The sequence below is a fragment of the Lysinibacillus macroides genome, from assembly GCF_001281525.1.
In the GTDB taxonomy this organism is placed as follows: Bacteria; Bacillota; Bacilli; order Bacillales_A; family Planococcaceae; genus Lysinibacillus; species Lysinibacillus macroides.
Genome location: NZ_LGCI01000006.1, coordinates 27,558 through 142,900 on the forward strand (window position 1 = coordinate 27,558; position 115,343 = coordinate 142,900).

Sequence of the window (115,343 nt, forward strand, 5' to 3'; positions counted from 1 at the left end):
CGTGAACATAGCTACTGTTACGACAGCTTTGATGAAAAGTATCAAACGCTTAAGTTCACACGTCCAAAAGATTGCGCAACCTGTCCATTACGTGATGACTCGCTCTGTCAAAAGGTGTTTAAAATCAAGTGTGAAACCGATATCCGCAAATACACGTTTCCAGCACGTGGCTCCGAGCTATGGAAGAAACTTTACAAGGAACGCACAGCTGTCGAACGAGTAAATGCTTATTTAAAGCAATTTTTTCAGTTAAACAACGTCCGTCACAAAACCGGTAGAAAAGCTAAACTGCACTTCAACCTTGTGACGTTTATTTATAATGCCTGCAAATTAGCAGTCGATCGGATGAATGTACGTTTACAGCTACAAAACAACGCAGCTTAAATTTTAAAAAACAAAAATCAGACACAGGAGCAGTCTAAGCTCTTGAAAAAATCGATTTATGAAATTGATTCAATTTCAGATATTTTTATTGAAAATTTTTAAAAATTAGTGCTCCAAATAAAAAATATCATTAAAATGTTTCAAAAGCCCTAAATAAGCAGAAATTTAATATATTAAAAAGGTATGTTTATGGTAGTATTTTTATAGCTACACAAGGGAGAAATTGTTCAGATTTTGTATAGACAGGACTTGTATAGTAAACATTACTACATAAAATAAAGGGATTTTGTATATGCTTATTTATTTCATTATTGGATGCGGAATTATAATTGTTACATTGTGGATTGTACGCATGATTCGTGTAAGAAAAGAACGATTGGAGAAGAAAAAGCTTTTGGAGCAACGCCTTGAACATTTAATGCATACAAATAAAAAAAAATCCAATACGTCTACTGAGAACTAGTGCAAATATGGATATCTTTTTTAGAAATAGCAAGCTTGCTAATTTCTTCACACTGTTTACTTCAAACAAAACAAGCCGCCCTCCCTATTTGGAGAACGGCTTGTTTTTAGTTGTTTATACCCAACCACGGAAGCGAGAAGCCTCTGCAGTGCGGCGTACACCTACCATATATGCAGCTAAACGCATATTGATATTGCGTGTTGTTGCTGTTGTATAGACATTGTCAAATGCCTCAACCATTTTTTTGTATAAACGTTCCTCCACTTCTTCCTCAGTCCAATAATAACCTTGGTTATTTTGTACCCATTCAAAGTAAGAAACAGTTACACCACCAGCAGATGCTAGTACATCTGGTACAAGTAAAATACCACGCTCTGTTAAAATTTTTGTTGCTTCAGCCGTTGTTGGACCATTTGCTGCCTCTACAACAATGCTTGCTTTAATATGATGTGCATTATCAGCAGTAATTTGGTTTTCAATAGCCGCTGGTACTAAAATATCACAATCAAGCTCTAATAATTCTTTGTTAGAAATTGTATTTTCAAATAAAGTTGTTACTGTTCCGAAGCTATCGCGACGATCTAATAAGTAGTCTATATCTAAACCCTCAGGATCATGCAGTGCACCATAAGCATCTGAAATACCGATGACCTTTGCACCTAAATCATGCATGAATTTTGCAAGGAAGCTACCTGCATTACCAAAGCCTTGAATCACAACGCGTGCCCCTTTAATATCAATGCCGCGTTTTTTTGCTGCTTCTTCAATAACAATTGTCACACCCTGTGCTGTTGCGCGGTCGCGACCTTGAGAACCACCAAGTACAAGTGGCTTACCAGTGATAAAGCCTGGAGAGTTAAATTCATCCATGCGGCTATATTCATCCATCATCCATGCCATAATTTGCGCATTTGTAAATACATCTGGCGCAGGAATATCTTTTGTTGGCCCTACGATTTGACTTACGGCGCGTACATATCCGCGGCTTAAACGCTCAATTTCGCCCATAGACATTTGACGTGGGTCACAAATGACACCGCCTTTACCACCACCGTATGGTAAATCAACAATCCCACATTTCAATGTCATCCACATTGAAAGCGCTTTAACCTCCTCCTCAGATACTTGAGGATGGAAGCGAACGCCACCTTTAGTTGGTCCTACTGCATCATTGTGTTGTGCACGGTAACCCGTAAATACTTTTGTTGTACCATCATCCATTTTCACGGGAATACGTACTTGTAGCATACGAAGCGGTTCTTTTAATAATTCGTACATTGCTTCATCATAGCCAAGTTTATTTAAAGCCTCTTGAATGACGTCTTGTGTTGATGTGAACAGATTTAAGTTTTCAGACATATTAAATCGCCTCTTTGTTTTTTTTAATGATAATATATCGGCATCATTGTAACATACTTCCGAATTAAAATGTGAACATTTTGTTAAAGTTTAAATACTTTTTCAATTTGTTCGATTGACCAATCTAAATCCTCTTGTGAAATAACAAGTGGTGGTGCAAAACGAATCACTGTATCATGTGTTTCTTTACATAATAGACCTAGCTCTTTTAGTTTTTCACAATATGGACGAGCAGCCTCTGTTAATTCCATACCGATAAATAAACCACGACCACGTACTTCTTTAATCACTGGATTGTTAATAGCTTGTAATTTACCTTTGAAATATTCACCAAGCTCATGTGAACGTTCAGCTAATTTTTCATCTAATAAAACTTTAAGAGATGCAATAGAAACTGCACATGCTAAAGGATTACCACCGAAAGTTGAACCATGTGAACCTGGGTTAAATACACCTAAAATATCACGGTTTGCCGCTACACAAGAAATTGGGAATACACCGCCGCCTAATGCTTTACCAAGGATATACATATCTGGCTCTACTTCTTCCCAATCACAAGCAAACATTTTACCTGTACGCGCTAAACCAGCTTGAATTTCATCAGCAATAAATAGTACATTATTTTCGCGACAAAGTTCACGAGCTGCTTTTAAGAAGCCTTCTGGGGGAATAACGATACCAGCTTCACCTTGAATTGGCTCCATCATAAATGCTGCTGTATTCGGTGTAATCGCTGCTTTTAATGCGTCTAAATCACCGTAATCCACTAATTTGATATTTGGTAGCATCGGGCCGAAGCCACGGCGATATTCTGGGTCAGAAGATAACGAAACCGCTAACATCGTACGGCCATGAAAGTTACCATTACATGCGATAAATTCAGCTTTGCCATCCTCTACGCCTTTTACATCATAAGCCCAACGACGAGCTGCCTTAAATGCCGTTTCCACTGCCTCAGCGCCTGTATTCATTGGTAAAACCATTTCTTTATTTGTTAATTTGCCAACAAGCTCATACCATTCACCAAGGTTTTCACTGTAGAACGCGCGTGAAGTTAATGTTACTTTATCAGCTTGCTCTTTTAAAGCCGCAATAATTTTTGGATGGCGATGTCCTTGGTTGACTGCAGAGTATGCTGATAACATATCTAAATATTTATTGCCTTCTGGATCTTTCACCCAAGCACCCTCAGCCTCTGAAATTACGATTGGCAGTGGATGATAGTTTGCAGCACCAAAATTTTGCGTTTGTTCAATCACTTGTTGTGTTTTTGTCATCTTCTATTCTCTCCTTATAAAATCATGTTAAAAAATCTATGGAAGGAAGGGACTATGTATCTTTAGTAAGTAGAATGCTTAAAATTTAGCATCAATGTCAACTCTACATCTGCTAGCTTCTCCAAGGTAAACTACCTTTTCATGAGTGTCTACGGTTTTAGTCAGTGGCAATATTACCTGGAGAAACTTTGCAAATTATTGTTAAAATACTTTAATTTCTACTTAATTGATCAGCCCTATTAGTAATATGAAAATTAAAGCATTTCAGAAGTTGTTTTTGCTTGCATGTGTAATTGTAAGTAGTCTGGACCACCCGCTTTTGAGTCTGTCCCTGACATATTGAAGCCACCGAATGGTTGGTAGCCAACGATTGCCCCCGTACAGCCACGGTTGAAGTACAGGTTACCCACATGGAATTCTTCACGTGCTTTTTCAAGATTCATACGGTTTTTCGTGATCACAGCACCTGTTAAACCATATTCTGTATCGTTTGCAATATCAATCGCATGGTCGAAGTCTTTTGCTTTAGCAATCGCTACTACTGGCCCAAAGATTTCTTCCTTCATAATACGAGCAGAAGGGTCTACATCTGCAAAGACAGTTGGTTGCACGAAGTAACCCACTGAATCGTCTGCTGTACCACCTGCAACTAGACGGCCTTCGCCTTTCCCGATTTCGATATACTCCGTAATTTTGTTAAACGCTGCTTGGTCAATCACCGTCGCCATAAAGTTAGTAAAGTCTGTTGGATCGCCCACTGTTAAAGTGTTTGTTAACTCCACCACACGCTCCACTACTTGGTTATACACATCTTCTACGATCACTACACGAGAACATGCGGAACATTTTTGACCCGAGAAGCCAAATGCTGATTTCACAATGGATTGGGCAGCTAATTCAAGGTCTGCCTCTTTATCGACAACGATTGTATCTTTACCGCCCATTTCAGCGATAACACGTTTAATCCAAATTTGCCCTTCATTGACAACGGAGGCACGTTGGTTAATGCGTAAGCCAACATCACGTGAACCTGTAAAGCTGATAAAGCGTGTTTTTGGATGATCTACTAGGTAGTCCCCTACTTCAGCACCGCTACCAGGTACAAAGTTCACCACACCTGCTGGAAGACCAGCTTCTTCTAATACTTCGATAAATTTATACGCAACAATTGGTGTTGTCGAAGCAGGTTTTAATAACACGGTGTTGCCTGTTACTAATGCTGCAACCGTTGTACCCGCCATAATCGCGAAGGCAAAGTTCCAAGGAGAAATCACAATACCAATCCCTAATGGAATATAGTCGTAACGGTTATATTCACCTGGACGGCTTTCTACGGGTTGCCCGTCTTTAATACGGAGCATTTGACGCGCATAATATTCCATAAAGTCAATTGCTTCTGCTGTATCTGCATCCGCCTCTGCCCATGGCTTGCCCGCTTCCTTTGTTAATAAAGCCGAGAATTCATGTTTACGGCGACGGACAATTGCTGCTGCCTTGAAGAGCACGTCTGCACGAATAGCTGGATCAACCTTTTTCCATGTTTTAAATGCTTGGTCTGCCTCTTGCATCGCTTTTTCAGCTAGCTCTTGGCTCGCTTTTGATACGCGACCCACGACTTCTGTTTTCTTGGCAGGGTTATACGAAACGATTTTATCCTCTGTTGTAATACGCTCGCCACCAATAATCAGTGGGTAGTCTTGCCCTAAATACCCCTCTACTTTATTTAAAGCCTCTACATAAGCATTATAGTTCGCCTCTTGTGTAAAATCTGTAAATGGTTCGTGTTTGTATGGAATCATACTTAATCCTCCCTAGTGAGATGTATTTGGGTCTGCAAAAAACATTGACGCAAAATATTTTTGCGTATAAAATATTCTTACACTTATTATAATGCAAAATTTAGTTGCATATTTCAAGTAAAAAATTTTTGAGGTGTACATTTTTATGAAAAATTCTGAACCCTTACTACCTTTTTATGAGTTTATTGCAACAAATGTATCCGTTGGCATTCATGCAGTAGACTTATCTGGCAAAACAATTATTTACAATACAAAAATGAAAGAAATTGAAGGATTCCATTTTGATGAGCTTGCAGATCGCTCCATTATCGAAATGTTTTCCTTCCGTCAGCATGAAAGTACATTAATGCGTGTCTTGCAAACAGGCAAAAAAGAAATTAATGTCAAACAAACTTATTGGAATAAAAACGGGCATGAAATCACGACCATCAATGATACTTTTCCACTCTTTGTTGAAAATAAACTAATTGGTGCGATTGAATTTGCGCGAGATATTACATCACTTGAAAAGCTTGTTTATCAGCCCCTTCGCCGTTATGATGAGCCACTAACATTCGATATGATTAAGGCAGCCTCTGAATCCATGCAGCAAGTGATTGAAGATGCTAAAAAAGCAGCAGCTGTGAAATTACCTGTTTTATTAATTGGTGAGTCTGGCACAGGGAAGGATTTGGTAGCAGAAGGTATTCACCATGCAGCCTCTCCCGACCCTGAAGCCTTTGTTACACTTGTTAGTCGCCGCTCCGCTCAGTCCGTGCTCGATAAATTAAAGCAGTTGTTGGACGAAGAGAAAGACTATACATTTTTCTTTGAACGCATTGACTTTTTAAGCTTAGACATTCAGGAACAGCTACTGGATATGTTGCAATCTCTTCCACAGTCTAAATATATGCTCATTGGCAGTGTTGGTAGTGACCCTATTACATTAATTGCCGAAAAAAAGCTGTCCAAGTCACTATATTATTTCTTTGCCAAGATGGCGATTACGATTCCTAACTTAACCGATCGTAAAGAAGATATTCTGCCATTTGTGGATGATTATTTTAGCCGTCATCGAGAGCGCTTTGCCTCTCAGGTCATGGAGCTTGCACCAGATGTTCAGGAATTATTTTTACAATACGATTGGCCAGGTAATCTAAAGGAGCTTGAGCTATTACTGGATGAAATTGTGTCATTTATGACAAATGAATCAACCGTTACGTCAGATTTATTGCCCTTGCATTTTCGCTTTAAAGTACAGCAGCAAAATACCAATAATCGTGAGCCAGAATTTTTTATGTTTCATCAAAATCATGATGTGATGCCACTTGATGCCTATTTACGTGAAGCCGAATCCTATTATGTGCAAAATGTCTTAAATTTATATGAGGGGAATATTACAAAGGCAGCCAATGCACTTGGTATGAGTCGCCAAAACCTGCAATATCGCATTAGAAAAATCAAAAATAACCTACATTCTGAGCAATAAAAAAATAGGGATACCTTCCTCATCGAAAGTATCCCTATCCTCTATTGTCCTGATTGTTCAATCCAGTCCTGTAATTTATCTTTTAAAGAATTAAAACCATTGGCATCTGACTCATCCACGCGATCCTGTAATGATTTACGTGGTGGTGTATCTTTTTTGCGTACTGTTGTTGGACGGTCTTGAAGCGCTCTCATCGATAAACTAATTTTTTCGGCCTCTTCATCGATTTCAAGAATTTTCACTTCTACTTCTTGCCCAACAGTTAAAAACTCACTAACGTCCTTTACAAATCCGTATGTGATCTCCGAAATATGCACAAGACCCTGTGTATTGTCGTCCAGTGCCACAAATGCACCGTATGGTTGAATACCTGTCACTTTTCCGGTCAACACGTCTCCTAATTCATATTTTTTTGCCATAACCTTTGCCCACTTTCTTTTTGTTTGCTACGTATATATCGCTTAGATTATAACATACGTGTAAAATCGGGGCAAAAAATCGTCTCATTAATCCGCTATGCCAATGATTCGGTTATGACCATTATTATTTTTCATTAATTTAATAATGACTGCTTTATCATTCGAATCCTCCTTCATGCGAACAGATACTAATGGATATTTGTGAGGCACATTGGATTCTCCTAATTGACTAATAGCCGTTAAGTTGTCAAGGTGGTTGAATCGACTTGTATCTATTACTGTATTGGGTATAACTAATGCTTGCTGTAAAGCGTGATCTCCAACCATAATGGCATATAAATAAAGCGCAACCATATCAATCGGGCTTAATTGATTAAGCAATGTTTCTTTGCCACCTTCTCTATATTGCTGATATAGCTTGTCAATCCGTACAGCCTCCGCTTCATCCATATAGCTAAAGTGAAACGTATCATAATTTCTAAATCCTGCTTTTTCCCCTTTTGCTTGTAAAAGGGCTTGCCAAATATCATAGGCAGCTAATCCATCTCGTGTCGTGGATGTTTGTTGCTGCGCTAGCTCCTGTAAAATCGTTGCAGCAATTTGCTTCACAACCTTGCTATGTTTACCATCTGCTAGTTGCTGTAAAAATGTAATATAGTCTTTGTTAATCGTGCCATCCGCTAACAATGCAGGATGCTTTGGTGTGCCTTTTAGCAATGCCGTCCATGTATATTCAAATCTATCTCGCAGCATATAATAATACCTTGAACCTGGATTTTTATCCGCTAATAATGCGCGTTCAAACGATGTTAGTATTTCTAATGTTTCCTCAAGCGAATAACGTACATCATCCTTATCCATTACTAAATAGCCTTTTTGTGAGTACTCAAAATAGCCTAAACTATCAGGGTGAAGATATTTAGCTTCCTCAAATGCAAATGCCCCATTAATGGGGTTCGCTTTAAAAGCATAGGAGCCATTATCATTAATAGAAAGCTCCATCCCCTGCTCGCTGGCTGTTTCGATAATAGTTTGTAATTCCAATGGATACTGGCTGCTAGGTACTTTTTTCTTAAGTAGATGCTCATATGGTTCCAGTAAACCGCTGTAAAATGATTCTAATTGAATGGCTGGCTGCTCATATAAATCATAAATTTTATAGGATTCTTCAAACGTTAGTGGCTTTTTACCGTCAATGGCTTCAAATACTCGCCTTGGCGTTGTTAATTTTTCAAGCAAGCTATCTTCCATGCGTTGTAAATTTTCTGCCATTTCTGCTGTTATTCGTTCAGCAGACCTATTATTTGTATAATTGTTAAATTCATTTTCTATATTTTGGATATATGAAAAAGCATTAAGTTCATCTAATGAAACCATTAATTCTTTTCTAATCTCCTCTTTTTGATGCTCATATTTCTCTGTTAGCTCATTCGCCCAATCTCTATACGTTTTCTGTTGTTCCTCCTGCTTTTCCTGCATAATTTGTTGCTCACTATTTGAAAGTTCTTCTGGCTGTTGAATCATATAGGAGGTTCCTAAAATACCTAGTAAAAGCACACTTGCAATACTGACCAGCCAAACAGAAGCTTTCTGACGCTTCACAGGGTTTTTTTGAATTACTTGTGTATTGTGTGTCGCTTTCTCTTCGTCAATTTGCTGTAGCACTTTATTTGGGTCTAGCTGTGTATCCATACGATCATAGGATTTTTTTAGCAATACCATCCGTTTCTCAAATTGTTTATCATCCATTTTCAACACTCCCCTCCTGCATTAATGCTACCTTTAGCTTTTCTTTCGCTCGTAATAAACGCACCTTCACCGTTGATAATGAAATATTGAGTACCTCTGCAATTTCCTCGTATTTTAATTCATGAAAGTAATACAATATGAGCGGATATCGATATTTTTCATCGAGTGCTTGAATGGCATGATGGAGCAGTCTATCCTCCTCAAATAACAGCATAAATTCTTCTGCGGAGGAAGATGATGTACGCTGTGGTTGCGCATGAAGCTTTTGCTCTTTTGCTTGCTGTCGTTGCTCCTTGCGATAATAATCACGAGTAGCATTTAAGGTGATTTTATAGAGCCATGTTGTAAAACGATCCTGTTTAAATTGATGTAAAAAACGATATAGCTTCACAAATACTTCCTGTGATACATCTGCTAAATCATTGCTATGTACGCCACATTGAAAGGCGAACTTTTCTACGGTTCGTTGATGAATTTGAATAAGCTCGATATATGCCTCTTTCTCTCCTTGCTGTGCTTTTAAGATTAATTCAGCCTTTATCAAAAAAATCCCCCCTTTTGTTTATGGAACGAGGAAACCTTTTTAATTGTTACATAATTTAGTTGTTATTTATGCAAAAAGGAAGTAGGTGACTCGTATTCCTTTTAGAAATAGCTAGCATCAATTTTCAGATATTTGCTTGTGTTATAAAAATATTGCGGTAAAATAAAACTTTAGTATTATAAGGAGGATTTTGTTTCGTGTCGTCGAGAGATCAATTTACAACTAAAATTGGATTTATTTTAGCAGCCGCTGGAAGTGCTATAGGGCTGGGAGCGATTTGGAAGTTTCCCTATATGGCTGGCACAAATGGCGGTAGTGTCTTTATTTTATTATTTATTTTATGTACATTCTTTATTGGCTTACCCGTGCTCATAGCAGAGTTTATGATTGGACGTCGAGGCCAAAAGGATGCTGTTACATCCCTTAAGGAGCAAGCGCCAGAAAAACCATGGTATTTTATCGGCTGGGCTGGGATGATTATTGCTGGTCTTATCCTATCGTTCTATAGCGTTGTAGGTGGGTGGATTTTAAGCTATTTAGGTCGTGCCCTTACATTTAAGCTAACGAATACGCATGCTGAGATTAATTATGCAGATTTATTTACAAGTATTATTGCGAGTCCTTTTGAAGCTATTCTTGTGCAAGGGCTATTTATGCTGTTAACAGTCGTTATTGTCTCAGCAGGGATCAAGGGCGGCATTGAAAAAGCAAGCACTTGGATGATGCCTTTACTTTTTATTTTCTTTATCGTGCTCGTTATACGCTCGTTAACATTAGATGGGGCAATGGCAGGCGTTAAATTTATGTTTGTACCTGATTGGTCTTATTTTAACGCAGAAACTTTCTTAATGGCTTTAGGACAAGCGTTTTTCTCATTAAGCGTTGGTATTGCCGTGATGATTACGTATGCTTCTTACCTCTCTAAAACAGAGAAGATTGGCAATTCAGCCATCAATGTGGCATCCATGAATATTATTATTTCCTTACTAGCAGGTCTCGTTATTTTCCCAGCAGTATTTGCGCTTGGCTACACACCTGACCAAGGACCTGGTCTTGTCTTTATTATTTTGCCAGCTGTTTTTGAGCAGCTTCCTCTTGGTGGGCTATTCTTAACGATTTTCTTTATACTTTTACTTTTCGCAACAGTCACTTCTTCGATTTCTATGCTCGAAATTGTTGTAGCCATTGCGATTGGCGATCAGCCAGGAAAACGTAGAAAGATTGCTTGGATTGGCGGTATCATTATCTTTATCGTTGGAATCCCAAGTGCATTATCATTTGGTATATTAGCAGATGTACAAATTTTAGATCGCTCTATTTTTGATTTTGTTGATTTTCTAACTAATAGTATTGGTATGCCAATAGGCGCATTATTCATTTCGATATTTGCTGGCTATTATTACACAAAAGATATTTCACGTGGGGAGCTTGCCGCCTCCAGTACGATGTTCAATATTTGGTATATATTAATTCGTTATATCTCCCCGCTTGCTATTTTAATTATTTTTATTCAGGGTATTTTACCGCTCTTTAAATAATTCACTAAAAAAAGGTTGTCATGCACATGACAGCCTTTTTTTGATGGCAAATATGAAAAATAGTTTAAATAATACATTTTGCTGCAAATTTAATGGCAATTAGCTTGTAGGAAATGGCTACACACTCTTCAAACGGTATCCATTGCTCAAACGAATGCTCATATGTTTCTTGAATAACCTTTGCAAGTGTTGATGGGTCGTCAATTCCTTGCAATGCTGCCACCACATCTGCTGTTTCCGTATCATAATGATCTGGACCTAAGTGGAAGGGGTCCCACTCCGCTAATAGATGGACAGCAGCTTGATTCATTTTTATGTTTTCCAAAATACTCACCTATTATCCTTTAATCATATTCGTATGATACCATAGTAAATAAAAAAGAAAAGAGTGATTTGCTTGTCTATTTTTGATCAAACGATTAAACGTCGTCACACAAATTCTTTAAAGTGGGATGCTATGGAAAAAGTTTATGGCCTTCAAGATGCATCAGATATTTTACCAATGTGGGTAGCCGACATGGATTTTGCTGCTCCAGCCGCTGTTACAAAGGCTCTTCAGCAACATGCTGCGCACACTGTTTTTGGCTATAGCTTTATTGGCGAAGAAACCTTACAGTCCATCGTAGACTGGCAAAATACTCGTCATGATTGGCAAATTCAAAAAGATGCTATTCTATTCTGTAGCGGTGTTGTTGCTGCTTTAGCGAACTGTATTGTTGCACTAACGGAGCCTGGTGATAAAATATTGATATCATCACCAGTCTATCCACCATTCTTTACTATACCGAAAAGCAATGCTCGTGAAGTGGTTAGCTGTCCTTTCGTTGAAAAAGATGGCACCTTTACCTATGATTTTGAAGCTTTTGAACAGGCACTTGCTCAAAATGTAAAGGCCTATATATTATGTAACCCACATAATCCAGGGGGCTATGTATGGGATGAGGCAACGTTAAAGGAAATTATACGCCTTTGTGCTAAACACGATGTTATGATTATTTCTGATGAAATCCATGCTGATCTAATGTTAAATGGTGAACAGCATATCCCATTAGCAAAAATTGCAGGTGATGAAATGGATCGTATCATCACATGTATGGCACCTACCAAAACGTTTAACTTAGCTGGTATTCAGGTGTCATATATGATTGTGACCGATAAGAAAAAACGTCTCCAATTAGAGGCAGTCAATATGGCGAGTGGACAAGGCTTATTAAACGCATTTGCTCCTGTAGCGCTTCACGCTGCTTATACAGAAGGCTCTCCTTGGTTAGAGGAACTGCTTTCTTATATCTCTGTTAATATAAACTATGTGAAGACTGAATTAGAGAAGATTCCAGGTATCCGTGTTATGAAGCCACAATCCACTTATTTAATATGGATTGATTATCGACAATTAGCGCTTGAGGAAAAAGAAGTAATGAAGCGTTTATTAGAAATAGGCAAGCTAGGACTAGAACCAGGAACAAAGTACGGAGAAGAAGGTCGAGGCTTCCTACGTATGAACGTAGCCTGTTCATTTGAAACCGTTCAGGATGGCGTAGAACGCTTTAAAAAAGCTTTTGCAAAATAAAAAAATATAAAGAAAGGATATCTCCACTTTTCGAGATATCCTTTTTTAAATGTTTAAAATAATTATTTTGTGGAAAAGTTTCTTAACGATTGGATAGAGAAGAGGTGTTTTCCTTTGGATTTAGCTCCATTAATGATTAAACATGCCTATATGACATTCTTACTTCCCTTTGCCTATCATTCGAAAAACCGGCGAAGAATTTGTGATGTACTTCAACACGAAGGTTTTTCTTTTTTTACATTAGATAACACCGCTCTTGAAAATGCTTTTTACGGAGATATTACCATTGTACATGAGGAGCTTGCCCAGTTTTTCTATCCCTTTCTCGAGGATAAACTATTTCCAAACGACATGGACAGCCCAGACTTTATACGCTTTTCAAAAGCTTTTTATACCCAAGGATCCTTACATCATCAAGAAAATCATATAAATTATGAAGTAATGAGTATAGATGTTACACTCTGTCCTTTCGGAAACGGTATTGTAACAGTTCGTACATGCATTACAGATACCCCACATGATATTAGTGATATTTTAACTTTTATTCACTACTTTAGAGTATTAGAGGCAAAGTTAAGAGAAGAAAAAGGAGCAAGCCATCATTTTTCATTTGGCCATTGTTCTTCCACGAGCGAACTATTATTTAATTATTTTATTCCCTACCTAAAGCCTTTTCTATTGCATCAGCAGGATCACAGCTATGAAGGCTTACCTTTTTTTGAAGATGAACGAATGTTTTCCTCTGCTTATTTAATTGGGGATGAACAAGCAGAGATCTTATCTGAACATTTATTTCGACTAGGGCAAGTTGATGGGAGAACACCTGATGGTAAGCCCTTTATTTCTAGTACGAATCCTCAATATATCTCAAACTATGTGAAAGAACACGCTTATACACGATGGGCACCAAACAGTTATATCATCACTTCTGCACAGGCACAAATGACATTTACGAATATGCCCTTAGAAAAATGTACACACAGCCTTCAGGAATTTATGGGTACTCACTACTATAATCTTTTTACTCATTATTTTTATAAAATGATGCTCTTAAAGCTTTCCTATGAATATAGTGAAATAAAGTGGGGCAAGGACAAGCAAGTTGTTAATGCATTAATCGAGCTAATTACAAAATTTTCTGCACGCTATTATTTTAAAGAAGTCATTGTCCGAACTGAGGGTAGAGAACTTTCCCAGATGCTTCGGAAGTTTTTCCGTATTAAGGAGCACTATTTAGAAACAAAAGAGACATTGGACAGTTTGTATCGTATACAGGAGGATCAATCCGATAATCGAAGCAACAATTTACTGTTCATTTTAACTGTATTTACTGTGGTATCTGGTATTTACGGTATGAATTTAGTAATTGAAGGCTGGAAGGATAGCAGTGATTTAGGTAATATTTGGAGTTATACACTTTTTGAATGGGTAGCCTTTATTACCGCGTTAAGTGGGATTGGCCTGTCAATTATCCTTGTTTTCTTCACTGCCATCAAAACGCTACAAAATACTTTGCGTCGTTCTAAAAGAAAAATATAAGTAAAAAGAATCTGCCCCCCACGGAAGCAGATTCTTTTTACTAGATATTCTGTTGATTGTTTGTATTTTTCTTCTCAGCCAAAATACGCGCTTCGATTTCCTTCGATTTTATTTCTTGCTTTTTAGAAATTTTACGAAGAAGCATAAAGACAGCAATACATAAAATAAGCATAATTAAAAATTCAAACGCTGCTGGAAGATAGCCTGATTTATCTTCAGGGAAATATAAAAATTGATACATTAAGTTTTCCATAGACTACACGTCCTTTTATATATTATTCAAAGACTGTAATTGACTCAATTTTCACATCTTCTACTGGCTTATCACGGAAATCTTTTTCTACATCCGCGATTTTATCTACAATATCCATTCCTTCTACAACATGACCGAATACTGTATGTTTATGGTCTAACCAAGGTGTACCACCATTTTGTGCATAAGCTTCAATGATTTCTTCTGGGAAGCCTGCTCCCTGTAATTGACGAAGCATATCACTTGGAAGGTGCTTCATTTGCACAATAAAGAATTGAGAACCATTTGTGTTTGGACCTGCATTTGCCATTGACAATGCACCGCGAAGATTAAACAGTTCATCTGAGAATTCATCCTCAAAGGAGTTCCCCCAAATTGATTCACCACCCATACCAGTACCAGTTGGATCACCGCCCTGAATCATAAAATCTTGAATCACACGGTGGAAAATAATGCCGTTATAGTAGCCTGATTTTGCATGACCTAAAAAGTTTTCAACTGTTTTAGGTGCCTGCTCTGGGAATAATTTAATTTTAATTGTACCTAATGTTGTGTTCATTTCTACAAGCACTTCGCCTGCTTGTACATCTGTTGTTAATTGTGGAAACATCAAAGTCTCTCCTTTAAAAGTAAAATTTCAGTGTTAATGAAAAAGATGATGGTGCATCCTTATCTGACCTCATTTTAGTCTAACATACTTCCCAACTGTTTTCTTCATCAAAGTATTGACGATTTTTGCACTTTTTATAGCAGTCGTTTGAACACGTATTTGGCGTTAAGCCAAAATATGTTATTCTATGGAGTGATTGATAGAAATTATGGAGGCCTATATGAAAAAAGCTTTTGGTTTTTTTATTATACTGCTATCACTACCCACACTTTGGTTGATTAGCGCAAATATTCGGACAGAGATCCAAACAGCTCTAGCACATGAGGAGCAAATTGCCCATGCTATTCATTTACCTGAAGTACAAAAACAGCTCCCTGTAACGCTTATCGATCAGCATGGACAAACATTTAGTGAGGAATATGTCGAATGGCGACAGCCACTTACATTACAAGAAATCCCCAAAATTGCCCAGGAAATATTTATTGCTAGTGAGGATGTTGACTTTTATGAACATGTTGGCTTTGATTTAAGTGCAATTATTCGTGCGGTTGTAGCCAATTCCAATACGAATACAGCCTCTCAGGGGGGAAGTACCATCACTCAGCAACTTGTACGGATGCGTTATTTATCAGAGGAAAAAACATATGAACGAAAATTAACAGAGCTTTTTTATGCCTATGAATTAGAAAAAGAGTTTGATAAAGAAGCTATTTTAACAATGTATTTGAATGAAGCTTATTTTAGCAATCAGGTATATGGTATCGGTGGAGCAGCTACCTATTATTTTCAAAAGCCTCTTCAAGAACTATCCATTGCTGAAATTGCTTTTATTGCCGCTATTCCAAATAATCCATCCCTCTATAACCCATTAAAAAATTTCGATCAAACGAAGGCGAGACAGGAGCGTTTATTGGACACATTAGCAGCAAATAGCTTTATTACCAAGGAAGCTGCACAAGCATATAAGACGGAAACCATTACATTAACGATTAAAGATAAAATTCAAAACTATCCGATGTACAGTACTTATGTTTTGCAAGAGCTCAAATGGTTAATAGCAGAAAAGGAAGGTTATACAGACCGACTGAACCATACAGATAATGAAGAAGATAAGAAAAAGATTAAAACACAATTAGATAATCGCCTTCAAACATTATTTCAAAATGGACTCATTATTCATACGGCACTTGATCCAGTTAAACAAATGCATGATGAAAATAATATGACAGCTATTCTAGGTACAGGGCAACTGCAAGCAGCCGGAGCTGTTATTGATAATCAATCACGAGAAGTTGTGAGTCTCTATGCAGGGAAAAACTATGAAAAATTTGATTACCACCGTGCCTTTCAAGGGACACGACAGCCAGGATCAGCCTTTAAGCCATTAGCTGTCTATGCACCTTTTTTTGAAACAACAACGCATACGCCCGATTCTATTGTGAATGGGGGTAATTATTGCATTGGCTCATTTTGTCCGCAAAACTATGGAGGCTATGTATATGGTAATGTATCTATACGCACAGCATTTCGCCATAGCTACAATACCTCAGCATTACGACTGTTTCAAACAGTGGGTGTTGATACGGCCTTTCATTATTTAGATCGTTTCCACTTCCGTTCCATAGTGGATGCAGATCGTAATTATGCTGCATCCTTGGGTGGGCTAACATATGGGGTAACAGCCTTAGAGCTAGCTGATGCTTATACAAGCTTTATTGATGGGTCTTACGGGCTTGCACATAGTATTCGTAAAGTAACAACCCTAGAGGGGACAACACTTTATAGCTGGGATACAGAGCGCGAGCAAATTTGGTCATCACAAACAGTCAAATATATGCGTGAGCTTCTGACAGATGTTGTAGCAAACGGAACAGGACAGGGTGTTTATAGCCCTAGCAGCTACATTGGGGCAAAAACAGGTACAACGAATGACTATCGTGATTACTGGCTTGCTGGTCTCAATGATCGTTACACAGCGGCAGTATGGCTAGGCTATGATAAACCACAATCTATGCAGCGACTAGAAGCCTATAAAATTCATCATCAGTTATTTAATGTTTTACTGGAATAGCACATACTACAAGAAAAGGGACTGTCGGAAAAATGTAATTTTTTCCAACAGTCCCAATATTTATAGTAAATATAGCTGTACCTGTTGCTATGCTTTCGGTACCATAAATATTGCTTCTGTGGTGATGCTATGGAGTATCTCAAAATGGCTTTTCAGACAACTTCTCTTGCTATTATGTATCTAGCTTGCAAATGGTAAGCTTGCCAAAATACCATTATACAATTTTAAAATAACATAGACCACTAATGTTAATAAGATCGTCCACATAAACAGCTCAAAAACTAACAGCCCGATTGTGCTGCCCATCGACATAAAATGGCTCATTTTATAAATCAAATAAATAAAGTAGGCAAATATCGTTAAGACAAAGATGCCGATGAGCACATAAATAAATTGAATAGCAAAGGCTGAGCACATCGCACCAATAAATAATATAATAAAGCCGCCTCGCGCCTGATTTACTGTTGCCCCATCATTATCTTTCGAAAAAAAGAGCATCCCTAGCTCATGGATCGTTTCCCCTACTAGTTTAAGCGCTGAAAATACCATAAAGAAAACAATGGCAAAAACAATCAATAAAAATACACGTAATTCAAAATCAGATAAAAATTCTCGCATGCCTGAGTAAACACCGATTGCTTGAAAAATTTGTAAAGATTGCCCCACAGCATACATACCAAATGTTAAACTAAATAATAAAATTGTAATTAATGGTAGATAACCATAGATATACGGATTCCTCATAAAAAAATTTTTTCCTCTATTTTTCTTAATAACTTCCTATTTATAATATAGCCAAAACTCTTCCACTACTGCAAGCTAAATCCTGTTTGTACATATGCATTCATAATAAAAGTACGCTATAATTGGTGTACTTACTTGCATAAAGGAGGATTTTTTTGTTACAAGTACTTTATATTTTCATGCCAATAGTAGCGGCTCTATTTGTGCCCCTTTTCTATAAACGCATGAAACATATTCACACAGGTTGGTTCGTTCTTGCTGTACCTGCTACACTTGCAATCATTTATGCAACCTATATTGCTCAAGTAGCCAAAGGAGAAGTGTTTACTGCAGAGCTGCCTTGGATTCCATCACTGGATATTTCGGTTATCTCTTATTTAGATGGACTTAGCTTATTATTCTCACTGCTAATTACTGGCATCGGCTCCTTAGTTGTACTTTACTCTATTTTTTACTTAGACAAGCATAAAGAAAAATTACATAACTTTTATGTTTACTTACTGTTATTTATGTCTGCAATGTTGGGTGTTGTACAGTCGGACCATTTAATTACACTCTATTTCTTTTGGGAGCTCACATCGATTTCATCATTTTTACTGATCGGCTATTGGTATACACGAGATGCCTCACGCCTAGGTGCATTAAAATCAATGTTGATTACAGTTGGTGGCGGCTTAATGATGCTAGGTGGGTTTGTTCTTCTTTATTTAATGGGTGGAACTTTTTCCATTCGTGAGCTGATTACAATGGCGCCTAATTTAGCAGAGCATCCTTTGTTTACCTGGTCATTACTATTATTACTGTTAGGTGCATTTACAAAATCTGCGCAATTCCCATTTTACATTTGGCTACCAGATGCAATGGAAGCGCCAACACCTGTGAGTGCCTACCTTCACTCTGCCACAATGGTGAAAGCAGGTATTTATTTAGTTGCGCGCTTTACACCTATTTTTGCGGCGTCTGAGCTTTGGGTATGGCTGGTAACAGGCGTTGGTATTTTAACACTCTTCTGGGGTTCCTTCTTTGCTGTAAAGCAAACAGATTTAAAAGGAATTCTGGCGTTTTCTACAGTCAGTCAGCTTGGACTTATTATGTCATTGCTTGGGGCAAGCGCTGTTGCTTTTCATAGTAATGACTCTATCGATACGATTAAATATGCGGCTTTTGCTGCTATTTTCCACCTTATCAACCATGCAACCTTTAAAGGCAGCCTCTTTATGATTGCTGGGATTGTAGATCACGAAACAGGTACGCGTGATATTCGAAAGCTCGGAGGCTTAATGAGTATTATGCCCATTAGCTTTACTGTGGCCGCAATTGGAAGCTTATCAATGGCTGGTCTTCCACCATTTAACGGCTTTTTAAGTAAGGAAATGTTTTTAACAGCTATGCTGGCATTGCAAAATTTTGAATTTTTCGGCTTTGATACTTGGGGTGCGCTTTTCCCAATTATCGCTTGGATTGCTAGCATTTTTACCTTTATTTATAGCTTTTATTTTGTCGCTAGAACATTTATGGGCAATTACAAACCAGAACAATTGCCACATCAGCCACATGAGGCGCCAATTGGTATGCTTATTTCACCAATACTTTTAGCAACGTGCGTAATTGTCATCTTCTTTGTGCCAAACTTTATTGGTGATACCTTTGTAAAACCAGCTGTTCAAGCAATCCAACCATTTTTATATACAACCCCGCAAGATGTTGATATTTATGTATCTGCTTGGCATGGACACATTACGCCTGAGCTATTAATGACGGTTGGCATTATTATTGTCGGTGTTTTATTATTTGTCACTTTACCAAAATGGCAGGGGCTGTATCGACGCTTCCCACAAGCGTTCACATTGAACAATGCTTATAACAAAATAATGCAGGGATTAGATGTTGGCTTAAATCGTCTATCACAGCGCTTTATGACGGAGTCTATGCGCCATTATTTACTCTATATGTTTAGTGGGATTACGATTATTGTGATCGGCTCTCTTTTTCTTAAAGATGCCTTTCGCATTGCTTGGCAGGAGACATCACCTATTCGACCATATGAGCTTATCCTAGCGGTGGTTTTAGTAATTGGCACAGCCATTGTGATCTTGGCAAAATCACGACTAACAGCCATTATTGGGCTAGGTGCTGTCGGCTACACAGTCGCTTTATTCTTTGTTATTTTTAATGCACCTGATCTAGCCCTTACACAGCTTGTTATCGAAACGATTTCAGTAGCCTTATTCTTAATGGCATTTTACCACCTACCGAAGCTTGGCAAACGTGAAGAACGGATGAAATTCCAATTAAATCGCGCTATTATCTCAATTGCAGTCGGTATTATGGTGACTCTTGTTGCGCTGTCTGCTCATTCTCAAAAACTTATTCCATCCATCTCTAAATATTATGAGGAAACTGTTTATTCTTTAGCAGGTGGAGGCAATATTGTAAACGTGATTTTAGTAGACTATCGTGGCTTTGATACATTATTTGAAATTACAGTATTAGGCATTGCTGGCATGGGTATTTTAGCCATGATTAAATTACGTATGAATCGAAAGGAGAAAATACATGAAAACAAATGATGTGATCATCCAGTTTACCGCTAAAATTGTATTCTTTATTATTTTCTTCTTCTCTATTCATATTTTTCTGGCGGGTCACTACACACCAGGAGGCGGCTTTGTTGGAGGACTATTAACATCAAGTGCCATTGTACTTTTGATCATAACGTTTGATATTAATACAGTTCGTCATATTTTACCGATCAATTACACGTATTTTACTGCTGGTGGCTTACTGCTAGCTCTTGCAACAGCAGCATTTCCAATGTTTGTAGGCAAGCCATTTTTTACACATTTCTTTGATTATTTTGATTTACCATTGCTAGGCAAGCAGTCACTCCATACGGCTATGCTGTTTGATACTGGCGTCTATTTGGTTGTTGTTGGCGTTACGATGACCATTATTCAAACGATTGGGGAGGATGAATAATGGAAATAATTATGGCCTTTGTCATTGGCTTTCTCTTTATGGCAGCTGTCTATTTGATGCTGTCAAAAAGTTTATTACGCATTATTATTGGTACAGGCTTATTAAGTCATGGAGCACATTTGCTTATTTTAACGATGGGTGGTCTTGGCGGAGAGGCTCCTCCTGTTTTAAGCGAGGGTGCTAAAACATTCGCTGATCCCTTACCACAGGCACTTATTTTAACAGCGATTGTTATTAGCTTTGGGGTAACAGCATTTTTCCTTGTTCTTGCTTATCGTTCCTATCAAGAGCTAAAAACAGATGATATTAGTCTAATGAGAGGAAGTGACGAGGATGAATAACTTCCTTCTACTGCCTATTATCATCCCATTTTTCTTTGGGATTATTTTAATGCTTGGCAGAAAAAATTTAACCTATCAACGCGGATTTGCCTTACTAGGCGTGGGACTTGCCCTTATTTCAGCCCTTACGCTTCTTTTCAAAGTAAAGCATGACGGCATCCAAAAGGTAACATTTGGCGATTGGCCTGTACCTTATGGGATTACAATGGTTTCTGATATGGTGTCTGTATTGCTCGTTACAACAACATTGCTTATTGCTCTTTTTGTTGTATGGTATGGCTTTGGCTCCATTACGAAGGAACGGGAACACTTCTTTTATTATCCTGGCATTATGTTTATTTTAACAGGGGTCAATGGAGCATTTACAACGGGTGATATTTTTAACCTCTTTGTATTCTTTGAAGTCTTATTAATGGCGTCCTATTTACTCATTGTGCTTGGGGGAGAAAAGGGTCAGCTAAAAGGGTCGATTAAATATATTTTAATTAATGTGATTTCATCTGCTCTCTTCGTCATTACAGTTGCCTTTTTATATTCTGTAGTTGGTACATTAAATATGGCAGATATTGCTGTGAAAATAGCGGATATTCAGCAGCCAGGCATTATTACGGTCATCGCTGTCCTCTTTTTAATGGTCTTTGGCTTAAAAGCAGCGATTTTCCCCTTATATTTCTGGCTACCAACTTCTTATGCAGCAGCACCGATTCCTGTGCTAACCCTATTTGGTGCGCTACTAACGAAAGTCGGGGTATATGCGATTACCCGCACCTATACATTGTTTTTTGTGCATGATTTATCATACACGCATCATTTACTGATGGTGCTAGCTATAGCTACAATTATAGCTGGCTGTATTGGGGCACTCGCTTATTTTGATGTCAAGCTTATTATTATCTACAATATTGTCATTGCAGTAGGTGTTATTTTATTTGGGGTTTCCCAAATGAATGAGGTTGCCTTAAAAGGAGCAATGTTTTATTTTATTCACGATATGTTAATTAAGGCAGCGCTCTTTATGTTAATCGGGATTGTTATTTATATTACAGGTACATCCGATTTGCGTAAGATGGGTGGACTCATTAAGAAATATCCTGTTCTTGGCTGGAGCTATTTAATTGCAGCCTTTGGCCTAGCAGGTATTCCACCGCTTAGTGGCTTTGTTGGCAAGCTATTAATTGTCCAAGGTGGCTTTGAGGCTGGTAGCATGTGGGGCAGTATTTTTATCTTAGCCTCCTCACTGCTTGTGTTATTGTCAGTGATTCGTATTTTTATCTATGCCTTTTGGGGTGAAGAAAAAGAAACAAACGCTGCTGTCGATCAAAAGGTTTATAAAATGCTATTTATACCTACTGCCCTGTTAGTATGCATCAGCGTGGCATATGGTGTTGGCTCCGAATGGATTACACCATTTATGGATGATGCCGCAAAATTATTAAATGATCCATCTATTTATATAGATGCTGTGATGAAGGAGGATTAAGACGGTGGCATTTCAAATCATTTTAAACTTTGTACTTGCCTTTGTATGGATGTTCCTATCCTCTAATTACACAGCAGCAGGCTTTATTATTGGGTTCCTACTAGGTATTATTTTACTGATGATGATGCGACGCTTTTTCACTTCACGCCTTTATATTTACCGTATATGGGCCATTATTAAACTAACCTTGCTATTCTTTAAAGAATTAGTATTAGCCAATGTTCAAGTACTTCGAGTTGTTTTAAAGCCAGAGCTAGATATGCAGCCCGCCTTTTTTGCCTATCCTACTGTTTTAAAGCAAGACTGGGAAATCACGCTATTATCCAGCTTAATTACGTTAACACCAGGAACAGTGGTCGTGCATGTATCTGATGATGCTAAAACGTTGTATATCCATGCGATTGATATTAGTGATGTAGATGAGGCGATTGCTGCGATTCACGATTCATTTGAGAAAGCTATTTTGGAGGTGAGTAAATCATGACAATCTTTATTATCGCTGTCATTGTAGTGATTTGCTTATCAATGATTGGGGTTATTTATCGTATGATTAAAGGCCCTGCTGCATCAGACCGTGTTGTTGCACTGGATTCACTTGGTGTATCACTGATTTCGCTTATTGGGCTGTTTTCGATATTAGTAGAAACAAGCTTTTTCCTTGAAATTATTTTATTGCTAGCAATCTTATCGTTTATCGGTACAGTGGCTTTCTCTAAATTTATAGAGAAAGGAGATATCTTAAAACGTGACAATTCTCGCTAATAGTTTAGTTATCTTTTTTATTACCGTTGGGGTACTCTTTATTGTGGTCACTGCTATTGGGCTTATTCGTTTACCTGATCTGTACACACGTGCCCATGCTGCCTCTAAAAGTGCAACGCTTGGGGTGATGTGTGTATTAATCGGTGTATTCTTTCACTTTTGGTTAATTGAGGGTCATTTTAATCCACGTATTTTACTAGGGGTATTATTCTTGTTTATTACAGGTCCTGTCGGCGGACATATTATGACGCGCTCCTCCTACATCGCTGGCGTCAAACCCTGGAAAGGAACTGTACGTGACGAGCTAGGTCCTGAAATTGAAAGAATGAAGAAGGAGCAAAATATTAAATAATCCATAAGAAAGCTGCCCGATACATAGAGATCGAGCAGCTTTTGGTTTGCTTAAATATAGCCTTTATCTGTTAAAATCTGTGTAAGCTGTTGAGCGCACTCTTCAATAGAATATTGCTCTGTATTTAAGGTGATTTCTGGATTTTCTGGCTCCTCATACGGCGCGCTAATACCTGTAAAGTTAGGGATTTCTGCATTTCTTGCCTTTTTATATAAACCCTTTGGATCTCTTTGTTCACAAGTTTCCACGGAACATTTTACATAAACCTCAATAAATTCACCATCCGCTACAAGCTTACGCACAACTTCACGATCCTCACGATAAGGAGAAATAAACGCTGTTAAAACAATTTGACCGCTTTCCACAAACAGCTTTGCAACTTCTCCGATACGGCGGATATTCTCCTTTCTTCCTACCTCATCAAAGCCTAAATCCTTATTTAAGCCATGACGTACATTATCACCGTCTAATACAAATGCTTGATTACCGCTTTCAAATAATTGACGAGCAAATGCATTGGCTACAGATGATTTTCCTGAGGCAGATAAGCCCGTAAACCATAAAATAAAGCTTTGATGTTTATTTTTTGAACGACGCTCCTCTTTTGTAATGGAGGCTTCATGCCAAACTATATTTGAACTCATTTTACTGCCTCCTTACGCATACCCTTAATTAATATATCTACTACTTCCTTACGACTAAAGGTAGTTGGTGGCACTTCACCATTGCGTAGCATTTCACGTACTTTTGTACCTGATAAGATGACATGTGCAGTGCTATCATGTGGACAAGTTTTTGTTGTAGCCATCCCTTCACATTTTTTGCAGTAGAAGCTATGCTCAAACTTTAATGGCACAATGCCCAACTCATCCTCTGTAAATTGTTCAAAGATTTTTTGTGCATCATATGTGCCGTAGTAATCACCCACACCTGCATGGTCACGACCAACGATAAAATGCGTACAGCCATAATTTTTTCGAACAAGTGCATGGAAAATAGCTTCCTTTGGTCCCGCATAACGCATAGCTGCTGGGAATACCCCTAATTGCACGCGGCTTTCTGGATAGTAGTTTTGCAGTAATACCTCATAGCTTTCCATACGAATAGCTGCAGAAACATCATCTGACTTTGTTTCACCAACAAGTGGATTTAAGAATAAGCCATCAATCGTTTCAAGTGCCGCCTTTTGAATATATTCATGTGCGCGATGCACTGGATTACGTGTTTGGAAGCCAACAATTGTTTTCCAGCCTTTTTCTGCGAACAATTGACGTGTTTCAACTGGATCAAATGAATAGGCAGGGAACTTTTGAGCAATACGTTTTACTAATGTAATTTTGCCGCCAACATAAATCGCAGGACGTTCATATAGCTTTTGAACACCAGGGTGTGCTAAATCCTCTGTACCATAGACAAGTAAAGCCTCTTTTCTCTTATTTGGCTCATAAATATCTGCTACTTGAATCACACCATAAACTTCATGATGATAAACTAATTTTACCTCGTCGCCAGCCTGTAGCGTTGCTGCCTTCTCCTTTGTTACAGGTAATGTAATCGGAATGCTCCACACAACGTCTGATGCTAAACGACTTTGTTCCACAACTGATTCGTAGTCCTCTTGTGTTAAAAAGCCTTCAATTGGGCTATAGCCACCTATTGCAATTAATTCGAGGTCACTAAGTGAAATCGCGTCCAGCTCAATCTCCTTGCGAATAGCTGTCAAATCTTTCTCAGGGTTAAATGCCTGTACAAGTAATCCACCATGTGGTTGTAAACTCATTTTAATTTCCTCCTAAATCTAGTTAAATACTATGTTTTTTAATGACAATAAGCTATGTTAAATACCTTCTCCTGCATCATAAATAGATTGCTCTTCTTCACGCATCATACGCATTAAGCTTATGACACCGAGCGTTCCAATAATAATGCTACCAATTAGAACAATAGCATAGAGATCCTTTTCCAAAAATAACTGGACTAAAAAATACGAAATGGCTAATGAAAAAATTGGTGAAACAATCCAAATACGAAGTATCTTTTTCACAATATTCTTATGGAAAATTTGTGCCCCATTTTGCGCCATTCCCATACCAATAATAGATGAAGATGTTACTTGTGTAAGCGGCACTGGAAGCCCAAATATCGAGCTAATCCCAACCAACAGTGCACCTGTACTGGAAATTAAAATTCCCTCAGCCTTCTTAAAGCGCATAATTTTTTTACCATTTGTTTCAAGCACTCGTTTTCCAAGTAATATAGCTCCAATCGCAACAAAAGCCCCGCCAAGCACAATACCTGTTGTCACATCCATCATACCAGCACCAACGAGTGGCCCAACTGCATTGGCAACGTTGTTCATCCCTGCTGAAAAAGCCTCAAAAAATCCCGCTAATATCAAAAGAATAGTCAAAATTGGGCGATCTTTTAATAATCCCTTGCCTTGTAATTTGTATAATAGTCGCCCAAATACAAGGGCAATCACAAAGGCTACAATCGGCACAATCACCCAAAATGACATAATGACAAGTAAGGATTTTACAAATAATACTTTGTAAGCAATCCCTACACCAACAACAGCACCTACCGTTACTTCACTTGTTGATAACGGTATACCTAAAAGGTTGGCGAAAAATAGTGAGCTTGTGGCAGAAATTAAAATAATAATAACGACCTTCACCGTAATATACTCTGTAGGCATAATACCTGAGCTAATTGTTTTAACCACTTCTCCTCCGCCTAATACAGCACCGCTATAGACACCAATTGCGCACAATAGTAAGGCTTGCCAAGCTTTTTTAATAGCACCTGCGCCATAAGCAACCCCCATAGAAGCGGCTGCTCCACTTGCACCTATATTCATCGCAAAAAATAAGCTAATCGCTATTGCAAAATATTCAAGCATGGCACAACTCCTTTACTCATGTAATCCGCATTCTGTTTTACCAGAACCTTGCCATCTGCCTGAACGTAAATCCTCCATCGTAAAGGCCGGCTTTGTACAATGCTCACAGCCAATACTTGGATAACCTTGATCATGCAATGGATTGTACGGCAAATCATGCTTTGAAACATAACGCCAAACGTCCTTCCAAGTCCAATGAATAAGTGGACATACCTTAATTGACTGAAATTTATCGTCACGATTAAGGAAGTTTGTTTTTTGGCGTGTTGGTGATTGTTCACGGCGAAGGCCTGATATCCAAGCCTTTGTACCTGATAATGCTTCATATAAAGGCTTAATCTTCCGAATATCACAGCATTGATTTGGATTCGATTGCCATAGCTCAGCACCATACTGAGCCGCCTGTTGTTCAAGCGTAAGTGCAGGCTTCTTCATCACAATATTTAATTGTGAATATTTTTCTTTGACACGATTAATCGTCTCATATGTTTCTTTAAAATGAACATCTGTATCTAAAAAGACAATGGTGGCATCAGGCTTTACCTTTGAAATAAGATCAATTAAAACAATGCCCTCAATGCCAAAGCTACATGCATAAACGATGTCATCCCCATATTCCTGATAGCTCCATCGTAAAACCTCCAGTGCAGCCTTATACGTTTCATCAACCTGAAAATCAATGGTTGGCTCCTGCCAAGTTGCGTATGTTAACATCAAATCCCCCTCACTTGCGAAAAAAGGCGTTCTAACAGAAGACACCGTAAAACAGGTCCTTGTTAAAACGCCTCTAGTTTAACTAGTCAGCTCATTATTTTATGATTGCTCACTATTTCATGTCACAATCGCTTTTCTTATTTAATAATATATAACACAGTACACCAAGTAGTCAACTAGGTTTTTTATTTTTTTGAATTTTAACGCTTTTTTCGATTATCCCTCTCAAAGCGGTACATGTTTTGTTGAGCAAGTTCTACACACTTTTGAGCGCTTTCTCTCACTTTTTGAGCGCTCTCTCACAATTTTTGAGCGCATCCTCCCACTTTTGAGCGTTCTCTCTCCTTTTTTGAGCGAGTCCTCCTCGCTTTTGAGCGCATCCCTCACACTTCCGAGCGAACTTACACTCTTTTTTGCGCGACAACAGCGATCCACCAGAATTGAAGATTCATTTGATTTCTCCTTTACAACCTCCCACCCTATTCCATATTGTTACTACAAAATTTAACACCCATCAATAATTATTTTCAAAATTCCTTGTTGACTAATAGGAAATGTATGTTTAATGTATTACTAAGCGATAACGCAAACAAAATAATGCTGATCAGAGGATCTGAAGGCCATCTACCTATGTGATTAATCATTGTAGGAGATGGCTTTTTGTATTCTTGAATTCAGAAAAGGGAGAGAAACGATATGAAAAAAAGAAACCATATTTTCCGCTCATTAGCACTGCTATCTGTATTAACGTTGGGTTTAACAGGCTGTGGCACTACTTCAGAAGAAAATGCAGATGGCCAAAAGACAGCAAAATCTGTGGAACTACTAAATGTGTCCTATGATCCTACACGTGAGCTTTATGATGAGTTCAACCAAGATTTTATAAAGAAATGGAAGGATGAAACAGGTCAAGAGGTCTCGATTAAGCAATCCCATGGTGGCTCTGGCAAACAAGGTCGAGCCGTGATCGATGGTCTTGAAGCAGATGTTGTCACACTTGCACTAGCCTATGATATTGACGAAATTGCACAAGCTCGCGATCTATTAAACGAAGACTGGCAAACAGAATTTGATAATAATTCTACTCCATACACATCAACTATAGTCTTTTTAGTGCGCAAGGGTAATCCAAAAGATATTCACGATTGGGATGATTTAACAAAGGATGATGTATCAGTAATTACACCTAATCCCAAAACATCTGGTGGAGCTCGTTGGAATTACTTAGCCGCTTGGGCTTATGCTGGGAAACTATATAACAACGATGAAACGAAAATAAAGGAGTTTATGAATGCACTTTATAGCAATGTAGAGGTACTAGATTCTGGTGCTCGCGGCTCTACAACAACATTCGTGGAACGAAAAATCGGGGATGTGTTAATTGCTTGGGAAAATGAAGCCTATCTATCACTTCATGAGTTGGGCAAAGATGAATTTGAAATCATCACTCCTTCATTAAGTATTTTAGCAGAGCCACCTGTAGCTGTTGTTGACAAAATTGTTGATAAAAAAGGTACGCGTGAAGTCGCTGAGGCTTATTTACAGCATTTATATAGTGATACTGGTCAAGAAATTGCTGCTAAAAACTACTATCGACCACGCAACGAAGATATTTTAGCCAAGTATAAAGATCAATTCCCGCAGCTTGAGCTTGTTTCCATTGACGATTTTGGTGGCTGGTCAGAGGCACAGGCCACTCACTTTAAAGATGGCGGTACTTTTGATGAAATCTATGTACCACAATAAGGGGTGTTTTGATGAGTAATGTAAGCCTTCCTAAAAAAGCACGTAGAATTATTCCAGGTTTTCATTTGTCACTTGGCTATACAATGCTCTATGTTAGTTTGCTAGTGTTGTTGCCACTATCAATGATTTTTATTCATACCATGTCCTTAAGTTGGACTGAATTTATTGCAATCATTACAGATCCTCGTGCTGTTGCTTCTTATAAAGTAAGCTTCGGCACAGCGCTGGTCGCTGGTATTATCAATGCTATTTTCGGCACAATTATTGCTTGGGTACTTGTACGCTATCAATTTCCCTTTAAAAGAATTATTGATGGACTAGTAGATTTGCCCTTTGCCTTACCTACTGCTGTAGCTGGTATTGCTTTGACTTCACTCTACGCGCCAAATGGCTGGATTGGTCAATTTTTTGAGTTTAAAATTGCCTTTTCGCCTCTTGGCATTATTATCGCCCTTACTTTTATTGGGCTACCATTTGTTGTTCGAACAGTACAGCCAGTTTTACAAAATATTAGCGCTGAGGTCGAGGAAGCCTCTGCTAGCCTTGGCGCAAATCGTTTACAAACCTTTCGTAAAATCCTCTTGCCTGAGCTAGCACCTGCTATTTTAACAGGCTTTTCTTTAGCCTTTGCTCGTGCATTAGGTGAATATGGCTCCGTTGTTTTTATTGCTGGAAATATGCCGATGAAAACGGAAATTACACCTTTAATTATTATGACAAAGCTGGAACAATATGATTATACTGGTGCTACTGCAATAGCAGTCGTTATGCTTGTGACATCCTTTGTGTTATTATTCATTATTAATTTCATACAATGGCTAACCAATCGCCGTTTTGTCCATTAGGAGGTATTATATGGAACAATCAATAGCTCTATCAAAGTCTGCTGCTTTACAAGAGCCTCGTATTATTCGATATCTATTAACGTTTATTGCTTTAGCGTTTTTAGCCTTTTTTATCGTATTGCCTTTAGTATCTATTTTTGTCACGGCTTTTCAAAAGGGCGTAGAGGTGTACTTTGCAGCAATTACCCATCCAGATGCTTTAGCAGCTATTAAACTAACATTAATAGTGGTCGCTATTGCTGTACCGCTGAATGCTATTTTCGGTGTAATGGCTGCTTGGGCACTCACTAAATTTAATTTTAAAGGAAAAAATCTCTTACTTACTATTGTTGATCTACCCTTTGCGGTCTCCCCTGTTATTGCAGGTCTAATATTTATTTTATTGTTCGGCTCTCAGGGGCTATTTGGTGATTGGCTATTCGCTCACGATATTAAAATTGTTTTTGCACTACCTGGTATTGTACTTGCCACTATTTTTGTAACATTGCCTTTTGTTGCACGTGAATTGATACCTTTAATGCAGACACAGGGAACATCTGAGGAGGAAGCCTCTATTTCTCTTGGTGCTAGTGGCTTTAAGACATTTTGGTATGTCACATTACCAAATATTAAATGGGGCTTATTCTATGGCTTGATATTATGTAATGCACGGGCTATTGGGGAATTTGGGGCTGTCTCTGTTGTATCAGGCCATATACGAGGCATGACCAATACGATGCCGCTGCATATTGAAATTTTATATAATGAATATCAATTTTCAGCCGCCTTTGCTGTCGCATCCTTAATGAGTGTGATGGCGATCTTAACATTAATTATAAAAGACATTATTGCATGGAAATCAAAATCCGTTTAAAGGGGATTGTTTAGTATGAGTATTCACATTCACAACGTATCGAAAAAATATGGCTCTTTTCAAGCATTGGAGGATATTTCAGTCGATATTCAGTCTGGGGAGCTAGTAGCGTTACTTGGTCCCTCTGGCTCAGGAAAAACCTCATTATTACGTGTTATTGCAGGTCTTGAATCCTCTGATGTGGGCGAAATCTTATTTGATGGGCAGTCTATGACGGAGCGACATCCAAAGGAACGCAATGTGGGCTTTGTTTTTCAACATTATGCCCTTTTTCGCCATATGACCGTCTTTGATAATGTTGCTTACGGGCTAAAGGTTCGTCCTCGAAAAACCAGACCCTCTAAGCAAGATATCAAAACGAAAGTAATGGAATTGCTACAACTTGTTAAACTTGAAAACTTTGCGAATCGTTATCCTACACAGCTATCAGGTGGACAAAGGCAACGGGTAGCACTTGCCCGAGCGCTTGCTGTAGAGCCTAAGGTGCTTTTACTCGATGAGCCTTTTGGAGCGCTTGATGCCAAAGTGCGCAAGGAATTGCGTCGTTGGCTACGCAAGCTGCATGATGAGTTTCATATTACAAGTATTTTTGTCACACATGATCAGGAGGAAGCCCTAGATGTAGCAGATCGCATTGTGGTGATGAACAACGGCAAAATCGAGCAAATTGGGAGCCCTGATGAGGTCTATACAAATCCAAAGAGTCCATTTGTCTATGATTTTTTAGGTAATGTCAATCTCTTTAAGGGACGTTTAGCGAATGGCAAGCTAATGCATGGCGAATTTGCACTTGATGTACCTGATAGCCACACACATACAGACGATAACGCCATAGGCTATGTCCGCCCACATGATATCCATATTGAGAAAACCAATATGCCAGGTACAGTCCCTGCAAAAATCAGTCATATTCATTTACTAGGGCCGATTGTACAAATTGAGCTACGGCGTGAAGACCTTGATGAATTTTTAGAGGCTGAATTAACAAAAGAACAATTCTTTCAGCTCCAGCTTACAATTGGCGATCAAGTCTATATCAAGCCAAAGCAATTAAAGGTGTTTATTCCTGAGGATTATTCTATTTAATAAAGCTGCATGAAATCCAAGCTCTAAAATTCTTGGGGTTCATGCAGCCTATTTTCTATTAAAATAGTCGTATTTTCTTTGCTACATACAACGCCATACTGACTGTTGTTAACAATAAGAATGTAAATTTCTTCGTCATTTCTGGATCTTCTGGTAGAGGTGGCAAAAAGATAAAAATATGTGGCCATGGCAGACCTGATGTTCCCAATGTCACCACCTCAATCACCGTATAAATAAAGATAATCGCTAAGGTTAGCTCAACACTCCTCATCATAAAAAGCAAGGCAAGTCCGCCAAACAAATAAAACAACAGTAGTACAGGTAAATGGGCTAATGTAATGTTATCAAAAACAGCAGCCCCTCCACCTCCCTTTATTCCGATAATTAGCAAGAGCACAATTAGCAAGAAACTATAGAGAATACCATAACGAGCAATATCATAAAAAAACCATTTGCGATAATAGGGAAACAATGTATCCTCCGCTCCATGCACTAATAGCTCGCTATAACGATACACTAGATGCCAACAGCAAAATGGCAAAAAAATACCTTGCACAATAATAAAATGATTATAATAATCTTTCTCCATTGAGGCATAAAATAAAATCCCTAGCAAAGCTACTCCCCACATGAAAAACGGCACATAAAATGCCCCTTTCATGCTTTTTTTATCAAATGCAAACAATAGCCTACTATTTTCCATTATTATCAACACCTCGTACAATCGCTAAATAGCCTTCCATTAAACGAGGAATCACCCTTGGCTGATCTAAAGCTTCCGTTGAAAAGATACGCACCTTTAAATGTTGTTCCTCTTCATTAATTTGTGTAACATCCTGTGTCATTAAGAGCTCACTTAATGCCTCTGCCTGCACATCCATATGATAGACATAACCGTCCGCTCGCTGCTTTAGCTCCTCAGGTGTACCTTCAAAACGTAGCTGTCCTTGTGTGAGGATGCCAATTTTAGTACAAAGAAATTCAATATCCTCAACAATATGAGAGGAGATAACAATCGTATGCTGTTTTCCTAGCTCTAATAATAAGTTACGAAAGCGAATTCGCTCCTCTATATCAAGCCCTGCAGTCGGCTCATCAAACAATAAAATAGATGGCTTTCTCATTAATAATTGGGCAATACCGACTCTTCTTCGCATCCCTCCTGATAGCTCATTCATTTTTTTATGTTGCTGTCCACTTAAATTTACAATCGCTAATGCCTCTTCTATTTGCTGCTGTCGCTCGCTTTTTTTCACAATCCCCTGCAAAACAGCAATATGATCAAGCACCTCATAGACTGAAATTTCAGGATAAATCATAAAATCCTGTGGTAAATAACCGATCAAGGTATTAGCAGTAATATAGCTAGCATGGCGATGGACATAGTGTTGATCATCAATTTTAATTGAACCAGCCGTCAACGTCTGCAATCCTGCTAATATTTTCATTAATGTTGTCTTACCTGCCCCATTTGGACCAATTAAACCATAAATCCCTTCAACCGTTAATGAAACATCATCTAATATATTGCGCTTTTTAATCGTTTTTGCTAAATTCTCAATTTCCATTCTCATGCTGAAGCACCTCCCGTACAAGTTGTTCAATTTGCTGCCAGTCATTTTGCACCTGCTCAATATTACTAAACCATGCACTTAATAACCGATTTTGTAATGCTTCGTCTGCTTGCAATACCTGACTATAAACAAAATCAGCCGATTGTTGATCTGTAGCTGAGAACTCATGATAATAAAATGGGCTTGGGCGGAACAATTCAGATCCTGGTTGGTTAATTTTATGACGTGTTGCTAAAATTTGGCCTGTTAAATCCAGCCATTCCTCAGCAACCGCTGGATTGCTCAATTGCTGATTAATATGTGCAAATGCCAGCTTACTTGGCATTAAATAAGCTGTCCCATCAATGGAGTCAATAGCATAGAGAGAATCCGTTGGGTATAACAGGAAATTATCGTGCCATTGTACTGCTCCCCCTCCTGATTGAAAAACCAGCAAATCTGGCAAAGCTCGACTAGCAGGCATTAGCTTTTGAAGGTCTTGATTAACCTGCTCCATACGTGTAATCATCACCTCAAATTGCTCCTTTGTATCCACTCCATCTAATGGATAGACTACTTGATAGTGCCCAATTGTTTGCTGTTGGAACGGTGCTTTGATTACTGCTAGGCCATCTACAACGCCCTCATAAATGGTTGGCTGTATTTTAGGAATATTTAACAGTAATTTTTGCTTGCTATGCACCTGAAATTTCACTGCTGGCTCCTGAATTGGCTTAAGAATAGCTCGACTATAGCCTATAAAATCAACATACTGTACAAGCGGTTCCGCACTTCTTTTTGGATACCAGTCCACTGTAGCAGGTAATAGCCAACGATCTCGATGCACCTTAACAAAAAATTGACTCGTTAATGTATAGTCAAAAGTTAAAGCAGTTGTTGTTGGTTGAATCGTAACACTCACTGTATCTCCTTGACGTTGAAAAAATTGCTCCTTCCCATGCTCATCTACAATGCGCTGAATTGGAAAGGCATGATGAAGCTGAAAGGTCGGTGTCGTTGTTTGTACTTGCTTTAATGCAACTGTTGTCGATAATTGATTGCCTGTATCACCAATGTTAATTGTATAATTAGCAATATGATAACGTAAATCGGCTGGCGGTATAGTATAATTTTTATAATAAAGACTTTCAGCTTCTTCATCTGCATAGTTAAAGACTCTTGATTCATTACGTGTCATCTGCTCAATACTTCCTATTGTTAGCCCACCTACTAGCAATATAGCAATTACAGTAGCTATCCGCTGTTGACGGAACATGCTATAACGCAATAAGCTAATCAAAAGTAATAAGACCGACACCAATATCCAGCCAATTCCTTTCCACGCTGTCCCACTTGAATAACTATAGCCCATATATGATTGATAGACTTGGTAGAGACTCATTGTAGATAAATATGAAAAGCTACGCCAATCATCCGCCTGAATTTGTCGAAAATAGTCGATAAAAATTTCTGTATTTATCGGTCCTAGTAAAAACCAAATTATCAGTAAAATCACAAAGCTTATCTTATGTTTGCCCACTACACTAGCAATCAGCACACCAATCGCTAAACCAATCAAGGTTGGTAGCCAACAATAGAGCACAATAAATAGAGCTACTTCTAGATAAAAGTTTGACCACGGAACCGAAACAGCCCTATAAAAGCCCCATACAAGCAGTGTTTGGACAATAAAAAATATACCTTGAATACTCATATGTACAAATGCCATTGCTACTATTTTCTGCCATAATATACGGTAGGCATCTGAGAAATAACGTTCCATCCCAAAAGCACGCTCTTCGGCAAATAAGCGGTAAAAATAGACCATATAGATCATAAAAAGCATTTGCCCAGGCACAAAAAGCTCACCTAATACATTGCCATAGTCTTTTGAAGTTCCATTATATAGGACAATATACCGGACAGATAGCATCACCGTATAGACAAGTAGAGACCCCATATAAAATTTACTTGTTATTAGACGTCTGCTATAAAAAGCGACTAAATTTATCCATCGACTCATCCGCTCCATCCTTTCATCCTATACTAGTAAAGATGCATCGCAATAAACTGCGATGCATCTTTTAGCTTAATTCACCGTGACTTTAGCACTACCCGAAATTTGTGTTGTATTCGCCTGTGTATTTGCTTGTGCATAATACTGATCTCCACTTGTTGCTGTAAAAGGTGTGGATGTGGATGTTCCTGGGTTTGCAATTAAGTTTGCCTTAATCGTATCTGGCCACCAATTTTTATACACTTTAGCATAGCCCTGTACGTAAAACGCCGGACCTGATGATGTCACTGTCAAAATAAATTATTTTTTTGCTCTAACAACTCCGTATTTAGATGAATATACTGCTCGAAATAGAATGCATGCTTTGCAGTTTGAAAGACATCTGCATATAAACGTTCCACCCCTACACTCATTACAAGTAATCCCAAAAACATCGCTACTACCAATACTTTTGTCTGTTTTATTCTCAAATACACTAGCCATAAAATAATAATCCACATAAGACATAGTGCTTTAAACAACAATGATTCATCTGCCTGAAGCGATCCAGAAAGTACGGGATAATAAGGTAGACTATTCATAATAAATAAATCATAGTAGGGCTTCTTCCATTCGATTAGTAAACTGATAAACAAAGGAATACAGAACATTAATCCATAGATTGCTCCAAGCATTTTGAGCTTTCGATAGGAAATATCAGCACTAAACATACCAATTAGTAATCCTATTAAAAATGGCATATAGTAATAATTACCATAATCACTACCTATACTAACAACTAATTCATAAGAAAAATGGAATAAATAACTATAATAGCAAATGAAAAGAACTAGGAATATACTATGTAAAATTGTAAAACCTGTTATTACTTTCAAATACCATAGCATTAAATTTTGGCGAAAATAATTAACAGAACTTGCATAATAGAACATACTAGACGGATCGACCTTTACATAAATGACTGATACCATAAAGTATCCCCATAAAATAGAAGCCACAATGCCAGACCCTATTAAATATTTAGTGTAAAGTAAAAATTCACCTACATGTGGTACATCAGGATTTGTAAATAGATAAATCATAGGGATATACAATAAGGCGATTCCTATCAATGATGTTTTGCTGCGTAAACTATTTCTAAACATGAAAAACCCCTCTATTCTATTCTCATCAATTTACAAAAGTCTACAATTATTTCGCTAATTTCCTAAAGCATAACAAAATAAAACATAAAAAAATATCCGTATATTCCGTAATTTTCTTGCGGAATATACCTATTTAATAATATTGTCTATAAAGATAATATTTTACTATTATTTGTTTTTATAGTATGATATAAATTGGAAAATTATTATTATTAAGGAGTGTTTTTGAAAATGAATCAAAAATTATGGGAAATTGTTCAGTTATTTAAAGAGAAAAAGGAGCTTTCTACAGAGGATTGGGTATATGCAGAATCAGTACTAGAGCCAGAGGTATTTCAATTATTAGCACTACAATTTGATGGAAAGATGAATATAGTCTCACCAGGTTGGAAATAGATGTGCGCCCTACTATTCAATTTATTATTAAAAATACCTTACTTACCAGTGGCTTAGAGTATGATATCCAAAAGCTTACTTTACAATTATTACATCAAAGTGGTAAAATATTTAGTCAAAATACAGATGATTTTACTTGGGGCGAATTTTCTTACTATGCATTTTCTCTCTTAACTGATATCAATACTGTATCGCATACTACAAAAGTAAAACACGCTGCTGGTATTGAATTATTGATGCTAGCTACCGATTTATTGGACGATGTTGTTGACCATGACAATCATTTAGACACTGCTCTAGCCAAATCTCAATTATTAATGCTTGGAAATTTATTACTAGTGGAGGCATTACATTTACTAATCCAGCATACTGCTACCTCTGCAATAGATCAATTTGCTATTATTCACCGTCATTTACGCAATGCTGGTAATGGACAATGGCTAGATTTCCATCTTACTATGGAACATCCAGCAGCAACAGAGGAGCAGTATTTTCATATTATTCAACAAAAATCTTGTTCATTTCTACAACTTATATTTGAATTACATCGTTCAACGATTCCCTTACCTGTTTTGCAGGAAATCGCCACCTATATTGGTTATGCGGCACAGCTTCAAAATGATATACAAGATATTTTTTCTGATCATAAAAATGATTTACTCTCCCAAAAGGCTACGCTTCCTTTGATTAAAGCAGTACAGCATAGTAACACATACGATCATGGTTGGTTGTTAACACAGTTACAATTAATCCATAGTCATGATATAACCGCAAAGCATTTAACTACAATTAGAGATTATATACGCCAAACAGGAGCTATTGACTACTGCTCTATTTTAGCAAAATATTATACTCAAAAAGCTAAATCATTATTACAACACTATTTTAATGATAAATCACCCTATATAAAACAGCTTATTCACTTAATAGATTAGAGGAGAGTCCATTATATTGTATCAGCGTATTTTATTATTTCTTGTTCTGTCTAGTCTTTGGATTTTCGCAGTTATCCGTACACAGCCCTTCCATCTAGTCGATACACAAATCCATCGCAATGACTATCTCAATACGATATTGCTTATTTTGTATAACCATTCAACAAATTTTATAGGGCTATTATTTTTAAGTATTGGCTTTTATGCGTATCTAAAAAAGTCTAAAGCTGTGATCGTTCAACGTTTTTTTCAATTGATGTGTGTCACTGGTATAGCGATTACTTATGCTAAACTATCAGGTTATCAAATACCGATTGCATCCTTGATTGAAGCGTTGGCTATTAGTCTAGCACCTTTTTTTCTTATGCATTTTTTTGAATACTTTCCTATCCCTAAAGCAATAAATCATTTATCATTCTTTAAATGGTTAACATTAATAATAGCGATGACGATTATTATTTTAGACATAGTTCAAGTAACATCTCGGGTAGCAACTCTTATACCGATCATGATCATTCTCAATATTATGATCTCCATTATATTATGTAGCTATTATCTTAGTAAGCAATGGTTGTCACATACAAAATGGGTGCAGAATCAATTGCGTATATTAGTTATTAGCCTCTTTATATCTTTTACACCCGTTTTAATAAGTATGATTCAACTTTCTATTTTTTCTCTTCCAAGTGTGCCCTATGAATTTTCGATTATCTCTGTTGTTTTATTTCCTATTACACTTGCTTATTTATTAACAAAGCAGGAAATTATCAATTTTAGTTATCTTATTAGACAATTACTGCCCATATTTTTAGCCTGCCTGATTACCTTTGCTATTTTAATAGGGCTATTGCACTTTTCTACTCAACAACTAACAAATTTTATCATTGGTGGATTATTGTTTTCTATTTTTTACAAAATCCTAAAGTATCTTGAGGAAAAACAATTGCTAGCAAAGCTTCAAGCTATCCAGCAGGAAAAACAGCATATTTTGCAGCAAATAAATTCTGAAGCATTTTTGCCCAACTGTGCTAAATGTGTTGCACAATTACTTCATAAAATGTTTGATGTAGAAGGGGTATGTATTGTGTGGTCACAGCCTACCTCAACAATTCTTTATGATTCAGGCTTATTTCAGCATTCTCCAACAGCACAACAAGATATACAGCACTATCTACAACAACAGCAAAATCATGCTGAAATTTTGAAGCAGTCGCTTTACCATACATTGCCGCTTATCAATGGTACAGAAATTAGCGGAATTATTATTGTTGGACGCAAAAGTAATTTTACCAAATGGGAAAAAGATGAGCTTATCTTGCTAAAAAGCATTCATACAGAAGCAGTACAATTATTTGCCCATGCACAATCCATTCAAAAAATAGATAAAGTCACACAGGAAGCACAGCAAATGTCACAGAAGCTTACAAACTATAATCGACAATTATTAGGAGCTATCGAGGAAGAGCGTAAACAACTAGCTCTATTCCTTCATGATGATGTTTTACAGCAATTATTATTATTAATGCGTAAAATACAGACAAGTTCAACCGACGCAATCGAACAACCTTTATTAGATACGATTACAGCCATTCGTGCTATGTGTCATGATTTGCATCCGATCATGGTGGAGGATTTAGGTCTTGCATTAAGCATACAGTCCTTACAGCAAAATATTCAACAACAGCATGCTATTGATGTGCATCTAACATATGATATAGATGATGAGCGCATTCCTTCTTTTCTTGCTGTACATTTATTTCGTATGCTAAAGGAGCTTGTCAATAATAGTATAAAACATGCAGAAGCAACAGAAATTCATATTGCTATTTACGATAAACAGCAGAAGCTTTTAATGACTGTCACTGATAATGGACAAGGCTTCATCATCCCTGAGCAGCAAACATTACACACAGGGCAACATTTGGGATTATTGACGATTCAAAAGAAGGTAGAGCAATTAGAGGGAGAATTCATGATTGAATCCCAGCTAAATCAATATACAACCATTACAATTACATTACCTCTGGAATGGAGTGAAGAATATGTCTATTAACGTATTATTAGTAGATGACCATATGTTACTATTGGAGAGCTTAGCAACAGTATTAGAGGCTGAGCCAAGTATTCATGTAGTTGGCACTATTGCTGATCCTTCGCAGCTTTTAGAGGAAATTTTATATTTACAGCCTGATGTTATATTGATGGATATTCGTATCAAAACATATAATGGGCTCACCTTAACCAAAACTATTCTAAAAAATATTCCGACTATGCCAATTATTATACTATCAGGCTATGATGACGATGCCTATATCCAGGCTGCTCAAAATGCTGGCGCTAAAGCCTTTATTAAAAAAGAGCAATCTAATGAAGAATTAATTGACGTAGTGAAAAAAGTTTATGCTGGCTATACTCTGTTTCCTTCCTTTGAAAAAACATTATTGACACCAAAGGAACTAGAAATTTTACAGCTTATTGTCCTAGAGAAAACAAGTGACATGATTAGCAAAGAACTCGCTATTAGTAAACGCACCGTCGAACATCATATTTCCTCTATTATCCGCAAGCTTAGTGTCCATTCGCGTGTAGGGGCTGTTGTCAAAGCTTTAGAACAAGGTTTAGTGAACAAAAAGAAGCTGTAAGGAAAACGTAGTATCTTTCCTTACAGCTCTTATCTATTATTGTGTTTGATATGGCTTTGATCTTCTTATTGTGCATGGAATTCGCGTCCATCGTGGACAGCCGTTACATAGCCGGTGCGGATCACAAAGTCTCCAAAGTGCTCGCCCTCTAAACGCTCCTTGGCAAAATGCAGAAGGATTGGTCGTAGCTCTGCTAAAATTTCCTCTTCGCCAATATTTTCACGATAAATTTTATTTAAACGATTACCTGTAAAGCTTGCACCTAAATACATATTGTATTTGCCCGGTCCTTTGCCAATAAAGCCGATCTCGCCCATTGCTGCACGTGAACAGCCATTTGGACAGCCAGACATACGAATAACGATCTCTGTTTCATGTAAGCCAGCCTCATCAATAATGGCATCGATTTTTGTAATAAGCGAAGGTAAGTAACGTTCTGCTTCAGCCATGGCTAAGCCACATGTCGGTAAGGATACACAGGCAATCGAGTTGCGGCGCAGGGCTGAATAATGAGCGCCATCTGTCAGCTTGTATTGCTCAATAAGCGCATTAATTTTTTTCTTTTTTTGCGCTGTTACATTACCAATCATTAAATTTTGATTTGGTGTTAAACGGAAATCACCTGTATGGACCTTAGCAATTTCACGTAAGCCCGTTAATAGCTGATAATTCTCAAAGTCCTTAATACGACCATTTTGAATAAATAGCGTATAATGCCATTTGCCATCTGTTCCTTTAATCCAGCCAAACTCATCACCCGTACGTTCAAATTCAAATGGACGAGTTTCTCCAATTTCCCAGCCTAGACGGCGTGTTAGCTCCTCTTTAAACCAGTCAAGTCCTCTTGCATCAATTGTATACTTAAAGCGAGCATTTTTACGCACAGAGCGATTTCCATAATCACGCTGAATCGTAATAATTTTTTCCGATGTTTCCAGCAGCTTGTCTGGCGTAATAAAGCCAATGATACGTGCAAGCTGTGGATAGGTAGCAGTATCACCGTGTGTCATACCCATGCCTCCACCAACCGCTACATTAAAGCCAATAAGCGCATCATTCTCGACAATTGCAATTAGCCCAATATCCTGTGAAAAAACATCGACATCATTGCTTGGTGGAATCGCAATACCAATTTTAAATTTACGTGGTAGATATTGAGCACCGTAAATTGGTTCGATCTCTTCATCCTGACTATCTACTACCTTTTCGCCATCCAGCCATAATTCATGGTAAGCACGTGTACGAGGCAGTAAATGCTCACTTAGTTTGGCCGACCAGTTATAAACCTCCTCATGTAAGGCTGACTGATTCGGATTTACATTACACATTACATTACGGTTTACATCTCCGCAGGCTGCAAGGGAATCCAATAAGACATCATTAATTTCCTGCATATACTTTTTCACATTCCATTTTAAAATACCATGTACTTGGAATGCTTGACGTGTCGTTAGCTTTAAGGAGCCATTGCCATACTTTCTCGCCATTTCATCCATCACAAGCCATTGTGCTGGTGTTGCTGCGCCTCCAGGTGTGCGGACTCGTACCATAAATTGATAGGCAGGCTCTAGCTTTTGACGTTGACGCTCATTGCGAAGGTCACGGTCATCCTGTAGATAACTACCATGGAACTTCATAAGGCGATTATCATCCTCTGGAATACCTGAGCTTAGTGGATCATTCATAGTACGTTCAAGTGTTCCACGAAGATAATTACTTTCGGTTTTAATACGTTCTACATCACTGGGGTTCCCAGGCTGTGGAGGTAAAACTATTTTTTCTGTCATTCTTTATCGCTCCTCTACTTAAAACTTAATAAACATCACGTTGATAGCGGTTTTGTTGCTTTAATTCGTTTACAAAGGCTTTTGCTTCCTCTGGTGTTTTTTGTCCCTGCTGTTCAATAATATGGTGAATGGTTGCATCTACATCCGCCGCCATTGTTTTTTCATCACCACATACATAAATAACAGCACCCTGCTCAAGCCATTCATAAAAGCTTGCCGCATTTTCTTCCAATTTATGTTGTACATATACCTTTTTATCGGTATCGCGTGAAAAGGCCACATTCATTTGGCTTAATGTACCCGCAGCCAGCCAGCGTTGCCAATCTGTTTGGTATAGAAAATCTGTGACAAAATGCTGGTCGCCAAAGATAAGCCATGCTTTCCCTTCAATGCCTAATTCCTCTCGTTCCTCTAAAAAAGAGCGATATGGGGCTACCCCTGTGCCTGCACCAATCATAATAATTGGCGTATCCTCATTTTCTGGTAAGCTAAAGTTCGGGTTTTTATGAACATAGATTGGCAATGTATCTCCAATTTGAATACGCTCTGCCACACTGCCTGAGCAAACGCCTAAACGTTGTCGTCCATTTGTTTCATAGCTTACCTTGCCAATCGTTAAATGGACTTCATCAGGATTCGCCTTTTGACTACTAGCAATAGAATAAAGTCTAGCAGGAATTTTACGCAATATTTCAACAAATTGCTGTGCAGTCCATGTAAATGGTGCGAAATCCTCTACTACATCAAGTAAATCTCTGCCCTTGGCATAGTCCTTCCATGCATTTGACTCTTCAAGAAGCTCCGAAAATGCAGGATGCTCTGTATAAGCACCAATTTTTTCTAACACTGGCTTTGATAGTACCGTAATTTCAAGCTTTTTCTGTAAAGCATCCTTTACTGACAATGTTTCATCAAAAACAGATACCTCCGTTATTGGATCAAACTGTAATGCTGTCAATAAGGCATCTACTAGCTTTTCATCATTCTCTGGCTGAATACCAATACTATCGCCAGGCTCAAACAGGAAATTGGCCCCTTCAATGGATAACTCAATATGACGTGTTTCTTTATTAGAGCCACGACCATTTAGATTAAGATTTTCTAGCACTTCAGCATAAAAAGGATTTTTTCTCGTGTATGTAGTAGCATCCGATGCTTGTGTTTGCTCAGTTTGTGCTGGGCTTGTCACTACTTCAGTAGGCTGTTGCAAAAACTTCTCTTGTACAACTGAGAACCACTGTGCTGCATCATCATCATAATCCACATCACAATCTGTACGTGGAGCTATCCTTGTTGCACCTAATTTAGCAAATTGTTCATCAAAGTCCTTTCCTGTTTTACAGAAAAACTCATAGGAGCTATCGCCTAGGGCAAGAACTGAATAATGCAGATGATCTAGCTTAGGTGCTCGTTTACTATGCAAAAATTCGTAAAATTGGATTGCTTGATCTGGTGGATCCCCTTCACCATGTGTACTAACAATGAGTAAAAGATTTGTGATCTTTTTTAAATTAGCTGCTTTAAATTTTCCTAGCGATGCAACAGTAACATCAACGTTTTGAGCCTTTAAAGCTGAGGCATATTTTTCAGCTAAGCCTTGACTGTTACCTGTTTGAGAGCCATATAAAATCGTTAATTCTTGTGCCACTGGTTGCACTACTGGCGGTGCACTTTCAGCAACAGGCAGAGTATCCTGTGTTGCTTGTGATGCACTTAAATAGCCGTTTAGCCAAATTTTTTGTTCAATCGTTAGTTTCGGCAGAAGCTCGTTTAATAGCTTTATCTGCTCTTCATTAAATGGACTGTTTATTACTTGCAGTTTCAATCTTTGCCACCTCACAAAATAGTAATCATTGACGATTATCGCAGTCTTATTTTTTCTTTTTTCTCAATTTGAACCACATAGGAGTTTTGTACAATCAATGTAATAGATCCGTGGTTCACAGTATTTAATATTTGTCGGACATTTTCTAATGCTAGATTTACGTTTTCAGTCTTTTTATCTACCATTACGAAACACCTTCCTCTTTAAAATGTAGTAATTCATCAATACGCTCCACTAACACTTTTTTTACATTGTTGTCATAGCCTAAGCTTTCACATAAAATAATGTTTTGGTTGTCAACCTCCTGTAATCGTTTGGCGATGCTTTGCCGTAAAATACCTGTAAATAATAAATAGGGCACAATAAAAACTTGCTGCTGATGATGCTCTTGCTGTAGCCATTCCTCAAAAGTTGGTCCCATTCCATATAAAAAACATGTGTCTACAGCCTTATAGTTATATTTAGTCTGCAATCTTGCTGCAATTTTAGCTAGATCTCTTTTAACAACAGGATCGCTACTACCACGACCTATTAATAAAACACGAGCATGCTGATCTGGCTGCTGTTTTTCTATAACTCTTGTCTGCAACGTATCAATTAATAATTCATGAACACCGAGAGGCGCACCATAGGTAAATTTTATATAGGGATATTGTTTTTGAGCCTTAGCAATTTCATTTGGAATATCATGCTTAGCATGCTGGGCTGCTAATAGTAAAATCGGCATAATGGCAATCGTTGTTGCACCTTTATAAACACAGGTAGCAATCCCCTCTGCAATGGTTGGTGTTGCAAGCTCTAAAAAGCAGATCTCCTGAATAGGGGTGTAAATCTCCTGTTGTACCCCCTGAAGAAATGTAACAGCTTGCTCTACGCCTGCCTTTACACGACTGCCATGCGCAATATATAAAATGGCTTGCATCATTTCACATCCTTATCCAGAAATTTCGGTTAGCTGTGAATGACTATCCTCAAACCATTGAATAGTTTCCCTTAATGTCACAACCTTCCCGACTAATATAATACTTGGATTTTGAATATTTTCTGTACGCACAATATCTTCTATTGTTGCTAGAGTACCTGTAACGGTTTTTTGTTTAGCAGAAAATGTGCCCCAATGAATAAGCGCAACAGGTGTTTCTGGATCACGTCCATATTTCAGTAGCTGCTGACGGATATATGGCAGATTACCAACCCCCATATAAATGGCAATCGTATCAATTCCTTTTGCAAGGCTTTCCCAACGAATTTCATCTTCCTTATCATCTTGCATATGACCCGTGACCATAGCAAAGCTTGAGCCTAGATCTCGGTGTGTCACTGGAATGCCTGCATAAGCCGGTGCAGCAATGCCTGATGTAATACCAGGTATAACCTCAAATGGAATCTGATGCTTCGCTAGCATTTCTGCTTCCTCTGCACCTCTTCCAAAAACAAATGGATCTCCTCCTTTGAGCCTTGTAACGGTTAACCCTTGTTGGGCGTAACTGACAAGTGTTTGGTTAATATGCTCTTGAATCATGGCATGCTGTTGTGGCAATTTACCGCAAAAGATCAGCTTAGCATCTTTTTTAGCATAGGATAACAGCTCTTTATTAATCAGTCTGTCGTATAAAATCACATCTGCGCTCTCAATACAGCGCAATCCTTTTACTGTAATAAGATCAATATCTCCAGGACCAGCCCCTACAATATAAACTTTTCCCATGTTATTTCACTCCTTATGTAAAGAAAAAAGGCCATTATTATTTCTAGGCACAAAAACGCCTATCAACAATAAAAGCCTCTAGTTTACTAGTCAGCCACATTATTTAATTCTTAGTAATATAATAAGAATAATATATAATCCAGTATATTCTGTCAACATATATTTTGATACTTCGTGAAATGCTGCTCTTTAAACATAAAAAAACCAGTTGTCGATTTACAGATTGACAACTGGTCATTTATTTTATGTTCTTACCAAGGTCTACGAGATCGTGGGCCTGGTCGAAAATATGGACCTCGTGGGTATGGCTGATAGTTTGGATAATTTGGATAGTACGGATAATTTGGATATTGATTAAATTGTGAGCCTAGTAAGCTACCTAAAAATCCCCCAAAAAACGGTGCCCCAAATGGCCAAATAAACCCTCCAAATCCGCCTCCCGGGTAACCTCCGAAATTGCGCATATGCTACCTCCTCTTTTTACTCTATCGTATGAAGGAGGATACATCTATCATATGTGCAATGCCTAATCTATCAGAATTAGCGCTTGAATCACAAAAAAATCAGCGAGAATAAATGCCTCGCTGATGATTCTATTCTATGCTTCCTCGCCTAAGCGTTGGACAAAATTAGCAAGTGTACGTACCATCACACCTGTGCCGCCTTTAGGTCCTAAATCATGAACTGCCGCTGCATCAGATGTACCAGCAATATCTAAATGAATCCATGGGGTATCGCCAGCAAATTCACCGACAAAGCCACCACCAAAAATCATATGACCATCACGACCAGGTGAGTTATTTAAATCAGCCACATCTGATTTACGAATGCGTTTTTTATCATTTTCGGTTAAAGGCATACGCCACACAAACTCATCTGTCTCTTTGGCTGCTTCCATAAATGCTGCAAAAAATGCATCATCGTTAGATAGTGCACCTGTCTTATCCATACCAAGTGCAGTAATAACGCCTCCCGTTAATGTCGCAACATCAATTAGCGCTGTAGCACCTTGCTGTTTCGCATAAGTAATAGCATCCGCTAGCACTAAGCGTCCTTCTGCATCTGTATTTAATACTTCTACTGTTTTCCCGCTGTATGTTGTAATGACATCATCTGGTTTAAAGGCTCTATCAGATACCATATTATCCGTAGAGCCAATAACAGCGATAACATTTTTAGCGGGACGTAACTCACCGATAATTTTCATTGCCCCAAGTACAGCAGCTGCACCGCCCATATCACCTTTCATGCCAACCATTCCATCTCTTGGTTTTAAAGAATAGCCACCTGTATCATATGTGACACCTTTACCAACAAGACCAATTGACTCTTCAAAATCCTCTGTCGCCTTATATTTTAATGTTATTAAACGAGGTTCTTCATAGGAGCCTTGGTTTACGCTTAAAATACCGCCCATCCCAAGTTCCTCCAATTGTGCTTTCTCTAAAATCTCTATTTCAAAATCATAGTTAGCAGCAAGCGACTCTGCATAATGAGCTAAATCAGTAGCTGTTAATAAATTTGGCGGTAAATTAATTAAACTGCGTGCCTCATTTACGGCATCCGCATAAATCACACCAACTTCAAAGCTCGCTACTACTGCATCTAAATCATCTGCTGCTGTCACAAGATGAACGGCATCTATACGTTTATCCACCTCATTTGAAGTTGTTTTATAATGAGGAATTGCATAGTAGCCGAGCCCTATACCTTCACCCGCTAAAAAGGCTACATCTGCTACTGTGATGGATTCTGTAGTAAATGATTCGAGCCAAATCGAATACTCCTTCACTTTTAAAGCTCTTAGCTCTTTCCCTACTAGGCCAAATGCTGCTCGAAGATCGCCCTCTGTTAAGTTTTTACGTTCATCCAAACCAACAAATAAAATACGTTTAAGGTTGGCATGATCTTTGACAAATGGTAATTTTGTTAGCTTTTTTAATGCAGTCGATACATCTCCTGCATTAATCCATGTCTCAAGGGATTCACCATAAAAGGATGAAAAGCTTGCCCAAGTCTGCATTTGTTCACGATGTTTGGTGACTCCTACGACTACCAGTTCAGTAGAAATCGTTTCAAATGTTTTTGCCTCTTTTACAATATGCATGTAAACGCCTCCATTCCATATACTATTATAACGAAGTTTCTGAAAGGTGCGTAATATTTGCCTATACCTTCTTTTAGAAAATAATGAATGTTATAATAAACGTAATTATTTGCAAAGGTCGTGATGAATTTGAGCTTACTTCAAAATACCCCATTACTCGTTGCTCTCTTTGCCGTTATTTTTGCACAGTTTGTCAAAATCCCTATCCATTTCTTAATGACGAGACAAATAAAATGGAGCCTCTTTACTTCAACAGGGGGTATGCCTAGCTCGCACTCCGCTTCTGTTACGGGGTTGACCACGTCTATTGCCTATGAGACGGGCCTAAGCTCGCCTATTTTTGCAGTAGCTGCTATGTTCTCCTTTATCGTGATGTATGATGCAAGTGGTGTACGTTACCAGGCGGGACAACATGCGGCAGTCTTAAATCAGCTACGTAAAGATTTTCAAACATTGCTCCATGATTTAAAAAAATGGCCACAGATGGATGGGCAAGAGAAAATGGAGGAATTAAAAACATTATTGGGTCATAAACGAAGCGAGGTATTTTTCGGAGCCCTTACAGGTATTTTTATCGCCATTATCACCTATGAGCTTTTACTATAGCGCTATTAACACATCCTCTTGACGGAGGCTGTGTTCTTTTGTATAAAAAAGGTATTCTTCCCTCAATTGAAAGAAGAATACTAGACACATTAGAACATTCGATATCCGCTTTTTCGTAAATAAATCATTACAATACCTGCCACAATGGAGCCTGCAAAGCCCCCTGATAAAATGGCAATATCAACAAACTGCAGAGCCTGGAATTTATCCATTAACGCAGGAAATGCAGAGCCTGGCTTAAAAATATAATCTAAAAAGCTTACCTCATCTACAATAAAAATGACAACAATTGGATACACAATCGCCATTAACCATGTCATACGTAACAGCATATTTAGCAAAAAACCGATACCAAAGAACATGACGAAAAATAGCAAAATAGAAATGATTAACTGTACTAATGAAACTGGACCTTCCATGTATGTATAACCTCCGTTTTCCTCTCATTAGTTTACATGATTACGACAACGCTTTCAATGAACATAGCTTTGTTTTCGCCTGTTCGACATATTTAAGTAGCTTATTGTCGCAAGTAACGGTGCTTTTACTTTTTAAAGAACAAGCGATAAGAAGTGTAGCCAAAAATGTCTCCTGGATTAATGCCTTCTATCACTTCTAATTGATGTCTTTCAAATTGATTGGAGGCCATTTCCTTTAGCATAACAGATGTCATTTCATCTTGTGCAAGCTCCTGTGGATATAACCATTTTGCCTCTAGTATTTCATTTTCCTGAATACATATTTGCTGCTGCTCATCTTGCATTTGGCAATAAAAAATAGCCATATTATCACTGATTTCATCGCGGATAACCCCTGTCCGAAAACCAATTAAACCCGATACCTTGCAGTCGATGCCCGTTTCTTCCTTTATTTCACGGATAACCGCCTCGTCAACTGTTTCACCTGCCTGCACAAAGCCTGCTGGTAATGACCAACGTCCCTTTAAGCCACTATATGCCTTTTTCACCACCAACCATTGCCCAAGCTGATTCACCGTCACACCTGATACACCTAACCAAATTTTTCCTCGATCTTTTCTCATACCTCTCACCTCTGTATAGCTATTATACCTGCTTACTTTTCTTAGATTGAAGCTTTATTCACTATTTTATAGCGAATTCTTACCAGAAAAAAGCTTCTTGCTATAAATGCAATCATGATGGGAACAAGCAATAATTATAAATATTATAATATTTCACTATAATAGATAAAAACAATCACTTAGGAGGAGATAATGAATATTTATAAATTAATAAGTATCAGCTCTATTATTTTTATATTGCTAGGCTGTAGTACAAACTTACCTGAGGAGGAGACCCATTCTAAAAAAGAGGAGAAAGCAATCCAAAAGGGACCGATTTTATTGGGCACTGCGCTATTAAAAGATCAAATTGAAGAAACTCGTGCTTATGAGGTGGATGAGCAAATTACATCTGCTATCGGTGAAAGTAAAACACATTTTACAACGCATGGAGTTTTGAAGACGAAGGTGTCTATAGTCAATACAGGTACAAATTTAGTAGAAGGTGAGGAACTTCCACATGATATTGCTTTTTCCGTAAAGGTGGTGTTTGTGGAATATATGTAAAAAAACTATGGGGGGATGTTATGAGTCATAAAAACCCATTCGATGACGGCAATGATTTTTTAAAGAAGCATATCGGCATACCTGACCAAGCTAACATCAAAAAACTTCCAAAACCAATAAAAATCATCGGTTATTTGATGCTTGCAGGTGTAAGCTTATTTATCTTGCTTATCATCATCGCTCCTTTTAGTTAATCCTGTATGGCAGGTGAAGACGCATTAAAAAAATTATTATTTTTACTGGGTTATACTGGATTTCATTTAACAGCTTGTTATTCGTCAAAATAACGTAGTATTGCTCCTGATAATGTCCAAGAAGTAATGGATGAAAAATATACACTTCAATTACTTAATGAAGGGAAGGATATTGCTTATATTATTTTTTGGTCAACAGGAACAATTACAGCAGATTTTGGAACGTAGAACAACACATCCATCGTAAAGTTAGATGTGACAAATCAACAAGACCGTGCAATAGAAGCACAAACCTCCTACACCAAAAAGCCTCTTTGATTTGTTGTGTACTAAACAAATCAAAGAGGCTTATTTTAGCATGTTATTTTCTATTATTCACAAACTTCAGGCGAGCCTTCACGCTTTGCTGTTTTAAATGACGTACCACAGCCACATGATGCAATGGCATTTGGATTGTCGATGGTAAAGCCTCCGCCCATGAGCGATTGTTTATAGTCAATTTTTGTTCCCATTAAAATCGGCGCATCTTCGCGGGAAACAAGAACTGTTAAACCATGCTGTACATCTTCAAAGTCGTCTTCCTTTTTCTCTTTATCAAAATGCATCCCATAAGATAAGCCGCTACAGCCGCCTCCATTTACGACTACACGTAAACAAGCACCCTGCTCTTCATTATGCTCCATCATCTCCTGAATATGGAACCCAGCAGCCTGTGTGATTTCAATTATTTGCTTTACACTTGTCATCCCAGTCACCTTCCTTCTTATGTATTATCATATCAATTTCAGCTATTGTATGACAAATATTCCGCTTCCAATCAATTTTCCGTTATAATTCTTATTTTTTTCACATATTTAGTATTTTTTATTCATGTTTCTATACTGCTCATTGGTATAATAGTTACAATGACTTCGCTGGAGGGGGCAATTAGATATGGAGATTTCACCATATTACGAAAAACAAATTCAATGTATAAATTGTAAAAAAGAATTTCCAACATTAAAAGTGCGCTCAAAATTTATTAAAATAGATCATACAGAAACGGACTTTCAACCTATCTACGCTAATGATGTTAATGCTCTTTACTACAATGTCTTTGTGTGTGAGCATTGTGGTTTTTCCTTTACTGAAGATTTTACCAAATATTTTGCACCAGGTATTCAGGATGAAATTCGTACGCAAATTACCGAAAAATGGGTACATCATGCTTTCAAGGGAGAACGTACTGTGTTTCAGGCTATTCAAGCCTATAAGCTTGCCTTTCTTTGTGGCACAATAAAAAAAGAAAAGAATGTAGCTATTGCTGGATTACTTCTACGTCTTGCGTGGCTCTATCGCTCCCTCAATAATAAAGGGCAAGAGGAGCGTTTTTTAAAATTAGCTCGGGATAAATATATGGACTCATACTCTACAGAGGATTATAGTTCAACTCAAATGTCCACTGTACGCATTATTTATATGATTGCTGAATTATCGAGACGTATTGGTGATATCGAAAATGCCACACGCTTCTTTTCCAGAGTCATTGAAAAACAAAATGTTAGTGGAGAGGCAAAAATTATGGATATGGTCAAAGAACAGTGGGCGCTTATACGAGAAGAAAAAAAGCATGACCATGATGCATAGTGAAAATGCTAGACTAATATAGATATATATTTCAACCAAAGAAAAACCCAAACCATCCTGCAAAACACTAAATTTAAGTATTTTGTAATCGTTTGGGTTTTTCTTTGTACAGCTTAATTAGTTATATACCAGCCCTGCTTCATGATCGACAGCAGTAACATCTTTTCTTGTTAAAAACCTTTCTTCTTCGCTCTTTTTTGCACATACATTTGATCATCTGCAACATTCAATAGTTGCTTCGCTGTGACCCCATCCTGTGGGAAACATGCATAGCCAATACTTGCGGAAATGGTGATTTGCTGTTCCTCAATAATAAATGGCTCCTGTAACAGCTTATTTATTTTTGCTACATACTGTTCCACAGCCTCGATAGACGTTCTATTTTCCACTAAGAGTAGAAATTCATCTCCGCTAAGTCGTGCCACAACCTCCTGCTTTTGAACAACTTGCTTACAGCGTTCAGCAAACATTTGTAATAGCAGGTCTCCTTGCAAATGCCCATATTGGTCATTAACAGCCTTAAAGCCATTCAAATCAATGAAAAATAGTGAAAATACCTTATCCTCTTCTTTGATTAAATGCTCTAAACGGTCCAAAACAAATTTTCGATTTGGTAAACCTGTTAAACTATCGTAATAAACGAATTGCTCCAAGCTTTTGGAGAAATCAATAGAACTTTGTAAGGATTTATTTAAATTTTGAATACGCTTATAGTGATTGGCTACATCATAAAGCTCTATCATTAAATAGGATTGATGCGCCACTTGTAAATGCTGAATTAAAATATTTTGATGGGGCTGCTTCATATCCGCACAGTGACTGTCCACAAAATAGCGATGCATTGCTGCTGAGCAAAAGCTTTTTTGTCCATCTGATAAAGCCTTCTCAAACATATAAGCATACACCTTTTTATTGAAGCGTGGAACGACCATTGTGATCGGCAAGCCCTTCACTTCTTCCTCGCTTTTACCGGTATACTTGGCCAACCATTTATTCCATAATTGAATATTCATTTGCTCATCTAATAAAATTATGCCATTATCTAGTTGATTGATGATTGCTACATATAAATCATTCATTCAAATCCCTACTAATCTCATTCACTTTTTGTATTAAAAATTCGACTGATTCTAATGAAAACTTAATCAAAATTAAGCCTAGCACCTTTGAATTATCCACACCAAAGCTCACATAGAGCAATAGTAAATTACTCTCTTCTGAACTAACAAGTGCTTTACAAAATTCTCCTGCATTATGTAAAATTACTTGTGGTACGTCATACTCTAGCTTCATTTCCATCAAGCTTCCCATACCACCCATAATAGAATTCAGAATAATATTGCCTATTTCTTTTACAATATCAAAATCTTCATCATTAAATGAAAATTCTGTATCCTCCACTATGTATTCTTCTCCTAGGCAAAGCGCTGTTACATATTTAATTTGCTCAGCTGGAAAAATAAAATCCGCTCTACCTGAAAAAACATTGCCAAACTTTAAAGAAGTAGATAATACCGTGCCATTTAATACCGGAATAAGATTTTCTTTCTCGCTAGACTTTAACTCATGCAATGACAGTAACTTTATTTCTGGTACTGACAAAAAAATTCTTTTTTGAAGAATTTCTGATAATAAGTTAGCCGCCTCGCCCACAAATACATTATACAGCTCTTTTAGTATATCCTCTTGTGTTGGTGTTAACAACGAAATCACCCTTCTATCAATAATTCAATCTCCTTTAGCTTTATAGCATTTATTGGTTTATTAATAAATGCTAACGCGCCAGCAGATAAAACCTCAGCACGAACTGCCAATTGAATATCAGCCGAAAGCACGATAATTTTAGCTGTTGGGTATCTCTCAAGTATTTGTCTAATTGCCTCTTGCCCACTCATCTTGGGCATTAATAAATCCATGAATACGAGATCCGGTAGGAAGGCTGCATATACTTGAATACACTCAAAACCATCATTTGCTGTTTCATACACAGCACCTGGATAAATAGATTTTAAAGTTTTGATCGTTGTTTTTTGAGAAAACATAGAGTCATCCGCTACAAGTATTTTCATAAAGTTTTCCCCTCGCTTATAAAAGCATATTTCTTGCATAATATCATATTTGGTAAGTGGTTGAAATTGTTTTACTAATTCTCTATAAAATAATGTTAAAAATGATTATATTTAGAGAATAACTACAATATTTATATAATAAAAAAAGGAGCTATTTTCCTACAACCGCATGCCTTGTTTCATAACGCTGTTGATAAGGCAATCATACTAAAAAAAGGATGCCGTCTGTAAATATACAGACAGCATCTCCCTCAAGTTGCCTAGCTTGTTCCAAACCAAACCCTACGACAAAGGGACTACTTGATAATCAGATAGGCTTGTTATAATCCATTAAAATACTTGCTCTACTTCTACAATGCCTGGTACTTCTTCTAATAATGCACGTTCAATACCAGCTTTCAATGTAATCGTAGAACTTGGGCAACTGCCACAAGCACCTAATAAACGTAATTTCACAACGCCATCCTCAACATCTACTAATTCACAGTCTCCACCGTCACGTAGTAAGAATGGGCGTAATTTATCTAATACCTCTTGAACTTGGTCGTTAATTGTTGCTTCTGCCATTTATCTCGACTCCTTTCCTTATAATGATTATAATGTTAGCAACAGAAAAAATCCAATATTGAATCACAAGGAGAGAAAATACCATGCCATCAACAAAACCTATGATTGAAATTTATGGAACAGCTGTCATCTGTGCAAGCTGCGTCAATGCTCCATCCTCCAAGGATACATACGAATGGCTACAAGCTGCCATCAATCGCAAATATCCAAATCAAGCCTATGATATTCGCTATATCGATATTGAAGGACCAATTGAGAATGAACGCGACCAAGAGTATGCAGCGCGTATTCAGGAAGATGAGTTCTTCTACCCACTTGTTCTTATTAATAATGAAGTTGTTGGCGAGGGCTATGTACAATTAAAGCCTGTATTTACAGCACTTGAAAATTTAGGCTTTATGCCAGATCAAACGGTTTAATCACTCCAAAGTAAAAGAGTATGGTAAGAAATATCCTGCCATACTCTTTAAATCTTCGTGTTATTAGTCGTTTTGATATTTATATAACCATAAAATACCTGATTTCATTAAACGAGCAATACGTCCTGTTACCGTTGTATCTGCTAAATAGGCAAAGCCTTGTTTTTTCCCGAGAGAGCCGACAAAGCCTTTTATTTTAATTTCTGGCATTGTTTCAGGCAAGAGCTCCCCCTTCCATCGCATACGAAGTACTTTCGCAATTTGCTCCGCTTGTGCTTCTGCTAAATAGGCACTTGGTGGAAATTCCGAAGAAGCACAATCACCCACAACATAGACATGCTCATCATCAAGTACATTAAAATATTGTGTAACAAGCGGACGCCCTTGCCCATCCTTCTCCACATCCATGTCACGCACGATTTTTACAGGCTGTACCCCAGCCGTCCATACGACAGCATCGAGAGCAATTTCTTCTTCATGGTTGTAAATTTTCCCTGGTTCCACTTTTGTAATATTTGAATTAGAAATCACATCAACATTATGTTTAGTAAACCAATCTTTTACATATTTACTTAATTTTTCTGGAAAGTCTTTCATAATACGTGGACCACGGTCAAATAGCTTGATTTTTAAATCAGAGCGGCTTTCGCGTAGCTCACTTGCAAGCTCAATACCACTTAAGCCAGCACCTACAACACCGACTGTAGAACCTGCTGGTAAACCACATAGCGCTTGATACGTTGCGCGTGATTTCCCCATTGTTTGAATGCTATATGTGTGCTCGGCTGCACCTGAAACACCATGATATTTATCCTCACAGCCAAGACCAATTACTAAATCATCATACTCAATACGTTGGCCATCTTCTAAAATGACTACTTTTTCTGCACGATTAATAGCAACGACTTCTCCATATACAGCCGTTAAGCGTTCATGCTCTGGGAAGCTTACACGAATTTCTTTATCTGTTGAAGTCCCTGCTGCTAATGCGTAAAATTCTGTTTTTAAACTATGGAAAGGGGCTCTGTCTACTAGCACAATTTCTCTGTCTAATGGAAGGTTATTTAATAGACGCAGCATCACTCGCATATTGCCGTAGCCGCCACCTAAAAGTACTAATTTTCCCATAATAGTCTCCTTTTATACATCTTATAATCCTTGTTCACAAAGTATCCACAAATGAGTATAACCGATTGTGAGAAGTTTCACAATATAAGAATGCTTTTTTGTGAAAGATTTCACAAAATAAATATGAATTTTCTGTTCTGATTGATTTTCGCACAAATAATAACCATTTTTTTAAAGTTTGTCACCAAAACGTTGAATTGATGCATTTGCCTTATGCCTCTCATAAGCCTAATATTTAAAACGTTGACGAATTTCGTAAAAGCGAGTAGCATTATTTTGGTGAGGTGACACAACACATATGAACCCAATGGTTGAATTTTGTATTAGCAATTTAGCAAATGGCTCTCAGGCAACTTATGAAGCGCTTGAACGCGATCCGAATATTGACGTTTTGGAATATGGCTGCCTCAGTTATTGTACAAAGTGTTCAGAAACTTTTTATGCAATTGTCAATGGCGAATTGGTAGAGGCTGATTCTCCAGAAGCCCTAACGAAAGCCATTTATCAATTTATTGAAGAAAATCCTTTATGGTAAAGTTATATGCATAAGTAAAGAGGATGTTATGCTATTTTTCGCATAACATCCTTTTATTATAATGTATCCACTATATATGTAGGCTGCTGCTCCTTCTCCAGCACAACATTCGTTGGTGTAACACCTGTATTCACATGGATGGTATCACAGCCAAAATTAATCCCACACATAATGTCTGTATCATAGTTATCGCCAATCATCACCATCTCTTCCTTAGAAAAGCCATGCTCTATAGCGATTATATCTAGTATAGCAGATGATGGCTTACCAATATAGATGGGCTCCACATCTGCAACATCACCTATTAAGCGGGCAAAAGAGCCATTGCCCGGTAAGAAGCCATATTCTGTCGGAAATTTTATATCTTGATTGGTGGCAATAAAGATTGCACCTTTTTGGATAAAGAGTGCAGCTTTTGCAAGTGCCATATAATCAAGCTTACGATCAATTCCCATCACAAATACCTCTGGCTCATCCTCGACAGGCTTAATTCCTGCCTCCAGTAATGCTTGACGAAGACCATCGGACCCCATCATAGCTACTTTTTTGTCTTTAAAATGAATAGCTACATACTTCGCTGTAACTAATGCGCTCGAATAAATATGCTCTAATGGTGCATGGATACCCACAGCCATTAAAGCTTCTTGTAATTGTTCTCGCGTCTTAGAAGCATTATTGGTTACATAGAACGGCTCATTTCCTGCTTGCTGCAAACGCTGAATAAAAGTGATCGCAGAAGCTATCCCTTTCTTGCCTCGGTAAACAGTGCCATCTAAGTCAAAGCAATAGGCTTTATACTCTCTCATTGATAATCCTCAGGTAAGAATGCCGAAACTGGCCCTAATTCATTTGTTAAATAATGATGGACTGCGGGTGAGAATTGCTTTAAAGCTGCTAAATTGGTTGTTAGTACATGGACAACCTCTTGGCTATCTACATCGATAAACTCACGCACAAGCATTTTACGCAAGCCAACAACTGCTTTATATGGCGCCTCCATTTCAGCAGCTACGACTTTTTCATCGATTAAAATATCAATAATATCCTCGTAGCTTCCTGGATCGCGCATAATAAAACCGTCAATCATTAAGTTCCCTACATCCATCATGGACTCCATAATATTATGTCCAATGCGCTCAATCGCTAATTTCTTTATATCATTTTGAAGCCAATGATCCTCTGTCTCCAAAATAACTAATAGCTCATCTAAGTACTGTAAATTTTTTGTAATTTTATTACGATCTACAAAATACACAAGGAAAGCCCCCATTCAAATCATTAAAAGTTGATAGTCTTTTCTTTTCTATAGTACCATATCTATAGGACTGGAAGGAGATTAAAAGATGGAACGTTTTTTTTTATACGATGATGTAGAAGATACAAAAACACGCTTTGTCAGTTTTGCTGGGGAAAAGTTACGCTATGATTTAGCGATTTTACAATCAGGCCGCTTCTTTGGGAAGGTGCTTGTGATGGATATTCAATTTGGCCGCTTTGCCATTATCGGTCCTGATGATGTAGAGGAGCCTGGTTACTTAGAACATATCTACAATCGCACTGAAGAAGAAACAGTCGAACTTCGTGAATATTTACGTGAATTACTGAACTAACACCCTTTTTATAGGGTGTTTTTGTATGATAATAATGAAGCTTCTTCACAAGCTTGCCTTTGCTACTATCTAGGAGTCCCCCATAGAAATACAAAAAAATTTCGCTATATAAATTGAACTAAAGCTTCTATCTCCTTCAAAATGGGTAAAGTATACAAACTTATTGTCGAAAGGATGATCCCACATGTTACGCAATGAACAACGAGAAGAACTTCAAACGGCGATGCGACAAACAAAGGATAAGCGACTATTTGAGCGGTATCAGACTGTATTTCTACACCTTGAAGGAAAAAATAACGTTGAAATTGCGATGATCATTCAACGCAATCGAGCAACTGTTGGTGAATATATTAAAGCCTATAAAAAAGAAGGCATAACAGGTTTACGCATGGGGATTTCTACAGGTAAACCACATCGTTTGACCATCGAACAACGTGCTGAGTTGGCTGAGATTGTCACAACGAAAACGCCTGCTGATGTGGGATTTGCACCGTATACGAATTGGACGCTCGCGTTACTCGTTTCACTCGTGAAACGTGAATGGGCTGTGTCCTATTCTTTACGTGGCATGTCTAAATTATTAGAACGCATGCAATTTAGTCATACGCGCCCTACCTATACGTTGGCGAATGCGGACCCAGAAAAGCAAAAAACATTTAAAGAAGAAACATTTCCTGCTTTAAAAAAAGCTATTGTATGAGGAAATCGATCACCTTCTCTTTCAAGATGAGTCCATGATTCGTGACTACCAAGCCATTCAAAAGTCATGGTTTCCAAAAGGGAAACAGCGTCAAATCCCCACATACGGTAAGCATCAAGGCGTGAAATTAATCGGTACGTTAAATTATGAAACAGGTGAAATCTTCTGCGTCGAAGAAGAGAAATACGATGCAGAAGTCTTCCTGCGTTTCTTAGAAAAAGTCATTGCTCATTACCCAAATGGAAAAATTGTCATGATCCTCGATAACGCTCGCATTCATCATGCGAAGCTCATTCAGCCTTTTTTAAAGCTGCATCAAAATCGATTACAACTGGTGTTTTTACCACCTTACAGCCCGCAATTGAATTTAATTGAGGGGCTATGGAAATGGTTGAAAGACAGCGTCATTCATAATGTCTTTTTTTCAAGTACATCGCAAATCAAACTCGCTGTTCGTGAATTTATCCGTTGTCAAAGTGAAGATACACAAGGTATAATCGACCGACTTTGTGTTAGGTTCTAAAGTTCAATCTATATAGCCAAGGGGCATTTGCGAAATCTTTTGATGATTTGTTATTGATTAAGGGTGGATGGATTATCTTTATTATGTGGCTTGTCTTTATTTTCATTATTATGTTGCTTTTTAGCTTGCTGATTTTGTCCAATAACAGCTAAATCATCTACACTAATATCAAAACCATAACCGTACTCTTCTCGATCCACTGTTTTTTTATTATGCTTTTCCTTTGTCAATTTCATCACCTCTTACTTATAAACTGTGCTTTTTTCAATGAATTATACTTATTGACCTCTTTTAAGCGATCGCATCCTGAATGATCCATTGTGCAGCACTTAGTAAATCAGAAAAAACAGCATCTGCTAACGGTTCTTGTTCACCTAAGAAAACGCCCTTTGTGCCTGCTCGCTTCCCTGCAATAATATCCGTGTCCGTATCTCCTACCATATAGGATTGTGCTAAATCCACATTATATTTCTTTCCTAGATCCTCAATTAATTTACTATTAGGTTTTCTACACGCACAGCCCGACTTAGGCTTATGTGGACAATAAACAACCTCATGAATCACCGCTCCTTTTTTCTTGAGCTCCTTTATCATATATGCATGTATTTTCTGTAAATCCGTTTCCTTCATAAACCCTAAGCCAATACCACCCTGATTGGTTACAACAAAAACATAATCAAAGTGCTGATTTAATGTCTTGATCGCTTCAGGCACTTTCGGTAAAAAATAAAAATCCTTAGGCTTATTCACAAATTTCACTCGATCAGTTAGCACCTCATTTATCACACCATCACGATCTAAAAATACAGCTCTTTTCATAGACAACACACCCTTTATTCCTAGTTTTGCCCTATGTATAAAAAATGATACAGTTCGATAGTTCTATTGATGATTTTTAGCAATCTATTCCGTACTTTTTTATGCTATCCATCAGGGTGTTCTATCCTCCACTTTTCTGATTTTTCTTCTATTCAGGGTTCTATCCGGCACTTTTTTTACTTCCGCTTGCCTGGCTATCTCTATTAGCATCTATATAAATAAACAAAAACCTGATGCCTATCACATCAGGTTTTTATCGATTATTCAGTTAATGGTTCATTATCAGTGGGCTCTAATGCTTCAGACTGTTTTACCACTTTCCCTATCTTGCGTAAAACAAAATAAGCACAGCCAAAATTGCAATACTCATATAAGTAATCTTGTAGTGTACTTATTTTCGTATCAAATGTCGATTTTTGATTTTTATCATCAAAAAAGCCTTTTAAACGTAATTGATTATAGCCCCAATCCCCTACGATATAATCATATCTGGCTAATATATCGGAGTATCTTTCCTGAAGAACGTCCTGCTGAAAGGCATCTCGATACTCTTCTATAAGCTCATACTCTATTCCGTCAACTATGATCAACGTGACCCCACCTTTTTCGCTTAAAGCTCTGCTTGTAACTGACGCTCTTTTGTTGCAGCATTTACTTGTTCATCTGCATGATAACTACTACGTACAAGTGGACCCGCTTCACAATGCTTAAAGCCTTTTTCCATCGCAATTTTACGTAGCTTGCCAAATTCTATTGGGGAGTAATATTTTTTAACAGGCAAATGTTTTTTTGTTGGCTGTAAATATTGACCAATTGTCATAATATCCACATTATTTGCACGTAAATCATCCATTACTTCTAAAATTTCCTCATGTGTTTCCCCTAAGCCAATCATTAATGAAGATTTCGTTGGAATATCAGGCTGCATTTCTTTGGCTAAACGAAGGAATTCTAAAGAACGCTCGTATTTTGCACGCGCACGTACTCTTGGTGTTAAGCGGCGTACTGTTTCAATATTATGATTTAAAATATCTGGCTTTGCATCCATTAATAATTGAAGGTTTTCCTGCATACCACCTAAATCCGATGGCAATACCTCCACCGATGTGAATGGACTTTTACGGCGAATGGCACGTACTGTTTCTGCTAGAACTTGCGCTCCGCCATCCTTTAAATCATCACGAGCTACCATTGTAATAACAACATGCTTTAAGTTCATAATGGCTACTGAATCTGCCACGCGCTCTGGCTCTGCTAAGTCCAATTCATTTGGTAAGCCTGTTTTCACCGCACAGAATCGACAAGCACGTGTACAAACAGAGCCAAGAATCATCATTGTAGCTGTACGTCTTTCTCCCCAGCATTCATGGATATTTGGGCAACGCGCCTCTTCACATACGGTATGCAGATTTTTCTCACGCATCAGCTTTTTAAGCCCTTTATATTCATCATTCGTGTTTAGTTTTATTTTTAACCAATCTGGTTTTCGTAAATGTTCTTCTTTACTTGTAGGTTTACAAGATGTCATATAAATATCGCCCCTATCGAAAATATACATTTTTTATAGTAACTATCTTCACTGTTGTCAATGTAACATATTAAAGGAACTCCAACAACTATCACAGCATACATTTCTACTTATAAGGGACAGGTATTTCAATGGAAGGCTGAGGTGCATCTGTGCTATTGGTATAAATATTCGGAACTGGTCCTCTTGTTAAGCCCATTGCTACAGGGATGTTTTGGGACACGGTCGTCGATTTACTGGCAAATGGCACAATAATTTGGACATTTACCTCCATATGAATACCAACCTCTACATAGGCACTATTAATACCAAATTCTTCGATAGATGCGGTGACTTCACTATGGACATTCCCAATTACATGAAAGCGAATTGGAATCTTTGGTCCTAAGTTTCCCAGTAAAGGAATATTGGCAGCCTGACCCAATGGTACAAAAAAGACGATACCATCCCCTTCTTGAATTCTGTTCATATCATATTCTACATTTTCTAATTCAGGTAAATGAGCAAGATCCCCTTGTTCAGCCTGCTCCAAGTACATTTTCACAAGCTCTAATGTTTCAGCTCGAACACGATTGATAATTTCTGTATTAAACTTTGTCGTCATCATATTAGATGCACCTGGTGGAATATCTTCAATAATATCATTGACATCTAAAACATTTGAAGTACGAGAATTAATTGCTTTACTAACAACATAAGAGGCAATTTTATTCGTTTGTACTTCAGCATATTGCAAATAGGTTGGCATAAGCCGTTCATTTAAGTAATAAATAAATAAGATCAGACAAATAACTAGACTTACAATTAAAATCGTTAAGCGATTAAGACGTACTCCCCTTTTGCTATAAGAGCGTAATTTCATTCTTTTTCGAGGGAAAAACAAAAAAATCTCCTCCTGTTCCATAACGTATGAACAGGAGGAGCAATTTATTCTACTTTGGGAGGCGCCACATAATCTGTCTCAACGCTTTCAATCATAACAGCTGGATAATCCACTAAATTAATTTCATATGTAGCTGTTAGCATTTGATTTTGCTCCTCAAAAATGCGAATCCATGGCAATGCTGCATCCAATGTATTTTGCCTTGAGACAATTCCACGGCGCCCGTCTGATAATTTTAAGATCACACCATTTGGATAATGAACGACTGCTCTTTTTAAAGCTTTTACAATGCGTGGATCATAAAGCGTACCAGAACCTGATTCTACAATGGCTAACCCTTGTGAAGGTAGCATTTTTTCCCGGTATACTCGATTTGTTGTGACAGCATCAAAAACATCTGCAACACCAATAATTTTAGCAAATGGGTGAATCTCAAAATCTACGAGACCTCGTGGATAGCCGCTGCCATCAATACGTTCATGATGCTGAAAAGCACAGTGTGCCACAAGCAGTGAAATAGAATGTAAATTTCGTAATAAATCAAAGCCATAACGAGCATGCATTTGCATTGCTTTAAACTCATCATTGGTTAAACGACCTGGCTTTGTTAAAATTTCCTTCGGCACCATTAGCTTGCCAACATCATGCAACAAAGCCCCAATACCAATTAAGCGTAAATCCTCGACAGAATAACCAAGTTCCTTTGCAATCGCTATAGAGTACAGCGTTACTTGAAAAGAGTGCTGATATAAATATTCATCAAATAAATAAGCATCTGTTAGTACTGTTAAAATTTCATCATTTCCACCTACTACTGAAAGTAACTCATCTACAATAGAGACAATTGTTTTGGACTGCTGATCTAAAATATAGGAAGCATTTACTGGATTACAGCCATCCATTGATTGGAACGAACTCTTAATCGTTGTAATGGCTTTATTGCGCACAGCAGGTGGCACTGTTTCTTCAACTTCAATACCCTTAGAAATTTCATCGTCAATATATAAATAATGTATATTTAACTGTTGAAGCCTTTGCATAATACGGGTATTTATAATAACATCTTTTTTTAAAAGTGGATGACCTGCCTCATTCCAAATGGTTCTTCCTAAAACCATACCTTCTTTTAATACATCGATTGAAATTAATCGCATGATTTCTTCCCCAATCCATTCTTCAAGCTTTCTTTACTGCTGAAAGAATCTTTGACCATAATCTCTCATAATATTTCGTAAAAAATCGGGTAAAATATATTGCTTTTTTGCATATTTAAAGCTTGGATAAAAATAGCCAAATGTAAATAAATCTAATGTCACAAGTTTATAAATACGATCTTGATCTGCTAACTTACCATTCATCAGCAATTGTCGATCGTCATTCATTGAAAACCCATATGTCAATATTTTCCCGAAAATAACACCTCTAAAGCCTAATCCTTTTAATTCAATATAGGGCCATTCTTCATTTTTAGATTGTAGATAAATTTCCTTCATTTCAGTAACCGATAATTCAATTGTACATAAATTAATGGGATGTGGAAAAATTCGATGTAAATCTAATGCTGTTACTGTTCCTTTGGGAAGACCATCTAAAAAAATTCCTGCATTAAATAAGGCACAGTCTGCCCCACTTTTTTCTAAAATAGCATGTGCAAATAAATCAGAAAGCTGTGAGTAATGAAACCATTCCTTATTATAGGATTTCTCTGTTATAAATACTGGCGTATTCAAGATTCTTTTTCCTTCATCCTCTAAAAATTGTACAATATCTTGCTCATTTTGCACAATTGGCAAATCCTTATTATGCATTAACATATCCATTTTTTTAACGACTTTTTTTATTTTTTTATCGTACATGATGGTTACATGTCCAATATATTGTCCAAATTTGCCTCCACCTGTCAATAAAACACCATTGATATATTTACCCTCAGGAAAGACATGATGTGTATGAGAGCCAAATATCACATCAATTTCAGGACACTCTTCCGCTAATAGCTCGTCCTCTGTAATACCTAAGTGTGATAAGCATACAACAATATCTACTTCTTTCCGCAGCTGATGTGCCAAACGTAGTAGTGTACTGCGTGCCTCGTCCATCTGCCAATCTAATTCCTCATAATACACCTCAAACATAGCTGTTGCAGCAATGACTCCGAGCTTTGTCCCCTGTTCGGTTGTTAATACGATATAGGGCTTTAGCCATGCTGGATTATTGCCATCAGCAGCATAAAGATTAGCAACAACGACCTCAAACTTGGCATCATTATATAGATGAAAGAGCTCCTGATGGGACAATGTAATGCCTTCATTATTACCGATTGTTACAACATCATAGTGCGCCTCGTTTAGCAGTTGCACATTGCCCTTACCGACGGTGGCATCTGTATAAACATTCGAACGATCTAAATGGTCTCCAACATCAAACAAATAGCTTGTTTCCCCTAGTTTTTCCAGTTTCTTGCGCTGCTCTTTCACATAGCTTTGCATTCGTGGCCAATACTTAAAATGACTATGCAAATCATTTGTGTGAAAAATATGGATTTTTTCAAGCATTTAAGCTACCTCACTTCAATTAGCTATTATCTATTTTAAGCTAATATACCTTCAATAATGGAACGAATTCCTAATAATAATAAAATAATTCGAAGGGCTAGTACAAGTGTATCAGATTTAATTCTCTTATTTAATGCTGCCCCTAGTTTAGCACCAAAATAGGCGCCTGGAATAACAGGAATAGTATAGAGCCATGGTACATGTCCTAAATAAATATGACTGGCGGAATTGATAATAGACGTTAAAAATACCATAAACATTGATGTTGCCACTGCGACATGTGGTGGAAATAAAAATAAAATAATCATCGCTGGCACAATCATCGAGCCACCACCTATACCAAACAAACCAGAAGCAAAGCCTACCCCAAATGTAAAGATAATAGCAAACCAAATGGGATAACCATATACATATTTTTTTCCTTCCGCATCTGTAAATGTTTGCTGTGTACCATTTTTAACAAACCATTTGACAGGCTTTAATTTATCACGAACAAGTAAAATAATTGATAAAATAATTAATAAAATACCGAAATATAAATTGAATGAAGGTAAATCTAATCCTTTATTTACCCACGCACCAAGGATTGTTCCTGGAATACTCCCAATAAAAAAGATAAGACCACTTTTATAATCTACCGTTTTTGATTTCATATAGCTTAAAGTTGAAGCAAGCCCAGTAAAAATCATCATAATTACGGATAAACCCACAACCTTTTGAGGTGTTATATCTGGTATCATGCCTAAATTTAAACCGATATATAAGGTAGCCGGTACTAATACAATGCCTCCACCTAGCCCCACCAATGCTCCAATAAGACCGGCAAATAATGCAATGATCATTAATAAAATAAATGCCATTATAGTTCCCCTTCAAATATATTTAATTGTTTAGGCGCTAACCCCTCATCCTTAATATTCAAAATCTCTTGTAGCTCCTTGGCATTTTTCGCTGCATGCTGCCCTGAGTTATTATTAAATAATACGAATAAATCCTTGACTTCAACATGGAGCTTTTGAATATTTTGTCCAAGCTGCTGTAGTTCTTCTTTATTGTAATCATATAAGAAGCGAACTTTACGCCAATTTTCTGCATTTCCTGTATTCCGCCATCCATGAATATTACGCCCATGGATACGCACAAGCCCCTTATGGGCAGTTGCAATAGGGTAAAAGGGAACTGAGCCTACGCCAGCCTGTGGTTCATCGCAAACTGTGTGGATAAATTGATGCTCTCGTAAAAAATTCATCGTCTGCTGCACTACTTTATCTGCATACCAAGTTTGATTGCGAAACTCAATCGCCACCTCAAAATCCTTAAGCTGCTGTCGAATATACAGTAAATACTGAACATTTTTTGACTGACAATCAAACCAGGGTGGAAATTGAGTTAAAATCATCCCTAATTTACCATAACGTTTAAACTCATTGGCACATTCAATAAATGCATTGAACATATCATTTTTAGTTTCAAAAGGAATTTCACCACGTAAATGCCCTGTCATGCCCTGATAGGCTTTCACAACAAAGCGGAAATTTTCTGGTGTATCCTCACACCATTTACGAACATGCGCTTTAGATGGTATGGCATAAAAAGAAGTATCCACCTCCACCGTTAAAAAGTGTCCTGTATAATCAAATAATTTATCTTTTGAGGTAGTCACTCCACTATAAAGTGAAGGGTGATCTCCCCAACCTGTTAATCCAATTACAATCATGTGACCCCCTCCTCTATGTACATAATCATAGCATACTGTTTCACACTACAAATAAATATCATGTAAAAATATCGCTTTCTTTCCATTTTAGTATGATGGAAGCATTATGTCACTTTTGACAAATAAAAAGGCATGAGTCCATATTTCTTTGAACTCATACCAATCTATGTTATTTATTACTATTTAGTAAGGTTTTGTTGAACACCTTTTAAAAATTCAATGCGACTGTAAGCTGGTCCCCCCTCCATTAATGGGTCTACAATATTGACGAATACTTGATCATTTTTAAAGGCATTAATATTTTGAATGATTGGATTCTTTTTCAAATCCTCAACAGCATTTGGCGCATCTGCATTTTCATCTGCCGAGAATTGCACAAATAAATAATCTGGATTCATCTCTGCAAGTTGCTCAACAGAAATAGCTTCCTGTGCTTTGGCTTTTGCAATTGCATCAGGCACCTCTAAGCCAAGTTCCTCATATAGCACAGCATTAAAGAATACTTCTTTTGGATAAACATAGGCTTGTCCACCACGAATACGGATGGCAGCTACTGTTTCACCTTGCAGCTTTTCAGTTAATGTTGATTTAGCAGCTTCAATATCAGATTTATATGTAGTTAATACTTTTTCTGCCTCTGCTTGCTTCCCTGATAATTCTGCTAATAAATTTAAGTTAGCTTCCCAGTTTGTAGAAATATGCGACACTAAAATTGTAGGAGCAATTTTCTCTAATTTACTTTTCACTTCTTCCGGAAATTTTGTGGAACCTAAAATAACATCGGGTTTTAATTCTAGGATTTTTTCAAAGTTTGGCTTTATTTTCTCACCAATTGACTCTGCTTCATCTGTCACTGATGCATAAAGCTCAGGGAACTCACCACCGACAGCAATCGCTCCTACTGGATGAACATCAAGTACAACCATATCTTCCATCGCTTCCATTGCACCTGTTACCACAATTCTTTCAACCTTCTCTGGCACTTCATAGCTCTCCCCAAGATATTGAATTGTTCTAGTACCATTGTCCTCTTTAGATGTATCCTTTGTTGGTGCTGCCTCTTCACTCGTTGTATCGGCAGATGAATTTTCCTCTGCTTCTTTTTTCTCTCCACAAGCAGCTAGAATAAGCGTAAATAATGCAATTAAACTAATAAAAAAAAACTTCTTTTTCATTTGCTCCAGACTCCTTTAATGATAATAATTAGCGAATGCTCTCTAAAATAGGTATCGTTTATGAATCAACTCCATTCCTTTTAAGTGATATTGATTATCATTATCATTTTAGTATGTATACGCTAAAAAATCCAGCACTATTTTAATATATTGTGAAATTAATGCTCGATTAGGCTTACTATCCTCCAATAAAAAACCCTTGCCATAATTTTAATTGGGACAAGGGATGAAGCGTATTAAACGATGAATCTTCCATTGCTCTGTCAAAATAATCAACAAAAAAGCTAGAAACTTTTAAATAGAGGCACTCAATATTACTCACTAAAATTACTATCTATTACACCGTAATTTTTTACCATTACCTTCTTTTTAAAAATAAAAAGGTCTCTCGTAGCAAGGTGTAGTGCTAATTTTAGCTACTATTAGATAATTAGTTATATTCAACATATGTTGATTTTCCTAAAATGGTTGGAAGGATGAATGGAATAAGTCGATATATTTGTCAATACTTCAATTCCGTACTGAATTAAGTATACTGTGATTAAAGATACTTCCTTATCAAAACAATAGTAGATCCCAATCACAGCCAGCTTATCCTAAAAAACTAGCCAGTTTCTAGCAAGCGCATAAATACTCCCACAACTTTCATTTGATTTGTAGTAGACCCAACGACAAATAAAAAAGCTGAGAAAATAATAAATGTACCAATAATACTAATGGAGATTCCTTTTGTAATTAACTGAACATCATACAGTCTTGCTGTTGTCCAAAGTAGCATAGTACAAAGAGAAAAAAATAGGCATTGTGCCATCCTAGTTCAAGTTTATTAAATTGTTTGACTAAAATAAGTAACCCGATCGGTGGTGTAATGACAATAAAAGAGAATAATTATCTAATATACCCAGGGTCTTTTTTCTCTAATTTCCCCAAGTTATACCTCCAATTTCCTTCCCCTTCAATATAATCACTTGGTATTTGAGAAGATTTTATCCCTCCGTTTCTTAAAGCTTCAATAAGATCATCAACATTTTTAAGTGTGTTGTAGAAGACTCTCACGTTTAGTGAACAAATTATTAAAAAAATTTCTCTGTTTTTATACTGTACAAGCCTTACTAAATTCCCTATTATAGTTAAAAAAGGAGGAATTTAATTTGAAAAAATCAACAATGATATTTAGTGTATTTATTTTACTCTTAACTTTTAGCATAGGTGCTTACGCTGCAACTAAATATAATTTTACTTTTGACGGTAAAAAACAATCTATGGATGTGCAATTAATTAATAATAAGGCATATGTACCTTTAAATGCTGTTACAGAGCTATTTGGGGGGGAGGTAACTTACGATAGTAAATCTAAAACGTATGCTGTTACATCCAATTCTACTGGTTCAACTACTGCTCAAAATGGATTATCAAAAACAATTGATAATGTAACAGTTAAAATTGATAAGGTTGTGCAAGATTCAGATTCTTTAAAAGTGTATGTAACATATATAAATAATTCAGATAACAAAATAAACACTACCGATTCTTTAACTAGGATCGTTGCAAATGGAAAACAATACAGTTACAACACTGAATTCAATTTTGAAAGATGGTATAAAAAAGACGTTCCTCACGCTGATTCTTATATTGAACCAGGTGTTACTGAAGAAAATGTGATTTTCTTTGAACCTGTCAATGCTGATTCCATTAACATTGCTTTGACTGTTAAATGGGAAGACTACAGATTTAATCATGTAAAAATCACCAAATAAACTTTCTTTTATAAAACAGATAACTAATATTGGTTGTCTGTTTTTTGTATATACGTTTTTAATATTACTTAAAATGGGCATGAAAAGAGGGAGTGGGAGAGCTTAATGTTCACATTACGGTTGTATGATAGATTACTTAGTGGAGGGTGGCGCATGTCAAAATTGTTTTGATAATTGCGATGATGAATAAGCATATAAAAACCAGACTCAAAATTTAAAGGTACATACGGCTTTCGTCCTATGTATGCTGTCTTATTATAAGAACTAGGTGCAGATCCTAAATTTATAGCTGCCCTAAGATCACAAAACAATAAAAATAAAAGATGACGAACTAAAGAAGTTCGCCACCTGCAAGAAAAAAATATCTAAAAACTGAGTCGGCACGAAATCGGTACGCACCGTTCTCGACATCTTTATTAATAGCCTTCAAATGTATATTTATGAGCTTTTAACCGATAGAACCTTCCATCTCGAACTTAATAAGGCGGTTCATTTCTACTGCGTATTCCATTGGTAGTTCTTTTGTAAATGGCTCGATAAAGCCCATTACGATCATTTCTGTGGCTTCTTCTTCAGAAATACCACGTGACATTAAATAGAATAATTGTTCTTCAGATACTTTTGAAACTTTTGCTTCATGCTCTAACGAAACATTATCATTAAAGATTTCATTGTATGGAATTGTATCAGACGTTGATTCATTATCCATAATGAGCGTATCACACTCAATATTGGCACGTGCACCGCTTGCTTTAGGACCGAAACGAACTTGTCCCATATACGTTACCTTACCACCTTGTTTAGCAATCGATTTAGAAACGATTGTTGAAGATGTGTTTGGTGCCATATGGATCATTTTAGCGCCAGCATGTTGGTGTTGTCCTTTACCTGCTAAGGCAATCGATAATGTCATACCACGAGCCCCTTCACCTTTTAGGATACATGCTGGGTATTTCATCGTTAATTTAGAACCGATGTTACCATCAATCCATTCCATTGTACCGTTTGCTTCAACAACAGTACGTTTTGTTACAAGGTTGTAGACATTGTTTGCCCAGTTTTGAATTGTTGTGTAACGGCAATAAGCATCTTTTTTCACGATAATTTCTACAACTGCTGAGTGTAGAGAATTTGTTGTGTAAACAGGCGCTGTACAGCCTTCCACATAATGTACATGTGCACCCTCGTCCACAATAATTAAAGTACGTTCGAATTGCCCCATATTTTCAGAGTTAATACGGAAGTATGCTTGTAATGGTGTTTCTACCTTAACACCTGGTGGTACATAGATAAATGAGCCACCTGACCATACTGCTGAATTCAGTGCAGCAAATTTATTGTCAGTGTAAGGAATAACTTTACCCCAATGTGCTTTGAAAATATCTTCGTTTTCACGTAGCGCTGAGTCTGTATCTTTAAAGACAATACCAAGGTCTTCAAGGTCTTGTTTCATATTATGATACACTACCTCTGATTCATATTGCGCAGATACACCTGCAAGATATTTTTGCTCTGCTTCTGGGATACCTAATTTATCAAAAGTTGCTTTGATTTCATCAGGTACTTCATCCCATGATTTTTGGGTAGCTTCTGATGGTTTTACATAGTACGTAATTTCATCAAAATTTAAGTCACTCAGATCGCCACCCCATTGTGGCATTGGTTTTGCATAGAATGTTTCAAGAGCTTTTAAACGGTATTCTAGCATCCATTCTGGCTCTTGTTTCATATTTGAAATTTCACGGACGATTTCTTCAGTTAAACCACGTTTTGAACGGAAAATTGATACGTCCTTGTCATGGAATCCGTATTTGTAATCGCCGATATCAGGCATTTTTTTAGCCATCGTTTCTCCTCCGTTCATTGAGTTGTATTTCTCAAAATATTCGACCCTTGCCTTGAGTGAAAGTATAATATACTTTCACTCATTCACAAGGAATTTTTTACTTTACGCCTTTCTCCATTGCCTTCCAAGCCAATGTGGCACATTTAATACGTGCAGGAAATTGTGAAACGCCCTGTAGAGCTTCAACATCCTCAAGATCGTATTTATCACTGTACTCTTCGCCCATCATCATTTTAGAAAAAATGTCAGCAAGCTCCAATGCTTCCTCTACCTTTTTTCCTTTAATAAGCTGTGTCATCATGGATGCAGAGGACATGGAGATAGAACAGCCCTCTCCATCAAATTTTGCATCCTCCACAACGCCATCAGTTACCTTCAATGTTAAATGAATACGGTCGCCACATGTCGGATTGTTCATATCAATTGTTACCGCATCACCCTCTAAAGACCCTTTGTTACGAGGATTTTTATAGTGATCCATAATAACGGAACGATATAGTTGATCTAAATTATTAAAAGACATCGCCAAAATACTCCTTCGCAGAACGTAACCCCGCAACTAGACGATCAATATCTTCCTCTGTGTTATAAAGGTAGAAGCTTGCACGTGCAGTTGCTACTTGTTGAAGACATTTCATTAATGGCTGTGCACAGTGATGTCCTGCACGAATAGCAATGCCATTCATATCCAGAACTGTTGCTACATCGTGTGGATGTACATCATCTAAGTTAAATGTTACAAGTCCACAGCGCTTCATTGGGTCACGTGGGCCAAAAATTTTCAGACCATCAATTGTTTCAAGCTGATCCATTGCATAACCTACAAGCTTATGCTCATGCGCTGCAATTGTATCTAGTCCAATATCCGTTAAGAAATCAATCGCAGCACCTAAACCAATTGCACCTGCAATAATAGGTGTACCGCCCTCAAATTTCCACGGTAATTCTTTCCACGTTGAGTCATAAAGCCCAACAAAGTCAATCATTTCGCCACCAAATTCAACTGGCTCCATTTTTTCAAGGTGTTCTTTTTTACCATATAGTACACCGATTCCAGTCGGTCCGCACATTTTATGCCCTGAAAACCCTAAAAAATCTACATCCAAATCTTGCACATCAATTTTCATATGTGGGGCTGCTTGTGCGCCATCGGCAACCATCACAGCACCATTCGCATGTGCAATCTGCGCAATTTCCTTAATTGGATTAATTGTACCAAGGACGTTTGATGCCATTGAGACTGCAACAATTTTCGTTTGAGGTGTAATCGTTGCACGTACTTTTTCTAAACTAATAGTGCCATCTGCTTCTAGCTCAATATATTTCAATGTTGCCTTTTTCTCTTTAGCTAACTGTTGCCAAGGGATAATATTGGAATGGTGCTCCATTTGTGTAATAACAATTTCATCACCTTCCGCAACATTTGCACGACCATAGCTTGCTGCTACTGTATTTAAAGATGTTGTTGTACCACGTGTAAAAATAATTTCCTGTGTTGACATTGCATGAATAAACTTACGAACCTTCTCACGTGCTCCCTCATAGCGATCAGTAGCACGATTTCCTAATGTATGGACACCACGATGCACATTGGAATTATCAAATTCATAGTAAGATTTTATTGCCTCAATCACTTGAACAGGCTTTTGTGACGTTGCTGCGCTATCAAGATAAACAAGTCGATGACCGTTTACATCCTGATTTAAAATTGGGAAGTAGCTTTTAATATCTTTATTCATCATTAGCGCACTTTCCTTTCAATAACCTCCGTCAGTTGCTTTTGAACGCCTTCAATTGGTAATTGCGTAACAACTGGCGCAAGGAATCCATGGATAACAAGGCGCTCTGCTTCTGTTTTCGAGATACCGCGACTCATTAAATAATAAAGCTGTAATGGATCTACTCGACCAACAGAGGCTGCGTGTCCTGCTGTTACATCATCTTCATCAATCAATAAAATAGGGTTTGCATCCCCACGAGCTTTTTCTGATAGCATTAATACACGTGATTCTTGCTGTGCATCTGCTTTTGTTGCGCCATGTTCAATATAGCCAATACCATTGAAAATGGATTGTGCTGCATCTTTCATAACGCCATGTTTTAGAATATGCCCGATGGAGTTTTTACCCCAATGACGAACCTCCGTAGTGAAGTTCAATTTTTGATCGCCACGACCAACTACGACTGTTTTTGTATCAGCATGCGAACCGTCACCAACTAAGTGTGTAATGTTTTCAGAGATTGTATCCGAGTCATTCATTAAACCAAGAGCCCAATCTACTTTTCCATCACGTGCTAGGCGTGCACGACGATTTACATAGGTTGTATAGCCTTTAGCCAGTACATCTACTGCACCATATGTTACCTGTGCATTATCTTGAACAACTACCTCTGCAATAATATTCGCTTGACCTTTTGCTTCTTCAACCGTTGAGATATATGTTTCAACATAAGTTACAGCGGCATTTGCTTCTGCTACGACTAAAACATGGTTATAAAGTGAAGCTTCCGCATGATCGTTGAGGAAAATCACTTGTAATGGTTGTTCAATCACTACATTTTTTGGTACATACACAAATACACCACCGTTAACAAGTGCTGTATGAAGTGCTGTTAATTTATGCTCATCGACTTTAACTGCCTCTGTCATAAAGTATTTTTGCACAAGCTCACCATGCTCACGAACTGCTGTTAAAATATCAGTAAAAATAACACCTTGATCAGTAAGCTCTTGTGATATTTTTAAATAAGCTGGTGTATTATTGCGTTGAATATATAGATTTTCCTGTGCTTCAAGGTCAATTAAACCTTTTGCTTCTTCAGGTAATGCATCTAATGAAGAAAATGCCTCACTATGAACTGTATGTGTTGGGAAATTTACAAAGTCCCATTTTGTAATATTTGTTCTATCTGGTTTTGGCAAGTCTAAACCAGTTACTTTGTCTAGTGCTGCCGCACGAAGCTCTGTAAACCAAGCTGGTTCACCATTTGCTTCTGAGAACGAGCGCACGTCCTGTACTGTTACAGGCAAGTTAAGTTCCACTGTCATGCTAGTTCGTCCTCCCTCTTATGCTTCTTGCTCTTCTGTTTCTTCTTCGATTCCTAATTCTTTTTTAATCCAGTCATAACCTTCTGCTTCTAAACGTTGTGCAAGCTCTGCGCCACCTGATTTTACAATACGTCCTTGCATCATTACGTGTACATGATCTGGTGTAATGTAGTTCAATAGGCGTTGATAATGCGTAATCATTAAGCAGCCAAAGCCTTCACCACGCATAGCATTGATACCTTTTGACACAACTTTTAATGCATCAATATCGAGACCAGAGTCAATCTCATCTAAAATGGCAAATGTTGGTTTAATCATCATTAATTGAAGAATTTCATTACGTTTTTTCTCCCCGCCAGAAAATCCTTCATTTAAGTAACGTTGTGCCATATCTTCATCCATTTCAAGGAATTCCATGTTCTTATCTAGTTCACGAATAAATTTCATTAATGAAATTTCATCGCCTTCTTCACGACGTGCATTAATTGCTGAACGTAAGAAATCAGCATTCGTAACACCTGCGATTTCAGAGGGATACTGCATTGCTAGGAATAAACCAGCTTGAGCACGCTCGTCTACTTCCATTTCAAGTACATCTTCACCATCAAGCTCAACTGTACCTGAAGTTACTTCATATTTAGGATGGCCCATAATAGCAGATGCTAATGTGGATTTACCAGTTCCGTTCGGCCCCATAATCGCGTGAATTTCATTTGTATTAATTGTAAGATTTACGCCTTTTAAAATCTCTTTCCCGTCGATTTCAACGTGAAGATCTTTAATTACTAAAGTTGACATGAAAATACCTCCATAGTGTTCAGTGAATGGATAGCCATTCCTTAATTATCATCATTCTAATCTTAACTGAAAATCGTTCTCTATGCAAACCATTTCAATTACTTTCGGTTTTCTTAAATAAAATCTTGAAAAACAAAGACTTTGTAAGCATTTTCAGCTTATTACTTGTCAAACTTATCAATGAGAATAACGTTTCTTCATTTTCAATAAATCACTTCTAATTGAGAATGAATTTCATCTAGCTACATAGTGAAAACCTCGTGAAAAGGGCTAATTGTAGCGGTTTTATAACAAAAATACATAGACAACGCTATCTATACTATAACCTTTTTCATGATAATGAAATCAATTAAGAAAACAAATATTTTGGCTCTTTGTTTGAAATGACATGTAAACATTCATAGTTATTTTTCGTCTTAAATACTATAATTAAAATAAAATCAATCTTATTTTTAGATTAATAGAGGTGAAAAGTTAGTGGAGTTACGTCAATTACGCTATTTTGTTGAGGTTGCTGAACGTGAGCATATTTCAGAGGCTGCTGAGCATCTACATGTAGCACAATCTGCCATTAGTCGGCAAATCGCAAATCTCGAAGATGAATTAGGCACACCCTTATTTGAACGTGTTGGCCGAAATGTAAAATTAACACCGATCGGAAAAATATTTCTTGAGCATACGATTACAGCTTTAAAAGCGATTGATTTTGCTGCCAAGCAGGTAGAGGAGTATCTTGATCCTGCTAAAGGCTCCATCAAAATTGGTTTTCCTACAAGTTTAGCGAGCTATGTACTGCCAACCGTTATCTCTGCCTTTAAACGCGAATATCCTGGTTTACAATTCCAGCTACGGCAGGGCTCCTATCGCTTTTTAATTGAGGCTGTTAAAAATCGCGATTTAAACTTGGCTTTTTTAGGACCGCTTCCCCCTAAGGATGAATCCATACAATCAACTATATTATTTACTGAAAATATCGCAGCCCTACTCCCAGCCAATCACCCATTAGCAAAAAGAGAAAGTATCCAGCTTGCAGAGTTAAGAAATGATCTCTTTGTGTTATTTCCAGATGGCTATATTTTGCATAAAGTAGCGATGGATGCTTGTCGTGCTGCGGGCTTTTTACCAAATGTGATTTCCGAAGGAGAGGACTTGGATGCATTGAAAGGTTTAGTTGCTGCCGGCATTGGTGTCAGTCTCCTACCTGAAAGCTCTCTTTATGATTCAGCGGCTCGTTTTACTGTAAAAGTGCCTATTCAAGCACCTACAATCCCTAGAACGGTTGGTATTATTTCACCTATTAATCGGGAAATTGCCCCATCCGAAATCATTTTTTTAGACTTTGTAAAAAACTTCTTCTCTCGCCTATCGCAATTCCAATAAAAAAAGAGTACATAAGTTTAAGGCTTATGTACTCTAAAATCTACTATTATTTTACTGGCACTACTGCACCTTTCCACTCTTCTAAAATGAAGTCTTGGATTTCTTTAGATGTTAATACTTCTAATAATTTTTTAATTTCTTCTTTTGTTTCATCGCCTGCGCGTACTGCGATAATATTTACATATGGAGATTCTTTATCCTCAAGAGAAATAGCATCCTCAATTGGATTTAAGCCGTTATCAATGGCAAAGTTAGAATTGATTAAAACCGCATCGCCTTCATCGTTTTCATACATTTGTACTAGCATTTCAGGAGCAGTATTTGCATCGAATTCAAAGTTTTTAGGATTCTCTTCAATATCCTTTAATTCTGCTGCTGTTTTATCAATACCCTCTTTTAATGTAATTAAACCTTTAGCCTCTAATAATGATAACATACGACCATGGTCAGATACTGAGTTAGAAAGTAAAATTGTTGCGCCTTCTGGAAGCTCTTCTAAAGATTTATATTTTTTAGAGTAAATACCGATTGGCTCAATATGAACACCACCAGCATTTACGAAATCATAGCCATTGTCTTTAATTTGCAGCTCAAGGTAAGGAATATGTTGGAAATAGTTTGCATCTAGGTCTTTTGATTCTAAATCTTGGTTTGGCAGTACATAATCTGTATACGTTTCAACTTCAAGATCCACACCTTGCTCAGCTAAAATCGGTTTTGCTTTTTCTAAAATTACTGCGTGTGGTGTATTAGAAGCACCTACTTTTAATGTTACATTTTCTTTACTATCTGTTTTTTCCCCATCAGCTGCTGAATTGGCATCCTCTTTTTTATCAGCACCACAAGCTGCTAAAGCTAGTACAAGTATTGATAAAAATAATCCTGCTAATAACTTCTTCATGTATAACACTCCCTTTTATTTTGTACAAAATATGTTAGCGGTAAAAACCGGAATAACCTTCTATTGTTTAGCGTTTATCAATTTTTTCGGTAATAAAATCACCAATCCATTGAATCACAAATACAACTACTAAGATCAAAATAGTTGCCATTAATGTCACATCTGTACGATTACGTTGGAAGCCGTCTAAGAAGGCTAAGTTTCCTAGACCTCCTGCCCCGATAATTCCTGCCATTGCTGTATAGCCAACAAGGGCAACAGCCGTTACGGTGATACCTGAGATTAATGCTGGCAAAGATTCAGGAATGAGTACCTTCCAAATAATTGTCGACGTCTTTGCACCCATTGAGCGAGCCGCTTCAATCACACCTTTATCAATTTCACGTAAAGCTATTAAAACCATACGTGCATAGAAGGGCGCTGCCCCAATAATTAATGCTGGTAATGCCGCATTGGCTCCACGAATTGTCCCAAGTAAAAATTTTGTAAATGGAATTAATAAAATAATCAACACAATAAATGGAATAGAGCGAAAAATATTCACAAGTGAACCAGTTAAAAAATTGACAATTTTATTAGCCCAGAGCTGATTGGGGCTTGTTAAAAATAATACGATTCCAATCACTAATCCTAGAATAAATGTTACAACCGTTGAGATAGCTGTCATATACAGCGTCTCATATGTAGCCTCCCACATATTTTCCCAGTCTACGTTCGGAAAGAGATCACTTAGCATTTACAATCACCTCCGTTTGTACTTCGACTGTATTTAAATAATTAAGTGCTGCAGCGACATTTGCCTGTGAACCGTCAACTTGTACAATTAATGTACCATATGCCCCATTCTTTGTTTGTGAAATATTACCATGGACAATGCTAACTTCCACATCAAATTGTTTAATAAGATGTGAAATAACAGGCTGCTCTGTATTCTCACCGACAAAGATAAGCTTCACAAGCTGGCCAGTTGGATAATTGGCTTTGATTTGTGCCACGGTCTCTAGCGTTTCCTTTGTATCTGTAATTTGCGCTACAAATTTTTTCGTAATAGCTGCCTGAGGTGATTGGAAAACTTGCAATACCTCGCCACGTTCTACAATTTCGCCCGCTTCCATAACAGCTACACGATGACAAATTTTGCGGATCACATGCATTTCATGGGTAATTAGCACAATGGTTAAGCCTAGGCGTTCATTGATATCCACAAGTAAATCAAGAATCGCATCTGTCGTTTCAGGATCAAGTGCAGAGGTTGCCTCATCACATAGTAAAACCTCTGGATTATTGGCTAATGCACGTGCAATGCCTACACGCTGCTTTTGTCCACCAGAGAGCTGTGAGGGATAGGCCTTATCACGTCCCTCTAAGCCAACAAGCGCTATCAATTCCTTCACTCGTGCTTCACGTTGAGCCTTGGAAACACCCGCGATTTCTAAAGGAAAAGCAATGTTTTCAGCAACTGTTCTCGACCACAGTAAATTGAAATGCTGGAAAATCATACTTACCTTTTGTCGAGCAGCTCGAAGTTTTTGCCCTTTAATGGATGAAAACTGTTGATTGTTCACCATTACTGTTCCTGCTGTTGGCTTCTCTAATCCATTTAATAAACGAATCATTGTACTTTTACCAGCACCACTATAGCCGATAATGCCGAAAATTTCACCTTTATCGATAGAGAGGTCCACGTTTTTGACTGCTGTTAATTCACCATTTGCTGTTTTATATTTCTTCGTAATATTTTGAAGCTGGATCATTGCCAATACTCCTTTTCTCATATAGAAAACCCCTTCACTCAGAGACAAGCAGAAGGGGTTACCGTACTTATACGTTTAACCGTTCTCTCATCTTTCAAAGACAAATCTTTGGGTGATTTGGCACCTTTTCACACTGTGATGGTTGCCGGGCTTCATAGGGCACTTCCCTCCGCCACTCTTTATAAGAGTTCGATATATTTAATGTTTTCGTAATCTATGTGTTACTTTACCATGCCAGCAAAGTTCAGTCAATTGCTTTTTTTAATAATTCATATAAAAATGGTACGGATTGAAAAGCATATATTTTATTTGTCACTTTTCCGCCATTACAGACGAGCAAACAGGGAACACTTTCGATTTGATGCTCACGGGCAATCTGCTCAACAAAATTAATATTAGCTTTGCCTAATTGTAGCTGTGGCACTAATTGTTCAACAATTAACATCATTTTTGAAGCCACTGCACACGTGCCACAAATGGGCGTATATAAATAAAATGCAGCTTGCTCTCCCGACTGTACAGCCGCTTCCCACTGCTTTATTGACCATTCTTCCATTATTCACGCAACCTTACTTACAAAATATATTCATTATGGATGGAGAAATGTGCGCGCAATAAAATCATTGCTAACACTTTCCTTGGTGTTGTCTCGACTTCCTTATAGGTAGGCATTGTACGCAAATGCTCAGCCTCTGGATAATGTCTGTCCATTAATGCACGTAGTTTATCGCCTGAAGTATCTGCATCAAAAAAGGTAAAAAGCTCACAGCCCTCATAAGGATCGAGGAGTTCCTCTAATTGATGTACACCAATCGTACCATTCGTACATAGTATTGTAACGTGCTCATTTAAAATAGGTGCAATTTGAAGCTTATCTGAGCGCCCCTCTACTATCAAGCATTTTCCCTGGAACATTACGCCACCTCCATTTTAAACATCCCCACTTATAAGTCAGTATATAATAAAAAACGCCGGTAGTTGCCGACGTTTTCGATTAGAGCTTGTCTTATTCTGCAATCATTTCTTCGTATTGTTCTGCTGTCATAAGTTTGTCAACTTCTGATGCATCAGCAGGCTCTACAACAATCATCCATGCTTGTTCATATGGTGATTCATTTACGAATTCTGGGTTATCTTCTAAATCTGCATTGACTTCAACAACAGTACCCGAGATTGGTGCGTATAGTTCAGAAACTGTTTTTACTGATTCTACGCTGCCAAATGGATCATCTGTTTTGATTTCATCGCCAACTTGCGGAAGCTCCACAAATACGATATCTCCTAGCTCAGATTGTGCGAAGTGTGTGATACCGATACGTACTTTACCATCTTCTACTTTTACCCATTCGTGCTCTTCAGAATATCGTAAATCTTTCGGTGTGCTCATGCCAAAACCCCTCCATAAATATGTAATCGATTCATTTTCAGTGTGCCATATTTCTCCTATAAAAACAAGGAGAAATGCGGTTATTTCCAAGCTTGTTCAAAATCTGATTCTTTAAACCCTAAAGTTACTTTTTTTCCATCTGTCACAATTGGGCGTTTAATGAGCATACCATCAGAAGCAAGTAGTTCAAGCTGCTCCTCCTCTGGCATCTCAGCAAGCTTATCCTTTAATCCAAGCTCACGATATTTCATGCCAGATGTATTAAAAAACTTCTTCAAAGGTTGCCCACTCGCTTGCCAGAATGCTGTGATTTCATCCTTTGTTGGCGTTTGCTCTACAATATGTATTTCTTCATAGGAAATATCATGATCATTTAACCACTTTTGTGCTTTTTTACATGTTGTACATTTTGGATAATGAATAAATTGAATCGTCATTAAAATGCTCCTCTACTGTCTTTTTCTGTAGTATACCATCATAAGTGTTTTGAAGGGTGGAACTTCTCTTATTTTGGGGGTTCTAATGATGGTTTACTGGCCGAATATCCTGTACTTTCGGGCTTCTATCTATCACTTTTGCCATTCTATCCATTTATTTAAAGCTGCTATCCGTTTCTCTTAGGCTATCCGCTACTTTTGGAGCTCTATCCGTCACTTTCGCTCTTCTATCCATCTATTTAGAGCCTCTATCCATTTTACAATGTCATCTTCTTCACCCCAAAAAACCTAGCTCCTATTAAGAAATGGGAGCTAGGTTTCGCATTATCATATAATTGAATCAATTTCATAAATCGATTTTTTCAAGAGCTTAGACTGCTCCTGTGTCTGATTTTTGTTTTTTAAAATTTAAGCTGCGTTGTTTTGTAGCTGTAAACGTACATTCATCCGATCGACTGCTAATTTGCAGGCATTATAAATAAACGTCACAAGGTTGAAGTGCAGTTTAGCTTTTCTACCGGTTTTGTGACGGACGTTGTTTAACTGAAAAAATTGCTTTAAATAAGCATTTACTCGTTCGACAGCTGTGCGTTCCTTGTAAAGTTTCTTCCATAGCTCGGAGCCACGTGCTGGAAACGTGTATTTGCGGATATCGGTTTCACACTTGATTTTAAACACCTTTTGACAGAGCGAGTCATCACGTAATGGACAGGTTGCGCAATCTTTTGGACGTGTGAACTTAAGCGTTTGATACTTTTCATCAAAGCTGTCGTAACAGTAGCTATGTTCACGCACACAGGTTGGACGGAAATGTTCATCAAAACCGATCATTTCGCCCTCACGTCTTTTCACATATGGAATCACAGCTTTCATCTCTTGTATTGAAATCTGGCGGTAAATTGCTTCATAGTCATAACCTGCATCGAAAATAGCCGTTGTGAAATGGTTAGGCATGATATGGTTCATCTTTTTTAGTAACGGAATCGCCGCTTTACTATCACTCAGATTGCCGGAAGACATTAGACGCGCCACGATATATTGGCTTTTTGTCGAAACAGCTAAATGCCCTTTAAAGCCGTACCAGAATGTGTTTTTACCATCGCTGTTTTTCTTGATGCCCCACTTTGGTTCAATGGGGATGTCTTGCCATAGAGTCGTCAATGGAATGGTTAATTGTGCTTCCAACTTCTTTTCAAAAGTCGTTTGATTCGCTTCAAGTTCTGCTTGTTCAGCGAGCCAGGCAGCACGTTCTTCTTTTGATTTACGACCACGTTTTTTCGGTTGTGTTTCTTTTTTCTCTGCTGGTTTTGCGGCATCTCTCGCTTCAAAATGTGTTGCATCAAAACTAAGGTGTTCCTCTTCAAGAAAACCTTCTGTAAAGGCAGCTTGAATAAGTTCATCGTGCATGCGATCTAAGACATCTGATTGACTAATCACGTCGACCATACGTGAATACGAGGCTTCAGATGGCACCGTGTCCGAAACTAAAAAGCCACAATCTAAGCGAAAGACGAAATCATGCGTTAATCGATTGACCAAATCTTTAACGGTAGGGATACGCTCGACAATGCGGATCATCAATGATTGAATCATCGCACCGTAGTTTAATTCTCGTGGAGCACCACGCATCGTCTTCTTTCGAAATAGTTGAAAGATTGGCTGCACATCGAAAGTGGCTAAAATAGCATCAAAACGACGAGAACTTTCCATTTTCAATAATTCACGGATGTCAAATAGGCTCATTTGTTTTACAATAGTCATGAGGCATCATTCCTTTTCGGTGGGTTGTTTAGTCGCTACCATTATACCGAATTTGGGGAGGTGCCTCATTTTTATTTAATTTTAGCCCTTGATATTAAAGGGATTAGAATTATGAAATTAACTCAATTAAACAATATACTTTTCTGCTTCAATTAACTTTACGGAAGCTTCACGTTTCTTGGCGATTAAGTTGTATGGATTATTGCGTGTTAGCTTACGCAGTGCCGATAATGTCATACGTGCTGCATCGCCATCTGCTGAAGCAAGAATTGTATCCTTTGCTTCTTTTTCGATTTCTGCGAATGCCTCTTGGCAGAAAATTTGCGTATATAGTAATTTTTGCTGTGCTTTTTCAGCGCCATCACGAGCAATTGCCTTTTCTGTACGTAACACTGCGGATTCCATTGCAAATAACTGGTTGGCAATGTTCGCAATATTCACCAATACCTCTTGCTCTTGATCAAGCTTTGCACCAAAGCGTTGTGCCGCTAAGCCTGCTGCTAATACAGCAATTTTCTTTGCATTTTTCACTAAATATTTTTCTTGTGCTAGCGGCTCTGTACCGATATCCTCTGGCATTAACATTAGCAGTTCTTGCTGTAAGTTTTGCGCCACTTGTAATAATGGTAGCTCACCTTTTAGCGCTTTTTTCATAAATGTGCCAGGTACAATCATACGGTTAATTTCATTTGTGCCTTCGAAAATTCGATTAATACGAGAATCACGGTAAATACGCTCTACCTCATATTCAGCCATAAAGCCATAACCGCCATGTAATTGTACCGCTTCATCCGCAATATAGTCTAATGTTTCTGATCCGAATACTTTGGCAATAGAGCATTCAATTGCGTACTCAGCAACGGCTCCTGCAATTACTTTCCCTTGCTTTTGCTCCTCAGGGCTTAGCTGGCTTAAACGATCCTCAAATAAACCTACTGTACGATAGTTTAGTGATTCTGATGCATATAAATGAGAAGCCATTGTGGATAGTTTCTCTTTTGTTAAATTGAAGTCAGAAAGCTTTGTTTTAAATTGTTGACGTTGGTTTGTATATTGAATTGCAAGCTCTAATGCACGCTTAGAGCCACCAATTGTCCCAACACCTAATTTATAACGACCAATGTTTAAAATATTGAACGCAATAACATGACCACGACCAATTTCACCTAATAAGTTTTCAACAGGTACTTCCGCATCTTCTAGTACTAATGTACGTGTAGATGAAGATTTAATCCCCATTTTCTTTTCTTCTGGTCCTACTGACACACCATTATATTCTCGCTCTACAATAAACGCTGAGAATTTATCGCCATCAATTTTCGCATAGACAACAAACACATCTGCAAAGCCTGCATTTGTAATCCATTGCTTTTCACCGTTTAAAATATAATGTGTACCTACATCGTTGAGCTTCGCAGTCGTTTTTGCACCTAACGCATCTGAACCTGAACCTGGCTCTGTTAATGCATAGGCAGCAATTAATTCACCTGAAGCAAGCTTAGGTAAGTATTTTTGCTTTTGATCTTCATTACCGAATAATACGATTGGTAATGACCCAATCCCAACGTGTGCACCGTGTGTAATAGAGAAACCGCCTGCTACAGACATTTTTTCTGCAATTAAAGCTGAAGACACTTTATCTAAGCCAAGACCCTCATACTCTTCAGGTACATCTGCTCCAAGTAAACCTAGCTCCCCTGCGCTTTTTAGCAGTCGTACGGAATGCTCAAATTCATGATGCTCTAAATTCTCAACGACTGGCAATACTTCGTTTGCTACATATTCCTCTGTTGTTTTTGCAATCATTTTATGCTCATCTGTGAAATCCTCTGGTGTAAACACACGATCTAATTCCACATCTTCAATAAGAAATCCGCCGCCTTTAATGAAATCCGTTGTTTTTTCTGTCATGTTATATTCCTCCCAATATATCGAATGTAATCCCCTATATATAGAAAAGCCTGAGGCACAATGTTCGGAGGCAACCGGAAACAGTATACCTCAAGCTGATCTAGCAAAATTATAAAATTTCAAATACGCCAGCAGCGCCCATACCGCCACCGATACACATTGTTACAACGCCATATTTCTTCCCTTGACGCTTTAATTCATGAATTAGTTTTAGGGTTAAAATAGCTCCCGTTGCGCCTAGTGGATGACCTAATGCAATCGCTCCACCATTCACGTTAACCTTCTCTTGGTCGATGCCTAAATGGCGTACTACCTGTAATGATTGTGAGGCAAATGCTTCATTAATTTCCCATAAATCAATATCTTCTATTGATAGTCCTGCAATTTCCAACGCTTTTGGCACTGCCACGATAGGCCCGATACCCATTACTTCAGGAGGTACACCGCCAACTGCAAAGCCTAGGAATTTTGCCATTGGTGTCAGTCCTTGCTTGTCAGCTTCTTCACGATCCATTACTAGTACAGCTGCTGCTCCATCAGATGTTTGAGAAGCATTACCAGCTGTTACAGAGCCTTTCACATGGAAGGCTGGACGTAGCTTTGCTAAGCCCTCTACAGATGTTCCTGGACGCACACCCTCATCCATACTAAATGTAAATTTTTCCACTTGCGGTTTATTGTTCTCGTCTACGTAATGCTGTTCCACGTCGATTGGTACAATTTCATCATTGAATTTACCTTCTTTAATCGCCTTTTCAGCAAGTGTATGTGAACGAACTGCAAAGGCATCTTGGTCTTCACGACTAACATTATATTGACGAGCTACTTCCTCAGCTGTATGCCCCATGCCCATATAATACTGTGGAGCCGTTTCCGCTAAAGTCGGATTTAAACGTGGTGTATTCCCTACCATCGGCACCATACTCATGGATTCTACACCACCAGCAAGAATAGCCTTTGAGTGTCCTAGCATAATTCGCTCTGCTGCATAGGCAATCGCCTGTAAACCTGATGAACAAAATCTATTAATCGTCAGAGCAGGCGTTGTATCTGGTAATCCAGCAAGTGCCCCAATACTACGTGCCACATTCATCCCTTGCTCTGCTTCTGGCATCGCACAGCCTAAAATTAAATCATCAATCGGCCCTTCATAGCCTGCTCTTTTCAATGTTTCCTTGACTACAACAGCACCAAAATCATCTGGTCTTACTGTTGCTAAAGAACCTTTTTTTGCTTTTCCAATTGGAGTTCGTGCTCCTGCTACAATAACGGCTTCACGCATCGTATTCATCCCCCTTTGTTTCATGTGCAAGATTGATCTATTTCGTCAACTAGTTACGAAGTGGTTTACCTTTTAACAGCATGTGTTGCATTCTTTGCTGTGAAAGTGGATCAGCAACAAGGCTAAGGAATGCCTCACGCTCTAAGTTCAATAAATATTGCTCATCGACTAATGTGCCATAAGGAACCTTACCACCTGCAATAACATAGGCTAATTTTTTAGCAATTTTTAAATCATGTTCGCTAATAAAGCCTGACTCAAACATCCCTTGTGCACCAATCAGTAATGTACCGTAGCCTGATGCACCGACCACTGGCACTTTAGTTGGCACAGGTGGTTGATAGCCTGCCTCATAAAGCGCTAATGCCGCCTGCTTTGCATCGTATAATTGATGATCTGGGTTCACAGAAATACCATCCGCAAAGTTTAAGAAGTTATTTTCGCGTGCTTCCTCACCAGATGTTGAAACCTTCGCCATCGCAATTGTTTCAAATACTTTATTAGCAATATGTTGATAGTCTACCTCCACACCATTTGGTAAACCTTTTAGGAACTTTTCATAAAGCGCCTTATTGCCGCCACCGCCAGGGATTAAACCAACACCGACTTCTACTAAGCCCATATATGTTTCCATTGTTGCCTGAATATGTGTGGCTGGTAAGCATACCTCTGCGCCACCGCCTAATGTCATACCAAATGGTGCTGCTACAACTGGCTTACGGCAATATTTAATTTTTTGCATGGCATCTTGAAATGATTTAATAACGAAATCAAGCTCGAAAATATTATCATCCTGTGCCTCTACTAAAATCATCCCTAGATTTGCGCCAACACAGAAATTTTTCCCCTGATTACCGATGACTAAGCCCTTATAGTTAGCCTCGACCTCACTCACTGCAAAGTTAATCATTTGAATAATATCTAAGCCAATCGCATTTGACTGGGAATGGAATTCTAACAACGCAATACCATCGCCTAAATCTATTAAACTAGCCCCTGTGTTTGATTTAATCACACCATGCTTTTTCTTATAACGTTTTAAGTTAATCTCTTTTTCATTGACTGGCACTTTCACATATTGTGAACCATTATAGTAAGCTAAATCTCCGTCTAATTCTGTATAGAATGTCTCCACGCCATTTGCTAACATCTCTTTGACAAAAGCAGGTACCTCTCGGCCCTCAGCCTCCATTTTCGCCACAGAATCTTTTACGCCTATAGCATCCCAAATCTCAAATGGCCCTTGTTGCCAGCCGAATCCCCATTTCATCGCGTTATCAATGGCTACGATATCATCTGCAATCTCCCCATGTAGCTGTGCAGAATAAAGGAGCGTTGGTGCAAAAATCCCCCATAATAGCTCGCCTGTACGATCCTTTGCATAGGTTAACGCCTTCACTTTATTAGCCAATCCACGAGTTTGTTTTGCCATTTCAATAGAAGGTGTTTTTAATTTTTTGGCTGGACTATACGTTAAGGTTGCTGGATCAATCTCATGTATCTCTTTTCCTTGTTTTAAGAAGAAACCTTGACCTGATTTTGCTCCTAGCCAACCGTTTGTGACCATTTTTTGTAAAAATTCAGGTACTGCAAATACTTGCTGCTCCTCACCTGTTGTTTGATCGTAAACATTTTTCGCTACATGAATGAATGTATCTAAACCAACTACATCTAGCGTACGGAAAGTTGCAGACTTTGGACGGCCGATAAGCGGACCTGTTACAGAGTCTACCTCACCAACAGAGTAACCACCTTTTAACATTTCCTGTAAAGTGATAAGTAAACCATATGTTCCGATGCGGTTGGCAATAAAGTTTGGTGTATCTTTTGCAAGTACAACTCCTTTACCAAGCACATCTTCCCCAAACGTTTTCATGAAGCTAACTACTTCAGGTGCAGTTGTATTGGCAGGAATCACTTCTAATAATTTTAAATAGCGAGGTGGGTTGAAAAAATGTGTGCCAAGAAAATGCTTTTGAAAATCATCTGAACGTCCCTCTGCCATCGCATTAATGCTAATACCAGATGTATTTGAACTAATGATTGTTCCTGGTGAACGAACCGCATCAATTTTTTCATAAAGACTTTGTTTAATTGGTAAATTTTCTACAACAACCTCAATAATCCAATCTACATCTTTTAGTTTCCCTAGATCGTCTTCAAAGTTGCCAACTGATAGTAGTGATAAATTTTTCTTAGAAGTAAGTGGTGCTGGCTTTTGCTTTAATAACTTTTGCAAGGCTCCGTTTACAATACGATTTCTAACAGCTGGATGCTCTAAAGAAAGCCCCTTTGCCTCTTCCTCCTGCGTCAGTTCCTTTGGTGCAATATCTAATAGAAGTGTCGGTATACCGATATTTGCTAAATGTGCTGCAATTCCAGAGCCCATCACCCCAGAACCTAGAACAGCTGCTTTTTGAATGTTGTAAGTCACAAGCAATTCCCCCTTATTCTCCCATTGAATGAATAGCCATTCATTTTTTGACTAAAAAAATATCAAGTTTACCTTAGTGATTTTTTATTCTGTGTTGAATTTTTCAACCGAATCCAGCTAAGGCTTATCTCCATTTCCATTAGGTAATGAAGATAAAACTACTTTTTCTGTTTTTAGTGTAGATTATTTTGTCTAATTTAGCAATCTTTTTTCACTATTTATTTTTGCAATATATAACTTTTTTTGTTTTTTACGAGCGAAAAGCATGCAAGAAGTAGCGAGCAATACAGCGAAACAGAAAACTTTCAGGTTACGCTAAAAATGTGTAGAATGGAAAGCAAGGAGCGTGAATACTATGAAAACAATTACTACGACAGAACAATTTAATGAACTGATTGCTGGTGACCAAAAGGTACTAGTAAAATTCTATGCAGGCTGGTGTCCAGATTGCACACGTATGAATATGTTTATTGATCCAATTATTGAGGAATATAGCCAATACGCTTGGTATGAGCTAAACCGCGATGAGCTACCAGAAATTGCAGAGAAATATGATGTGATGGGCATTCCAAGTCTACTAATTTTCCAAAACGGCGAAAAGCTTGCACACTTGCATAGTGCAAATGCTAAAACACCTCAGCAAGTAACAGAATTTTTAGCTGCCCAACAATAACCAACGAGCTGCATTCTTTTCATGGAATGCAGCTCTTTTTGAAAGGACACGATATGATGCACCAACAATTGACTTTAGCTGGAATGTCACAATATGATGCAGCTGTTGCACCAAGCTATCGCAACTCTGCCTGTGGACCGACAACAATTTATGCGATTTTAAACTACTTCAACAAATCAGCCCCTAGCATTAACGAGCTATATCAACAGCTCGGTAGCACAAAAATTGGTTTATTTAAATGGCGGCTTATTTATTATCTTCGTCGCTTACAGCCAACCTGGGATATTCGTGACTGTTCCTTAAAGGAAGCCTTACAGGAAATTGATGCAGGTCGCCCTGTTGCGATGCGCTTTGACCGCTATTTTAGTCTGAATTGGCGAGATCAACAATCTACCTTTGCCTACCATTGGGTTCCCCTTATTGGCTATGAAATAAAAAATGACCAGCTATCGTTAATTTTTCATGATAATGGTGGTCCAAATCGTAATAGCAAAGTTCAACAAGCACTATTTCACAATAACGCAAAGGTGTTATCATTTGTTAAAATTACACCGAATACAAGGAACGTGCATGCTTCGCAATAAGTGTATAGCCACTCTCCTCAATCGTTTTAAAGGTTTGTGCTTGATAATTCGGCAATACTAAGCTTGTAAAATCCGCTTCTATTGGGACATCGGTTTGAATCGTTGCAAGCTCATACGATAATTGCAACATCTTTATATTTTCTTGAATTTTTGTTCGTTGCCCAGGCTTTAATTCAGCCAATGATGCCAAAATATTATCAATAGAGCCGTATGTTTGAATTAAGGTAAGTGCCTGTTTAGGGCCAATACCTTTTACACCTGGATAGCCATCACTTGTATCTCCCATAAAGGCCTTCACCTGTGCAAATTGTGCTGGTTCAATACGATATTCCTCATGAAAGCGCGCATGTGTATAAATATCATATTCTGTATAGCCTTTTTTCGTAAAAGCAATCTCTGTAGATGGTCTTAAAAGCTGAAGCAAATCTTTATCACCACTAATTACGGTAATATCTGCCTCGTTCTGCCATTTTGTAATCATAGAGCCGATTAAATCATCCGCCTCCATTCCTTGCACTCCAAAATTTTTCCAGCCAATTTGCTGTGCTAAATTCTTTGCCATATCGAATTGTGGCAGCATCTCCTCTGGCGGTGCTGGACGATTCGCCTTATAGCCATCAAATAGATCATTGCGGAATGTATGTGCCCCCATGTCCCAACAAACAGCCATATGAGTTGGCTTCATTATGGATTGTGCTGTTAGTACATGACGCACAAATCCTTGCGCCCCATTTGTTGGTGTGCCATCTGCAAGGCGAATAAAATGACCCATTGCTGCCGAAGCAAAAAAGGAACGAAATAACAGTGCCATACCGTCAATAATTAATAGTTTTGGTTTTGTTGTCATACTAAAATCCTCTCTATTCCAATACAAAGTTTGCTCTTGCGTATTATAACAAACTTTCAATTACTGGCATTGTCCATCTACTGTTTTTATAGCATCGCCTTTCCTTTTTTGGAAATACGATTACGGTAATCCAGTTGAATACCTGTTAGCCATTGCAAAAATGCTGTCACACCGATCTTAACGGTTTCTGGTCGAAGTGTGCTTTCCTTTGGGTCTGCATAGACAAAATCAATATGACGAACCCCCTCATTCTCACCAATAAGCTTGAGAATATCAAATAATTCATAGGCTGTTAAACCACCTGGTGTCGCTGCTGGGACATCTCGCGCAAACATAATATCCAGTGCATCTAAATCAACCGAAACATAAATTCGGTCTACCTCATACATGAGTTGACGCAGCATTTCACGTATTGTGAGCTGAATACCATCACGTCGCATTTGCTTTAATGTAATCATATGAATACCTTGTTCTCTCGCATAATGAATCATTTCTGGTGAATTAAAAAAGCCATGTAACCCTACATTATACACATGTCTCCCTTCAACTACTCCTGCTGCTATTAACTGGTGTATGGGTGAATCTTGCGCTAAGCCAATTTCCTCTTGGTTTCTTGCATCTAAATGTGTATCAATCTGAATGATTCCAATACGATCCTGTGGAAAAGCATTTTTAATGCCTTTTAGTGAACATGCTGTAATGGCATGATCTCCCCCTATTAAACACGTAAGGCTCCTTGGATAGGCTATACTTAAATTTTCTGCTGCTGCCTCAATGGCAGATTCTGAAAGCATTCTATCTTTTTCATGAATCGCCACATCGCCAATATCCACAACTGCCAGCGCACGTAAATTTATCTGTTCATCTAAATTGTAAGACTGGAAGCTGGGCCACGCTTTCCGAAATGCATTTGGATACTGCGCTTTCGTTGATGCTTCAGTGGCATAAGATAATAAAGCACCATATACAATAATATCCACGTCATTTGGATTGGGATTTATTTGTTGCTTAATCCATTGATGCAATGCTGAGCCTTTTTCTTGCTGCCATTGGCATTCTGGTCGTATAAACATATTGATCTCCACCTTTATCTCATTTTCATTCAAGTCAAATCGGCCTATATGCCACCTGATATTCTCCTTAAAATGACCTAATATATATGTTAGTAACGTTATAGTACCATTTGTACACTTATCTTCGTTATGTTTTTCTCTTATTCTACAAAATTTTCTTCACCTCTACTGTTTAACACAGCAAAAAAGGTATCTCAAAAATCATTTGAGATACCTCTTTCTGGATGGAGACACAATTTTGCCACCTCATACATGGAATAGCTTTCAAAAGAATAGTGGCTACGCAATTCCTGAAAATAACGTAGTAGCTCCTCGAGTATCGCTAAATTTTTATCAATATGCTTCCCAAAATTATGAGGATGCCACCATATATGATAAAATGCCTGTGCTTTAGCAGCCTCTAGCATCCCTTCCTTTATACGCTTTATCTTTAACCCTTCAAATACACGCAATGGGCTACAATAAGGTCTTAAAAAAGCACTTGAGCGAATATCAATCAGCGGAGCCATTTGCATATCCTTAAATGTCACCAGATGATGACCAGTTAAGTTGAAATAGCTATCTAACCACTTTTTCGCGCCTAGCCATCTGCCTTTTGAAGTATTGTACAAAGCATGATTAGTTGGTCCTCTATAGCAAATATACCCCGCTTCTAAACATGCCTGAAAATAGTCTTTGTTTACTTGATTACGTGGAAAGGTAATGGACTTCATAGGGGCAATATAGCCGTCCGTAATCGTTTTCGTTGCATATAAATCTGCACAAAAATCCGCCTTTGTTTGCCCTTTTTCTAAACAATAAAAGTGAGAAAAAGTATGACTGGCAATTTCCTGATAGGGTGTACGTTTAATCTCCTCAACTAAAGATCTACCAAAATGCAAAAGATCCTCTTGCTCATTTTCGCCTACTTTCGCAAGCTGTGTATAGGCAGCATAGCGCATGTCTTCATACTTCACTGGGATACCTCGTAAATAATGAGCCATCTCTGCCTTTGATTCGGCAAACAATAAGCCTACTGTCGCCCAAGTTGCATGAATATGATATTGCTCAAATAACGCTAATATTTTAGGCAGGGCTTTGCGTACACCATATAGGTTTTTATTGTATCGTCCATAGCGAAAAACATCATGGACACCCCATTTTAGCTCAAAATCTAATGAAATAACGAGACCCCCACCGTTCATACTGCTACTTCCTCCATTTTTTCACACCAAGCAAACGTGCACGTATTTTAGATAGTGTAATATAGCCTGAATAAACATTCACAACCTGTCCACCAAAGCTTTGCTTCAAGGCTCGTACATGAGGATCATCTGTTAATTCACCCATATCATATAAAATAAAACCTTGCTGTTTTAAATGCAGTAAGTTATGCCATAGCAAGAAACGATTCACATAACGCAAAGGTCGTTGTAAATGAGTTGCCATAGCTGCCGCATCACATGTTACCTCATAATAAGACATCGCTTTTTTTGCATGTACAATATCAAGCCGGTAACACATTGTTTGTCCACAAATACTTTGGACTTCAGATAATAATAAAGCCCCCTGCTGATTTAATAGCAGTATCGTTTCCATTTGTAATTTGCCAATACCTTTAAGCTTCTTTCTTTTAGCAAATTGATTGTAAAACTGTTGAAAGGCTTGCAAATTCACCGCTGAAGGCTCACGATACAAAATCACTTGGTAAAATTCCTGTTGCGCACATCGCAAAAGTTGCCGATTTCCCTCTGACAGTGCTAAATACAAGGAAAGCTCAGACTCTCGAAGCGAAATATGAATCGTTTCACTTCGAACAAGCTTGCGGCTCGGTACTAGTGAATGTGTATAACCTACAACCCTCATGGACTTTCGAATATTTGCTGGCTTTTCGACAAAATAAAAATGCTGCATTGCGATATTCCATCGCTTACTTTTAATGGACAGAATGAACATCGCCCCCACTCTCTGTATATTTTTCTACATGATGTCGCTTATAATAAGCCATTTTATAATGCTTTATTCGAGAAATAGGTTGATAGCCTAGCTGTATTAAGCGTTTTCGTTTCCGCCATTGCCAAAAGCCTGCCGTTATCCATAGTGCCTGTGTAGGTTTGCTATGGCGAAAATAAGCCGTAATAATATCAATCTGTGTAGCATCGTCATGGCTTAAAAAACAGGTTTGCTTTGGCAAAGCCTCGGTAATTTGCAGTGTATCCATATGCCAATGGGAGGCATGTAACGCAAACGCCAGCTTATTCGTTTCCGCAAAGGGGTCTTTATAAAGCGTATATCCCTTATAAAAGAGGTCCATCAGCTCTTTTTGTTCAAGTTGCATCGCTTCCTGAATAGACATTTCCATAAATAAATTACCAACAGGCTGCTGTGGAGCAATAGCCTCTGAGGGGGATAACTCATATAAAGTCACTTGTTGCAAACGAATAAATCTTTCTACGAATTGTTGTCCATATTCTAACCAATCTTTTACCTTTCCATACTTTACTAAAAGTCGTAATTGTCCCAGTAGAGGCTGCTGCCAGTGCTGACTGCCTTTAGCAAAATTCTTCAGTCGTTCCTTTAATGTTAAAAAACCTGCCAGTAATTTTGTACGCTTTGTACCACTGCTAGCAAGCATATTTCTGGTAAAATCAACGCCAGAGCGCCATTCTAATTTATAGGGCTCATAGCCAATCCCCATATCCAACAGGCGATAGTTTGCAGCATAAGCTCGCTGAATCGTTTCCTGATTAGCCATACGTTCAACACCAAATATATGAAATAAAGGTTCATATGCACGTGCATACGTTATATAACGCCCACGGCAACAAAGCCCATATGTGCAGGCAATCCATTGATTTTCAAACAAAAGTGCATGGATCTTCACCTCTAAGGCTTCCCCTTGCAGCATTGCTAAGCGCTCAAAAAATTCCCTATTCTTGCCTCTAATAAAACCACTTGTCCCAACCCTTTTCCGCTGTTGTCGATCAAATAATCGAAACATTTGCCAAAGCTCGTCCTGCAAAGGCATATGCTTTGTTAATAAGCCTAAATTTCGCAGCTTACTTGCCTGTTGATCTATTGTATGCACATTTTGTTGTTGCTCTGACAAAGCGAGATAGGGTGTCACAATACGAAAAATATGGGCAGGCAATTGTTTTTCCACAAAGTATTGCTCAATCGTCGTTGTAGATTGTTTACTTTCTAACAAGCCATGCAATGAAAAAATAATATGTTGATGCTTACGACGAAGCTCATCAAAGACAAAGGTTGTAGCTTGCATAAACCATTCTTTTTTGGCGATAATTCCTGTGTAATAAGCAATATCTTCACCTGCAAAAGTATACACCCTTATCCCCCAACGAATAGCTACAGTAAAAGGAAAAAAGGCAATAATCATCCCTTTATGTTCAACAGCGTAAAGCTCCACACGTTCTTTACGCCCTAGCATTTGCCACCAATTATAAAACCAAGCAAATTCAATAAAGGGGTTATCATTGTCCTCTTGTTCTAACATATCATCCCAAATTTCCTTGTACCACATCAGCTCATCATCTGTTCGAATACGAATTAATTGCAAGAAAATCCCCTTTCTTTTCATTATTCACCATCCACGAATATTGTACGTACCGTTCTATATGTATATTAAATAATTAGAGAAATATGAAAAAAAAAGAGTTATCAGGATGATAGGCTGATAAACTCTTTTTCGTATTAATTATAGGTTTGCTTTGATCAGTTGAATAGTATATTCAATGGCAACATTGCCCTTTAATGCCTTACTAATCATGCAGGTTTGCTCTGCCTTTTGTGCTAAACGCGTAATTCTCCTTTCCAAACGCTCTGAAAGCTCTTCGACAACAATACGTGGCTTATGTACAATTTTTTCATAAGTAAAACTACCATTTATCACATTGACAAAGCCCTCTGATTGTAGGGATAAGTCAACCACAGCAATGGCTGAATTTTCAAGTAGTGTGGCAAATGTAATTACATAACAGGTTGCTGCTGCACCTAGTAGCATTTCATCAGGATTTGTACCAATACCTGGTCCATTCATTTCCCGCGGAATAGAAATTTTTGTTTGTAAATTATGCGCCATAAGATTCCCTATACCATTTCTTCCTTCTGACCATGTTAAGTCCATTGTAAATTTATGTTGCGTCATATTCTCTCCTTTCCGCTATTCCTTTAAAGGCTAGAAAAATGCTCGCTCCACACCTTGGCGAAACGAGCATTTTCACTATTCAGCCGTAGCAGTATGTGCTTTTTCTGTCTCTGTATGACGTCCTTTTTTTGTGAAAGTCTGGTACTCAGCTAAGCGAGCTGTTGTACGCCAATAGTGGTAAACAAGACCATCAATCCATAGCAAAGCCTCCACCTTCGATGCTGCAATCTCTAACTCTACTACATTTTCAACAGTATGCTCGAAATAGGCATTTCTTTTATCTCGTCTTACAGTAGCCATTTCAGAAGATGTCGCCTCTAATAAGTTTGCTATTTCAGGCAAACGCTCATCTTCATCAATTATCACTAGTACCTTCTCCAAAACCTCCAACCATTGCTGTGTTAATGCGTCCTGCAATTGAAAAGTATTAGGACTTTGTACACGTAGTGCCTTTGATAAACGATATAAATGATCTAAAGCATGTAACAGCGCAATATGCTTAGAGCGCTCTTTTTTTGAGGAGGACTGTATGGCATCCATAAATAAACGAGTCTTTTCAATCGCATCATCAATTTGTGTTAATTGATTTTCAATTTCGGCTGTTCGTTTTTTCCCTCGAATAAGGGCTATAAGAACAGTTGTTAATTCCTTTGTAATTTCCTGCAATGTATTAAAGGATACCTCTACCGCTACACCAGGTAATTTTGTGACACTATCATCTAAATTACGTGTTAAATGATTTCCTTTTTCAGGAATCATTCTTTCAATTAACTTTGCAAATAGACGAACAAATGGCATAAAGATAATCGCACCAATCACACTAAATAATGTATGGAAAATCGCAATACCTAATGTTTCATCAAAGCTACCATTAATGGATTTTGTGATAAATTCAGTAAATGTAAAGATAAATGTTGCACCAAGTGTTACGATAATGGCGGTTACGACATTAAATAGCACATGTGTAGCAGCTGTTCGTTTCGCAGCCGTAGAAGCCCCAATTGCTGCAAATAATGCAGTTGCGGTCGTCCCAATATTTTGCCCAATGACTAAATAAGCCGCTTGCTCAAAATCAATAGCGCCTGCATATAAAGCGGTTAATGTTGCCGCTATTGCTGCACTGGATGCCTGCATAATAACCGTCATCACAAGACCTAACACGATTAAGATCAGTTTTCCACTAATCGAATTGGCATCAAAGGCATCAAACGGAATTTTATCCTGTACAGCTGCCATCCCACCTTGAAGAATATCAATACCTAAAAATAATAGACCAAAACCTGTAAATAGCCCACCAATCGCTTTATAATCACGAGGTGCCAGCAATTGTACAAAGACACCAAGCGCAATAAAGGGCAATGACATGGTTTGCATATTAATTTTAAAACCTATAAGCGAAATAATCCATCCCGTACTAGTACTACCAATATTCGCCCCAATAATCACACCAATAGATTGCACAAATGTTAGTAGCCCCGCACTAACAAAGCCAATTGTAATCAATGTTGTGGCAGTAGAGGATTGTACAAGCATTGTCATCAATGCACCCGATAAAACAGAGCTAATGGTTCCGCCAGTAAAACGATTCAACCATTTCTTTAATGCATCACCAGCAAGTTCCTTTAAACCATTTGTTAGCATTGTCATGCCGAGCAAAAATAAACCAATGCCTCCAAGCACATTAATCAACCTATAAACACACTCCCCGCTTTATTTTATTACCTACTGACAATAGGCAAATTCTACAACTACTATGTCCATTCTATTCAAATAGAGGCGCTTTCTACCGGCTTAACTTCAGCCTTCTCCTCTTTGTGCTATATGTGAGATCTTTATCCTGTAGACATCTCATAAGCTTTTATTTATTACATGGAAAGTATAGTAATTGTTTCTGTTCATTTAGAATTACCTAAATATTCTTATATAGTACCATTATTGAATTTGAGAAAATAGGATGTTTTTCATTTATGTACAAAAACAAGCAATGTTTGAAAAAACAATGTCACAAACTTGCAGAACGAGTACTGATTTGGAAGAAAAAAGGATATATTTCACAGAGCAGCGATGGAATAATACACTACCAATTGTAGACTCTTGCAATCAAACAACTATGGTATTTAATTTTTACTATTTTCAAAAGTCATACTCCTTCTACATTGCTATAGAAGGGCAAGCATATTCCGGGCTATTTCGCATACATTTGATAAAACGGCATGAAGTTTATAATAGAGTGGAGGAATTTTACAGGTGAGTGCAATGGTACTTGGTGGATTTTTATTTTTTAGTGTAAGCATAGGTGGCGCTATTGCCTGGATTTTCTCTAAGCTCTTTCAGCATACAACACAGGGGCTATCATTATTATGTGGTGGTTTTTTAGTTGGTCTGCTTATCCTCGATATCATCCCTTCCTCTGTTCATATTTACCAGCCATTTGGGATGATACTTGGTATTTTTATTGGCTACTGTATCTTTCAAATACTCGATAGCTTATTGCATACATCTTCCACCCAGCATTCCTCTGTCTCTCTTTTAACGCTTGCCATGATTATTCATACAATTCCTATCAGCCTTACTGTTGGAAATTTACTTAGCAATGCCGCATTAAGTATTTCGCTCACAGCCTCTATTATTCTGCATCATGTTCCTGAGGGCTTTGCTTTGTCAACGGCACTGATTGCTCAAGGAGAAAGGCTATGGAAGCTCTTTATGTACTTCTTTATTTTCTCTATTTTCTTTAGTGTTTTTATTTGGTTTGGTCAATATTGGGTGTTAACAAATAAAGCACAGGGCATTTTAATGGGGATTTCTATAGGATTAATAGCCACTGCCAGCGTTTCTGAATTTATTTTGCATCATCTTCGAGCAGTTAGTGTGAAATCCTTTATTATCTATCTCTTTTTAGGCTATCTATTAAGCTATAGCTTCCATATACTTGTGGAATAAGTTAAAAAAATCCGCGTAGTTTTCTATGAGACGGCTCGCATCTTGTCCATAGAAAGAAAAGCGGATTTTTTCCATTATATGTTTATAACCGTCATTCTTCTTCTCCTAATAACATGATCGTAACTGTTAAAATTTTAGAAATTTCTGCACGTGTAAGATTTCCCTTTGGATTAAACTTACCATTTGTCCCATTTAAAATACCCAATTGTTGTAATAAACCAATTGCTTCTACAGTATCCTCACGCATTTGATTTTTATCTGTAAATGTATTGTTGTTGCTTACCTGAGTAACATCCAGCTCCATTCCTACTAAATATTTAGCAGTCACATAGGCCATTTCTTCACGTGTTACAGGTTTTTTGGGTTCCAGTTTTCACCATCAAAAATATCCATTAAGCCGTATTCTTGTAAAATAGCTACTTCCTTTGCTCCCCAAAAACCATCGAGATCTGTATAAGTGGCAGCTCCTTCATAATCCTTATTTACATCTAAGCCTGATGCTCAGAAAATAATAGCCGCTAGCTCCCCACGCGTAACCTGTCCATTTGGATGAAATGTTGTTGCAGACGTTCCATTAATAATGTCTGTTTGATTTGAACTACGCCCACTTAGTTATTGAAGTGGGTGATTCCTAAGAACACCAGCGTAACTGCCAGTTATGGATTAGGCTATCCCCGTAGTTCCTACGGTTAGAAGCCTTATCGCTTCGTTTTTCAGATTTTGTCCTGCGTTCATATCTCTATCGTGATGTGTGCCACAAGAAGGGCAATCCCACTCACGAAGATTTAAATGCTTAACGTCTTTGTTTTTGTGTCCGCAAGCTGAACATAGTTGAGAACTAGCAAATGTTTTAGATACTGCAATTACCTGTTTACCATACCAATTTGCTTTATATTCCAACATCGTTCTAAATTGTGACCAAGATACTTCGCTGATTGCTTTCGCTAACTTATGGTTCTTTAACATATTGGATACTTGCAAATCTTCGATACCGATGACATCGTGGTTTTTGATGATGTCAGTAGAAATTTTTTGCAAATAGTCTGTTCTTGCATGCGTTATTTTTTCATGAATGCATGCGACTTTCACCTTTTGTTTTTGGTAGTTTCTTGCTTCCTCTAACGACTTCTTTTGCTTCAATGCCATTTCTTTTCGCCTTGACAAAATACGCTGTTCTTTCGCCAGTTTCTTTTCAAGTGAACAGAAAAACTTCGGATTTTTATACACCGTTCCAGTAGAAAGAATCGCAAAATCTTTAAGACCAACGTCCATACCGACAGAAGAGCCTGTTTTTTCTAGTGGCTGCACGTCTGTTTCAGCAAGAATCGAGACAAAGTATTTTCCACTTGGATTTCGTCTGATTGTCGCGTTAAGAATACGCCCTTCAACCTCACGACTTTTTGCAAACTTGACAAATCCAAGTTTGGGTAACTTGATTTTGTTTCCTACAATCGTAATATTGCCGTTCGTGTGCTTTGTTGTGTAGGATTGTACTTTATTGTTTTTAGACTTGAAACGTGGTGCTTTAGTCTGTTTCTTGAAAAATCGTGCATACGCATCCGCAAGGTTTTTAAGGGAGGATTGAAGCGCAATGCTGTCTACTTCTTTCAACCAAACGTATTCTTTCTTCAGTTGTGTTAACCGAGAAGAACAAGTATGATAAGTGAACCCTTTTCCTGTTTCTTTGTAAGCATCCTTCCATTTTGCTAAAAAATAATTGAAGACAAAACGCGAACAACCGATTGTTTTAGCTATGAGGATTTCTTGTTCTTTGTTTGGATAGATACGGAATTTGTATGCTTTGTTGACCAACACACGAAACACCTCCCTCTTTACCGGAATGTTTGTTTCTATTTTAACCGAAAGGGCGGGGCTTTGGCTATCACCAACCGCCCTTCATCACCCCCTTACGCATTCGGCTACGCCCTACACATTCCTTGAAGCGGACGTCTTCTGTCGAAAAACGATAAACATTGAATATAGCTTTCAGCCCAGTGACCAATCGCATCCTTAAAATAACCACCTGACTTTAGGTCAATCTCTGCACGAGCAAATACTGCTAGCATGTCATTCAAATCTTCTGCATTAACAGCCTCCCAATTTACCAGCTACATATATTTCACTCTTAAAAGAATTTCCAGTTTGCGTAATTTTTATTTCAATAGCATTGCCAAATAATCTTTTAAATTTCTCATAATTTTCCTTAAACTCTATTGCTCCCTCTGGATATGCATGTGTACCATCTATATAAGCTTGAAGAATTGCTGCTAACGAAACCTTTACTGTAATACTATTGCTTGTTGTTGTAAGTGTCATTTTATCGTTTTCCAGTCCTACTTTAACGAGTAATAACATTTTATAAATATCTTGATAGGACATCGCTTGTGATTGACCCGTTGTTGCAACAGCCTTCTTTGCATGGATAAGACTCGCAACATCTACAGCTTCCTGTGCAGAGGCTTGTCCACCAACCCCTCCTGTAAAACATGCAATACTTAGTGCTCCAGCTAACATTATCTTTTTCATTATTCTTCCTCCTTTATTCCTTAAATAAAGTGTATAAAAACAACTATTAATAAATCTATAAAATTATGGAATTCAGTTAATAATTGAGTTAATTTCATAATTCTAATCCCTTTAATATCAAGGGCTAAAATTAAATAAAAATGAGGCACCTCCCCAAATTCGGTATAATGGTAGCGACTAAACAACCCACCGAAAAGGAATGATGCCTCATGACTATTGTAAAACAAATGAGCCTATTTGACATCCGTGAATTATTGAAAATGGAAAGTTCTCGTCGTTTTGATGCTATTTTAGCCACTTTCGATGTGCAGCCAATCTTTCAACTATTTCGAAAGAAGACGATGCGTGGTGCTCCACGAGAATTAAACTACGGTGCGATGATTCAATCATTGATGATCCGCATTGTCGAGCGTATCCCTACCGTTAAAGATTTGGTCAATCGATTAACGCATGATTTCGTCTTTCGCTTAGATTGTGGCTTTTTAGTTTCGGACACGGTGCCATCTGAAGCCTCGTATTCACGTATGGTCGACGTGATTAGTCAATCAGATGTCTTAGATCGCATGCACGATGAACTTATTCAAGCTGCCTTTACAGAAGGTTTTCTTGAAGAGGAACACCTTAGTTTTGATGCAACACATTTTGAAGCGAGAGATGCCGCAAAACCAGCAGAGAAAAAAGAAACACAACCGAAAAAACGTGGTCGTAAATCAAAAGAAGAACGTGCTGCCTGGCTCGCTGAACAAGCAGAACTTGAAGCGAATCAAACGACTTTTGAAAAGAAGTTGGAAGCACAATTAACCATTCCATTGACGACTCTATGGCAAGACATCCCCATTGAACCAAAGTGGGGCATCAAGAAAAACAGCGATGGTAAAAACACATTCTGGTACGGCTTTAAAGGGCATTTAGCTGTTTCGACAAAAAGCCAATATATCGTGGCGCGTCTAATGTCTTCCGGCAATCTGAGTGATAGTAAAGCGGCGATTCCGTTACTAAAAAAGATGAACCATATCATGCCTAACCATTTCACAACGGCTATTTTCGATGCAGGTTATGACTATGAAGCAATTTACCGCCAGATTTCAATACAAGAGATGAAAGCTGTGATTCCATATGTGAAAAGACGTGAGGGCGAAATGATCGGTTTTGATGAACATTTCCGTCCAACCTGTGTGCGTGAACATAGCTACTGTTACGACAGCTTTGATGAAAAGTATCAAACGCTTAAGTTCACACGTCCAAAAGATTGCGCAACCTGTCCATTACGTGATGACTCGCTCTGTCAAAAGGTGTTTAAAATCAAGTGTGAAACCGATATCCGCAAATACACGTTTCCAGCACGTGGCTCCGAGCTATGGAAGAAACTTTACAAGGAACGCACAGCTGTCGAACGAGTAAATGCTTATTTAAAGCAATTTTTTCAGTTAAACAACGTCCGTCACAAAACCGGTAGAAAAGCTAAACTGCACTTCAACCTTGTGACGTTTATTTATAATGCCTGCAAATTAGCAGTCGATCGGATGAATGTACGTTTACAGCTACAAAACAACGCAGCTTAAATTTTAAAAAACAAAAATCAGACACAGGAGCAGTCTAAGCTCTTGAAAAAATCGATTTATGAAATTGATTCAATTATAAAAAAGATTGATTTTACCCATACTTATCATCACTACTTCTTTTGTTGCTAGCCAATCCCCATTCTAAAAAGATGTTCTATAGGGTACACCTAGTATATAAATGCTTTTTGTAATTAATATATATATATAATATCAAGAGCTATTGTTTGATTTTAAATCGCTGAAAGACGTAGGATATACTTGTATCAAAATAAACTTATTTTTATATTGCTATATCAATGTATTAATTTTCGAGGAGGAAGTCAGATGAATTATCAAAATATTACAGTAGCAGGTAGTGGCGTACTAGGAAGTCAAATTGCTTATCAAACAGCTTTTAAAGGCTTTCAGGTAACCGTCTATGATATTAATGATGAGGCATTACAGCATGCCCAAGATCGTATTGCCAAATTAAAACCACTTTACCAGCAAGACTTAGGTGTAACACAAGAGGAAGTAGATGCCGCGTATGCACGTCTAACATTTAAAAGTGACTTAGCACAGGCGGTTGCTAATGCAGACCTTGTGATTGAAGCTATTCCTGAGGTTGTAGCAATTAAAACAGACTTCTACACACAGCTTGGTAAAGTAGCCCCTGCAAAAACTATTTTTGCAACAAATTCGTCTACGTTATTGCCTAGCCAATTTGCAGCTGCAACTGGTCGTCCAGCGCAATTTTTAGCTTTACATTTTGCCAATACGATTTGGAAAAACAACACGGCTGAAATTATGAAACATGCTGGTACAGATATGAAGGTATTCGAGGAGGTTGTAGAATTTGCACGTGCAATCGGCATGGTGCCACTGCCATTATACAAAGAACAGCCAGGCTATATTTTAAACTCATTGCTAGTGCCATTTTTAGATGCAGCAGAATTACTGTTAATCAAAGAAGTAGCTGATCCTGAAACAATCGATAAAACATGGATGATTGGGACAGGCGCTCCACTTGGACCATTTGCCATCCTAGATATTGTTGGTATTAATACTGCCCATAATATTGTGGAAGCCAAAGCAGCTGCAACGGGTGATGAAAACATGAAAAAGTTGGCAACCCTTTTAAAAACAGAGTATATCGACAAGGGCAAACTTGGTCGTGCTACAGGGGAAGGTTTCTATACTTATCCAAATCCCAACTTTGAAAAAACAGATTTTTTAAAAGGCTAATCATAGTTAAAGAGCAATCACCCTTTAGAAAGGGCAATTGCTCTTTTTCTGATTTTACTTATTTAGCATTCGCACAGCTTGTTGGCGCAACAGTGATTGCAAAATATTTATCATAATGTTTTGCACAATTAGGATTAAATTCAGTACTACAGTATAGACATGTGTCATTTTGTAAATATTCATGGATTGTTAGTTCATTTCTACATACCCCACAAAGAATAGCTTTTCCATAAAACTCGTTCTCCTGCCATACTTGTGCACCATGGGATTCATTTTCACTATGGCATTTATAGCAAGGATAATATTTATCGCAACACTTGAACTTAATCAGCGTTGTATCATTTTGTTGATGATAATGTTTACAACGCCCCTCATCGTCAATCGTGGCATGAAGCTTTTCCATCGTTTATCTCCTTTTTTAAAGAATGCTCTAACTAAGCAGCATTCCGATTTTTCTGTTCCACTATAACACTTAAAATACCAAAAACTAAAAGTAATAGTACACCAATCAATGTAATCGTTGACCATTGCAATCTTGGATCAAAAAGCTGGAAAAAGAAGGTGAATACAGGAATAAAACATAGTGACATCATCACTAAAAAGACCTCACAATATTGAATACCCTTTTGTAGTAAATACATTGGTATTAATACGCCCATCACAGTCATCAATAAAATCCAGCCAATATTTTCGAATAAATAAGTGAACAACACATCATAAGTAGCTATAAAGGATAGCCCAATAATACCGTAAAATCTTTTTGATAAAATCATAGAGCTTGTCCAACCTAGCTGGCTTAACTGTTTAGAATAGACTGTGCAGAATACAGCACCAAGCCCACATAGTATACTTGCACCAACACCCAAAATACTAGATTGATCCCACGATTGTACGGCGGATTTTCCTGTAAAAATAGCAACAATTAATAATAAGCTTGCCGCAAATATACCAAATGCAATACCCCATTGCGCCTTTAACACATGCTTTTTTTGCTGAATGACTAGCATCAGGGCAAATAACGGCCCCAATCCCATCTCCAATGAACTGACAATTGCCGGTTCAATATATTTCAATGCAAAGTAAAATCCCATAAAGGCTAAAATGGAAGCAGCATTTAACTTCAATAATGGTAATCTTGCTGTACGCCAGTTTGGTGCTATCTTTTGTCTACTTGTAATAAGCTGAAAAAATATAGTGGTTATAAAAAAGCTAACGCCTGTAAAAAGAAATGGATGCACTGCCTGCACACGATTTGAATAATAAACCTGACTAACAGAGGTTAAAATCGCTGACAATAATAAGCTTCCCACCCCTACTATGTATACATTACGTTTATGAACAATTATCGTATCCATCGAATCCTCCACCTTTCCTTAGCTTTTTATGTCAGCTCATTTTTTATGAATTCCAACTATAATACCACAAAACTATGTGAATTTTACAAATTTTTAGGGTCTGCCCTAAATTATCTAGCACGATAAAAATAAAGCAATTGCACCGATATACACATTACCATATAATAACAGCAATAAAGGAGCTGAAAATTTATGAAATCCCACAGCATGGCTAAGCATTTCCTGCTATTGCAGGAGCAACGGATTTACTACCTACCAGCTATTCAGACGCTTTCTCAGGAAGAACTATGGCATCGACCCTATGAAGGAAAATGGTCTATTGGTGAGCATTTTTATCATTTATATTTAATTCTCAAAATGCTCCATACAGCAACCAAATATTCTTTATTCCTCACACCTATTGCGAAACTACAAAGAAACAAGCCCTTTGCTACTGAAATACATGATATTTATGCTGCCTATAAATTGAAAAAAGGAAAAGGAATGCCAGCACCTAAAATCTTAATACCACCTAAAAAAATATACTTTGCGCTCAGCAGCCAGGATATTGAGCAAACACTTATGAACGAAACATTGGCATTACAGTGGTTAGTAAAAAATATTGAGGAAGATATCGCAGGGCATATTCGCTTTCCAGACCCTATTGCTCATTATCCTAATCTTATTCAAGCGATCCAATTGCTCGCTATTCATGAACAGCATCATTTTAAAATTATGGAAAAAACATTCTCTTACACCAAATAAAACAAAGCCATCTTTGTGTGCATAGACAACAAAGATGGCTTCTATCTGCCAAACGCAATATTTTTTTGTTCCTTTAAGTCATTATTTTTATTTCAAATAACTCTATTTATCAAAAAGCCTACGATAGCAACATGCGCAAAAACTTTTCAAAGTGGACACCTGCTTCACTGGGTATTTGCTCCTTTGCTGTGGCCTCAATAGCCGTAGCTAAAAATGCTTCTGCAAGCTTCATAGACTCTACTAAATCCTGCCCACGCATCATACCGCCCATGATAACAGAGGCAAATAAATCACCTGTACCAGAATAGCTTTGACCATTATAGTCACGAATACTAGAAAATGAACGAGTTGCATTGATATACATATTGCCTACATAACGCTTAGTCGTATCTGCTGGCGGCGGATTCAAGCCTGTAATAATAACGTTTGCTCCCGTTATCTGCTGTAGCTGCTGCCCTGCCTCCTCAAGTGCCTGCATATAATCTGTTTTATTTTGATAATGCTGTAGCTTATCATAGGACAGACCTGTCAGCAAGCAGCATTCTGTCACATTTGGTGTAATCAGATCAGCACATGTCACAAGCGCTCTCATACGATCAAGCAGCTCACCTGTAAACATTTTATAAACCTCGCCATGGTCGCCCATTACTGGATCAACAAGCAATGTTGTTTCATTTGAATGAAACACATCTAAAAAACGAAAAATATTATCGATTTGCTCCTTGCCTGTGACAAAGCCTGTATGAATGCCATCAAATGCTACCCCAAGCTTGTTCCACTCCTCAGTAAAATATTCCATCTTTGACGTTAAATCCTCACAATAAAAGCTAGAATATCCCGTTTGAGCCGTTAAAATGGCTGTTGGCAAAGGCACTGCTTGAACACCCATCACTGATAAAACAGGTATGGCAGCCGTTAGGGAGCACTTCCCATACGAGGACATATCCTGAATAACCGCAACTTTCTTCATTCTTCACTCCACCTAACTCATCCTACTTATACTGCTCTCATCGTATCACAATTAAATAAATACGAAAATAATCTCAATCTGACCACTAACTCTTTTACAAAATTGGCACTTTCATTATAGTCAGTCCTTTGCTAAAGTAAAAATCATCAAAATATTCATTATAGTGAGGAAGAGATCCATGCACAGTATTCAACGATATACCTATACAAAACCGCGAACAAAAACATTTGATTTAGTGATTACAGCCATTTTAGCAGCACTTGTTTTTGTGGCCACGATGTTTATTAATCTAAAGCTACCATTTGGACAGGGTGGACTTATTCATTTAGGGACATCCATGCTGTTTATCTCAGCTATTTTATTTGGCCCTAAAAAGGGAGCACTTGCCGGCGCAATCGGGATGGGCTTATTTGATATCGTGGGTGGCTGGTTAATTTGGGCACCAACTACCATTATTTCGCGTGCGCTACAAGGCTTTATTGTTGGTAAAATCGCTTGGTCTAAAGGCTATAGAGGCGACAATATTGGACTAAATATTTTAGGAGCCGTTCTATCAATGCCTGTGATGATTGCCGTGTACTACATCGGGCAAGCTATTATGTTCAATAGCTGGATTGCCCCACTGGCATCAATTCCCGGAGATATTATTCAAAATATTGTTGGCTTAATTATTGCCATTCCTGTATGTATTGTATTGAAAAAAACACCATACTTTAAAAGAAACTTTTAATAAAAACATGCCATCTCCATAATAAGGTGGCATGTTTTTATTTGCTTATTAGTGACATGAGTCCTGTCCATTTTCATACTATAGGATGGAGGTGATAAAATGCCAAGAGTAAAATATCGTGATGCTGATATTGCCTTGATGGCACGAATGATGAGGGCCGAGGCTGAAGCTGAAGGAAATCAAGGAATGCTATACGTTGGGAATGTTATTGTCAATCGTGCTATTGCTGACTGCTTAGATTTCAATGATGTGAGAACCATTGAGCAAGTAATTTTTCAAGTACAGGGCAATAATTATTCCTTTGAAGCCGTTCAAAAGGGCAATTTATTTTACCAGCGGGCCCGCTCATCTGAAAAAAAGCTAGCGAAGCAAAACTTGGATTTTTGGAGAGAGCACCCAGCAAAATATGCACTGTGGTATTTCAATCCATATGCACCATGCCCGCCAACATGGTATGGTCAGCCATTTACAGGGCAATTTAAAAATCATTGCTTTTATGAACCAGCAGCTGGAACATGTGAAAGTGTTTATATGGGGTAAGATATAATAAAGGGAACTCCTCATCTAGCGAGTGTTCCCTTTTCACTTATTTCAACAATGCTTGTAATGCTTGTACCTCGTCCTCTGACAATGTGATGCCCTTCCCCATTTTCTCACGGTTCGGTGCCCATTCGCGAATATCATACTTCGGTGCATGACCATTCCAGCTAATGAGGTTTAGCTCCTTTTTCCAGCCCTTTGCTGATTCTGAGAGCACGCCAATTTGCTCGATAATTTCGTATTTGATCTCTGCCATAATAGCCTCCATTAGTTATTTTCATATATGGTATCATAACAGCTTATATGACAAATAGTGAAATTAATCTTCTTGATGCGTACCTCCACCATACAACCAACGAAGCGCACGAATAAAGTGCTGACTAAAGAAGCAGACATCATGTGTGCCCTCAGGGTTTAATTCAAATAATAGATTTCCTTCCAAATAGTCCTCCTTTGTCAATTCTTGATAAGCTTTTTTCGTAGCCTCCACCATATTCTTTTGAATGCTATCTCTATAAATGCCTTCTAACTCCCCCACATATAAATACAAATGATGATTTTGACGATTCACAGCTGGCTTTATATAGGTATTCCCTTGACGTTTTACTTCCTCTCCTCGTATATACTGTAGAACATCCTCATACCAAAACGAAGCGGATAGCACAATATATTGATGAAACACTTCTGGATAATAATACGAAGCAAAGATTGAAGCAAGCCCGCCAAATGAGCATCCTGCAATAGCTGTATAGGAAGGGGCAGGATTGGTAGCATAGTGTGTATCTATATACGGCTTTATTTGGTGAACAATCGTATCCAAATAATTTTTCACCTGCCCACCTAAATTAGGTGTATTTGGCATAAGAGACGGCGCTTCCCATGGTGTATACTCATTATTCCGATCAATTGGTACGATACCAATAATAATCAGTGGCTCAATTTGCGCTGTAATAATTAAATGATCAATATAGTTCATCGCCTGTATAGCACCATTCCCACCATCATGCATATAAATGGTACGATACTGCTTTGCTGGATCATATCCCGATGGTAATACGATTGAAACATCATACTGATTAATTTTTTCATATTTAATTGAAATCATTTGTCTTTCTCCATCCTTTTAAATTGATAACGATAATCAATATCAATTATAATAATAGTATACTTTACCATGAAAATGAAGGTGAAATTTTTATCTTTCAAGACCTTAATGTATGTAGCATTAAAGTAGCTATATTTTTAACACTGAAAATATAGTATTATAAACTTTATTAACATTTCGTTTTTAATCCATGATTTTTTATTCACTTTTTCAAACAGTCTAATGAATACTTAGTCATGCCATGAAAAGGCTGGGCATTATTAATTTGTCTATTATAAAAGCCGTATAATTCTCAAATTAAAGAAACAATAGAACAAGAAAACCCGAACTATTACAAAATGCTAGCTAAGCATTTGGCAATATCGTTCGGGTTTTCTATTGGCTAAAATCCTTTTATCCCAGTCTTATATTATCTTATTAAATTTCATAGAGTTAAACTTCCCATCTTATAAATGCTCAATTTTTGTCACATCCACTTTGACGGTTAATGCGTGTGCCCCTCCTTGGTAAACACCCTCTACAGGGCTTACATCTCGATAATCACGTCCCACACATAAAATAATATGATTATCTAGCACCTCTACATTATTTGTCGGATCAAGACCTATCCATCCGATACCAGGTACCATAATTTCTACCCAAGCATGTGTTGCCGTATCTCCAATAAGGTCATCGTCTTTGCCAACATATAAATAACCACTTATATAACGTGCTGGAATACCACAATAACGCAATACCCCAAGCATAATATGTGTATAATCCTGACAGACACCAGCCTTCAACTCAAATGCCTCTGTCGCTGTTGTGTTCACTGTTGTGGCATGTGGATCGTACTTAATCGCATGGTGTAAGTACGTCATCACATCACATGCTAATTTTAAGGGATTGTCACTTTTACCGCCAATAGCCGTTAAAACCTCCTGAATTTGCTCTTCATGTAGGGATGTCAGCTTTGATGTATTCAGATAAGGTAAATAATGACTTTTAAATAGCTGTGATTGAAAAATATTACGCATTTCTTCTGAAAAATTAATTTGATAAACATACGGCGCTTTTTGCACACTCACTGTAGAGGTTGCTGTAATGACAAGTTCTTTATGTGGTTCTGCAATAAAAAAGCTGCCAACATTATTCAGCCAAATATCCATATATTCCTTTATCATTGACGGTGGTGAAATATTTAAATTATACGATAAAACACGCTGACATTCGCCCGCTCTAGGCTTTAAACGTATTGTATTCAGTGATTGTTCCACTTCACTTTCATAAAGAAAAATATTGCTATGTGTGATATGGTACTTCATACGTTTCTCCTTTTGTATGCGTAGCGTGTTGCATGCTTTACACAGCCAGAATAGGTGGTGTTAAATAATAGGCTTGAGCTAGAATAGGACCAAAATCTGTACAATTTTGTCGAATATCTTTTACCCTCTGCTTCTGCTCTGCTAACGTTAACGTCGCCATATCAACATTGGTTAAAGCAATCAGTTCATCTAACGCACGATACATATTTTCTACATTTTGATTTGTTAATCCCTGTTCTATATCATACACTGTATCTCGAATTTTATATAGCCCATACGCCACAGAGCGAGAACATTTTACATCACTAATTAAAAAATTCAACACACTGTCTACTGTTAACACACGAGAACGGTAGGCATATTCCTCAGCAGTATTCGTAAGCTGCAAGCCTAAGCGTATCGCACGATCTGGCTCTAATTGACCTTCTATTTCCAATAAATGATGCAAAATTAATGCTGTTTTCTCAGAGCGTTCCAGCCATTTACCAATCTTTAAAAATTTATAGCCCATATCTCTGGTCATCAATGAATCAATAACACCTGTTGCTGTCAAAGCCGTTTTTCGAATATGTGTTAAAAAATTTGTCGTATTTAGCAATGCAAATGTCTCTGGATAGGCACCCTCTTGAATATCTAAATACAAATCATTCCATTCCTCCCACAGCTCATTCGGCAAACAATCCCTTGTATTACGAGCATTCATACGCACACTCGTAATGGTAGCTATTAACGAATTGAAATTATCACGATCATAGATTAAATAATGCACCATATCCTCTAAAGTATTTTGTGGATAACGCATTTGATAATCTTCAATATACCCGCAAATTGTAGGCACAATAAGCGATTCTTTTTCATACATCAGATCCTTATGATTTGACTCTAGTGTATACTCTAATTGTGCATATAAAATATGCGCATTTGCTTGTGTACGTTCAGCATAACGTCCAATCCAATACAATGAATCCGCTACACGACTAAGCATGTTCACCAACCCCCTTCACAATCCACGTATCTTTACCGCCTCCACCTTGAGAGGAATTCACAACAAGCGAGCCTTCTTTTAAAGCCACACGTGACAATCCTCCTGGCAACACATATATGTCCTCTCCACTCATCACAAAGACACGCAGATCCACATGACATGGATAAAAATGTCCATTTTGAAATGCAGGAGCACGTGATAATTTAATCGTTGGCTGCGCAATATATTGATGGGGTGATTCTACTATTTTTTCATAGAAGATTTGCCGTTCCTCCTCCGTAGAATGTGGTCCAATTAACATATCATAGCCACCAGACGCACCAACATTTTTCACAACAAGCTCCGCTAAATGTGTAAGCACCCATTCTCTTGTTGCATCATCTTCAAGTAAATAGGTCTTCACATTATCAATAATCGGCTCTTCTTTTAAATAAAAGCGAATCATTTCTGGTACATATTGATACATCGCCTTATCATCTGCAACACCATTACCAATCGCATTTAAAATCGCCACATTGCCCTTATTATAAGCATCTAGTAAATGTGGTACACCAAGCATAGAATCTTCTCTAAAATAAACAGGATCAAGAAAATCATCATCAATCCGTCGATAAATTACGTCTACTCGTTTAAGACCGAGAATCGTTTTTAAATAAACAACATTCTCCTTCACCACTAAGTCGCGCCCTTCCACAAGCGGAATATTCAAATGCTTTGCTAAAAACACATGGTCATAGTAAGCAGAATTATAAATACCTGCCGTTAATAAAACCGCATGGACCTCTTCATCCACTGGCATATTTATTGGACGATGTGAAAGTAATGCCTCCTGTAGATGCTGCAATTGCCCCTCCAACCGCTCAATAGCGTAGTCATCAAAAAATTCAGGGTAAATTTTCCGCATCACATAGCGGTTCTGATAGACATAGCTCATACCTGAGGGGTTGCGTAAATTGTCTTCAAGCACACAATACTTGCCATTTTCATCTCGAATTAAATCAATACCGGCAAGAAAGATATGATTTTGTAGCGGGATATTTGTTCCAACAACTTGCTGATAGTAATATGGATTATTCTCAATAAGCGCTTTGGGGACAATGCCTGCCTTGACAATGTCTTGAGCATGGTAAACATCCTGTAAAAAATGATTTAATGCCTTGACTCGCTGCTTCATACCACTCTCAATCATTTTCCATGTATTTTCTGGAATAATTATCGGAATAAAATCAAATGGCATGGTGCGTTCTGTTCCACCTTCTGCTCCATATACAGTAAATGTAATTCCTTGTCTTAAGAAGCTGGATTGTGCTGCATGATGCTTATCATACAGTTGCTGCTCAGAAAACGACTGCAGCTGTTGATAGAACGTTTGATAATGCTTTTTAGGTTTGCTCCCATCTAGCATTTCATCATAAAATACACCAGATTCATATAATTTCCACATAATAAAATCCCTCCAATACATATCTATATTAGTTAAAATACGACATCTTCTAACAAAATTCCTTTATTTTCTGAATTTTCGTAATTTACTAGTTTACACTTGGTTAGACAGATAGGGCTTGTAAGCTTAGAAGAGGTGTACAGTGTGGAACAGCGATCATTATACGGCTTTTATAGGATGAATTAACTTATATGAGAACTATAAATAAAAAATGAATACTGTAAGAAACAAAAAGAAGCAACCAAAGGCACTACACCACAAAAATTAGATATTTTACGCTAACTTTTGAGTGCCGTCCAGGATCGCTTCTTTTCGTCTTACTTACTTTTTAATTTTTACATAACGGCTATAAACATAACCTGTTTTATCTTTATACGAGATTTTATACCAGCCTTGCTCCTTACCTAAAATCGTTATTTCTGTATTTTTGGCAAGTGTACCATATACTTTTCCAGCATTCGATGGCTTTGAACGAACATTTAAGTGATAGGCAGTCACAATGCCTTTAGGTAATTCTGGTTGTGTTACAATTGGCTTTGAGTTATCTGGTGCTGGCTTTTCTTCTTTATCCTTAGGAGTATTCAACACTTTGACAAGCTTCTGATAAAACTCTCCTGTTGTTTTCACTTTAGCAAATTGACTCGCATCGACTTCCGCTTTTGCTGCTAATGCTTCAATTTCTTCTTTCTTTATAGCATCTTTGACATTAATCGAAGCAATATTTGTATATTTTCCGTCCTCTGATGTAGGAATAGCTAAAATACCTTTATTCACTAGCTCCACAACAGCAGCACGAGCAGGTGATTTTGTATCGACGCCAATAATTTTCCAGTTATTTTGAATAACAGGCTCGTATACACCATTCATTTCCTCTTGCAAGTAACGAATCGCTAAATTACGGATTGTACCTCCTGTTTCTCCATAAGCACTTTCCTCTTTCGAAGACCAAATCATATTAAACGTACGTCCTTCAAGTGCTTGACCTGTTGACACAAGGAAATCCATTCGATAGGCGTTCATGCCTAGCTTTAATTGGTCATCCATATGAATTGGCGTGCCATCTAATTTACGAAGATTTTTTATCCTCTTACCAGTCTGCTCTGTTAAATCAATATCATATTTAACATTCCCAAAATAATCATTTGTACTATATTTAGAGGCACGGCGTGTTGGATTAAAGCTCACTGTTACATCCCCATCACGTGTACTATTGAAATAATCAACAGCCCATTCCATATAATCCTTTAAGTCTTGGCCCGTTACCTCATAAACCGATACCTCTCCACCAGCAAATTGATAATTATAAGCAATGTCCTTTTTCTTAATCGGACCTATATCTAATGCTGCTTTATCATTATCAATCTGGTGTGCAACTACATCCGCATTACTATAATGGAGCATGACTTCATGGAAGAAGTCAGATAAAGGTGTTTCTTGAATGTGGACAGAAGGAATGCCAGTAATTTCATTTTTCGGCACAAGATCTGTTCCTTTTAGCTGTGCCACCTCAATATTAGCATCGGCACGTGCAAACTCATGATATGGCTTTAATATTTCTTCTAGCTCTTTATCAGATTCAACAAAAGTTCCATCCTCATTCTTAACCGGAATTGTTGACGCATCTTTTTCCTTTAATGCAATTTGCTCCCCTTGACGAGTAAATGTTAAATCGATACGTGAAATATGTGA

The 115,343-nt window shown here is 37.8% G+C and carries 122 protein-coding genes and 1 riboswitch (1 of these 123 only partly in view); of the genes, 39 read left to right on the forward strand and 83 right to left on the reverse strand.

The window, feature by feature from the left end; genetic code table 11:
• A partial coding sequence (locus ADM90_RS10410) for a transposase (RefSeq protein ID WP_152928015.1) occupies nucleotides 1–384 on the forward strand: 384 nt, incomplete at its 5' end.
• A 577-nt stretch (nucleotides 385–961) separates the two neighbouring features.
• Here ADM90_RS10410 and ADM90_RS10415 read toward each other — a convergent pair.
• From ADM90_RS10415 to pruA, 3 genes are all read right to left on the reverse strand, one after another.
• Nucleotides 962–2,206 carry a Glu/Leu/Phe/Val family dehydrogenase gene (locus ADM90_RS10415; protein ID WP_053994963.1) on the reverse strand — a complete coding sequence of 415 codons (1,245 nt, stop codon included), beginning with the start codon at nucleotides 2,204–2,206 and terminating at the stop codon, nucleotides 962–964.
• Between the two features lie 83 nt (nucleotides 2,207–2,289).
• Nucleotides 2,290–3,483, reverse strand: coding sequence for an ornithine--oxo-acid transaminase (locus ADM90_RS10420; protein WP_053994964.1), 1,194 nt, complete (start codon nucleotides 3,481–3,483; stop codon nucleotides 2,290–2,292).
• A 254-nt stretch (nucleotides 3,484–3,737) separates the two neighbouring features.
• The gene (gene pruA, locus ADM90_RS10425; RefSeq protein ID WP_053994965.1) at nucleotides 3,738–5,282 is read right to left on the reverse strand and encodes an L-glutamate gamma-semialdehyde dehydrogenase; all 1,545 of its coding nucleotides are present in this window, start codon (nucleotides 5,280–5,282) and stop codon (nucleotides 3,738–3,740) included.
• Between the two features lie 145 nt (nucleotides 5,283–5,427).
• On the opposite strand from pruA, the gene ADM90_RS10430 reads away from it, so the two are divergent.
• Nucleotides 5,428–6,750: a sigma-54-dependent Fis family transcriptional regulator gene (locus tag ADM90_RS10430; RefSeq protein ID WP_053994966.1), complete on the forward strand. Its 1,323-nt coding sequence runs from the start codon at nucleotides 5,428–5,430 to the stop codon at nucleotides 6,748–6,750.
• Between the two features lie 41 nt (nucleotides 6,751–6,791).
• Here ADM90_RS10430 and yugI read toward each other — a convergent pair whose 3' ends face one another.
• The 3 genes from yugI to ADM90_RS10445 all read right to left on the reverse strand — a co-directional run bounded on the left by yugI (nucleotide 6,792) and on the right by ADM90_RS10445 (nucleotide 9,462).
• Nucleotides 6,792–7,169: a S1 domain-containing post-transcriptional regulator GSP13 gene (gene yugI / locus ADM90_RS10435; protein WP_053994967.1), complete on the reverse strand. Its 378-nt coding sequence runs from the start codon at nucleotides 7,167–7,169 to the stop codon at nucleotides 6,792–6,794.
• Nucleotides 7,170–7,256: 87 nt separating this feature from the next.
• The gene (locus ADM90_RS10440) at nucleotides 7,257–8,918 is read right to left on the reverse strand and encodes a hypothetical protein (protein WP_152928009.1); all 1,662 of its coding nucleotides are present in this window, start codon (nucleotides 8,916–8,918) and stop codon (nucleotides 7,257–7,259) included.
• A complete protein-coding gene (locus tag ADM90_RS10445) occupies nucleotides 8,911–9,462 on the reverse strand; it encodes an RNA polymerase sigma factor (protein WP_053994969.1) in 552 nt (183 codons plus the stop codon). The genes ADM90_RS10440 and ADM90_RS10445 overlap by 8 nt, the downstream gene beginning before the upstream one ends.
• A gap of 197 nt (nucleotides 9,463–9,659) precedes the next feature.
• On the opposite strand from ADM90_RS10445, the gene ADM90_RS10450 reads away from it, so the two are divergent.
• Entirely contained in the window at nucleotides 9,660–11,000 is a 1,341-nt protein-coding gene (locus ADM90_RS10450) for a sodium-dependent transporter (RefSeq protein WP_053994970.1), read from the forward strand.
• A 64-nt stretch (nucleotides 11,001–11,064) separates the two neighbouring features.
• Here the strand turns inward: ADM90_RS10450 and ADM90_RS10455 are convergent, their stop codons facing one another.
• Nucleotides 11,065–11,325 (reverse strand): DUF1871 family protein, encoded by a 261-nt coding sequence (locus tag ADM90_RS10455; protein ID WP_083448534.1) that lies wholly within the window; start codon nucleotides 11,323–11,325, stop codon nucleotides 11,065–11,067.
• Nucleotides 11,326–11,397: 72 nt separating this feature from the next.
• On the opposite strand from ADM90_RS10455, the gene ADM90_RS10460 reads away from it, so the two are divergent.
• Both ADM90_RS10460 and ADM90_RS10465 read left to right on the forward strand, forming a co-directional pair.
• Nucleotides 11,398–12,570, forward strand: coding sequence for a MalY/PatB family protein (locus tag ADM90_RS10460; RefSeq protein WP_053994972.1), 1,173 nt, complete (start codon nucleotides 11,398–11,400; stop codon nucleotides 12,568–12,570).
• A 114-nt stretch (nucleotides 12,571–12,684) separates the two neighbouring features.
• On the forward strand, nucleotides 12,685–14,109 hold the full coding sequence (locus tag ADM90_RS10465; protein WP_053994973.1) for a magnesium transporter CorA family protein: 1,425 nt from the start codon (nucleotides 12,685–12,687) through the stop codon (nucleotides 14,107–14,109).
• 40 nt (nucleotides 14,110–14,149) lie between these two features.
• On the opposite strand, the gene ADM90_RS10470 is transcribed toward ADM90_RS10465, so the two are convergent.
• The gene (locus ADM90_RS10470) at nucleotides 14,150–14,362 is read right to left on the reverse strand and encodes a hypothetical protein (RefSeq protein ID WP_053994974.1); all 213 of its coding nucleotides are present in this window, start codon (nucleotides 14,360–14,362) and stop codon (nucleotides 14,150–14,152) included.
• Nucleotides 14,363–14,384: 22 nt separating this feature from the next.
• Nucleotides 14,385–14,972, reverse strand: a complete 588-nt coding sequence (locus tag ADM90_RS10475) for a peptidylprolyl isomerase (protein WP_053994975.1) — start codon at nucleotides 14,970–14,972, stop codon at nucleotides 14,385–14,387.
• Nucleotides 14,973–15,192: 220 nt separating this feature from the next.
• On the opposite strand from ADM90_RS10475, the gene ADM90_RS10480 reads away from it, so the two are divergent.
• Nucleotides 15,193–17,043 (forward strand): transglycosylase domain-containing protein, encoded by a 1,851-nt coding sequence (locus tag ADM90_RS10480; RefSeq protein WP_053994976.1) that lies wholly within the window; start codon nucleotides 15,193–15,195, stop codon nucleotides 17,041–17,043.
• A 180-nt stretch (nucleotides 17,044–17,223) separates the two neighbouring features.
• Here ADM90_RS10480 and ADM90_RS10485 read toward each other — a convergent pair whose 3' ends face one another.
• Complete coding sequence (locus ADM90_RS10485) at nucleotides 17,224–17,787, reverse strand: DUF5366 family protein (RefSeq protein ID WP_053994977.1); 564 nt, start codon at nucleotides 17,785–17,787, stop codon at nucleotides 17,224–17,226.
• 155 nt (nucleotides 17,788–17,942) lie between these two features.
• Here ADM90_RS10485 and ADM90_RS10490 point away from each other — a divergent pair, with 155 nt between their 5' ends.
• The 7 genes from ADM90_RS10490 to mnhG are packed head-to-tail and all read left to right on the forward strand — an operon-like array spanning nucleotide 17,943 to nucleotide 23,701.
• Entirely contained in the window at nucleotides 17,943–20,357 is a 2,415-nt protein-coding gene (locus ADM90_RS10490) for a Na+/H+ antiporter subunit A (protein WP_083448521.1), read from the forward strand.
• Nucleotides 20,344–20,766, forward strand: a complete 423-nt coding sequence (locus ADM90_RS10495; RefSeq protein WP_053994978.1) for a Na(+)/H(+) antiporter subunit B — start codon at nucleotides 20,344–20,346, stop codon at nucleotides 20,764–20,766. Before ADM90_RS10490 ends, ADM90_RS10495 begins: the two co-directional genes overlap by 14 nt.
• Nucleotides 20,766–21,107, forward strand: a complete 342-nt coding sequence (locus ADM90_RS10500) for a Na(+)/H(+) antiporter subunit C (RefSeq protein ID WP_053994979.1) — start codon at nucleotides 20,766–20,768, stop codon at nucleotides 21,105–21,107. The genes ADM90_RS10495 and ADM90_RS10500 overlap by 1 nt, the downstream gene beginning before the upstream one ends.
• The gene (locus ADM90_RS10505; RefSeq protein WP_053994980.1) at nucleotides 21,100–22,587 is read left to right on the forward strand and encodes a Na+/H+ antiporter subunit D; all 1,488 of its coding nucleotides are present in this window, start codon (nucleotides 21,100–21,102) and stop codon (nucleotides 22,585–22,587) included. Before ADM90_RS10500 ends, ADM90_RS10505 begins: the two co-directional genes overlap by 8 nt.
• Nucleotides 22,588–22,591: 4 nt before the next feature.
• Nucleotides 22,592–23,071 (forward strand): Na+/H+ antiporter subunit E, encoded by a 480-nt coding sequence (locus ADM90_RS10510; RefSeq protein ID WP_053994981.1) that lies wholly within the window; start codon nucleotides 22,592–22,594, stop codon nucleotides 23,069–23,071.
• A complete protein-coding gene (locus ADM90_RS10515) occupies nucleotides 23,068–23,349 on the forward strand; it encodes a Na(+)/H(+) antiporter subunit F1 (protein WP_053994982.1) in 282 nt (93 codons plus the stop codon). Before ADM90_RS10510 ends, ADM90_RS10515 begins: the two co-directional genes overlap by 4 nt.
• Entirely contained in the window at nucleotides 23,333–23,701 is a 369-nt protein-coding gene (gene mnhG, locus ADM90_RS10520; protein ID WP_053994983.1) for a monovalent cation/H(+) antiporter subunit G, read from the forward strand. Before ADM90_RS10515 ends, mnhG begins: the two co-directional genes overlap by 17 nt.
• Before the next feature lie 50 nt (nucleotides 23,702–23,751).
• On the opposite strand, the gene cysC is transcribed toward mnhG, so the two are convergent.
• The 4 genes from cysC to ADM90_RS10540 are packed head-to-tail and all read right to left on the reverse strand — an operon-like array spanning nucleotide 23,752 to nucleotide 27,317.
• Entirely contained in the window at nucleotides 23,752–24,345 is a 594-nt protein-coding gene (gene cysC / locus ADM90_RS10525; protein WP_053994984.1) for an adenylyl-sulfate kinase, read from the reverse strand.
• A complete protein-coding gene (gene sat / locus ADM90_RS10530; protein ID WP_053994985.1) occupies nucleotides 24,342–25,481 on the reverse strand; it encodes a sulfate adenylyltransferase in 1,140 nt (379 codons plus the stop codon). Before sat ends, cysC begins: the two co-directional genes overlap by 4 nt.
• A 57-nt stretch (nucleotides 25,482–25,538) precedes the next feature.
• The gene (locus tag ADM90_RS10535) at nucleotides 25,539–26,603 is read right to left on the reverse strand and encodes an inorganic phosphate transporter (protein WP_053994986.1); all 1,065 of its coding nucleotides are present in this window, start codon (nucleotides 26,601–26,603) and stop codon (nucleotides 25,539–25,541) included.
• A gap of 12 nt (nucleotides 26,604–26,615) precedes the next feature.
• A complete protein-coding gene (locus tag ADM90_RS10540; RefSeq protein WP_053994987.1) occupies nucleotides 26,616–27,317 on the reverse strand; it encodes a phosphoadenylyl-sulfate reductase in 702 nt (233 codons plus the stop codon).
• A 696-nt stretch (nucleotides 27,318–28,013) separates the two neighbouring features.
• Here ADM90_RS10540 and ADM90_RS10545 point away from each other — a divergent pair.
• Genes ADM90_RS10545 through ADM90_RS10560 form a run of 4 tightly spaced genes read left to right on the forward strand, consistent with a single transcriptional unit; the run spans nucleotide 28,014 to nucleotide 31,847 of the window.
• Nucleotides 28,014–29,063 (forward strand): sulfate ABC transporter substrate-binding protein, encoded by a 1,050-nt coding sequence (locus ADM90_RS10545; RefSeq protein ID WP_053994988.1) that lies wholly within the window; start codon nucleotides 28,014–28,016, stop codon nucleotides 29,061–29,063.
• An 11-nt stretch (nucleotides 29,064–29,074) separates the two neighbouring features.
• Nucleotides 29,075–29,908: a sulfate ABC transporter permease subunit CysT gene (cysT, locus tag ADM90_RS10550; RefSeq protein WP_053994989.1), complete on the forward strand. Its 834-nt coding sequence runs from the start codon at nucleotides 29,075–29,077 to the stop codon at nucleotides 29,906–29,908.
• Nucleotides 29,909–29,918: 10 nt separating this feature from the next.
• The gene (gene cysW / locus ADM90_RS10555; protein ID WP_053994990.1) at nucleotides 29,919–30,761 is read left to right on the forward strand and encodes a sulfate ABC transporter permease subunit CysW; all 843 of its coding nucleotides are present in this window, start codon (nucleotides 29,919–29,921) and stop codon (nucleotides 30,759–30,761) included.
• A gap of 15 nt (nucleotides 30,762–30,776) precedes the next feature.
• Nucleotides 30,777–31,847: a sulfate/molybdate ABC transporter ATP-binding protein gene (locus ADM90_RS10560; RefSeq protein WP_053994991.1), complete on the forward strand. Its 1,071-nt coding sequence runs from the start codon at nucleotides 30,777–30,779 to the stop codon at nucleotides 31,845–31,847.
• A 58-nt stretch (nucleotides 31,848–31,905) separates the two neighbouring features.
• Here ADM90_RS10560 and ADM90_RS10565 read toward each other — a convergent pair whose 3' ends face one another.
• From ADM90_RS10565 to ADM90_RS10585, 5 genes are all read right to left on the reverse strand, one after another.
• The gene (locus ADM90_RS10565) at nucleotides 31,906–32,550 is read right to left on the reverse strand and encodes a hypothetical protein (protein WP_053994992.1); all 645 of its coding nucleotides are present in this window, start codon (nucleotides 32,548–32,550) and stop codon (nucleotides 31,906–31,908) included.
• Entirely contained in the window at nucleotides 32,540–33,421 is an 882-nt protein-coding gene (locus tag ADM90_RS10570) for an ATP-binding cassette domain-containing protein (protein WP_053994993.1), read from the reverse strand. Before ADM90_RS10570 ends, ADM90_RS10565 begins: the two co-directional genes overlap by 11 nt.
• Nucleotides 33,405–35,423: an ABC transporter permease gene (locus tag ADM90_RS10575; protein ID WP_053994994.1), complete on the reverse strand. Its 2,019-nt coding sequence runs from the start codon at nucleotides 35,421–35,423 to the stop codon at nucleotides 33,405–33,407. Before ADM90_RS10575 ends, ADM90_RS10570 begins: the two co-directional genes overlap by 17 nt.
• A gap of 66 nt (nucleotides 35,424–35,489) precedes the next feature.
• On the reverse strand, nucleotides 35,490–35,660 hold the full coding sequence (locus ADM90_RS24490; RefSeq protein WP_161804066.1) for a hypothetical protein: 171 nt from the start codon (nucleotides 35,658–35,660) through the stop codon (nucleotides 35,490–35,492).
• Between the two features lie 47 nt (nucleotides 35,661–35,707).
• Nucleotides 35,708–36,562 carry a hypothetical protein gene (locus ADM90_RS10585; RefSeq protein ID WP_053994996.1) on the reverse strand — a complete coding sequence of 285 codons (855 nt, stop codon included), beginning with the start codon at nucleotides 36,560–36,562 and terminating at the stop codon, nucleotides 35,708–35,710.
• 231 nt (nucleotides 36,563–36,793) lie between these two features.
• Between ADM90_RS10585 and ADM90_RS24495 the strand changes: the two genes are divergently transcribed.
• Genes ADM90_RS24495 through ADM90_RS10600 form a run of 4 tightly spaced genes read left to right on the forward strand, consistent with a single transcriptional unit; the run spans nucleotide 36,794 to nucleotide 40,535 of the window.
• Complete coding sequence (locus tag ADM90_RS24495) at nucleotides 36,794–36,958, forward strand: hypothetical protein (RefSeq protein ID WP_161804067.1); 165 nt, start codon at nucleotides 36,794–36,796, stop codon at nucleotides 36,956–36,958.
• 2 nt (nucleotides 36,959–36,960) lie between these two features.
• Entirely contained in the window at nucleotides 36,961–37,893 is a 933-nt protein-coding gene (locus ADM90_RS10590) for a polyprenyl synthetase family protein (RefSeq protein ID WP_053994997.1), read from the forward strand.
• A gap of 16 nt (nucleotides 37,894–37,909) precedes the next feature.
• A complete protein-coding gene (locus ADM90_RS10595; RefSeq protein ID WP_053994998.1) occupies nucleotides 37,910–39,946 on the forward strand; it encodes a sensor histidine kinase in 2,037 nt (678 codons plus the stop codon).
• On the forward strand, nucleotides 39,936–40,535 hold the full coding sequence (locus tag ADM90_RS10600; protein ID WP_083448522.1) for a response regulator transcription factor: 600 nt from the start codon (nucleotides 39,936–39,938) through the stop codon (nucleotides 40,533–40,535). The genes ADM90_RS10595 and ADM90_RS10600 overlap by 11 nt, the downstream gene beginning before the upstream one ends.
• Before the next feature lie 65 nt (nucleotides 40,536–40,600).
• Here ADM90_RS10600 and cysI read toward each other — a convergent pair whose 3' ends face one another.
• From cysI to ADM90_RS10630, 7 genes are all read right to left on the reverse strand, one after another.
• A complete protein-coding gene (gene cysI, locus ADM90_RS10605; protein ID WP_053994999.1) occupies nucleotides 40,601–42,322 on the reverse strand; it encodes an assimilatory sulfite reductase (NADPH) hemoprotein subunit in 1,722 nt (573 codons plus the stop codon).
• Nucleotides 42,323–42,347: 25 nt separating this feature from the next.
• On the reverse strand, nucleotides 42,348–44,147 hold the full coding sequence (locus ADM90_RS10610; RefSeq protein WP_053995000.1) for an assimilatory sulfite reductase (NADPH) flavoprotein subunit: 1,800 nt from the start codon (nucleotides 44,145–44,147) through the stop codon (nucleotides 42,348–42,350).
• Between the two features lie 35 nt (nucleotides 44,148–44,182).
• Nucleotides 44,183–44,332 carry a YezD family protein gene (locus ADM90_RS23805; RefSeq protein ID WP_083448523.1) on the reverse strand — a complete coding sequence of 50 codons (150 nt, stop codon included), beginning with the start codon at nucleotides 44,330–44,332 and terminating at the stop codon, nucleotides 44,183–44,185.
• On the reverse strand, nucleotides 44,332–45,069 hold the full coding sequence (locus tag ADM90_RS10615; protein ID WP_053995001.1) for a sirohydrochlorin chelatase: 738 nt from the start codon (nucleotides 45,067–45,069) through the stop codon (nucleotides 44,332–44,334). The genes ADM90_RS23805 and ADM90_RS10615 overlap by 1 nt, the downstream gene beginning before the upstream one ends.
• 12 nt (nucleotides 45,070–45,081) lie before the next feature.
• Nucleotides 45,082–45,855, reverse strand: a complete 774-nt coding sequence (gene cobA, locus ADM90_RS10620) for a uroporphyrinogen-III C-methyltransferase (protein WP_053995002.1) — start codon at nucleotides 45,853–45,855, stop codon at nucleotides 45,082–45,084.
• Nucleotides 45,856–46,106: 251 nt separating this feature from the next.
• Nucleotides 46,107–46,319, reverse strand: a complete 213-nt coding sequence (locus ADM90_RS10625; RefSeq protein ID WP_053995003.1) for a hypothetical protein — start codon at nucleotides 46,317–46,319, stop codon at nucleotides 46,107–46,109.
• Nucleotides 46,320–46,453: 134 nt separating this feature from the next.
• Complete coding sequence (locus ADM90_RS10630; RefSeq protein ID WP_053995004.1) at nucleotides 46,454–47,962, reverse strand: leucyl aminopeptidase; 1,509 nt, start codon at nucleotides 47,960–47,962, stop codon at nucleotides 46,454–46,456.
• Between the two features lie 123 nt (nucleotides 47,963–48,085).
• Here ADM90_RS10630 and ADM90_RS10635 point away from each other — a divergent pair, with 123 nt between their 5' ends.
• Nucleotides 48,086–48,568, forward strand: a complete 483-nt coding sequence (locus ADM90_RS10635; RefSeq protein ID WP_053995005.1) for a divergent PAP2 family protein — start codon at nucleotides 48,086–48,088, stop codon at nucleotides 48,566–48,568.
• 89 nt (nucleotides 48,569–48,657) lie between these two features.
• Here ADM90_RS10635 and ADM90_RS10640 read toward each other — a convergent pair whose 3' ends face one another.
• Together ADM90_RS10640 and ADM90_RS10645 are read right to left on the reverse strand one after the other, a co-directional pair.
• Nucleotides 48,658–48,987, reverse strand: coding sequence for a YuiB family protein (locus ADM90_RS10640; protein ID WP_053995006.1), 330 nt, complete (start codon nucleotides 48,985–48,987; stop codon nucleotides 48,658–48,660).
• 125 nt (nucleotides 48,988–49,112) lie between these two features.
• Nucleotides 49,113–49,610, reverse strand: a complete 498-nt coding sequence (locus ADM90_RS10645) for an NUDIX hydrolase (protein WP_053995007.1) — start codon at nucleotides 49,608–49,610, stop codon at nucleotides 49,113–49,115.
• 192 nt (nucleotides 49,611–49,802) lie between these two features.
• Between ADM90_RS10645 and ADM90_RS10650 the strand changes: the two genes are divergently transcribed.
• The gene (locus tag ADM90_RS10650; RefSeq protein ID WP_053995008.1) at nucleotides 49,803–50,156 is read left to right on the forward strand and encodes a hypothetical protein; all 354 of its coding nucleotides are present in this window, start codon (nucleotides 49,803–49,805) and stop codon (nucleotides 50,154–50,156) included.
• 20 nt (nucleotides 50,157–50,176) lie between these two features.
• Entirely contained in the window at nucleotides 50,177–50,350 is a 174-nt protein-coding gene (locus ADM90_RS24295; protein WP_152928010.1) for an amino acid transporter, read from the forward strand.
• A 371-nt stretch (nucleotides 50,351–50,721) separates the two neighbouring features.
• Here the strand turns inward: ADM90_RS24295 and ADM90_RS10655 are convergent, their stop codons facing one another.
• Entirely contained in the window at nucleotides 50,722–51,096 is a 375-nt protein-coding gene (locus ADM90_RS10655) for a HesB/IscA family protein (protein WP_053995009.1), read from the reverse strand.
• Between the two features lie 187 nt (nucleotides 51,097–51,283).
• On the opposite strand from ADM90_RS10655, the gene ADM90_RS10660 reads away from it, so the two are divergent.
• Nucleotides 51,284–51,976 carry a DUF2225 domain-containing protein gene (locus tag ADM90_RS10660; protein ID WP_053995010.1) on the forward strand — a complete coding sequence of 231 codons (693 nt, stop codon included), beginning with the start codon at nucleotides 51,284–51,286 and terminating at the stop codon, nucleotides 51,974–51,976.
• Nucleotides 51,977–52,146: 170 nt separating this feature from the next.
• On the opposite strand, the gene ADM90_RS10665 is transcribed toward ADM90_RS10660, so the two are convergent.
• From ADM90_RS10665 to ADM90_RS10680, 4 genes are all read right to left on the reverse strand, one after another.
• On the reverse strand, nucleotides 52,147–53,055 hold the full coding sequence (locus tag ADM90_RS10665; protein WP_053995011.1) for a sensor domain-containing diguanylate cyclase: 909 nt from the start codon (nucleotides 53,053–53,055) through the stop codon (nucleotides 52,147–52,149).
• A complete protein-coding gene (locus tag ADM90_RS10670; protein WP_053995012.1) occupies nucleotides 53,048–53,680 on the reverse strand; it encodes a hypothetical protein in 633 nt (210 codons plus the stop codon). The genes ADM90_RS10665 and ADM90_RS10670 overlap by 8 nt, the downstream gene beginning before the upstream one ends.
• Nucleotides 53,681–53,685: 5 nt before the next feature.
• Nucleotides 53,686–54,045 (reverse strand): response regulator, encoded by a 360-nt coding sequence (locus ADM90_RS10675; protein ID WP_053995013.1) that lies wholly within the window; start codon nucleotides 54,043–54,045, stop codon nucleotides 53,686–53,688.
• Nucleotides 54,046–54,375: 330 nt separating this feature from the next.
• Nucleotides 54,376–54,612 (reverse strand): NifU family protein, encoded by a 237-nt coding sequence (locus ADM90_RS10680; RefSeq protein ID WP_004228295.1) that lies wholly within the window; start codon nucleotides 54,610–54,612, stop codon nucleotides 54,376–54,378.
• Nucleotides 54,613–54,695: 83 nt separating this feature from the next.
• Here ADM90_RS10680 and ADM90_RS10685 point away from each other — a divergent pair, with 83 nt between their 5' ends.
• Entirely contained in the window at nucleotides 54,696–55,031 is a 336-nt protein-coding gene (locus tag ADM90_RS10685) for a YuzD family protein (RefSeq protein WP_053995014.1), read from the forward strand.
• Nucleotides 55,032–55,094: 63 nt separating this feature from the next.
• On the opposite strand, the gene ADM90_RS10690 is transcribed toward ADM90_RS10685, so the two are convergent.
• A complete protein-coding gene (locus ADM90_RS10690) occupies nucleotides 55,095–56,159 on the reverse strand; it encodes an NAD(P)/FAD-dependent oxidoreductase (protein WP_053995015.1) in 1,065 nt (354 codons plus the stop codon).
• Nucleotides 56,160–56,457: 298 nt separating this feature from the next.
• Here ADM90_RS10690 and ADM90_RS10695 point away from each other — a divergent pair, with 298 nt between their 5' ends.
• Nucleotides 56,458–56,694 carry a YuzB family protein gene (locus ADM90_RS10695; protein WP_053995016.1) on the forward strand — a complete coding sequence of 79 codons (237 nt, stop codon included), beginning with the start codon at nucleotides 56,458–56,460 and terminating at the stop codon, nucleotides 56,692–56,694.
• Nucleotides 56,695–56,750: 56 nt separating this feature from the next.
• On the opposite strand, the gene ADM90_RS10700 is transcribed toward ADM90_RS10695, so the two are convergent.
• A complete protein-coding gene (locus ADM90_RS10700) occupies nucleotides 56,751–57,500 on the reverse strand; it encodes a TIGR01457 family HAD-type hydrolase (RefSeq protein ID WP_053995017.1) in 750 nt (249 codons plus the stop codon).
• The gene (locus tag ADM90_RS10705; RefSeq protein WP_053995018.1) at nucleotides 57,497–57,949 is read right to left on the reverse strand and encodes a DUF86 domain-containing protein; all 453 of its coding nucleotides are present in this window, start codon (nucleotides 57,947–57,949) and stop codon (nucleotides 57,497–57,499) included. The genes ADM90_RS10700 and ADM90_RS10705 overlap by 4 nt, the downstream gene beginning before the upstream one ends.
• Nucleotides 57,950–58,037: 88 nt before the next feature.
• On the opposite strand from ADM90_RS10705, the gene ADM90_RS10710 reads away from it, so the two are divergent.
• Nucleotides 58,038–58,304 carry a DUF3055 domain-containing protein gene (locus ADM90_RS10710; RefSeq protein ID WP_053995019.1) on the forward strand — a complete coding sequence of 89 codons (267 nt, stop codon included), beginning with the start codon at nucleotides 58,038–58,040 and terminating at the stop codon, nucleotides 58,302–58,304.
• Between the two features lie 184 nt (nucleotides 58,305–58,488).
• Nucleotides 58,489–59,527 (forward strand): IS630 family transposase gene (locus tag ADM90_RS23810; protein WP_152927960.1). Its coding sequence is split into 2 segments (ribosomal slippage): nucleotides 58,489–58,986 and nucleotides 58,988–59,527, totalling 1,038 coding nucleotides; the frame shifts between segments, so codons are not numbered across the junction.
• Nucleotides 59,528–59,577: 50 nt separating this feature from the next.
• On the opposite strand, the gene ADM90_RS10725 is transcribed toward ADM90_RS23810, so the two are convergent.
• The 10 genes from ADM90_RS10725 to ADM90_RS10770 all read right to left on the reverse strand — a co-directional run bounded on the left by ADM90_RS10725 (nucleotide 59,578) and on the right by ADM90_RS10770 (nucleotide 68,204).
• Entirely contained in the window at nucleotides 59,578–59,763 is a 186-nt protein-coding gene (locus ADM90_RS10725; RefSeq protein WP_200908546.1) for a hypothetical protein, read from the reverse strand.
• A gap of 55 nt (nucleotides 59,764–59,818) precedes the next feature.
• Nucleotides 59,819–60,346 carry a D-glycero-alpha-D-manno-heptose-1,7-bisphosphate 7-phosphatase gene (locus ADM90_RS10730; protein ID WP_053995021.1) on the reverse strand — a complete coding sequence of 176 codons (528 nt, stop codon included), beginning with the start codon at nucleotides 60,344–60,346 and terminating at the stop codon, nucleotides 59,819–59,821.
• A 260-nt stretch (nucleotides 60,347–60,606) separates the two neighbouring features.
• Nucleotides 60,607–60,936 carry a YutD family protein gene (locus ADM90_RS10735; RefSeq protein ID WP_053995022.1) on the reverse strand — a complete coding sequence of 110 codons (330 nt, stop codon included), beginning with the start codon at nucleotides 60,934–60,936 and terminating at the stop codon, nucleotides 60,607–60,609.
• 20 nt (nucleotides 60,937–60,956) lie between these two features.
• Nucleotides 60,957–61,874, reverse strand: a complete 918-nt coding sequence (lipA, locus tag ADM90_RS10740; RefSeq protein WP_053995023.1) for a lipoyl synthase — start codon at nucleotides 61,872–61,874, stop codon at nucleotides 60,957–60,959.
• Between the two features lie 106 nt (nucleotides 61,875–61,980).
• Nucleotides 61,981–62,778, reverse strand: a complete 798-nt coding sequence (gene yunB / locus ADM90_RS10745) for a sporulation protein YunB (RefSeq protein WP_053995024.1) — start codon at nucleotides 62,776–62,778, stop codon at nucleotides 61,981–61,983.
• Nucleotides 62,779–62,801: 23 nt separating this feature from the next.
• Entirely contained in the window at nucleotides 62,802–63,911 is a 1,110-nt protein-coding gene (locus ADM90_RS10750; protein WP_053995025.1) for an HD-GYP domain-containing protein, read from the reverse strand.
• 33 nt (nucleotides 63,912–63,944) lie between these two features.
• On the reverse strand, nucleotides 63,945–65,312 hold the full coding sequence (locus ADM90_RS10755; RefSeq protein ID WP_053995026.1) for a bifunctional metallophosphatase/5'-nucleotidase: 1,368 nt from the start codon (nucleotides 65,310–65,312) through the stop codon (nucleotides 63,945–63,947).
• Between the two features lie 35 nt (nucleotides 65,313–65,347).
• Nucleotides 65,348–66,172, reverse strand: a complete 825-nt coding sequence (locus ADM90_RS10760; RefSeq protein WP_053995027.1) for a sulfite exporter TauE/SafE family protein — start codon at nucleotides 66,170–66,172, stop codon at nucleotides 65,348–65,350.
• Nucleotides 66,172–67,029 (reverse strand): DUF72 domain-containing protein, encoded by an 858-nt coding sequence (locus ADM90_RS10765; protein WP_053995028.1) that lies wholly within the window; start codon nucleotides 67,027–67,029, stop codon nucleotides 66,172–66,174. The genes ADM90_RS10760 and ADM90_RS10765 overlap by 1 nt, the downstream gene beginning before the upstream one ends.
• A gap of 179 nt (nucleotides 67,030–67,208) precedes the next feature.
• A complete protein-coding gene (locus tag ADM90_RS10770; RefSeq protein WP_053995029.1) occupies nucleotides 67,209–68,204 on the reverse strand; it encodes an ABC transporter substrate-binding protein in 996 nt (331 codons plus the stop codon).
• A gap of 1,151 nt (nucleotides 68,205–69,355) precedes the next feature.
• On the opposite strand from ADM90_RS10770, the gene ADM90_RS10775 reads away from it, so the two are divergent.
• The gene (locus ADM90_RS10775) at nucleotides 69,356–69,961 is read left to right on the forward strand and encodes a stalk domain-containing protein (RefSeq protein ID WP_053995030.1); all 606 of its coding nucleotides are present in this window, start codon (nucleotides 69,356–69,358) and stop codon (nucleotides 69,959–69,961) included.
• A 448-nt stretch (nucleotides 69,962–70,409) separates the two neighbouring features.
• Here the strand turns inward: ADM90_RS10775 and sufB are convergent, their stop codons facing one another.
• The 5 genes from sufB to sufC all read right to left on the reverse strand — a co-directional run bounded on the left by sufB (nucleotide 70,410) and on the right by sufC (nucleotide 75,654).
• Nucleotides 70,410–71,807 carry a Fe-S cluster assembly protein SufB gene (gene sufB / locus ADM90_RS10780; RefSeq protein ID WP_053995031.1) on the reverse strand — a complete coding sequence of 466 codons (1,398 nt, stop codon included), beginning with the start codon at nucleotides 71,805–71,807 and terminating at the stop codon, nucleotides 70,410–70,412.
• A gap of 97 nt (nucleotides 71,808–71,904) precedes the next feature.
• Nucleotides 71,905–72,330 carry a Fe-S cluster assembly sulfur transfer protein SufU gene (gene sufU, locus ADM90_RS10785; protein ID WP_053995032.1) on the reverse strand — a complete coding sequence of 142 codons (426 nt, stop codon included), beginning with the start codon at nucleotides 72,328–72,330 and terminating at the stop codon, nucleotides 71,905–71,907.
• Nucleotides 72,320–73,549 carry a cysteine desulfurase gene (locus tag ADM90_RS10790; RefSeq protein WP_053995033.1) on the reverse strand — a complete coding sequence of 410 codons (1,230 nt, stop codon included), beginning with the start codon at nucleotides 73,547–73,549 and terminating at the stop codon, nucleotides 72,320–72,322. The genes sufU and ADM90_RS10790 overlap by 11 nt, the downstream gene beginning before the upstream one ends.
• Complete coding sequence (gene sufD, locus ADM90_RS10795) at nucleotides 73,549–74,856, reverse strand: Fe-S cluster assembly protein SufD (protein ID WP_053995034.1); 1,308 nt, start codon at nucleotides 74,854–74,856, stop codon at nucleotides 73,549–73,551. Before sufD ends, ADM90_RS10790 begins: the two co-directional genes overlap by 1 nt.
• Before the next feature lie 18 nt (nucleotides 74,857–74,874).
• A complete protein-coding gene (gene sufC, locus ADM90_RS10800) occupies nucleotides 74,875–75,654 on the reverse strand; it encodes a Fe-S cluster assembly ATPase SufC (protein ID WP_053995035.1) in 780 nt (259 codons plus the stop codon).
• A gap of 477 nt (nucleotides 75,655–76,131) precedes the next feature.
• Here sufC and ADM90_RS10805 point away from each other — a divergent pair, with 477 nt between their 5' ends.
• On the forward strand, nucleotides 76,132–77,034 hold the full coding sequence (locus ADM90_RS10805) for a LysR family transcriptional regulator (RefSeq protein ID WP_053995036.1): 903 nt from the start codon (nucleotides 76,132–76,134) through the stop codon (nucleotides 77,032–77,034).
• A 46-nt stretch (nucleotides 77,035–77,080) separates the two neighbouring features.
• Here the strand turns inward: ADM90_RS10805 and ADM90_RS10810 are convergent, their stop codons facing one another.
• The 11 genes from ADM90_RS10810 to ADM90_RS10860 form a co-directional block, all read right to left on the reverse strand.
• Nucleotides 77,081–77,935 (reverse strand): MetQ/NlpA family ABC transporter substrate-binding protein, encoded by an 855-nt coding sequence (locus ADM90_RS10810; RefSeq protein WP_053995037.1) that lies wholly within the window; start codon nucleotides 77,933–77,935, stop codon nucleotides 77,081–77,083.
• A gap of 67 nt (nucleotides 77,936–78,002) precedes the next feature.
• Nucleotides 78,003–78,671 (reverse strand): methionine ABC transporter permease, encoded by a 669-nt coding sequence (locus tag ADM90_RS10815; protein ID WP_053995038.1) that lies wholly within the window; start codon nucleotides 78,669–78,671, stop codon nucleotides 78,003–78,005.
• Nucleotides 78,661–79,689 carry a methionine ABC transporter ATP-binding protein gene (locus tag ADM90_RS10820; protein WP_053995222.1) on the reverse strand — a complete coding sequence of 343 codons (1,029 nt, stop codon included), beginning with the start codon at nucleotides 79,687–79,689 and terminating at the stop codon, nucleotides 78,661–78,663. The genes ADM90_RS10815 and ADM90_RS10820 overlap by 11 nt, the downstream gene beginning before the upstream one ends.
• 84 nt (nucleotides 79,690–79,773) lie before the next feature.
• A riboswitch (SAM riboswitch) is annotated at nucleotides 79,774–79,877 on the reverse strand.
• 56 nt (nucleotides 79,878–79,933) lie between these two features.
• Nucleotides 79,934–80,245 (reverse strand): thioredoxin family protein, encoded by a 312-nt coding sequence (locus tag ADM90_RS10825; protein WP_053995039.1) that lies wholly within the window; start codon nucleotides 80,243–80,245, stop codon nucleotides 79,934–79,936.
• Nucleotides 80,246–80,262: 17 nt separating this feature from the next.
• Nucleotides 80,263–80,604 (reverse strand): toprim domain-containing protein, encoded by a 342-nt coding sequence (locus ADM90_RS10830; protein WP_053995040.1) that lies wholly within the window; start codon nucleotides 80,602–80,604, stop codon nucleotides 80,263–80,265.
• 91 nt (nucleotides 80,605–80,695) lie between these two features.
• Nucleotides 80,696–81,076, reverse strand: coding sequence for a glycine cleavage system protein GcvH (gene gcvH / locus ADM90_RS10835; protein WP_053995041.1), 381 nt, complete (start codon nucleotides 81,074–81,076; stop codon nucleotides 80,696–80,698).
• 80 nt (nucleotides 81,077–81,156) lie between these two features.
• Complete coding sequence (locus ADM90_RS10840) at nucleotides 81,157–81,513, reverse strand: arsenate reductase family protein (RefSeq protein ID WP_053995042.1); 357 nt, start codon at nucleotides 81,511–81,513, stop codon at nucleotides 81,157–81,159.
• Nucleotides 81,514–81,921: 408 nt separating this feature from the next.
• Nucleotides 81,922–83,274 carry a transposase gene (locus ADM90_RS10845; RefSeq protein ID WP_053994487.1) on the reverse strand — a complete coding sequence of 451 codons (1,353 nt, stop codon included), beginning with the start codon at nucleotides 83,272–83,274 and terminating at the stop codon, nucleotides 81,922–81,924.
• 126 nt (nucleotides 83,275–83,400) lie between these two features.
• Nucleotides 83,401–85,185 carry an acyl-CoA dehydrogenase family protein gene (locus tag ADM90_RS10850; protein ID WP_053995043.1) on the reverse strand — a complete coding sequence of 595 codons (1,785 nt, stop codon included), beginning with the start codon at nucleotides 85,183–85,185 and terminating at the stop codon, nucleotides 83,401–83,403.
• A gap of 109 nt (nucleotides 85,186–85,294) precedes the next feature.
• Nucleotides 85,295–86,467: an acetyl-CoA C-acetyltransferase gene (locus ADM90_RS10855; protein WP_053995044.1), complete on the reverse strand. Its 1,173-nt coding sequence runs from the start codon at nucleotides 86,465–86,467 to the stop codon at nucleotides 85,295–85,297.
• Nucleotides 86,468–86,516: 49 nt separating this feature from the next.
• Nucleotides 86,517–88,901, reverse strand: a complete 2,385-nt coding sequence (locus ADM90_RS10860; RefSeq protein WP_053995045.1) for a 3-hydroxyacyl-CoA dehydrogenase/enoyl-CoA hydratase family protein — start codon at nucleotides 88,899–88,901, stop codon at nucleotides 86,517–86,519.
• Between the two features lie 355 nt (nucleotides 88,902–89,256).
• Here ADM90_RS10860 and ADM90_RS10865 point away from each other — a divergent pair, with 355 nt between their 5' ends.
• Both ADM90_RS10865 and ADM90_RS10870 read left to right on the forward strand, forming a co-directional pair.
• Nucleotides 89,257–89,574, forward strand: coding sequence for a thioredoxin family protein (locus ADM90_RS10865; protein ID WP_053995046.1), 318 nt, complete (start codon nucleotides 89,257–89,259; stop codon nucleotides 89,572–89,574).
• 56 nt (nucleotides 89,575–89,630) lie between these two features.
• Nucleotides 89,631–90,158, forward strand: a complete 528-nt coding sequence (locus ADM90_RS10870) for a C39 family peptidase (RefSeq protein ID WP_053995223.1) — start codon at nucleotides 89,631–89,633, stop codon at nucleotides 90,156–90,158.
• Here the strand turns inward: ADM90_RS10870 and ADM90_RS10875 are convergent.
• The 7 genes from ADM90_RS10875 to ADM90_RS10905 form a co-directional block, all read right to left on the reverse strand.
• Nucleotides 90,121–91,005, reverse strand: coding sequence for a 5'-3' exonuclease (locus tag ADM90_RS10875; protein WP_053995047.1), 885 nt, complete (start codon nucleotides 91,003–91,005; stop codon nucleotides 90,121–90,123). The genes ADM90_RS10870 and ADM90_RS10875 overlap by 38 nt on opposite strands.
• 86 nt (nucleotides 91,006–91,091) lie before the next feature.
• Nucleotides 91,092–92,078, reverse strand: a complete 987-nt coding sequence (locus ADM90_RS10880; protein ID WP_053995048.1) for an agmatinase family protein — start codon at nucleotides 92,076–92,078, stop codon at nucleotides 91,092–91,094.
• A 194-nt stretch (nucleotides 92,079–92,272) separates the two neighbouring features.
• Entirely contained in the window at nucleotides 92,273–93,262 is a 990-nt protein-coding gene (locus tag ADM90_RS10885) for a polysaccharide deacetylase family protein (RefSeq protein ID WP_053995049.1), read from the reverse strand.
• Nucleotides 93,263–93,266: 4 nt separating this feature from the next.
• Nucleotides 93,267–94,013 carry a hypothetical protein gene (locus ADM90_RS10890; protein ID WP_235473470.1) on the reverse strand — a complete coding sequence of 249 codons (747 nt, stop codon included), beginning with the start codon at nucleotides 94,011–94,013 and terminating at the stop codon, nucleotides 93,267–93,269.
• The gene (locus ADM90_RS10895) at nucleotides 93,994–95,655 is read right to left on the reverse strand and encodes a GNAT family N-acetyltransferase (protein WP_235473472.1); all 1,662 of its coding nucleotides are present in this window, start codon (nucleotides 95,653–95,655) and stop codon (nucleotides 93,994–93,996) included. Before ADM90_RS10895 ends, ADM90_RS10890 begins: the two co-directional genes overlap by 20 nt.
• Before the next feature lie 117 nt (nucleotides 95,656–95,772).
• A complete protein-coding gene (locus ADM90_RS10900; protein WP_053995050.1) occupies nucleotides 95,773–96,222 on the reverse strand; it encodes an SACOL1771 family peroxiredoxin in 450 nt (149 codons plus the stop codon).
• A 75-nt stretch (nucleotides 96,223–96,297) separates the two neighbouring features.
• Complete coding sequence (locus ADM90_RS10905) at nucleotides 96,298–97,902, reverse strand: Na/Pi cotransporter family protein (protein WP_235473487.1); 1,605 nt, start codon at nucleotides 97,900–97,902, stop codon at nucleotides 96,298–96,300.
• Nucleotides 97,903–98,478: 576 nt separating this feature from the next.
• On the opposite strand from ADM90_RS10905, the gene ADM90_RS10915 reads away from it, so the two are divergent.
• Complete coding sequence (locus ADM90_RS10915; RefSeq protein WP_235473489.1) at nucleotides 98,479–99,165, forward strand: ZIP family metal transporter; 687 nt, start codon at nucleotides 98,479–98,481, stop codon at nucleotides 99,163–99,165.
• A 91-nt stretch (nucleotides 99,166–99,256) separates the two neighbouring features.
• Here the strand turns inward: ADM90_RS10915 and ADM90_RS25065 are convergent, their stop codons facing one another.
• The 5 genes from ADM90_RS25065 to ADM90_RS10930 all read right to left on the reverse strand — a co-directional run bounded on the left by ADM90_RS25065 (nucleotide 99,257) and on the right by ADM90_RS10930 (nucleotide 101,691).
• Entirely contained in the window at nucleotides 99,257–99,493 is a 237-nt protein-coding gene (locus ADM90_RS25065; protein ID WP_235473475.1) for an S-layer homology domain-containing protein, read from the reverse strand.
• Between the two features lie 173 nt (nucleotides 99,494–99,666).
• Nucleotides 99,667–99,747, reverse strand: a complete 81-nt coding sequence (locus ADM90_RS25540) for an S-layer homology domain-containing protein (protein ID WP_412176986.1) — start codon at nucleotides 99,745–99,747, stop codon at nucleotides 99,667–99,669.
• An 81-nt stretch (nucleotides 99,748–99,828) separates the two neighbouring features.
• Nucleotides 99,829–100,980 carry an IS200/IS605 family element RNA-guided endonuclease TnpB gene (tnpB, locus tag ADM90_RS10925; RefSeq protein WP_053995054.1) on the reverse strand — a complete coding sequence of 384 codons (1,152 nt, stop codon included), beginning with the start codon at nucleotides 100,978–100,980 and terminating at the stop codon, nucleotides 99,829–99,831.
• Between the two features lie 104 nt (nucleotides 100,981–101,084).
• On the reverse strand, nucleotides 101,085–101,231 hold the full coding sequence (locus ADM90_RS25075) for a hypothetical protein (RefSeq protein WP_235473477.1): 147 nt from the start codon (nucleotides 101,229–101,231) through the stop codon (nucleotides 101,085–101,087).
• A 19-nt stretch (nucleotides 101,232–101,250) separates the two neighbouring features.
• On the reverse strand, nucleotides 101,251–101,691 hold the full coding sequence (locus ADM90_RS10930; RefSeq protein WP_235473479.1) for a hypothetical protein: 441 nt from the start codon (nucleotides 101,689–101,691) through the stop codon (nucleotides 101,251–101,253).
• A gap of 209 nt (nucleotides 101,692–101,900) precedes the next feature.
• Between ADM90_RS10930 and ADM90_RS10935 the strand changes: the two genes are divergently transcribed.
• Nucleotides 101,901–103,253, forward strand: a complete 1,353-nt coding sequence (locus tag ADM90_RS10935) for a transposase (RefSeq protein WP_053994487.1) — start codon at nucleotides 101,901–101,903, stop codon at nucleotides 103,251–103,253.
• A gap of 324 nt (nucleotides 103,254–103,577) precedes the next feature.
• The gene (locus ADM90_RS10940; protein WP_053995055.1) at nucleotides 103,578–104,477 is read left to right on the forward strand and encodes a 3-hydroxyacyl-CoA dehydrogenase; all 900 of its coding nucleotides are present in this window, start codon (nucleotides 103,578–103,580) and stop codon (nucleotides 104,475–104,477) included.
• A 58-nt stretch (nucleotides 104,478–104,535) separates the two neighbouring features.
• Here ADM90_RS10940 and ADM90_RS10945 read toward each other — a convergent pair whose 3' ends face one another.
• Together ADM90_RS10945 and ADM90_RS10950 are read right to left on the reverse strand one after the other, a co-directional pair.
• Entirely contained in the window at nucleotides 104,536–104,880 is a 345-nt protein-coding gene (locus ADM90_RS10945) for a CHY zinc finger protein (protein WP_053995056.1), read from the reverse strand.
• 31 nt (nucleotides 104,881–104,911) lie between these two features.
• Complete coding sequence (locus ADM90_RS10950) at nucleotides 104,912–105,832, reverse strand: DMT family transporter (RefSeq protein ID WP_053995057.1); 921 nt, start codon at nucleotides 105,830–105,832, stop codon at nucleotides 104,912–104,914.
• A 192-nt stretch (nucleotides 105,833–106,024) separates the two neighbouring features.
• On the opposite strand from ADM90_RS10950, the gene ADM90_RS10955 reads away from it, so the two are divergent.
• Entirely contained in the window at nucleotides 106,025–106,576 is a 552-nt protein-coding gene (locus tag ADM90_RS10955) for a DinB family protein (protein WP_053995058.1), read from the forward strand.
• Between the two features lie 118 nt (nucleotides 106,577–106,694).
• On the opposite strand, the gene ADM90_RS10960 is transcribed toward ADM90_RS10955, so the two are convergent.
• Nucleotides 106,695–107,546 carry a pyridoxamine kinase gene (locus tag ADM90_RS10960; protein WP_053995059.1) on the reverse strand — a complete coding sequence of 284 codons (852 nt, stop codon included), beginning with the start codon at nucleotides 107,544–107,546 and terminating at the stop codon, nucleotides 106,695–106,697.
• A 178-nt stretch (nucleotides 107,547–107,724) separates the two neighbouring features.
• Between ADM90_RS10960 and ADM90_RS10965 the strand changes: the two genes are divergently transcribed.
• Nucleotides 107,725–108,276: an ECF transporter S component gene (locus ADM90_RS10965; RefSeq protein WP_053995060.1), complete on the forward strand. Its 552-nt coding sequence runs from the start codon at nucleotides 107,725–107,727 to the stop codon at nucleotides 108,274–108,276.
• Between the two features lie 99 nt (nucleotides 108,277–108,375).
• A complete protein-coding gene (locus ADM90_RS10970; protein WP_053995061.1) occupies nucleotides 108,376–108,816 on the forward strand; it encodes a cell wall hydrolase in 441 nt (146 codons plus the stop codon).
• A 46-nt stretch (nucleotides 108,817–108,862) separates the two neighbouring features.
• Here the strand turns inward: ADM90_RS10970 and ADM90_RS10975 are convergent, their stop codons facing one another.
• From ADM90_RS10975 to ADM90_RS11000, 6 genes are all read right to left on the reverse strand, one after another.
• On the reverse strand, nucleotides 108,863–109,072 hold the full coding sequence (locus ADM90_RS10975) for a YdbC family protein (protein ID WP_053995062.1): 210 nt from the start codon (nucleotides 109,070–109,072) through the stop codon (nucleotides 108,863–108,865).
• A gap of 63 nt (nucleotides 109,073–109,135) precedes the next feature.
• Nucleotides 109,136–109,921 carry an alpha/beta hydrolase gene (locus ADM90_RS10980; RefSeq protein ID WP_053995063.1) on the reverse strand — a complete coding sequence of 262 codons (786 nt, stop codon included), beginning with the start codon at nucleotides 109,919–109,921 and terminating at the stop codon, nucleotides 109,136–109,138.
• A 446-nt stretch (nucleotides 109,922–110,367) separates the two neighbouring features.
• Complete coding sequence (locus ADM90_RS10985) at nucleotides 110,368–111,225, reverse strand: transglutaminase family protein (RefSeq protein ID WP_053995064.1); 858 nt, start codon at nucleotides 111,223–111,225, stop codon at nucleotides 110,368–110,370.
• Between the two features lie 37 nt (nucleotides 111,226–111,262).
• Nucleotides 111,263–112,210 (reverse strand): alpha-E domain-containing protein, encoded by a 948-nt coding sequence (locus ADM90_RS10990; protein ID WP_053995065.1) that lies wholly within the window; start codon nucleotides 112,208–112,210, stop codon nucleotides 111,263–111,265.
• Nucleotides 112,203–113,654 (reverse strand): circularly permuted type 2 ATP-grasp protein, encoded by a 1,452-nt coding sequence (locus ADM90_RS10995; protein WP_053995066.1) that lies wholly within the window; start codon nucleotides 113,652–113,654, stop codon nucleotides 112,203–112,205. The genes ADM90_RS10990 and ADM90_RS10995 overlap by 8 nt, the downstream gene beginning before the upstream one ends.
• 321 nt (nucleotides 113,655–113,975) lie before the next feature.
• Nucleotides 113,976–115,343, reverse strand: the 3' portion of a protein-coding gene (locus ADM90_RS11000; protein WP_053995067.1) for a 5'-nucleotidase C-terminal domain-containing protein. The gene runs 834 nt beyond the window's last position; 1,368 of the gene's 2,202 nt are visible here — the last part of the coding sequence; its start codon lies beyond the right edge, outside the window; the stop codon is at nucleotides 113,976–113,978.

Excerpts from the sequence above, each read along its gene's own strand:
- ADM90_RS10415 (WP_053994963.1), bottom strand. The coding sequence starts at position 2,206 with ATGTCTGAAAACTTAAATCTGTTCACATCAACACAAGACGTCATTCAA.
- ADM90_RS10420 (WP_053994964.1), bottom strand. The coding sequence starts at position 3,483 with ATGACAAAAACACAACAAGTGATTGAACAAACGCAAAATTTTGGTGCT.
- pruA (WP_053994965.1), bottom strand. The coding sequence starts at position 5,282 with ATGATTCCATACAAACACGAACCATTTACAGATTTTACACAAGAGGCG.
- ADM90_RS10430 (WP_053994966.1), top strand. The coding sequence starts at position 5,428 with ATGAAAAATTCTGAACCCTTACTACCTTTTTATGAGTTTATTGCAACA.
- yugI (WP_053994967.1), bottom strand. The coding sequence starts at position 7,169 with ATGGCAAAAAAATATGAATTAGGAGACGTGTTGACCGGAAAAGTGACA.
- ADM90_RS10440 (WP_152928009.1), bottom strand. The coding sequence starts at position 8,918 with ATGGATGATAAACAATTTGAGAAACGGATGGTATTGCTAAAAAAATCC.
- ADM90_RS10470 (WP_053994974.1), bottom strand. The coding sequence starts at position 14,362 with ATGGAAAACTTAATGTATCAATTTTTATATTTCCCTGAAGATAAATCA.
- ADM90_RS10475 (WP_053994975.1), bottom strand. The coding sequence starts at position 14,972 with ATGTTTCCACAATTAACAACAGATGTACAAGCAGGCGAAGTGCTTGTA.
- ADM90_RS10480 (WP_053994976.1), top strand. The coding sequence starts at position 15,193 with ATGAAAAAAGCTTTTGGTTTTTTTATTATACTGCTATCACTACCCACA.
- ADM90_RS10485 (WP_053994977.1), bottom strand. The coding sequence starts at position 17,787 with ATGAGGAATCCGTATATCTATGGTTATCTACCATTAATTACAATTTTA.
- ADM90_RS10495 (WP_053994978.1), top strand. The coding sequence starts at position 20,344 with ATGAAAACAAATGATGTGATCATCCAGTTTACCGCTAAAATTGTATTC.
- ADM90_RS10500 (WP_053994979.1), top strand. The coding sequence starts at position 20,766 with ATGGAAATAATTATGGCCTTTGTCATTGGCTTTCTCTTTATGGCAGCT.
- ADM90_RS10505 (WP_053994980.1), top strand. The coding sequence starts at position 21,100 with ATGAATAACTTCCTTCTACTGCCTATTATCATCCCATTTTTCTTTGGG.
- ADM90_RS10515 (WP_053994982.1), top strand. The coding sequence starts at position 23,068 with ATGACAATCTTTATTATCGCTGTCATTGTAGTGATTTGCTTATCAATG.
- cysC (WP_053994984.1), bottom strand. The coding sequence starts at position 24,345 with ATGAGTTCAAATATAGTTTGGCATGAAGCCTCCATTACAAAAGAGGAG.
- sat (WP_053994985.1), bottom strand. The coding sequence starts at position 25,481 with ATGAGTTTACAACCACATGGTGGATTACTTGTACAGGCATTTAACCCT.
- ADM90_RS10535 (WP_053994986.1), bottom strand. The coding sequence starts at position 26,603 with ATGCTTGAATATTTTGCAATAGCGATTAGCTTATTTTTTGCGATGAAT.
- ADM90_RS10540 (WP_053994987.1), bottom strand. The coding sequence starts at position 27,317 with ATGTTAACATACGCAACTTGGCAGGAGCCAACCATTGATTTTCAGGTT.
- ADM90_RS10545 (WP_053994988.1), top strand. The coding sequence starts at position 28,014 with ATGAAAAAAAGAAACCATATTTTCCGCTCATTAGCACTGCTATCTGTA.
- cysT (WP_053994989.1), top strand. The coding sequence starts at position 29,075 with ATGAGTAATGTAAGCCTTCCTAAAAAAGCACGTAGAATTATTCCAGGT.
- cysW (WP_053994990.1), top strand. The coding sequence starts at position 29,919 with ATGGAACAATCAATAGCTCTATCAAAGTCTGCTGCTTTACAAGAGCCT.
- ADM90_RS10560 (WP_053994991.1), top strand. The coding sequence starts at position 30,777 with ATGAGTATTCACATTCACAACGTATCGAAAAAATATGGCTCTTTTCAA.
- ADM90_RS10565 (WP_053994992.1), bottom strand. The coding sequence starts at position 32,550 with ATGGAAAATAGTAGGCTATTGTTTGCATTTGATAAAAAAAGCATGAAA.
- ADM90_RS10570 (WP_053994993.1), bottom strand. The coding sequence starts at position 33,421 with ATGAGAATGGAAATTGAGAATTTAGCAAAAACGATTAAAAAGCGCAAT.
- ADM90_RS10575 (WP_053994994.1), bottom strand. The coding sequence starts at position 35,423 with ATGAGTCGATGGATAAATTTAGTCGCTTTTTATAGCAGACGTCTAATA.
- ADM90_RS10585 (WP_053994996.1), bottom strand. The coding sequence starts at position 36,562 with ATGTTTAGAAATAGTTTACGCAGCAAAACATCATTGATAGGAATCGCC.
- ADM90_RS24495 (WP_161804067.1), top strand. The coding sequence starts at position 36,794 with ATGAATCAAAAATTATGGGAAATTGTTCAGTTATTTAAAGAGAAAAAG.
- ADM90_RS10600 (WP_083448522.1), top strand. The coding sequence starts at position 39,936 with ATGTCTATTAACGTATTATTAGTAGATGACCATATGTTACTATTGGAG.
- cysI (WP_053994999.1), bottom strand. The coding sequence starts at position 42,322 with ATGACAGAAAAAATAGTTTTACCTCCACAGCCTGGGAACCCCAGTGAT.
- ADM90_RS23805 (WP_083448523.1), bottom strand. The coding sequence starts at position 44,332 with ATGGTAGATAAAAAGACTGAAAACGTAAATCTAGCATTAGAAAATGTC.
- ADM90_RS10615 (WP_053995001.1), bottom strand. The coding sequence starts at position 45,069 with ATGCAAGCCATTTTATATATTGCGCATGGCAGTCGTGTAAAGGCAGGC.
- cobA (WP_053995002.1), bottom strand. The coding sequence starts at position 45,855 with ATGGGAAAAGTTTATATTGTAGGGGCTGGTCCTGGAGATATTGATCTT.
- ADM90_RS10625 (WP_053995003.1), bottom strand. The coding sequence starts at position 46,319 with ATGCGCAATTTCGGAGGTTACCCGGGAGGCGGATTTGGAGGGTTTATT.
- ADM90_RS10630 (WP_053995004.1), bottom strand. The coding sequence starts at position 47,962 with ATGCATATTGTAAAAGAGGCAAAAACATTTGAAACGATTTCTACTGAA.
- ADM90_RS10635 (WP_053995005.1), top strand. The coding sequence starts at position 48,086 with ATGAATTTGAGCTTACTTCAAAATACCCCATTACTCGTTGCTCTCTTT.
- ADM90_RS10640 (WP_053995006.1), bottom strand. The coding sequence starts at position 48,987 with ATGGAAGGTCCAGTTTCATTAGTACAGTTAATCATTTCTATTTTGCTA.
- ADM90_RS10645 (WP_053995007.1), bottom strand. The coding sequence starts at position 49,610 with ATGAGAAAAGATCGAGGAAAAATTTGGTTAGGTGTATCAGGTGTGACG.
- ADM90_RS10650 (WP_053995008.1), top strand. The coding sequence starts at position 49,803 with ATGAATATTTATAAATTAATAAGTATCAGCTCTATTATTTTTATATTG.
- ADM90_RS24295 (WP_152928010.1), top strand. The coding sequence starts at position 50,177 with ATGAGTCATAAAAACCCATTCGATGACGGCAATGATTTTTTAAAGAAG.
- ADM90_RS10655 (WP_053995009.1), bottom strand. The coding sequence starts at position 51,096 with ATGACAAGTGTAAAGCAAATAATTGAAATCACACAGGCTGCTGGGTTC.
- ADM90_RS10660 (WP_053995010.1), top strand. The coding sequence starts at position 51,284 with ATGGAGATTTCACCATATTACGAAAAACAAATTCAATGTATAAATTGT.
- ADM90_RS10665 (WP_053995011.1), bottom strand. The coding sequence starts at position 53,055 with ATGAATGATTTATATGTAGCAATCATCAATCAACTAGATAATGGCATA.
- ADM90_RS10675 (WP_053995013.1), bottom strand. The coding sequence starts at position 54,045 with ATGAAAATACTTGTAGCGGATGACTCTATGTTTTCTCAAAAAACAACG.
- ADM90_RS10680 (WP_004228295.1), bottom strand. The coding sequence starts at position 54,612 with ATGGCAGAAGCAACAATTAACGACCAAGTTCAAGAGGTATTAGATAAA.
- ADM90_RS10685 (WP_053995014.1), top strand. The coding sequence starts at position 54,696 with ATGCCATCAACAAAACCTATGATTGAAATTTATGGAACAGCTGTCATC.
- ADM90_RS10690 (WP_053995015.1), bottom strand. The coding sequence starts at position 56,159 with ATGGGAAAATTAGTACTTTTAGGTGGCGGCTACGGCAATATGCGAGTG.
- ADM90_RS10695 (WP_053995016.1), top strand. The coding sequence starts at position 56,458 with ATGAACCCAATGGTTGAATTTTGTATTAGCAATTTAGCAAATGGCTCT.
- ADM90_RS10700 (WP_053995017.1), bottom strand. The coding sequence starts at position 57,500 with ATGAGAGAGTATAAAGCCTATTGCTTTGACTTAGATGGCACTGTTTAC.
- ADM90_RS10710 (WP_053995019.1), top strand. The coding sequence starts at position 58,038 with ATGGAACGTTTTTTTTTATACGATGATGTAGAAGATACAAAAACACGC.
- ADM90_RS10725 (WP_200908546.1), bottom strand. The coding sequence starts at position 59,763 with ATGAAATTGACAAAGGAAAAGCATAATAAAAAAACAGTGGATCGAGAA.
- ADM90_RS10730 (WP_053995021.1), bottom strand. The coding sequence starts at position 60,346 with ATGAAAAGAGCTGTATTTTTAGATCGTGATGGTGTGATAAATGAGGTG.
- lipA (WP_053995023.1), bottom strand. The coding sequence starts at position 61,874 with ATGACATCTTGTAAACCTACAAGTAAAGAAGAACATTTACGAAAACCA.
- yunB (WP_053995024.1), bottom strand. The coding sequence starts at position 62,778 with ATGGAACAGGAGGAGATTTTTTTGTTTTTCCCTCGAAAAAGAATGAAA.
- ADM90_RS10750 (WP_053995025.1), bottom strand. The coding sequence starts at position 63,911 with ATGCGATTAATTTCAATCGATGTATTAAAAGAAGGTATGGTTTTAGGA.
- ADM90_RS10755 (WP_053995026.1), bottom strand. The coding sequence starts at position 65,312 with ATGCTTGAAAAAATCCATATTTTTCACACAAATGATTTGCATAGTCAT.
- ADM90_RS10760 (WP_053995027.1), bottom strand. The coding sequence starts at position 66,172 with ATGGCATTTATTTTATTAATGATCATTGCATTATTTGCCGGTCTTATT.
- ADM90_RS10765 (WP_053995028.1), bottom strand. The coding sequence starts at position 67,029 with ATGATTGTAATTGGATTAACAGGTTGGGGAGATCACCCTTCACTTTAT.
- ADM90_RS10770 (WP_053995029.1), bottom strand. The coding sequence starts at position 68,204 with ATGAAAAAGAAGTTTTTTTTTATTAGTTTAATTGCATTATTTACGCTT.
- sufB (WP_053995031.1), bottom strand. The coding sequence starts at position 71,807 with ATGGCTAAAAAAATGCCTGATATCGGCGATTACAAATACGGATTCCAT.
- sufU (WP_053995032.1), bottom strand. The coding sequence starts at position 72,330 with ATGTCTTTTAATAATTTAGATCAACTATATCGTTCCGTTATTATGGAT.
- ADM90_RS10790 (WP_053995033.1), bottom strand. The coding sequence starts at position 73,549 with ATGATGAATAAAGATATTAAAAGCTACTTCCCAATTTTAAATCAGGAT.
- sufD (WP_053995034.1), bottom strand. The coding sequence starts at position 74,856 with ATGACAGTGGAACTTAACTTGCCTGTAACAGTACAGGACGTGCGCTCG.
- sufC (WP_053995035.1), bottom strand. The coding sequence starts at position 75,654 with ATGTCAACTTTAGTAATTAAAGATCTTCACGTTGAAATCGACGGGAAA.
- ADM90_RS10810 (WP_053995037.1), bottom strand. The coding sequence starts at position 77,935 with ATGAAGAAGTTATTAGCAGGATTATTTTTATCAATACTTGTACTAGCT.
- ADM90_RS10815 (WP_053995038.1), bottom strand. The coding sequence starts at position 78,671 with ATGCTAAGTGATCTCTTTCCGAACGTAGACTGGGAAAATATGTGGGAG.
- ADM90_RS10820 (WP_053995222.1), bottom strand. The coding sequence starts at position 79,689 with ATGATCCAGCTTCAAAATATTACGAAGAAATATAAAACAGCAAATGGT.
- ADM90_RS10825 (WP_053995039.1), bottom strand. The coding sequence starts at position 80,245 with ATGGAAGAATGGTCAATAAAGCAGTGGGAAGCGGCTGTACAGTCGGGA.
- ADM90_RS10830 (WP_053995040.1), bottom strand. The coding sequence starts at position 80,604 with ATGTTCCAGGGAAAATGCTTGATAGTAGAGGGGCGCTCAGATAAGCTT.
- gcvH (WP_053995041.1), bottom strand. The coding sequence starts at position 81,076 with ATGAGCACACCGAAAGATTTACGATATTCTGAAGAGCACGAATGGGTA.
- ADM90_RS10840 (WP_053995042.1), bottom strand. The coding sequence starts at position 81,513 with ATGACGATTCAATTTATTCATTATCCAAAATGTACAACATGTAAAAAA.
- ADM90_RS10845 (WP_053994487.1), bottom strand. The coding sequence starts at position 83,274 with ATGACTATTGTAAAACAAATGAGCCTATTTGACATCCGTGAATTATTG.
- ADM90_RS10850 (WP_053995043.1), bottom strand. The coding sequence starts at position 85,185 with ATGACAGAAAAAACAACGGATTTCATTAAAGGCGGCGGATTTCTTATT.
- ADM90_RS10855 (WP_053995044.1), bottom strand. The coding sequence starts at position 86,467 with ATGCGTGAAGCCGTTATTGTAGCAGGAGCACGAACTCCAATTGGAAAA.
- ADM90_RS10865 (WP_053995046.1), top strand. The coding sequence starts at position 89,257 with ATGAAAACAATTACTACGACAGAACAATTTAATGAACTGATTGCTGGT.
- ADM90_RS10870 (WP_053995223.1), top strand. The coding sequence starts at position 89,631 with ATGCACCAACAATTGACTTTAGCTGGAATGTCACAATATGATGCAGCT.
- ADM90_RS10875 (WP_053995047.1), bottom strand. The coding sequence starts at position 91,005 with ATGACAACAAAACCAAAACTATTAATTATTGACGGTATGGCACTGTTA.
- ADM90_RS10880 (WP_053995048.1), bottom strand. The coding sequence starts at position 92,078 with ATGTTTATACGACCAGAATGCCAATGGCAGCAAGAAAAAGGCTCAGCA.
- ADM90_RS10885 (WP_053995049.1), bottom strand. The coding sequence starts at position 93,262 with ATGAACGGTGGGGGTCTCGTTATTTCATTAGATTTTGAGCTAAAATGG.
- ADM90_RS10890 (WP_235473470.1), bottom strand. The coding sequence starts at position 94,013 with ATGTTCATTCTGTCCATTAAAAGTAAGCGATGGAATATCGCAATGCAG.
- ADM90_RS10895 (WP_235473472.1), bottom strand. The coding sequence starts at position 95,655 with ATGAAAAGAAAGGGGATTTTCTTGCAATTAATTCGTATTCGAACAGAT.
- ADM90_RS10900 (WP_053995050.1), bottom strand. The coding sequence starts at position 96,222 with ATGACGCAACATAAATTTACAATGGACTTAACATGGTCAGAAGGAAGA.
- ADM90_RS10915 (WP_235473489.1), top strand. The coding sequence starts at position 98,479 with ATGGTACTTGGTGGATTTTTATTTTTTAGTGTAAGCATAGGTGGCGCT.
- ADM90_RS25075 (WP_235473477.1), bottom strand. The coding sequence starts at position 101,231 with ATGCTAGCAGTATTTGCTCGTGCAGAGATTGACCTAAAGTCAGGTGGT.
- ADM90_RS10930 (WP_235473479.1), bottom strand. The coding sequence starts at position 101,691 with ATGAAAAAGATAATGTTAGCTGGAGCACTAAGTATTGCATGTTTTACA.
- ADM90_RS10935 (WP_053994487.1), top strand. The coding sequence starts at position 101,901 with ATGACTATTGTAAAACAAATGAGCCTATTTGACATCCGTGAATTATTG.
- ADM90_RS10940 (WP_053995055.1), top strand. The coding sequence starts at position 103,578 with ATGAATTATCAAAATATTACAGTAGCAGGTAGTGGCGTACTAGGAAGT.
- ADM90_RS10945 (WP_053995056.1), bottom strand. The coding sequence starts at position 104,880 with ATGGAAAAGCTTCATGCCACGATTGACGATGAGGGGCGTTGTAAACAT.
- ADM90_RS10950 (WP_053995057.1), bottom strand. The coding sequence starts at position 105,832 with ATGGATACGATAATTGTTCATAAACGTAATGTATACATAGTAGGGGTG.
- ADM90_RS10955 (WP_053995058.1), top strand. The coding sequence starts at position 106,025 with ATGAAATCCCACAGCATGGCTAAGCATTTCCTGCTATTGCAGGAGCAA.
- ADM90_RS10960 (WP_053995059.1), bottom strand. The coding sequence starts at position 107,546 with ATGAAGAAAGTTGCGGTTATTCAGGATATGTCCTCGTATGGGAAGTGC.
- ADM90_RS10965 (WP_053995060.1), top strand. The coding sequence starts at position 107,725 with ATGCACAGTATTCAACGATATACCTATACAAAACCGCGAACAAAAACA.
- ADM90_RS10970 (WP_053995061.1), top strand. The coding sequence starts at position 108,376 with ATGCCAAGAGTAAAATATCGTGATGCTGATATTGCCTTGATGGCACGA.
- ADM90_RS10975 (WP_053995062.1), bottom strand. The coding sequence starts at position 109,072 with ATGGCAGAGATCAAATACGAAATTATCGAGCAAATTGGCGTGCTCTCA.
- ADM90_RS10980 (WP_053995063.1), bottom strand. The coding sequence starts at position 109,921 with ATGATTTCAATTAAATATGAAAAAATTAATCAGTATGATGTTTCAATC.
- ADM90_RS10985 (WP_053995064.1), bottom strand. The coding sequence starts at position 111,225 with ATGAAGTACCATATCACACATAGCAATATTTTTCTTTATGAAAGTGAA.
- ADM90_RS10990 (WP_053995065.1), bottom strand. The coding sequence starts at position 112,210 with ATGCTTAGTCGTGTAGCGGATTCATTGTATTGGATTGGACGTTATGCT.
- ADM90_RS10995 (WP_053995066.1), bottom strand. The coding sequence starts at position 113,654 with ATGTGGAAATTATATGAATCTGGTGTATTTTATGATGAAATGCTAGAT.